Origin of the sequence: Roseobacter sp. SK209-2-6, assembly GCF_000169455.1 — a bacterium.
Taxonomy (GTDB): domain Bacteria; phylum Pseudomonadota; class Alphaproteobacteria; order Rhodobacterales; family Rhodobacteraceae; genus Pseudophaeobacter.
On the sequence record NZ_AAYC01000002.1, the window covers coordinates 57137 to 172479 of the forward strand.

At 57.8% G+C, this 115343-nt stretch carries 103 protein-coding genes, 1 tRNA gene, 1 other RNA gene and 3 pseudogenes (2 of these 108 running past the window's edge); 60 read left to right on the forward strand and 48 right to left on the reverse strand.

The genetic code is table 11. From position 1 onward, the window contains the following. On the reverse strand, positions 1-414 hold the beginning of the coding sequence (locus tag RSK20926_RS03455) for a phosphatidylglycerol lysyltransferase domain-containing protein (protein ID WP_037253671.1). It extends 1581 nt beyond the left edge of the window; the window shows 414 of its 1995 coding nt (coding positions 1-414); its start codon is at positions 412-414; its stop codon lies off the left edge, out of view. 312 nt (positions 415-726) lie between these two features. Continuing rightward, positions 727-1041 (reverse strand): DUF1476 domain-containing protein, encoded by a 315-nt coding sequence (locus RSK20926_RS03460; RefSeq protein WP_008204418.1) that lies wholly within the window; start codon positions 1039-1041, stop codon positions 727-729. Between the two features lie 215 nt (positions 1042-1256). On the opposite strand from RSK20926_RS03460, the gene purC reads away from it, so the two are divergent. The 7 genes from purC to RSK20926_RS03500 all read left to right on the forward strand — a co-directional run bounded on the left by purC (position 1257) and on the right by RSK20926_RS03500 (position 10674). Beyond that, positions 1257-2018 carry a phosphoribosylaminoimidazolesuccinocarboxamide synthase gene (gene purC / locus RSK20926_RS03465; protein ID WP_008204419.1) on the forward strand — a complete coding sequence of 254 codons (762 nt, stop codon included), beginning with the start codon at positions 1257-1259 and terminating at the stop codon, positions 2016-2018. A 100-nt stretch (positions 2019-2118) separates the two neighbouring features. Then, entirely contained in the window at positions 2119-2349 is a 231-nt protein-coding gene (purS, locus tag RSK20926_RS03470) for a phosphoribosylformylglycinamidine synthase subunit PurS (RefSeq protein ID WP_008204420.1), read from the forward strand. Beyond that, positions 2349-3017, forward strand: coding sequence for a phosphoribosylformylglycinamidine synthase subunit PurQ (gene purQ / locus RSK20926_RS03475; protein ID WP_008204421.1), 669 nt, complete (start codon positions 2349-2351; stop codon positions 3015-3017). Before purS ends, purQ begins: the two co-directional genes overlap by 1 nt. Before the next feature lie 36 nt (positions 3018-3053). After that, positions 3054-4826 carry a sensor histidine kinase gene (locus tag RSK20926_RS03480; protein ID WP_037253673.1) on the forward strand — a complete coding sequence of 591 codons (1773 nt, stop codon included), beginning with the start codon at positions 3054-3056 and terminating at the stop codon, positions 4824-4826. A 26-nt stretch (positions 4827-4852) separates the two neighbouring features. Next, the gene (locus RSK20926_RS03485; RefSeq protein WP_037253676.1) at positions 4853-6190 is read left to right on the forward strand and encodes a sigma-54-dependent transcriptional regulator; all 1338 of its coding nucleotides are present in this window, start codon (positions 4853-4855) and stop codon (positions 6188-6190) included. A gap of 737 nt (positions 6191-6927) precedes the next feature. Next, positions 6928-10185, forward strand: coding sequence for a ribonuclease E/G (locus RSK20926_RS03495; RefSeq protein ID WP_008204425.1), 3258 nt, complete (start codon positions 6928-6930; stop codon positions 10183-10185). A 78-nt stretch (positions 10186-10263) separates the two neighbouring features. Continuing rightward, entirely contained in the window at positions 10264-10674 is a 411-nt protein-coding gene (locus RSK20926_RS03500; RefSeq protein ID WP_008204428.1) for a nuclear transport factor 2 family protein, read from the forward strand. 40 nt (positions 10675-10714) lie between these two features. Here the strand turns inward: RSK20926_RS03500 and RSK20926_RS03505 are convergent, their stop codons facing one another. After that, complete coding sequence (locus tag RSK20926_RS03505) at positions 10715-10948, reverse strand: sulfurtransferase TusA family protein (protein ID WP_008204429.1); 234 nt, start codon at positions 10946-10948, stop codon at positions 10715-10717. 94 nt (positions 10949-11042) lie between these two features. Between RSK20926_RS03505 and RSK20926_RS03510 the strand changes: the two genes are divergently transcribed. The 3 genes from RSK20926_RS03510 (at position 11043) to RSK20926_RS03520 (ending at position 14566) form a co-directional block, all read left to right on the forward strand. Continuing rightward, positions 11043-11795, forward strand: a complete 753-nt coding sequence (locus tag RSK20926_RS03510) for a cytochrome c biogenesis CcdA family protein (RefSeq protein ID WP_008204430.1) — start codon at positions 11043-11045, stop codon at positions 11793-11795. A gap of 219 nt (positions 11796-12014) precedes the next feature. Then, a complete protein-coding gene (locus RSK20926_RS03515) occupies positions 12015-13205 on the forward strand; it encodes a hypothetical protein (RefSeq protein WP_008204431.1) in 1191 nt (396 codons plus the stop codon). Then, entirely contained in the window at positions 13202-14566 is a 1365-nt protein-coding gene (locus RSK20926_RS03520; RefSeq protein WP_008204432.1) for a cytochrome P450, read from the forward strand. The genes RSK20926_RS03515 and RSK20926_RS03520 overlap by 4 nt, the downstream gene beginning before the upstream one ends. Before the next feature lie 57 nt (positions 14567-14623). On the opposite strand, the gene RSK20926_RS03525 is transcribed toward RSK20926_RS03520, so the two are convergent. The 4 genes from RSK20926_RS03525 to fumC form a co-directional block, all read right to left on the reverse strand. Then, on the reverse strand, positions 14624-14845 hold the full coding sequence (locus tag RSK20926_RS03525) for a hypothetical protein (RefSeq protein WP_008204433.1): 222 nt from the start codon (positions 14843-14845) through the stop codon (positions 14624-14626). 26 nt (positions 14846-14871) lie between these two features. After that, entirely contained in the window at positions 14872-15093 is a 222-nt protein-coding gene (locus RSK20926_RS03530; RefSeq protein WP_008204434.1) for a ribbon-helix-helix domain-containing protein, read from the reverse strand. 9 nt (positions 15094-15102) lie between these two features. Next, positions 15103-15279 carry a DUF4169 family protein gene (locus RSK20926_RS03535; RefSeq protein WP_037253682.1) on the reverse strand — a complete coding sequence of 59 codons (177 nt, stop codon included), beginning with the start codon at positions 15277-15279 and terminating at the stop codon, positions 15103-15105. A 118-nt stretch (positions 15280-15397) separates the two neighbouring features. Then, the gene (gene fumC, locus RSK20926_RS03540; protein ID WP_008204437.1) at positions 15398-16792 is read right to left on the reverse strand and encodes a class II fumarate hydratase; all 1395 of its coding nucleotides are present in this window, start codon (positions 16790-16792) and stop codon (positions 15398-15400) included. Between the two features lie 588 nt (positions 16793-17380). Here fumC and RSK20926_RS23120 point away from each other — a divergent pair. After that, on the forward strand, positions 17381-17623 hold the full coding sequence (locus tag RSK20926_RS23120) for a hypothetical protein (RefSeq protein WP_232281841.1): 243 nt from the start codon (positions 17381-17383) through the stop codon (positions 17621-17623). Between the two features lie 283 nt (positions 17624-17906). Here the strand turns inward: RSK20926_RS23120 and RSK20926_RS03550 are convergent, their stop codons facing one another. The 7 genes from RSK20926_RS03550 to RSK20926_RS03575 form a co-directional block, all read right to left on the reverse strand. After that, positions 17907-18380, reverse strand: a complete 474-nt coding sequence (locus RSK20926_RS03550) for an SspB family protein (protein ID WP_008204440.1) — start codon at positions 18378-18380, stop codon at positions 17907-17909. A gap of 112 nt (positions 18381-18492) precedes the next feature. Continuing rightward, entirely contained in the window at positions 18493-19761 is a 1269-nt protein-coding gene (chrA, locus tag RSK20926_RS03555) for a chromate efflux transporter (RefSeq protein WP_008204441.1), read from the reverse strand. Beyond that, the gene (locus RSK20926_RS03560; RefSeq protein ID WP_008204442.1) at positions 19758-20573 is read right to left on the reverse strand and encodes a chromate resistance protein ChrB domain-containing protein; all 816 of its coding nucleotides are present in this window, start codon (positions 20571-20573) and stop codon (positions 19758-19760) included. Before RSK20926_RS03560 ends, chrA begins: the two co-directional genes overlap by 4 nt. Positions 20574-20743: 170 nt before the next feature. Next, positions 20744-21175: a nuclear transport factor 2 family protein gene (locus RSK20926_RS03565; RefSeq protein ID WP_008204443.1), complete on the reverse strand. Its 432-nt coding sequence runs from the start codon at positions 21173-21175 to the stop codon at positions 20744-20746. Positions 21176-21436: 261 nt separating this feature from the next. Next, positions 21437-21789, reverse strand: a transfer-messenger RNA (tmRNA) gene (ssrA, locus tag RSK20926_RS22360). Between the two features lie 23 nt (positions 21790-21812). After that, on the reverse strand, positions 21813-22199 hold the full coding sequence (locus RSK20926_RS03570) for an ectoine synthase (protein WP_008204444.1): 387 nt from the start codon (positions 22197-22199) through the stop codon (positions 21813-21815). Next, a complete protein-coding gene (locus RSK20926_RS03575; RefSeq protein WP_008204445.1) occupies positions 22196-22939 on the reverse strand; it encodes a FadR/GntR family transcriptional regulator in 744 nt (247 codons plus the stop codon). The genes RSK20926_RS03570 and RSK20926_RS03575 overlap by 4 nt, the downstream gene beginning before the upstream one ends. Positions 22940-23076: 137 nt before the next feature. Here RSK20926_RS03575 and RSK20926_RS03580 point away from each other — a divergent pair, with 137 nt between their 5' ends. From RSK20926_RS03580 to RSK20926_RS23470, 8 genes and pseudogenes are all read left to right on the forward strand, one after another. Continuing rightward, entirely contained in the window at positions 23077-23847 is a 771-nt protein-coding gene (locus tag RSK20926_RS03580) for a DUF2182 domain-containing protein (RefSeq protein ID WP_008204446.1), read from the forward strand. Between the two features lie 14 nt (positions 23848-23861). Continuing rightward, complete coding sequence (locus tag RSK20926_RS03585; protein WP_008204448.1) at positions 23862-24491, forward strand: DUF1326 domain-containing protein; 630 nt, start codon at positions 23862-23864, stop codon at positions 24489-24491. A gap of 63 nt (positions 24492-24554) precedes the next feature. After that, complete coding sequence (locus tag RSK20926_RS03590; RefSeq protein ID WP_008204449.1) at positions 24555-25643, forward strand: dimethylsulfoniopropionate demethylase; 1089 nt, start codon at positions 24555-24557, stop codon at positions 25641-25643. A gap of 57 nt (positions 25644-25700) precedes the next feature. Further along, positions 25701-26696 (forward strand): acrylyl-CoA reductase (NADPH), encoded by a 996-nt coding sequence (acuI, locus tag RSK20926_RS03595; protein WP_008204450.1) that lies wholly within the window; start codon positions 25701-25703, stop codon positions 26694-26696. A gap of 306 nt (positions 26697-27002) precedes the next feature. Beyond that, positions 27003-28610, forward strand: a complete 1608-nt coding sequence (locus RSK20926_RS03600; protein ID WP_008204451.1) for a BCCT family transporter — start codon at positions 27003-27005, stop codon at positions 28608-28610. A gap of 181 nt (positions 28611-28791) precedes the next feature. After that, positions 28792-30015, forward strand: a complete 1224-nt coding sequence (locus RSK20926_RS03605) for an aminotransferase class V-fold PLP-dependent enzyme (protein ID WP_008204452.1) — start codon at positions 28792-28794, stop codon at positions 30013-30015. Positions 30016-30242: 227 nt separating this feature from the next. Then, positions 30243-30656: pseudogene (locus RSK20926_RS03610) on the forward strand (transposase); the annotation flags it as partial. A gap of 41 nt (positions 30657-30697) precedes the next feature. Then, positions 30698-30817 (forward strand): annotated as a pseudogene (locus tag RSK20926_RS23470) (IS5/IS1182 family transposase); the annotation flags it as partial. Positions 30818-31163: 346 nt separating this feature from the next. On the opposite strand, the gene RSK20926_RS03615 reads toward RSK20926_RS23470, so the two are convergent. The 5 genes from RSK20926_RS03615 to RSK20926_RS03635 all read right to left on the reverse strand — a co-directional run bounded on the left by RSK20926_RS03615 (position 31164) and on the right by RSK20926_RS03635 (position 36596). Then, entirely contained in the window at positions 31164-32555 is a 1392-nt protein-coding gene (locus tag RSK20926_RS03615) for an MATE family efflux transporter (protein WP_008204455.1), read from the reverse strand. Between the two features lie 848 nt (positions 32556-33403). Beyond that, entirely contained in the window at positions 33404-34786 is a 1383-nt protein-coding gene (locus tag RSK20926_RS03620; RefSeq protein WP_037253686.1) for a sensor histidine kinase, read from the reverse strand. 13 nt (positions 34787-34799) lie between these two features. Next, positions 34800-35477 carry a winged helix-turn-helix domain-containing protein gene (locus RSK20926_RS03625; protein WP_008204459.1) on the reverse strand — a complete coding sequence of 226 codons (678 nt, stop codon included), beginning with the start codon at positions 35475-35477 and terminating at the stop codon, positions 34800-34802. A 158-nt stretch (positions 35478-35635) separates the two neighbouring features. Further along, positions 35636-36004 (reverse strand): glycine zipper family protein, encoded by a 369-nt coding sequence (locus RSK20926_RS03630; protein ID WP_008204461.1) that lies wholly within the window; start codon positions 36002-36004, stop codon positions 35636-35638. Between the two features lie 145 nt (positions 36005-36149). Continuing rightward, on the reverse strand, positions 36150-36596 hold the full coding sequence (locus RSK20926_RS03635; protein ID WP_157133033.1) for a hypothetical protein: 447 nt from the start codon (positions 36594-36596) through the stop codon (positions 36150-36152). A 761-nt stretch (positions 36597-37357) separates the two neighbouring features. Here RSK20926_RS03635 and RSK20926_RS03640 point away from each other — a divergent pair. The 8 genes from RSK20926_RS03640 (at position 37358) to RSK20926_RS03675 (ending at position 48665) form a co-directional block, all read left to right on the forward strand. Beyond that, positions 37358-38572, forward strand: coding sequence for an SAM-dependent methyltransferase (locus tag RSK20926_RS03640; RefSeq protein ID WP_037253858.1), 1215 nt, complete (start codon positions 37358-37360; stop codon positions 38570-38572). A gap of 18 nt (positions 38573-38590) precedes the next feature. Further along, the gene (locus RSK20926_RS03645) at positions 38591-39031 is read left to right on the forward strand and encodes a TrgA family protein (protein WP_008204466.1); all 441 of its coding nucleotides are present in this window, start codon (positions 38591-38593) and stop codon (positions 39029-39031) included. A 27-nt stretch (positions 39032-39058) separates the two neighbouring features. After that, positions 39059-40183, forward strand: a complete 1125-nt coding sequence (locus tag RSK20926_RS03650; protein ID WP_008204468.1) for an NUDIX domain-containing protein — start codon at positions 39059-39061, stop codon at positions 40181-40183. A gap of 70 nt (positions 40184-40253) precedes the next feature. Continuing rightward, positions 40254-41288, forward strand: a complete 1035-nt coding sequence (locus RSK20926_RS03655; protein WP_008204470.1) for a cysteine synthase A — start codon at positions 40254-40256, stop codon at positions 41286-41288. After that, on the forward strand, positions 41285-43771 hold the full coding sequence (locus tag RSK20926_RS03660; protein ID WP_008204473.1) for a DUF3772 domain-containing protein: 2487 nt from the start codon (positions 41285-41287) through the stop codon (positions 43769-43771). The genes RSK20926_RS03655 and RSK20926_RS03660 overlap by 4 nt, the downstream gene beginning before the upstream one ends. After that, positions 43758-44483 carry an alanyl-tRNA editing protein gene (locus RSK20926_RS03665; protein WP_037253689.1) on the forward strand — a complete coding sequence of 242 codons (726 nt, stop codon included), beginning with the start codon at positions 43758-43760 and terminating at the stop codon, positions 44481-44483. The genes RSK20926_RS03660 and RSK20926_RS03665 overlap by 14 nt, the downstream gene beginning before the upstream one ends. A gap of 92 nt (positions 44484-44575) precedes the next feature. Continuing rightward, a tRNA-Ser gene (locus tag RSK20926_RS03670) sits at positions 44576-44665 on the forward strand. Positions 44666-45578: 913 nt separating this feature from the next. After that, on the forward strand, positions 45579-48665 hold the full coding sequence (locus tag RSK20926_RS03675; protein WP_037253862.1) for a Hint domain-containing protein: 3087 nt from the start codon (positions 45579-45581) through the stop codon (positions 48663-48665). Positions 48666-48816: 151 nt separating this feature from the next. Here RSK20926_RS03675 and RSK20926_RS03680 read toward each other — a convergent pair whose 3' ends face one another. The 3 genes from RSK20926_RS03680 to RSK20926_RS03690 form a co-directional block, all read right to left on the reverse strand. Beyond that, a complete protein-coding gene (locus tag RSK20926_RS03680; protein ID WP_037253690.1) occupies positions 48817-49404 on the reverse strand; it encodes a nucleotidyltransferase family protein in 588 nt (195 codons plus the stop codon). Between the two features lie 279 nt (positions 49405-49683). Further along, positions 49684-52101, reverse strand: a complete 2418-nt coding sequence (locus RSK20926_RS03685; protein WP_008204482.1) for a GcvT family protein — start codon at positions 52099-52101, stop codon at positions 49684-49686. A gap of 439 nt (positions 52102-52540) precedes the next feature. After that, positions 52541-54934: a GcvT family protein gene (locus tag RSK20926_RS03690; RefSeq protein ID WP_008204484.1), complete on the reverse strand. Its 2394-nt coding sequence runs from the start codon at positions 54932-54934 to the stop codon at positions 52541-52543. A gap of 154 nt (positions 54935-55088) precedes the next feature. Between RSK20926_RS03690 and RSK20926_RS03695 the strand changes: the two genes are divergently transcribed. From RSK20926_RS03695 to RSK20926_RS22760, 3 genes are all read left to right on the forward strand, one after another. After that, entirely contained in the window at positions 55089-55976 is an 888-nt protein-coding gene (locus RSK20926_RS03695; RefSeq protein ID WP_037253692.1) for a MurR/RpiR family transcriptional regulator, read from the forward strand. 74 nt (positions 55977-56050) lie between these two features. Further along, a complete protein-coding gene (locus tag RSK20926_RS03700) occupies positions 56051-56524 on the forward strand; it encodes a TAXI family TRAP transporter solute-binding subunit (RefSeq protein ID WP_008204487.1) in 474 nt (157 codons plus the stop codon). Positions 56525-56675: 151 nt separating this feature from the next. Continuing rightward, positions 56676-56855 carry a hypothetical protein gene (locus tag RSK20926_RS22760; protein ID WP_157133034.1) on the forward strand — a complete coding sequence of 60 codons (180 nt, stop codon included), beginning with the start codon at positions 56676-56678 and terminating at the stop codon, positions 56853-56855. A 167-nt stretch (positions 56856-57022) separates the two neighbouring features. Here RSK20926_RS22760 and RSK20926_RS03705 read toward each other — a convergent pair whose 3' ends face one another. Beyond that, the gene (locus RSK20926_RS03705; RefSeq protein ID WP_037253693.1) at positions 57023-57613 is read right to left on the reverse strand and encodes a carboxymuconolactone decarboxylase family protein; all 591 of its coding nucleotides are present in this window, start codon (positions 57611-57613) and stop codon (positions 57023-57025) included. A 149-nt stretch (positions 57614-57762) separates the two neighbouring features. Between RSK20926_RS03705 and RSK20926_RS03710 the strand changes: the two genes are divergently transcribed. Next, entirely contained in the window at positions 57763-58872 is a 1110-nt protein-coding gene (locus tag RSK20926_RS03710) for a hypothetical protein (protein WP_157133035.1), read from the forward strand. Positions 58873-58941: 69 nt separating this feature from the next. Here RSK20926_RS03710 and RSK20926_RS03715 read toward each other — a convergent pair whose 3' ends face one another. Genes RSK20926_RS03715 through RSK20926_RS03730 form a run of 4 tightly spaced genes read right to left on the reverse strand, consistent with a single transcriptional unit; the run spans position 58942 to position 61880 of the window. After that, positions 58942-60003 carry an aromatic ring-hydroxylating dioxygenase subunit alpha gene (locus RSK20926_RS03715; protein WP_008204493.1) on the reverse strand — a complete coding sequence of 354 codons (1062 nt, stop codon included), beginning with the start codon at positions 60001-60003 and terminating at the stop codon, positions 58942-58944. A 3-nt stretch (positions 60004-60006) separates the two neighbouring features. Beyond that, positions 60007-60348 carry a carboxymuconolactone decarboxylase family protein gene (locus RSK20926_RS03720; RefSeq protein ID WP_008204494.1) on the reverse strand — a complete coding sequence of 114 codons (342 nt, stop codon included), beginning with the start codon at positions 60346-60348 and terminating at the stop codon, positions 60007-60009. A gap of 15 nt (positions 60349-60363) precedes the next feature. Next, on the reverse strand, positions 60364-61125 hold the full coding sequence (locus tag RSK20926_RS03725) for an amino acid ABC transporter permease (protein WP_008204496.1): 762 nt from the start codon (positions 61123-61125) through the stop codon (positions 60364-60366). A 14-nt stretch (positions 61126-61139) separates the two neighbouring features. Further along, complete coding sequence (locus tag RSK20926_RS03730) at positions 61140-61880, reverse strand: amino acid ABC transporter ATP-binding protein (RefSeq protein WP_008204497.1); 741 nt, start codon at positions 61878-61880, stop codon at positions 61140-61142. 142 nt (positions 61881-62022) lie between these two features. On the opposite strand from RSK20926_RS03730, the gene RSK20926_RS03735 reads away from it, so the two are divergent. Continuing rightward, on the forward strand, positions 62023-62793 hold the full coding sequence (locus RSK20926_RS03735; protein WP_037253695.1) for a transporter substrate-binding domain-containing protein: 771 nt from the start codon (positions 62023-62025) through the stop codon (positions 62791-62793). 123 nt (positions 62794-62916) lie between these two features. Here the strand turns inward: RSK20926_RS03735 and RSK20926_RS03740 are convergent, their stop codons facing one another. Next, the gene (locus RSK20926_RS03740) at positions 62917-63516 is read right to left on the reverse strand and encodes a helix-turn-helix domain-containing protein (protein WP_008204501.1); all 600 of its coding nucleotides are present in this window, start codon (positions 63514-63516) and stop codon (positions 62917-62919) included. 78 nt (positions 63517-63594) lie between these two features. Here RSK20926_RS03740 and RSK20926_RS03745 point away from each other — a divergent pair, with 78 nt between their 5' ends. Next, positions 63595-64356 carry a creatininase family protein gene (locus RSK20926_RS03745; RefSeq protein ID WP_008204503.1) on the forward strand — a complete coding sequence of 254 codons (762 nt, stop codon included), beginning with the start codon at positions 63595-63597 and terminating at the stop codon, positions 64354-64356. 113 nt (positions 64357-64469) lie between these two features. Here the strand turns inward: RSK20926_RS03745 and RSK20926_RS03750 are convergent, their stop codons facing one another. The 5 genes from RSK20926_RS03750 to RSK20926_RS22980 all read right to left on the reverse strand — a co-directional run bounded on the left by RSK20926_RS03750 (position 64470) and on the right by RSK20926_RS22980 (position 70220). Beyond that, entirely contained in the window at positions 64470-66101 is a 1632-nt protein-coding gene (locus RSK20926_RS03750) for a membrane protein (RefSeq protein WP_008204505.1), read from the reverse strand. Then, positions 66098-67408, reverse strand: coding sequence for an HlyC/CorC family transporter (locus tag RSK20926_RS03755; protein WP_008204508.1), 1311 nt, complete (start codon positions 67406-67408; stop codon positions 66098-66100). Before RSK20926_RS03755 ends, RSK20926_RS03750 begins: the two co-directional genes overlap by 4 nt. A gap of 84 nt (positions 67409-67492) precedes the next feature. Further along, positions 67493-68479: a tyrosine recombinase gene (locus tag RSK20926_RS03760; protein ID WP_008204509.1), complete on the reverse strand. Its 987-nt coding sequence runs from the start codon at positions 68477-68479 to the stop codon at positions 67493-67495. After that, positions 68479-70071 (reverse strand): hypothetical protein, encoded by a 1593-nt coding sequence (locus tag RSK20926_RS03765; RefSeq protein WP_008204510.1) that lies wholly within the window; start codon positions 70069-70071, stop codon positions 68479-68481. The genes RSK20926_RS03760 and RSK20926_RS03765 overlap by 1 nt, the downstream gene beginning before the upstream one ends. Next, positions 70071-70220: a hypothetical protein gene (locus RSK20926_RS22980; protein WP_008204511.1), complete on the reverse strand. Its 150-nt coding sequence runs from the start codon at positions 70218-70220 to the stop codon at positions 70071-70073. Before RSK20926_RS22980 ends, RSK20926_RS03765 begins: the two co-directional genes overlap by 1 nt. An 81-nt stretch (positions 70221-70301) precedes the next feature. Here RSK20926_RS22980 and RSK20926_RS03770 point away from each other — a divergent pair, with 81 nt between their 5' ends. Further along, the gene (locus RSK20926_RS03770; protein ID WP_008204512.1) at positions 70302-70892 is read left to right on the forward strand and encodes a shikimate kinase; all 591 of its coding nucleotides are present in this window, start codon (positions 70302-70304) and stop codon (positions 70890-70892) included. Further along, positions 70892-72004, forward strand: a complete 1113-nt coding sequence (gene aroB, locus RSK20926_RS03775; RefSeq protein ID WP_008204513.1) for a 3-dehydroquinate synthase — start codon at positions 70892-70894, stop codon at positions 72002-72004. The genes RSK20926_RS03770 and aroB overlap by 1 nt, the downstream gene beginning before the upstream one ends. Before the next feature lie 213 nt (positions 72005-72217). Here aroB and RSK20926_RS22005 read toward each other — a convergent pair whose 3' ends face one another. Together RSK20926_RS22005 and ssb are read right to left on the reverse strand one after the other, a co-directional pair. Continuing rightward, positions 72218-74287, reverse strand: a complete 2070-nt coding sequence (locus RSK20926_RS22005; protein WP_198136555.1) for a methyl-accepting chemotaxis protein — start codon at positions 74285-74287, stop codon at positions 72218-72220. A 359-nt stretch (positions 74288-74646) separates the two neighbouring features. Next, positions 74647-75165 carry a single-stranded DNA-binding protein gene (gene ssb / locus RSK20926_RS03785; RefSeq protein WP_037253698.1) on the reverse strand — a complete coding sequence of 173 codons (519 nt, stop codon included), beginning with the start codon at positions 75163-75165 and terminating at the stop codon, positions 74647-74649. Positions 75166-75516: 351 nt separating this feature from the next. Here ssb and RSK20926_RS03790 point away from each other — a divergent pair, with 351 nt between their 5' ends. The 5 genes from RSK20926_RS03790 to RSK20926_RS03810 all read left to right on the forward strand — a co-directional run bounded on the left by RSK20926_RS03790 (position 75517) and on the right by RSK20926_RS03810 (position 80163). Further along, complete coding sequence (locus tag RSK20926_RS03790; RefSeq protein WP_442852517.1) at positions 75517-76062, forward strand: lytic transglycosylase domain-containing protein; 546 nt, start codon at positions 75517-75519, stop codon at positions 76060-76062. 233 nt (positions 76063-76295) lie between these two features. After that, positions 76296-76670 carry a hypothetical protein gene (locus tag RSK20926_RS03795; RefSeq protein ID WP_037253700.1) on the forward strand — a complete coding sequence of 125 codons (375 nt, stop codon included), beginning with the start codon at positions 76296-76298 and terminating at the stop codon, positions 76668-76670. 132 nt (positions 76671-76802) lie between these two features. Next, positions 76803-77984, forward strand: a complete 1182-nt coding sequence (locus tag RSK20926_RS03800; protein WP_008204518.1) for a cytochrome-c peroxidase — start codon at positions 76803-76805, stop codon at positions 77982-77984. Between the two features lie 94 nt (positions 77985-78078). Further along, on the forward strand, positions 78079-79032 hold the full coding sequence (locus RSK20926_RS03805) for a LuxR C-terminal-related transcriptional regulator (protein ID WP_008204519.1): 954 nt from the start codon (positions 78079-78081) through the stop codon (positions 79030-79032). Between the two features lie 132 nt (positions 79033-79164). After that, a complete protein-coding gene (locus RSK20926_RS03810; RefSeq protein WP_232281843.1) occupies positions 79165-80163 on the forward strand; it encodes an MBL fold metallo-hydrolase in 999 nt (332 codons plus the stop codon). 48 nt (positions 80164-80211) lie between these two features. Here RSK20926_RS03810 and RSK20926_RS03815 read toward each other — a convergent pair whose 3' ends face one another. Beyond that, positions 80212-80691 carry an ester cyclase gene (locus tag RSK20926_RS03815; RefSeq protein ID WP_037253882.1) on the reverse strand — a complete coding sequence of 160 codons (480 nt, stop codon included), beginning with the start codon at positions 80689-80691 and terminating at the stop codon, positions 80212-80214. Positions 80692-80818: 127 nt separating this feature from the next. On the opposite strand from RSK20926_RS03815, the gene RSK20926_RS03820 reads away from it, so the two are divergent. Next, positions 80819-81709, forward strand: coding sequence for a LysR family transcriptional regulator (locus RSK20926_RS03820; RefSeq protein ID WP_008204524.1), 891 nt, complete (start codon positions 80819-80821; stop codon positions 81707-81709). Positions 81710-81818: 109 nt separating this feature from the next. On the opposite strand, the gene RSK20926_RS03825 is transcribed toward RSK20926_RS03820, so the two are convergent. The 7 genes from RSK20926_RS03825 to miaA form a co-directional block, all read right to left on the reverse strand. Beyond that, entirely contained in the window at positions 81819-83906 is a 2088-nt protein-coding gene (locus RSK20926_RS03825; protein WP_037253702.1) for a dipeptide ABC transporter ATP-binding protein, read from the reverse strand. 115 nt (positions 83907-84021) lie between these two features. After that, complete coding sequence (locus RSK20926_RS03830; protein ID WP_008204526.1) at positions 84022-85467, reverse strand: ABC transporter permease; 1446 nt, start codon at positions 85465-85467, stop codon at positions 84022-84024. Between the two features lie 15 nt (positions 85468-85482). Then, complete coding sequence (locus RSK20926_RS03835; RefSeq protein WP_037253703.1) at positions 85483-86535, reverse strand: ABC transporter permease; 1053 nt, start codon at positions 86533-86535, stop codon at positions 85483-85485. A gap of 131 nt (positions 86536-86666) precedes the next feature. After that, on the reverse strand, positions 86667-88331 hold the full coding sequence (locus RSK20926_RS03840; protein ID WP_008204528.1) for an ABC transporter substrate-binding protein: 1665 nt from the start codon (positions 88329-88331) through the stop codon (positions 86667-86669). A 312-nt stretch (positions 88332-88643) separates the two neighbouring features. After that, the gene (locus tag RSK20926_RS03845; RefSeq protein ID WP_332306540.1) at positions 88644-89213 is read right to left on the reverse strand and encodes a helix-turn-helix transcriptional regulator; all 570 of its coding nucleotides are present in this window, start codon (positions 89211-89213) and stop codon (positions 88644-88646) included. A gap of 357 nt (positions 89214-89570) precedes the next feature. Next, the gene (locus RSK20926_RS03850; RefSeq protein WP_008204530.1) at positions 89571-89987 is read right to left on the reverse strand and encodes a VOC family protein; all 417 of its coding nucleotides are present in this window, start codon (positions 89985-89987) and stop codon (positions 89571-89573) included. Between the two features lie 172 nt (positions 89988-90159). Continuing rightward, entirely contained in the window at positions 90160-91020 is an 861-nt protein-coding gene (miaA, locus tag RSK20926_RS03855; protein WP_008204531.1) for a tRNA (adenosine(37)-N6)-dimethylallyltransferase MiaA, read from the reverse strand. Positions 91021-91173: 153 nt separating this feature from the next. Between miaA and pyrH the strand changes: the two genes are divergently transcribed. The 13 genes from pyrH (at position 91174) to lpxB (ending at position 103767) form a co-directional block, all read left to right on the forward strand. Next, on the forward strand, positions 91174-91920 hold the full coding sequence (pyrH, locus tag RSK20926_RS03860) for a UMP kinase (protein ID WP_008204536.1): 747 nt from the start codon (positions 91174-91176) through the stop codon (positions 91918-91920). 394 nt (positions 91921-92314) lie between these two features. Continuing rightward, on the forward strand, positions 92315-92878 hold the full coding sequence (gene frr / locus RSK20926_RS03865; protein WP_037253706.1) for a ribosome recycling factor: 564 nt from the start codon (positions 92315-92317) through the stop codon (positions 92876-92878). Positions 92879-92887: 9 nt separating this feature from the next. Continuing rightward, the gene (locus tag RSK20926_RS03870; RefSeq protein WP_008204538.1) at positions 92888-93637 is read left to right on the forward strand and encodes an isoprenyl transferase; all 750 of its coding nucleotides are present in this window, start codon (positions 92888-92890) and stop codon (positions 93635-93637) included. After that, the gene (locus RSK20926_RS03875) at positions 93634-94416 is read left to right on the forward strand and encodes a phosphatidate cytidylyltransferase (RefSeq protein WP_008204539.1); all 783 of its coding nucleotides are present in this window, start codon (positions 93634-93636) and stop codon (positions 94414-94416) included. The genes RSK20926_RS03870 and RSK20926_RS03875 overlap by 4 nt, the downstream gene beginning before the upstream one ends. A gap of 17 nt (positions 94417-94433) precedes the next feature. Further along, positions 94434-95606: a 1-deoxy-D-xylulose-5-phosphate reductoisomerase gene (dxr, locus tag RSK20926_RS03880; protein WP_008204540.1), complete on the forward strand. Its 1173-nt coding sequence runs from the start codon at positions 94434-94436 to the stop codon at positions 95604-95606. 4 nt (positions 95607-95610) lie between these two features. After that, positions 95611-96960: an RIP metalloprotease RseP gene (gene rseP / locus RSK20926_RS03885; protein WP_008204541.1), complete on the forward strand. Its 1350-nt coding sequence runs from the start codon at positions 95611-95613 to the stop codon at positions 96958-96960. 197 nt (positions 96961-97157) lie between these two features. Beyond that, the gene (locus tag RSK20926_RS23315) at positions 97158-97283 is read left to right on the forward strand and encodes a hypothetical protein (protein ID WP_008204542.1); all 126 of its coding nucleotides are present in this window, start codon (positions 97158-97160) and stop codon (positions 97281-97283) included. Positions 97284-97414: 131 nt separating this feature from the next. After that, positions 97415-99817 carry an outer membrane protein assembly factor BamA gene (bamA, locus tag RSK20926_RS03890; RefSeq protein WP_037253711.1) on the forward strand — a complete coding sequence of 801 codons (2403 nt, stop codon included), beginning with the start codon at positions 97415-97417 and terminating at the stop codon, positions 99815-99817. A 4-nt stretch (positions 99818-99821) separates the two neighbouring features. After that, complete coding sequence (locus tag RSK20926_RS03895) at positions 99822-100454, forward strand: OmpH family outer membrane protein (RefSeq protein ID WP_008204545.1); 633 nt, start codon at positions 99822-99824, stop codon at positions 100452-100454. Positions 100455-100534: 80 nt separating this feature from the next. Further along, positions 100535-100999, forward strand: coding sequence for a 3-hydroxyacyl-ACP dehydratase FabZ (gene fabZ, locus RSK20926_RS03900; RefSeq protein WP_008204546.1), 465 nt, complete (start codon positions 100535-100537; stop codon positions 100997-100999). A gap of 5 nt (positions 101000-101004) precedes the next feature. Next, positions 101005-101790 carry an acyl-ACP--UDP-N-acetylglucosamine O-acyltransferase gene (gene lpxA, locus RSK20926_RS03905; protein ID WP_008204547.1) on the forward strand — a complete coding sequence of 262 codons (786 nt, stop codon included), beginning with the start codon at positions 101005-101007 and terminating at the stop codon, positions 101788-101790. 3 nt (positions 101791-101793) lie between these two features. After that, positions 101794-102582, forward strand: a complete 789-nt coding sequence (locus RSK20926_RS03910; protein WP_008204548.1) for an LpxI family protein — start codon at positions 101794-101796, stop codon at positions 102580-102582. Between the two features lie 24 nt (positions 102583-102606). Further along, a complete protein-coding gene (gene lpxB / locus RSK20926_RS03915) occupies positions 102607-103767 on the forward strand; it encodes a lipid-A-disaccharide synthase (RefSeq protein WP_008204549.1) in 1161 nt (386 codons plus the stop codon). A gap of 294 nt (positions 103768-104061) precedes the next feature. Here lpxB and mnmA read toward each other — a convergent pair whose 3' ends face one another. Beyond that, complete coding sequence (mnmA, locus tag RSK20926_RS03920; protein WP_008204550.1) at positions 104062-105207, reverse strand: tRNA 2-thiouridine(34) synthase MnmA; 1146 nt, start codon at positions 105205-105207, stop codon at positions 104062-104064. Between the two features lie 147 nt (positions 105208-105354). Here mnmA and sciP point away from each other — a divergent pair, with 147 nt between their 5' ends. The 5 genes from sciP (at position 105355) to RSK20926_RS23320 (ending at position 111390) form a co-directional block, all read left to right on the forward strand. Beyond that, on the forward strand, positions 105355-105627 hold the full coding sequence (gene sciP, locus RSK20926_RS03925) for a CtrA inhibitor SciP (protein WP_008204551.1): 273 nt from the start codon (positions 105355-105357) through the stop codon (positions 105625-105627). Positions 105628-105757: 130 nt separating this feature from the next. Further along, the gene (gene ctrA / locus RSK20926_RS03930; RefSeq protein ID WP_008204552.1) at positions 105758-106477 is read left to right on the forward strand and encodes a response regulator transcription factor CtrA; all 720 of its coding nucleotides are present in this window, start codon (positions 105758-105760) and stop codon (positions 106475-106477) included. Between the two features lie 296 nt (positions 106478-106773). After that, a complete protein-coding gene (gene ligA / locus RSK20926_RS03935) occupies positions 106774-109023 on the forward strand; it encodes an NAD-dependent DNA ligase LigA (RefSeq protein ID WP_008204553.1) in 2250 nt (749 codons plus the stop codon). Next, complete coding sequence (gene recG / locus RSK20926_RS03940; RefSeq protein WP_008204554.1) at positions 109020-111110, forward strand: ATP-dependent DNA helicase RecG; 2091 nt, start codon at positions 109020-109022, stop codon at positions 111108-111110. Before ligA ends, recG begins: the two co-directional genes overlap by 4 nt. 157 nt (positions 111111-111267) lie before the next feature. Further along, positions 111268-111390, forward strand: coding sequence for a hypothetical protein (locus tag RSK20926_RS23320; RefSeq protein WP_008204555.1), 123 nt, complete (start codon positions 111268-111270; stop codon positions 111388-111390). Positions 111391-111704: 314 nt separating this feature from the next. Here RSK20926_RS23320 and RSK20926_RS03945 read toward each other — a convergent pair whose 3' ends face one another. Then, the gene (locus RSK20926_RS03945; protein WP_037253714.1) at positions 111705-112157 is read right to left on the reverse strand and encodes an iron-sulfur cluster assembly scaffold protein; all 453 of its coding nucleotides are present in this window, start codon (positions 112155-112157) and stop codon (positions 111705-111707) included. 59 nt (positions 112158-112216) lie between these two features. Here RSK20926_RS03945 and hisI point away from each other — a divergent pair, with 59 nt between their 5' ends. Beyond that, entirely contained in the window at positions 112217-112594 is a 378-nt protein-coding gene (hisI, locus tag RSK20926_RS03950) for a phosphoribosyl-AMP cyclohydrolase (RefSeq protein ID WP_008204557.1), read from the forward strand. A gap of 68 nt (positions 112595-112662) precedes the next feature. On the opposite strand, the pseudogene RSK20926_RS22365 reads toward hisI, so the two are convergent. The 3 genes and pseudogenes from RSK20926_RS22365 to trmFO form a co-directional block, all read right to left on the reverse strand. Next, a pseudogene (locus RSK20926_RS22365) lies at positions 112663-113597 on the reverse strand (glutamate--tRNA ligase family protein). Next, a complete protein-coding gene (locus RSK20926_RS03955; RefSeq protein WP_008204560.1) occupies positions 113594-114208 on the reverse strand; it encodes a class I SAM-dependent DNA methyltransferase in 615 nt (204 codons plus the stop codon). Before RSK20926_RS03955 ends, RSK20926_RS22365 begins: the two are co-directional and overlap by 4 nt. 33 nt (positions 114209-114241) lie before the next feature. Continuing rightward, positions 114242-115343, reverse strand: the 3' portion of a protein-coding gene (trmFO, locus tag RSK20926_RS03960) for a methylenetetrahydrofolate--tRNA-(uracil(54)-C(5))-methyltransferase (FADH(2)-oxidizing) TrmFO (RefSeq protein WP_008204561.1). The gene runs 242 nt beyond the window's last position; only the last 1102 of its 1344 coding nucleotides appear in the window; the start codon falls outside the window, past its right edge; it ends in the stop codon at positions 114242-114244.

A 115343-nucleotide genomic window follows, 5' to 3' on the forward strand; every position in this document is an offset into this window, starting at 1 on the left:
AAAGGTCAGTCCAACAAGCGCGGTCAATTGCCCCGCGCGCAGCGCCGAAATACCCGGCAAAAGGCGCCAGCGCGCATAGGCACCGGTAAACAATCCAAAGCCTACGGTCTGTGAAAAGGCAATCGCAGCCATGCCCGCGCGGCGAACTTTGGGGCTATCCTGACCGGTTTGCAGGTGCCGGTGCGCGACACCGTCATAGCGCCCGAGCGCCCAGAAACTCACCGCTGTAGCGATCCCAGCGGCGCCCCATCGCCAGGCTTCGATACCGCTCAGGAGGGTGTGCAACTCACTCCAGGTGGGAATTTCTATGCGTGTAAAAAGCGCCCAGAGGCAGAGGCCTGCCATTACAAGAGGGAGGGTGAGTCGAATGAGACTCAGAGAGGGACGCGCCGTTTGGGGATGGGAAACTGACATTGCGATCCTTGTGCTGGCCGGAGATGGCAGTGCAGATCCAAAAGCTAGCAGTCGGGGGTTTTCGAGCAGTTAATCGTAAAAACCTCGAGAAGGCATGACTTGCAAATCCCTGAATGGCGGGCGTTCTAAAAAAGTGAATAAAAATAATGTGTAAGAAGTTTTTCCTGCAGGGAGGATCAGGTCAGTTTTCCAGCTTTTGTCTAAAACAGGAATGACTTTTTCCTGCACAAAGAGGCAATTGCCCTTGCCTGCGCATCCAGCCCGCAGCGGATCGGCTGCGGGGCGGCGCGGCGACTTCCTGGATCTGCTTGCCTAGGCTTCTTCCAGGAGTTGTGCCTGGGCGAGGGCCATCATCTCATTGCGCTTGGCTGCGATCATTTCCGGGCTGGCGCGATGGCCGAGGTCTGCGGCGATTTTACGGATCACATCCGCATGCCCGCTTTCCTCCAGATCGGCGGCGATCACAGTCGCGGCATAGGCCTCAGCGTCACGCCCCTTGTGACCCAGCAAATCCGCTGCCCAAATGCCCAACAGACGATTGCAGCGAGCTTCGGCTTTGAAACGCAGTTCTGCGTCATGGACGAATTTGGCTTCAAAGGCCTGTTCGCGGTCGTCAAAAGTGGTCATACTCTCTCTCCCCGTTACTAAATCCACACTATAAATATGGGGGTCTTTGGCTGTTTCGACAAGAGAACTGTAGCGAAATGCCGGTTCTGTTCCGATACTTGGGCAGTTGTGGAAGCGCTTTGCGCGAAGCAAGCTTGCAGCAAATGACCCCTTGCACTATGAGAGCGGCAAGAAACCGGGCCGGGATTCCTGGCCTTCACCTCGAAAGGCTCCCCATGTCACGTCGCAAAAAAATCTACGAAGGCAAAGCCAAGACCCTTTATGAAGGTCCAGAGCCGGGCACCATTGTGCAGTACTTCAAGGATGATGCCACGGCCTTTAATGCGGAAAAGAAGGACGTGATCGACGGCAAGGGTGTGTTGAACAACATCCTGAGCGAGTTTTTCATGCAGGGGCTTGGCCAGATCGGTGTGCCGACCCATTTCCTCAAGCGTTTGAACATGCGTGAGCAGCTGGTGCGCAGCTGTGAAATTGTGCCGCTGGAAGTGATCGTGCGTAACTATGCAGCCGGTTCTATGTCCAAACGCCTTGGCATCGAAGAGGGCACACAACTGCCGCGCCCCATCGTGGAATATTGCTACAAGGATGACGCCCTGGGTGACCCGCTGGTCACCGAAGAGCATATCGCCGCCTTTGGCTGGGCCAGCCAGCAGGATATGGACGACATTCTGAGCTTGGCGCTACGGGTCAATGACTTTTTGTCCGGCGTGATGCTGGCAGTTGGCATTCGCCTGGTGGATTTCAAAATCGAGATCGGCCGCATCTACGATGGTGATTTCCAGCGCCTTGTCGTCGCCGATGAGATCAGCCCCGACAGCTGCCGTCTGTGGGATATCGAAAGCGGTGAGAAGCTCGACAAAGACGTATTCCGTCGCGATCTGGGAAGCTTGACCGATGCCTATTCCGAAGTGGCGCGGCGCTTGGGCGTTCTGCCCAACAATCCGCCCAGCCCCAGCAAGCCAACGCTGGTGAACTGAGACCGGACGTAAAACACGCCCGCCCCGTGGGGCGGGCTTCACTTTTTCTGCAAAGGGCGCCGCTACCCGGTGCCCGCCATCGAACCTGAGGGAAAATACGATGAAAGCGCGTGTGCATGTCATGCTGAAAAACGGGGTTCTGGATCCACAGGGTGAGGCCGTGCGCCACGCGCTTGGGGCTCTGGGCTTTGACAAGGTCGAAGGCGTGCGTCAGGGCAAGGTGATTGACCTGGAGCTGGCAGAAGGAGCCACCGAAGCCGATGTCACCGAGATGTGTGAGAAGCTTCTGGCCAATACCGTCATCGAATCCTACAGCATCGAGCTGCAGTGATGAAGGCGGCGGTAGTAGTCTTTCCGGGTTCAAACTGCGACCGCGATCTGGCGGTGGCTTTTGAACAGGCCGGCTTTGATGTCTCGATGGTATGGCACAAGGACAGCGCGCTGCCCGAAGGTGTCGATATTGTTGGTGTGCCTGGCGGTTTCTCTTACGGTGATTACCTGCGCTGCGGCGCCATCGCGGCGCAATCCCCGATCTGCAAGGCGGTCGTCGCCCATGCGGAACGCGGTGGATATGCACTGGGTGTCTGCAACGGTTTCCAGATCCTGACAGAAACCGGCGTTCTGCCCGGAGCGCTCCTGCGCAATGCGGGCCTCAAATATATCTGCCGCACCGTGGATCTGAAGGTCGCAACCTCGGATAGCGTCTTTACCCAAGGCTACAATGCAGGCGATGTGATCGGCATTCCGATTGCGCATCACGATGGCAATTACTTTGCCGATGCAGAGACCGTAGCGGCGCTGAAGGATCAGGACCGGGTGGCCTTCACCTATGAGGCCAATCCCAATGGCTCCGTTGATGACATCGCGGGTATTCTGTCGGAAAACCGTAGGGTTCTGGGCATGATGCCGCATCCGGAGCGCGCTTCGGACGAGGGCCATGGCGGCACCGATGGAACGGCTATGTTCCGCGCATTGGCAGGCCTTGTCGCTACAGCGTGACTTGAGGTCCTGCGGCGGCAGGAATAGGTTTACCCTATGAGCACGCCGCAGGATACATTCGCGAGAGAAAGTAAGTCCCAAGGCTCGGGTACTGTTCCATGGCAGGCCCGGTTGGCGCTTGTCCTGTTCATGGCCATTGCTGCGGTCACCATATGGGTGACAAATCAGCAGCTTACCCACCGCTTTACAGATAGCACCCGCAACCGCGGTGAGCTGCGTCTGGCGCTTTACTCTGGAAATCTTGTCAGCGAGTTGCGTCGCCACGCCATTGTGCCCGACCTTCTGGCCCGGGATCAGAGCCTGATTTCCGCCCTGCAGAGCCAGGATTTTTCCCTCTCCACCCAGCGCCTGATCTCCTTTGTCGATGAGATTGACGCCGCCTCGATCATGTTGATTGCCAATGATGGACGCGTTGTGGCCGCGACCAATCGCAATCGCCTGGGCGAAAACCACCGGAATGCAAACTACTTTGTTGATGCGGCGCGTTCCAAGACAACTGTTTTCTCGGCGATGAAGCGTGAAGTCGGTGGCTTTCGCTTTACCTATTCGCGCCGGGTTGTGGATACCTCTGGCTTGCTCGGGGTGATCATGATCGAAGTGGATCTGCACCGCTTTGAACGGGCCTGGGCGGGGATCTCGGATGCGGTCATGGTGACCGACAGCACTGGTAATATCGTTCTGGCCACAGAGGCGCGTTGGCGCGGTCTGACCGAGAGCGAGGCGCTGCAGGTCCAGACGCCCGAGGGGGCAATTCAACGCGCCATCCGTGCCACCGCCGATTGGAGCGCACTGCCGCCTGATGCCTACCTCTTGGGGGAGGCAGTCATGCGGCTGGAAACGCGGGTGCCTTTCCGGGGCTGGCGGATGACCTCTTTCACCACCTATGCCTCAATCCGGGAAAAGGTGAATGCAGTTCTGGCGCTGGAGATCATGGGATTCGCCATTCTTCTGGCGCTGGCTTTCTATGCACTGAACCGCAAGACCGCGCTGCGGATGGCCTTGTTCCAGCGGGAGTCGGCGGAGCTTCGCGTATTGAACGCGCGCCTCCAGCGGGAAATTGCCGAGCGGGAGCGCATGCAAAAGAACCTTGCCGTGGCGGAACAAAGCTTGGCGCAGAGCTCTAAACTCGCCGCTTTGGGAGAGATGTCAGCCGCGGTCAGCCACGAGCTGAACCAGCCCCTGGCGGCGATGAAAACCTATCTGGCCGGGGCGCGGCTTTTGCTCAACCGCAACCGCCCGGATGAGGCGCTGGCCTCCTTTGGCCGGATTGATGATCTGATTGAGCGCATGGGCGCCATTACCCGCCAGCTCAAGTCCTACGCTCGCAAGGGGGGCGATGCCTTTAGCCCTGTAAACTTGGGCGATGCGCTGGCCTCGAGCCTGTCGATGATGGAGCCCCAGCTGCGCCAGCGCCATGTCACGATCACCCGGATCCTTCCCGAGGAACCGGTCTATGTGATGGCGGATCGCATGCGTCTGGAGCAGGTCATGGTGAACCTCTTGCGCAATGCGTTGGATGCCACCAAATCCGTGGATGACCCAGAGGTAGAGATCCTTCTGGCAGCAGGTGAAACCGCGACCCTCACGGTGCGTGACAATGGCATCGGGATTGAGGATTTTGGTAGTCTTTTTGACCCTTTCTACACCACCAAACAGGCGGGCGAAGGGGTCGGGCTAGGGCTTGCCATCTCCTCCGGGATCGTGAACGACCTAGGGGGAAGGCTCTCGGCCCGCAATGGGCAGAACGGTGGAGCCGTATTTGAAATGCAATTGCCCATCCTAGTGGATGGGGTTGAGGCTGCCGAGTAGGCGGCGAGACTATGGAGGGGACGCGAATGGCACAGGCCATGAAAATCGCGATCGTCGATGATGAACAGGACATGCGGCAATCGATCAGCCAATGGCTGGCGCTGTCGGGGTACGACACCGAAACCTTTGCCAGCGCCGAGGAAGCGCTGAAGGTTCTGGGGCCGGATTATCCGGGCATTGTCATCTCGGATATCAAGATGCCGGGCATGGATGGCATGCAGTTCCTGAAAAAGCTGATGGGATCCGACTCGGCGCTGCCGGTGATTATGATCACCGGCCATGGCGATGTCCCCATGGCAGTAGAGGCCATGCGGGTCGGGGCTTTTGACTTTCTGGAAAAGCCTTTTAACCCAGATCGCATGTCCGAGCTGGCCAAACGGGCTACCGGCTCGCGTCGCCTAACTTTGGATAACCGGGCCCTGCGCCGGGAACTCTCGGATGGCGGTCAAATCATGAAGAAACTCATCGGTCTCAGCCCGGTGATGGACCGTCTGCGTGAGGATATTCTCGATCTGGGTCAGGCCGACGGCCATGTTCTGATCGATGGGGAGACCGGCACGGGGAAAACCCTGGTGGCCCATGCGCTGCATGCGGTTGGTAGCCGGGCAGGTAAGAAATTTGTGCTGATCTCCTGTGCGGCCCTAGAAGAAGAGGCCCTGTCCAAACGGCTCTTTGGCCCGATGCAGCCCGAAGACAGCCTGCTGCCTGCTTTGGAAGAAGCCCGTGGCGGCACCCTGGTGCTGGAAGGGATTGAAGCCCTCAGCGAGGCGCTGCAGGCCAAGCTGCTAAGCGCGATCAATGAACAGGGTACGCCGGGGGAGACCCGGATCATCGCCATTTCCAACCTGCAGGAAGCGGGGAAAACCAGCGAGGACGTGCTGCGTTCAGATCTGTTCTACCGGCTTGCAGCCCTGCGGATCACGGTGCCGCCCCTGCGACAGCGCGGTGAGGATATCCTGACGCTCTTTACCCGGCTCTGCGAACAATTTGCCGAGGAATACGGCTGTGAGGCACCGCAAGTCTCTGCTCAGGAAGCCGCACAGCTCTTACAGGCGCCTTGGCCGGGCAACGTGCGTCAGCTGATCAATATCGCCGAGCGCGCGGTTTTGCAGGCGCGCCGCGGGTCGGGAACCATTGCCTCACTTCTGATGTCGGATCATGAGGAGATGCAGCCGGTGATGACCACCGAGGGCAAGCCGCTGAAAGAATATGTCGAAGCCTTTGAGCGCATGTTGATCGACAACACCATGCGTCGCCACAAAGGGTCGATCGCAAGCGTGATGGAAGAGCTCTGCCTGCCGCGCCGAACGCTCAATGAGAAGATGGCAAAATACGCCTTGCAGCGGTCCGACTATCTGGTCTGACCCTCGCCACATGTGCAGACACAGTCCTTCAGGGCGCCTTTGGCGCCCTGATGTGTTTCCGGTGACGCCTGAGCGACAGCCTTTGGAAAAAGGGGAGCGCTGCGGCAAGGGAATACTCTCGAACTTGTGCCTTATCTGATTCCTGGGGAGCCTTCTTCATCTGCGCGCGCGCGTTTCCCTGTTGGCATGGAGGGCGCTTAGGTGAAGAAGGATCTGGAATGCATAATTTTCGCCAAATTTTAACCTTTTGCCCTGCTAAGTGCCTTTGATTTTCACGATTGGCTCTGCGCTATGACGAATGCCCATTGTCATTGTCGCGCTGCTGCCCTTATGGTGAGAATGTGGACAGGTGTCTAAAGTTCGGCACCCCTACTGATGAGTTTCGCTGCAACATGCTTTTGGCCGGCAAGATCCGAGAAAGCTGTGGCAGACCGATTGGCTCCGCTTTTGGCGGAGCAGTTTAGCGCCTCTTGGGACTGCTCTGCGGGAACGCAGCAGATAGACCCCCGAAGAGGGAAAAATGGCAGAGCCTGGATGAATCCAGCCTGCCGGAGAAGAAACGCGATGACGCGCGCGAGAGCGAAGAGCATGCAGGCACGAGGACCGGACGTTAGTTCCAGGGCCGTCTCCTGCTGCGCGCCGTCCCAGATCGCCCTGACAAGACACTCCCCCTTACAAGCACGCCCCCCCGGAGACGGGAGGAGCAGGTTTGCGCAGGGCAGGTGCACCAAGGAAACATGGCAAAGAAGATGCTTATCGATGCCACCCACGCGGAAGAAACCCGCGTTGTGGTGGTTGATGGAAACAAGGTCGAGGAGTTCGATTTTGAATCCGAAAACAAACGCCAGCTCGCTGGCAACATTTATCTGGCAAAAGTAACACGGGTCGAACCCTCTCTGCAGGCGGCTTTTGTGGACTATGGCGGCAACCGTCATGGGTTTTTGGCCTTTTCTGAAATTCACCCTGACTACTATCAGATCCCGGTTGCTGACCGCGAAGCTCTGATGGAAGAAGAGCGCGCCTATGCGGAAGCGATGCGCGCTCGCGACGATGAGGAGGATGCCAAATCCTCCAAACCCTCCCGTTCGCGTAGGGGTAAGGGATCACGCACCAAGGCGGCCAAGGTCTCTTCTGGCGATGTGGTCGAGACCAAAGAGGTTGAGGCACCAGAAGAGGTCGTCGAAACGCCGGTCGCAGGGGGTGGTGAAATCGCCGGGATGGAGACCATCGATCTGGTCGATGGCGAGAGCGACGAGGACAATGCCCTGGCAGAAGTGCCAGAGGGGTCTTCCCCCATGGAGCGTGTCGCGGAGACCCCTGTGGAAGAGCCCGAAGAGGCATCTGACGAAGCTGGTGCATCATCTGAAAAGGTTGCCGCCTCCGACGACGCTCCAGCGGAAACAGAAGAAGCTCCGGCAGCTGAAGCCCTGGCAGCTGCTGAGACTGCAGTAGACGAGGCCCCTGCTGAGGCAGCTGGCGAAGCTGAAACTGCTGATGTCGAAACCTCTGCAGAAGTGGCGCCGGAAGCTGAGGCCGCAGAAGCTGAGGCCGCTCCTGAGGCTGAGACAGCCGAAGCAGCAGAGGAGACCGTAGAAGACGCGGCATCCTCTGACAGTGAAGGCGATGACTCTGCGACCGCCTCTGCAGATGAGAGCGAAGAAGAAGAGACTTCCGCCAAAGGCAAGTCTGCTGATGCATCCTCCAAGGATGAGTCCATTGAATCCGTCGCGGATGAGGATGACAGCGAGGACATTCGCCCCCCTCGTAAACCCCGCGCGCGCCGTTACAAAATCCAGGAAGTGATCAAGGTGCGCCAGGTGCTTCTGGTGCAGGTCGTAAAAGAAGAGCGTGGCAACAAGGGTGCCGCCCTCACCACCTATCTGTCGCTGGCCGGCCGTTACTGCGTGTTGATGCCCAATACCGCCCGTGGTGGTGGCATCTCCCGCAAGATCACCAATGTTGCCGACCGCAAGAAACTGAAAGATATCGCGACTGAACTGGACGTGCCTACGGGCGCGGGCCTCATCGTGCGCACCGCCGGTGCCAAGCGCACCAAAGCCGAGATCAAGCGCGACTATGAATATCTGCAGCGGATGTGGGAACAGATCCGCGAGCTGACGCTCAAGAGCATCGCACCTGCCAAGATCTACGAAGAAGGCGACCTGATAAAACGTTCGATCCGCGACCTTTATAACCGTGAGATTGATGAGGTTCTGGTCGAGGGTGAGCGCGGCTACCGCATCGCCAAGGACTTCATGAAAATGATCATGCCGTCCCATGCAAAGAATGTGCGTCACTACCAGGATGCGCTGCCGCTCTTTGCCCGTTTCCAAGTCGAAAGCTACCTGGGTGGTATGTTCAATCCGACCGTGCAGCTGAAATCCGGCGGCTATATCGTGATTGGCGTGACCGAAGCTCTGGTGGCGATTGATGTGAACTCTGGCCGGGCCACCAAACAAGGCTCGATCGAGGAAACCGCGCTCAATACTAACCTGGAGGCCGCCGAAGAGGTGGCACGCCAGTTGCGTCTGCGCGACCTTGCCGGTCTGATCGTGATCGACTTTATCGACATGGATGAGCGTAAAAACAACGCCGCCGTCGAAAAGCGCATGAAAGACAAACTGAAGACCGATCGCGCCCGTATCCAAGTGGGCCGGATCTCTGGCTTTGGCCTGATGGAAATGTCGCGCCAGCGTCTGCGCCCCGGCATGATCGAGGCAACGACACAGCCTTGCACCCATTGCCATGGCACCGGTCTGATCCGGTCTGATGACTCCATGGCTCTGTCGATCCTGCGTCAGATTGAGGAAGAGGGCACGCGCCGTCGTTCCCGTGAGGTGTTGGTGCGCTGCCCGGTGGCCATCGCCAACTACCTGATGAACCAGAAGCGCGAGCATATCGCTCAGATCGAAGCGCGCTACGGTTTGTCCGTGCGTATCGAAGGCGACATGCATCTGGTCAGCCCGGATTTCACCATCGAGAAGTTCAAGACCGCCTCGCGCATCGTGCCTGTCGCCGAAGCGCCCGTGGTCTCTGTTGATACTTCGATCATGGACCAGGTTGATGCCGAAGAGAGCGAAGCAGAAGAGGCCGCCGCAGAGACCCCTGTTGCGACCGAGGAAAGTGAGGGCGAAGACAAGCCCAAGCGCAAACGCCGTCGTCGTCGCCGCCGGAAATCTGGTAACGGTGCTGAGGATGGGGCTGATGGTGAAGATCAGGCTGCTCAGGAGGGTGCTGCGGAATCTGATGATGCAGATGCCAGCGCCGAAGGTGAGACCAGCGAAGAAGACGCCAAGCCCGAGAAGAAAAGCCGCCGTCGCCGCACCCGTGGTGGACGTGGCCGCTCTAAGAAGGCAGACAATGCGGATACCGAAGAGGGCGCTGAGAAACCTGCCGAAGAGGGCGCTGAACCTGCTGATGCAAGCGCGGATGCGGATGCCGCCTCAGATGTCTCCACAAGCGATAAAACCGCTGATGCAGAGGTGAAGGCCGAAGCAGAGGCCGCAACAGAGGCCACTGACACCGCCCCCCCGGTGGCAGTCGAAGCAGCAGCTGAACCGGAAGAAGCAGCGGAAGCGCCGGCGGAGACCCAGGTCGACGAAAGCGCGCCTGAAGCGGGTGAGGTTGCGCAAGCTCCTGGAGAAGAGCCAGCGCCTGAAGCTGAGGCGGAAGCCCCGGCGGAGGATGTCGCGCAGGAGACTGCTCCTTCTGAGGTGGTGGAAGAAGCAACCGCCGAAGAAGCGGAAGTCGCTGAGCCGGAATCTGTTGAAGCAGAACCTGTTGAGGCTGAGACAGAGACGGAAAACGCTGAAGAACCCGTCGCTGAAGAACCTGTGGCGGTGCTCGAAACGGCTACTGCGGAAGCAGAACCTGCAGCGGTCGTGGAGGAACAGCCCGCGCCAACACTCGAGCCAGAGCCGGAACTGGTCGCCGCGGAGCCGGAACCTGCCGCCCCCCCCAAGCCCAAGCGGCGCGGCTGGTGGTCGATGAGCTAAATTCATGATTTACAACAAGCAGGCGGTCCTATGGGCCGCCTGTTTTGATTTTGGCACCACCAGAGCACAGGAGAGGCCATGACAAGGATAGCCGTTACAGATCAGGCCCTGTTGGACGAGATCCTGGCCTGTGAAACCGCTGTCTGGCAGGCTTTGCAAAACGGCGACGCTGAGGCGGATCTGGCGGCCCTGCATCCGGAATTCTTAGGCGTCTATCCAAGCGGTTTTTCTGGGCGGGAGGGCCATGCGGATCAACTGACAGATGGGCCGACGGTCGCGGATTTCTCCCTGTCCCAGGCGCGGTTGCTACAGCTCGGCCCGGATTGCCTGCTGCTGGCCTATCGGGCGGACTACCTGCGACCGGCGCGTGAAGCAGAGGAAGCGATGTTTGTCAGCTCCATCTGGCAGCGTAGTCCTGAGGGGTGGAAGAACATCTTTAGTCAGGACTGCGAGGCGCTACCGGAGGGCGCGCCAAATCCGCTTCCGTGAGTCCAGAAGCGACCCCTGAGCGCGAAAGCGGCAAGAGGTGTCAACCGCCCTTGCGGATCCGATAGATCTGGTGGTTTTCGCCTTCGCTCTGATCCAGAAAAGCGTGGCCTGCTTCAACGCAGAAATGCGGGATATCGATCAGAGCTGCCGGATCATCCGCAAGAATTTGCAAGACATCACCGGGTCCTAGCGCTTGTAGCCGCTTGCGGGCCTTCAGGACAGGAAGAGGGCACAACAGCCCGATGGCATCAAGGGTGGCGTCAAAATCACTCATAACCTGGGGAATAAGCCGGATGTCACGCACTGTCCACAGAGTTGTGACATGAAGGCCCCGTGACCTTTCTCCACCCTTGGGCTAAGTGAAAGATATGTTTGGAATCGAGATCATAGATGCGGGGCTGCTCCCCGCCATGTTCGTGGCCCTTCTGGGCGGGGTGATCAGCTTTCTGTCTCCCTGCGTGTTGCCGATTGTGCCGCCTTATCTGGCCTATATGAGTGGCGTCTCCCTGGGGGAGGCGCAGGGGACTGCAGCGGCGCGGCGCAAGGTAACGCTTTCAGCGCTCTTCTTTGTGATGGGGCTGTCGACGGTCTTTCTCCTTCTGGGTTTCACCGCTTCGGCCTTTGGGGCCTTTGTCCTGCAAAACCAAGAGCTTTTCGCCCAGGTATCCGGCGTGGTGGTCATTGTCTTTGGTCTGCATTTCCTCTCGGTCTTTCGGATCCCGATCCTGGACCGCGAGGCACGCGTGGATGCGGGCGATGCGGGTGGGTCCGTTGTCGGAGCCTATGTGCTGGGCTTGGCCTTTGCCTTTGGTTGGACGCCCTGCATCGGGCCACAACTGGGGGCGATCCTGTCTCTGGCGGCCTCTGAAGCCTCTGTGAGCCGCGGCACGCTCCTTCTGGGGGTCTATGCCCTTGGCCTGGGGGTTCCCTTCCTGCTGGCGGCGATCTTCCTCAACCGCTCGATGGTTGTGATGAACAAGCTCAAACGTCACATGGGGCTGATCGAAAAGATCATGGGGGGGCTTTTGCTGATCGTCGGCCTGATGCTGGTGACCGGGCTCTTCTCGACCTTCTCCTGGTGGCTGCTAGAGGCTTTCCCCTTCCTCGCCACGCTTGGTTGATCCTGCGCCTTAGGTGCCAACCGATTTCTAAAGCCTCTGTCGGTGACAGAGGCTTTTTCTTTTGTCGCCTTACTCTTGTCCGAAATTCCACCTACACTCCGCCGCAAGAGGCAGGGTTGAATCATGGATGCAAAGACGGGATCCCCGGAGAGACCGCGAGAGGTTTCAGAAGAGCTGCAAGCGTGCGGCACGTCGTCGGGCACCGTAAAGAACCGGCGAGTGTTTTATATCCCCGGTTTTGATCCCATTCATCCGCGCCGCTACCGCGAGCTTTATCGCAAAGAAAGTACTGCACAGGCCAAGATCTCTGGCTATGAGGTTGCACTGCATCCCAAGCGGTTGGACGGCCCCTATGGCTGGCATGTGAAAGCTGCAATCGATGGCGAAGAGGTCGAGAGCGATGTCCAGGTGCTCTACTGGGCCGACCTGGTGCGTGGTGGCATGGATCAGGGGATCCTGCAGACCTATCTGCAACTGATCCGCACCGCCTGGATCTATATTGCCAGCGGCGCATTACGGCGTCTGATGCGGTTGCGCAAGGGGCCGGTGATTGCAGCACTTTACCCGGTGGTTTTCTTGCTGGTGCAACTCCTTCTGGCGCTGGGTCTGGCCTGGGGGCTGGGGCAGGGGTTTGCTCTGCTGCATCCCACTCTTGCCTGGGGAGGGCTGTTGATCGTGCCCTTTGTCCTGCGTTGGTTCCAAAAGCAGGATGGCAAGTTCTTTGCCTATTACCTGATGCATGACTACGCCTATTCAGCGCAGCTGAATGGGGCGAACCCGCCGGAACTGGAGCAGCGACTTGTAGAGTTCCGTGGGGTGATTGCCAGGGCGCTGCAGGAAGATCTGGATGAGGTGCTGATTGTCGGGCACAGCTCCGGTGCGCATTTGGCAGTTTCGATCCTGGCGGATCTGATCCGCGCAGGCCAAGTGCCAGAGAGGGGGGCAAAACTGGGCTTCCTGTCCCTGGGGCAGGTGGTTCCCATGGTCTCTTTCCTGCCAGCGGCGGATCGGTTGCGGGGGGATCTTTACTATCTCTCCACCAGAGAAGAGCTTTTCTGGTATGATGTGACAGCCCCCGGTGATGGCTGTGCCTTTGCCCTCTGCGACCCTGTGGCTGTATCCGGAGTGGCACCGGACAATAAACGCTGGCCTGTGGTTGTTTCTGCCGCCTTTACCCAGACCCTCAGCCCCAGCCGCTGGGGGGAATTGCGCTGGCGCTTCTTTCGGCTGCATTTCCAGTATCTCTGTGCTTTTGACCGACCTGGGGACTACGACTATTTTCGCATCACGGCAGGGCCTTTGACCTTGGCAGCACGCTACACCGGGCGAAGGGCCTCGGCCTCTCGGATTGATGTGCCGGTTTCAAAATACACCTCCCGCAGGAACGAAGGGGTAGGGGCGCTGGAATGACCATGTTGCCGCCCAAACCTCCGTCGCGGCCCGAGCGCGTCTCGCTCTGGCAATATCTGCGCCTGTTTCGTCAGGACATTCTCTCGGCGCAACCAGCTAAGCTGTACCGCGCCTGGATGGCGGAATTTCGGGCCCCCAGGATCCGTTCCTTCCTGATCAACCAGCCCGAATTGTTGCAGCGAGTCCTGAAGGAGGAACCGGATCTCTTCCCGAAATCTGATCGCATCGCCGAAGGGTTGAAGCCTCTGCTGGGGAATTCGGTGTTCTTGACCAATGGCGAAGCCTGGAAGAGGCAGCGCCGATTGATTGACCCGGCCTTTGAAGGAGGGCGGCTAAAGGAGACATTTCCTGCCATGCGTGCCGCGGCTGAAGCAGCGGTCAGGAGGCTAGAAAAACAAGTAGCAGAGAATGACACGGTGGAGATTGAAGAGGTCACCAGCCACGCGGCTGCGGATGTGATCTTTCGCACCTTGTTTTCAATCCCTATCGAGCATGAAGTTGCGGGAGAGGTGTTTTCGCGCTTCCGCGACTATCAACGCAGCCAGCCTCTGCTGAATCTCGCGGCCTTCTTGCCGCTGCCCGGCTGGATGCCCCGCTTTTTTCGCCCCGGCACCCTGAGCAATGCCAGAGAGATCCGGGCCCTGATCACCCGGCTGACCGAAACCCGCATGTCAGAGATCAAGGCGGGAACCGCACCGGATGATCTGGCGACCAAGATCATGTGCGCCAAAGATCCAGAAACGGGCACTGGATTTGATACCGAGGAAATGGTGGATCAGGTTGCGATCTTCTTCCTTGCGGGCCATGAAACCAGCGCCTCAGCTTTGGCCTGGGCGCTTTATCTTATGGCGCTTTATCCGGAATGGCAGGAGAAATTGGAAGAGGAGGCGGCAATCCTCGGAGATGAGAGCTTTGCTGCCGTGTCAAAGCTGCGTCTCAGTCGGGCTGTCTTTCGCGAGGCCCTGCGGCTTTACCCTCCGGTCCCGATGATGGTGCGGGAGGCGAGTTGTCCGGTTCGTTTTCGCAATCGAGATGTGCCAAAGGGCTCGCAGATTGTTCTCAGCCCTTGGCACCTGCACCGGCATGAGCGGCTTTGGAATAACCCTGATGGGTTTGACCCAATGCGTTGGCAGAGTGAGAATGGAAAGACGTGTCAGAGAGAGGCCTATATCCCTTTCTCTGCCGGGCCCAGAGTTTGTACTGGCGCAGGGTTTGCAATGGTTGAAGGGCCACTGATCTTGTCAATGATCCTGCGCGCGTTCCAATTGGAGAGGATCGAAGGAGATGATCCCGTTCCCGTGGCACATCTGACTGTGCGGGCCAAAAATGGGATACGGTTGAGGTTAGCAAGACGTCGGTAAGAGTAGGTAAGAAAATTCAGCAATTTTCTTGCCGAAATTTCTTTTTCAAGAAATTTGTCAGCGGATGATCTTGATCGGTTCTTGATTACAGAAAATGACGATTTGATTTGCATTCTCAACCGCATGAAAGCCGCGGCGATCCAGTTCCTGGCAGAAATTCTCCCAGCCAATGTGACGCATGATATCGCGTTTGTGGCGCCGGACCACGCCTCCTTTGGCCGCGGATTGTGACTGAAAAATCTGGATGAGCCACCTTTGCGAGGCTTGGGAAAGTTTCATTGTTGAAAATCTCCTTTTGGGGTCGTTTAGCTCTCCGTGAGTTTGCGCAGGACGAACAGGCGGATTGCGGAGGCCAGACCACAATCGGCACCACGCGCTGCATCAATCTCGGCCGCCAGATCATTGATTGGGCGCGACTCCCGTTCGGCGATTTGGCGAAAAGCCTGCCAGAACTCATCCTCCAGCGAAACCGAGGTGCGATGTCCCTTAAGGGTGAGCGAGCGTTTTTGGGGGCGCTGGAACTGCATCAGAACCGGTCACTCGTCCAGCTTGTGACCATCAAGATTGCGATCACGTTTTTCAATGCTTGAACTTTCCTGCTGCTTCTCCGCTTTGCTGCGGCCAAATTTCACGGCGTTGCTATCGGCCTGCGCCTTTTTCTCGGCGCGGGATTTGGTTTTGCGAAAGCGGTTCAGGTTTACGATCTCAGCCATTCCTTCAGCATAGCCGATCAATTAAGGAAGACCAGCCTAGTCCCCGTAAGGAAAAAGAAAAAGGCGCCCGTGGGAAACCCCAGGGCGCCTTTCCTTACCTATTTTCGAAAGAAGGCAATCAGGCTTTGGGCCCGATCATTTGTTCAGGTCTGACAACCGCGTCAAAGGTCTCTGCATCGACAAAGCCCAGGGCAATCGCTTCTTCCTTCAAGGTGGTGCCGTTCTTGTGTGCGGTCTTGGCAACCTTGGTGGCATTGTCATAGCCAATTGTGGGCGCCAGGGCTGTCACCAGCATCAGGCTTTCCTTCATCAGCTTGTCAATACGGGGCTCGTTGGCCTGAATGCCGTTCAGCATCCGCTCGGTGAAGCTGTCAGCCACATCCCCCAAAAGCTGCATGGATTGCAGCAGGTTGTAGGACATCATGGGGTTATAGACGTTGAGCTCAAAATGCCCCTGGCTGCCCGCAAAGGTCATAGCGGCATTGTTGCCCATGACATGGGCCGCAACCTGGGTCATGGCCTCTGCTTGGGTCGGGTTTACCTTGCCCGGCATGATGGAGGATCCTGGCTCATTCTCCGGCAGGATCAATTCCCCCAAGCCCGAGCGCGGACCGGAGCCGAGGAAGCGGATGTCATTGGCAATCTTGTACATCGCCCCCGCAACGGTCGCCAGCGCGCCGGACATGAAGACCATGGCGTCATGGGCGGCCAGGGCTTCGAACTTATTGGGTGCGGTGACAAAGGGCAGGCCGGTGATCTCGGCCATATTGGCCGCGACTTTCTCACCCCAACCGACCTGAGTGTTGAGGCCGGTGCCAACGGCGGTTCCACCCTGGGCCAGCTCATAGATACCGGGCAGGGCGGCCTCAACCCGAGAGATGCCCTGACGGACCTGATGTGCGTAACCGCCAAATTCTTGGCCCAGGGTTAGCGGGGTTGCATCCTGGGTATGGGTGCGGCCGATCTTGATGATGTCCTTGAACTCTTCGGACTTGGCTTCCAGCCCCTCGGCCAGCTTGGTGAGGCCCGGCAGCAGCACATCACGCACAGTCATCGCAGCGGCGATATGCATTGCCGTGGGGAAGGTGTCGTTAGAAGACTGGCCCATGTTGCAATGATCATTGGGATGGACCGGGTCCTTGGAACCGATCACGCCGCCCAGGATCTCGATCGCGCGGTTGGCGATCACCTCGTTGGAGTTCATGTTGGATTGGGTGCCGGAACCGGTCTGCCAGACCACCAGCGGGAAATTGTCGTCAAACTTGCCCGCAACCACTTCGCTGGCGGCCTGAATGACCGCTTCGCCAATCTTGGCATCCAGCTTGCCGCTTTCCTTGTTGGCCATGGCACAGGCCTGTTTGATCACACCCAGCGCGCGCACGATGGCGACGGGCTGTTTCTCCCAGCCGATGGGGAAATTCATGATCGAACGCTGGGTCTGCGCGCCCCAATACTTGTCAGAAGGAACTTCGAGCGGACCAAAGCTGTCGGTTTCGGTGCGGGTGTTGGACATTGTGTCTGTCTCCGTCTGTATGCCGTTGCATGCCGTCTAGCCGCTGCGCGTCGCAGGCGCAATTGGCCAGTTGCGCGCAGCATAATGAAATGCGCCCGAGGGTATAGTGAGAATTCACCACAATAGATTGTTTCATGTCATTGTTATGCTGGACGCAGGGGCTAGAATGCTTGTACCGCGGGATCAAAGCCTTGGTCGATTTTTCAGGAACGTGAATTGAGGAAGGGCAGCGCAATGCAGGGAGGCACGATGAACAGCCACAAAGACAGGCCAGTTGGTGTTCTAGACGGGCTGCAGAGGTTCTGCGCCACTGTGTTTTGCGCATTGATCTTTTTTCTTGGCAGCAATCTGCCTCTGGCCGCATCCGGGATAGAGGGTTTCCTAGGAAACTATACAGGCTCAGCAGAAGTTTTAGGACCGGACGGTGAACCAAGTACGCGGGACCTGAGTGTTGAGATTGCCGAGACAAAAAAGGGGTTTTCCGTACGCTGGAGCTCGATCACGGAAAAGCGGAGAGGGAACCGAAAGGAAAAAAGTTATCAAGTGGAGTTTGTCCACAGCAATCGGCGCGGTGTTTTTTCTGCGGCAATGCAGCGCAACCTTTTTGGCCATGAGGTGCAGCTGGACCCAATGAAAGGGGAGCCCTATGTCTGGGCGCGAATCGAGGGGGATACGCTGACGGTCTTTTCAATGTTCATCTATGAGAACGGTGACTATGAGATGCAACAATATGACCGCAGTCTAAGCGCTGAAGGCCTCGATCTGGACTACACCGCCCACCGCAATGGCGTGCTTGTCAGGCAGATCCAGACCACGCTGAAAAGACAGTAGCTGGCTTCGTGGTGTGTTAAAATCGGTTGTCAAAACCGATCCTAAAATCGTTTCCAAGGAACCTCACGCTCAAAAAACTCAGTTCTGATCTGCCTACCTCATCTTTGAGCCAGTCTTTTGGGGAGTGCGAATAGGGCACTGGAATTTCAACGTCTATTTCTGCATTCAACGAAAAGGCCTGTCTCCCTTTGGGAAAGACAGGCCAAATCGGAGCCTATGACGGGCTGCAGCAGAGAGGCGGCGCCAAGTCTTCAAACTGGCTTTGCCTCAGCAATGTGCTACGCTATTTTCGAAAGCTGTCGAGAGAGACAACATCGGCCTCTGCCGGTTTCTTAGGCTCTTCAGCCTCATCGCCTTCTTCGACGATCTCTTCGCTCTCGTCCTCATCTTCCCCAGCCTGTTCATCGGCGGTTTCGAACCGCAGACCGAATTCGACTGATGGATCGACAAAGGTCTCGATCGAATCATAGGGGATGTAGAGTGGCTCTGGCGCATCGCCAAAGTTCAGGGTGACGCCAAACCCATCCTCATCCACAGTCAGATTGTCATACCAATGTTGCATCACCACCGTCATTTCACCGGGATAGCGATCCTTTAGCCAGTCTGCCAATTGGGCATCTGGGTGGTTGGTGTCGAAGGTGATGAAAAAATGGTGATTACCCGGCAATCCGTGATCTACGACCTCCTGCAGGACGTTGCGGATGAGGCCACGCATGGCGTTGTGCATCAGATTGCCGTAATCGATTTCTCGGGACATGTAAGCTACCCTGTTACTTTGCTGCACCAGCATAGGTGATTTTACCGGAAACTAAAGAGCAGGAGCGCAGCCCCAGCGCATTTTCTTAAGTGGTGACAACTGGAAACTGGGATCACAGGCCCTGCAGCACCGGCACTAGAACAAAGCCGACGATGGACATGGCTGCCAGAAGCCAAACCATGCGCCCCTTGAGGAGCCAAGCAAGGAGCGGAGCAAGAAGCACAAGCGAAAAGGCGGGGAGATCGAGGCTGGAAACCTCTGGCCAGCTGAAGGAGAGAGGCCCAAGAGATAGATCCGTCACTCTCTGAAAGAGAACATGTAGCATAAACCAGGTCATGAGGTTCAAAATGACGCCCGTCACCGTGGCGGTGATCGCCTTGAGTGCGGCACCCAGGCGGGGCAGGCCGGCAAGGCGCTCCACATAGGGGGCAGCCGCAAAGATCCACAAAAAACAGGGCGCAAATGTCGCCCAAAGCGCAGTTGCGCCTGCAGCAAGGAACAGTGGGAACCCACCTGCCTTGAGGCCTGAGAGCATGGCGACAAACTGGGTCACCAGAATCAGGGGGCCGGGTGTCGTCTCTGCCAGGCCGAGGGCATCGATCATCTCTCCGGCAGTGATCCAGCCGTGCTGCTCCACCACGGTTTGGCTAATATAGGCCAAAACCGCATAGGCGCCGCCAAAGCTTACCACCGCCAGTTTGGCAAAGAACCATCCGATATCGGCCAGAAACTCAAACCCAAAGAGACTGAGCAGGACCAGGGGCGTGAGCCAGATCGCGGACCACAAGAGAACCACTGGCAGAGGATTGCGATGAGGGGCCGAACTCTGGGAATTAAGCTGCGTGGAAGCCTTGTCTGGCCACAACAGGCCGATCGCTCCGGCGCTCAGAATGACCAGGGGAAAGGGGAGGCCGAGCAGAAACAGGCCGACAAAGCCAAAGAGAGCCAGGAGCCAATCTCGGCCGCGCTTCAGGGCCTTGTGGCTGAGACGCCAGAGCGCCTGCAAGACAATGACCACCACCGCGGCTTTTACCCCCAAGAAGGCGGCTTGTACGCCGGGCAGTGTGCCAAACTGGACATAGAGCCAAACCAGAGTGGCGATGACAAAAGCACCGGGCAGCACAAAGAGCAGCCCGGCCAGTAGCCCACCCAGCAAGCCGCGCAGGCGCCAGCCGGTATAGGTGCAGAGCTGCATGGCTTCGGGTCCAGGCAGCAGCATGCAAAAGGACAGACCCCGCAGGAAACTTTCCTCGTCCAGCCAGGGTCGTTCCTCCACCAATTCACGGTGCATGACCGCAATTTGCGCGGCGGGGCCTCCAAAGCTCATCAGCCCGATTCTTCCGAATACGCGCAACATTTCCTGCCAAGAGACTTGGGTCATTGGTGTTTTTCCGAAGGCCAGTTGTGGCTTTCTCCCTGGCCGTCGCGGGCCCAGCGATAAAGCGCATCATAGAGGGGCAGCCCAGCTGCCAATTGTTGGTGGTCATCGCGGAACTGGCGCGAGAGACCAACCGAAAGCGCCAGAAGGCCCGCAGCCTCTGGGGCGAGCTGATGCTGTTTGGTATCCGCCGCCCGGACAACCAGCGCCAGCCGATCCAGCGCTTCCGTATGCAGGCCGAACTCATCCAGCATGGTGTCAAAGCTGCAGTTCTCCCCCCTGTGCGACCAGAAGCCGCCCTCGGTGTCAAAGGGCGTGGCACCAAAGCGCTCGGCCACCAGAACGACCTCTGCTGGGGCAACAAAGAGGAACCGCGCCTCGGGATCAACAAAGCGCCGGATCAGCCAGGGGCAGGCGATACGGTCAATCTTGGGTCGGTGCCGCGTGACCCAGAGGCTGGGAGCGTCAGGATTTCCGGGCAGGGCGCCATAGGGTACACGCGGCGCAGCGGGCAGGGCCTTCCAGGCTTCTGTGCCGCCTTTCAGATACTCGGCAACCAGGCCTTCGCTCCGCAGCCAGCTGGCCATCCCCTGTGATAGCTTCTTGCCCTTCTGGCAGGCCAGGATGCTGGGCGATCCCGCAAGCCTTTGGATCAGGCCTTCGGGATCTTTGGGATCATGACGAAAGGAGCCAGGGATCAGATAGGGATCCTCGGCAAAATCCTCGGGTGTGCGAATATCCACAATGCATGAGGCACCGGGAATACCGATCAGGCGGGTCAATTGGGCAGGGGCGATTTCATTTGGGGCAGCCATAGGCATGTCTCCTCGCGCGCAAGGGTGAACATGCGAACCTTGGGCTTGGCGCCTCACGGGGCGTTCGCGGCACTCCCCAGGGTTTCTGTCATAAAAAGATGCGGCGGAGATGTCCAGCTTGGAACGCGACTGTGCAGCGACCCTGGCCCATAGGGTTCGGCTTCAGTGCCTTACTTCAAGACCAGCTTTTGACCCGATAGGCAACTGGCCAGGGTCTCTGGTGGCAGCAGACCCTGTTTTTCGAACAGGGTGACATAATCCGCATGACTCTGGACTTCGGCGATCTTGTCACCCTCAAAACGCACCATCATGTGGTCTGTTATCTCGAATGCTTCGCCGGTTTCCAAAGAGGAGGTCATCAGGATCACTTTGGCGGCAATCCAATCGCCTTCTTCGATGGTCAGGCCAATACGGTACTGAGAGGGGCCTGTCTGGCTGGCCAGGGCTGGCACCAGATCACCGAGTTCGCGTTTTTCCACCGGAACCTGCGTCAGCAGCCCCTGCACAGTTGCATCCTCTGTCATCCAGAGATCAAGAGCGGATCGGCTATGCTCGCCAAAGGCGGCATTCAGCCAGCTCAACAGGATCTCAGCCTTGGTCATTGGATCTTCCTTAGTCGTCGAAGAAAAGGTGCGTGCGAAATGCGAATTTTTCCTTAACCACATGCGTGAAGCAAGTACAAACGCAAAAGCCCTTAAGAATATGAGGATGACGTTAGGTTAACTTGTGGGGCGGGCATCCGCATATCTTTTGCAAATTGGGCTTGCCGCGTCGGTTCCGCGCTCAACCAATCACTGTTTCAAGCGGAGTTTTCTTTCCAGGGCAGGAAGATAGGGAGGAGCGGGAAAGTGCAAGCAGGTTAAAGTGCAGGTTTCTGTTGCCAGGTACCTGCGAACCCCGCCTCACGCGGCTAGGCGAGAGGACTTAGTTTCGGCGACCCGAACTGCTTACGCAGCCAGAGCCATTGCCGGAGCACGATTGTCATTTGCAATTGTACAGTTTTCGCCGATAACGGTGGCAGACAGCCGAGACAAAGCTAACCCCTTTAGACGTCCGTCGATCCTATTTCGACCCCTTGATGCCCAAATGAAGCATGGTTGGTGGAGTCGCCGGGTACCGCCCCCGGGTCCGATCCGTTTATTACGAGCGCATTTATGTCCATAGTTCCCGAGGGAACATCCTTGAAATAGGATGAGACGGAAGGATTTGCAAGGGCTTCTGGCAGGTCCAAGGCGGCATTTAGTAGCCGGATGGGCCTTCTGCATCTGGGCTGTGGGTTTCCTGACCGGTCAGCGGGGGATTAAAGACACTGACCAGAACCAGATCCGCATCCGCTGCGGCTGTTAGTATATGGTCATCATGTTGGTCCAGGGCATATAATGTCCCGATCTCAATGGGATGGTGGGCGCCATTCACCTCTTCCACCCAGCCGGAACCGGCGATGCAATAGCAGGCTTCCAGATGGTCTTGATACTGCAGCCGGGTCGTGGTGCCCGCATGCACGATGGTGTGGCACAGGGTAAAACCCATGCCGTCTTCCTCCACCAGCATCCGGTGGCTGGTGCCATTGCCCCAATGCACAAAGCGATCCGTGGCTTCGATGGCCTGTTTCTGCCGGATGATCATTTAGGTTGCTGACGCTGTGCATCACGGGCCGCCATGGCCTTGGTGCCCAGCTCCAGCGTATAGGTGGTCAGCTCTGCCAGGGCGCGGTCTGCTGCTTCGGCGTCGCGGATCTCGATGGCATCCGCGATCTGTCCATGCAGCTCGACAATGCGTTCGCGGTCGCGGGCGGTGAAGGTGATCATATTCATCAAGGGCTGCATGGCCTCAACCGCGCCAGCCAATTGATAAGAGAGTACCGGATTGGAAGCCCCGTCCACCAGAGCCCGGTGAAAGGCCACATCCGAGGCACAAAAGGCCTCATCCGTGAGGCCGGGCTGGTTCTGACGGAAAATCTCGGCCCGCATGGTCGCCAGCTGATCCGCATTGCGCCGCTCTGCAGAGAGGGGTGCGCAGGCGCGTTCCAGCGCAAATCGGGCTTCACAGGCGGTGTCAAAACTCACCTCATTCATGCTCAGCAGCAGGGTGGAGGTGGTGATCTGCTGCACGTAGGCATCTTCAAAGCTGATCCGGTTGACAAAGGCGCCACCGGCGGCGCCGCGCTGGGTACGGATCAGGGATTGCGCTGCCAGCCGTTTCAGCGCCTCGCGCACCGTGGGGCGCGAAACCTGAAAGTGATCTGCCAGCTCCGCTTCGGAGGGCAGGCGCTCATCCACGATCAGCTCACCGGCGATGATGGCATCGCGCAGCGCCTTGGCGATCTGCGCCGACAGATCCCCGGCGCTCTTGGGGTCAATCTTCATCCGGTTCTCTCCTGACCGCTCTTCTGACGTCGCGGCCAAAATGACCGGGAGTGCAGATTTTATTTGTCTGACATTTAAAAGTCTGACATTTAAAAATACAAGACCTGAGTCGGCAGATGACACGTTTGGAGGCCGTAATGAAAGCCCTGATGGCTGAACGCATCCGTACTATGGGAGGCTGGCACTGGCTGGCGCTCTTTGGGTTGATCCTGGGATCCTGGATCTTGCTCTACCTGATGGCGGTGCCGCAGGATCTGCGTCTTGCTGGGGCGATCTATGGTGCTGACTTCTGGCGCGACCTTTGTCTGGTGACGCCGGATGCGGCGGGTTATCTGCGGATCCTGATGATGTGGATGCTGATGTCCTTTGCGATGATGGCGCCGACAGCACTACCGGCATTTGCCACCTATGAGGACCTGTCCCATACGCGGGCTGAAACCAGCTTTGGCCTCTTGGTGGGGGCCTATATCGCGGTCTGGTTTGGCTTTTCCGTCTTTGCCGCAGCGCTGCAGCTGGGGTTGTACCGTTGGGAGCTGATTTCCGCCTTTGGTGACAGCCAGTCGAGGCTGCTGAGTGCGGCGCTGCTGCTCATCGCGGGGCTCTACCAATTCTCACCCGCCAAGGAAGCCTGCCTCAGCAAATGCCGCCGTCCGCTGATCTTCTTCATGCAGTACTGGGAGGAGGGGCCGCTGCGCAACGGGTTGCGCCTGGGTCTGGTCTGCCTGGGGTGCTGCTGGGCGCTGATGCTCCTGGCCTTTGCCGGCGGCGTAATGAACATCGCCTTTATGGGGCTTGCGACCCTCATAATGGTTTTTGAAAAACTGCCCGATCTGGGCCGCTATGCAACCAAGCCCCTGGGGCTGGTGCTTTGCGGCTGGGCCGGGCTGATCCTGTTGAACCTGATTTAGAAAGGGAGAGTGAAATGGCTTTGGATTTTGACGGCACGGTGCCTTGGACCATCAAGGGGGAGCTGATCCTCAACTGTAATTGCACCGTCTTCTGCCCCTGCGTTGTCTCGCTGGGCCAGCACCCGCCCACCGAAGGCCATTGCCAGGCCTGGGCCGGGGTGCGCATTGACGAAGGCGAATATGGCGGCGTCGACCTTTCGGGTCTGAATGTCGGCCTGTTCCTGGAGATCCCTGGCAATATGGGGCGCGGCAACTGGAAGGCAGCGGCCTTTATCGATGACCGCGCCTCGGAAGAGGCCTATGACGCGCTGGTTGCCATCTTCTCTGGCGCCGCACGCGGAACAACCGGCCTGTTTGCCATGCTGGTCAGCGAGTTCCTGGGCGCCGAACGCGCGCCGGTCACCTTTGAGACCGAGGGCAAGGAACGTCGCCTGATGGTGGGCAAGAAGATCCAGGGCGCTGTGGTGCCGGTTGAGGGCAAAGATGGCAAGGATATCGTTGTCACCAATACCGAATATTGGATGGGCCCCGACATCACCGTCGCCACCGCAACCAAGGGCCGGGTGCGCGCCTTTGGTCGGGTCTGGGATTTCGACGGCCGCTCCGCCGAGATCTGCCAGATCGACTGGCACGGTCCACGCTGACCCAATCCCAAGGTGGGCCGGTTCATCCGGCCCTCTGCAACAAATCTGTTGGAGTTCGCCTAGATGGCTTCAATCTTTCCATCACGCCGGGTCCGTCGCACACCCTTCTCTCAAGGGGTTGAGGCCGCGGGCATGTCTGTCTGCACGGTTTATAACCGTATGATCCTTCCTTCGGTCTTTGCCAGCGAGGAGGAGGACTATCGCCATCTCAAATCCCATGTTCAGGTTTGGGATGTCTCCTGCGAGCGTCAGGTCGCGGTACAGGGGCCGGATGCACGGCGCCTGCTGGATATGCTCAGCCCGCGTGATCTGGACAAGATGGCGCCGGACCAATGCTATTATATGCCGGCAATCGACCGGAACGGTGGAATGCTGAATGATCCGGTGCTGGTCAAGCTTGCGGAAGATCATTTTTGGATTTCACTCGCTGACAGCGATTATCTGCAATATGTGCTGGGCGTTGTAGATGCTCTGGCGCTGGAGGTGCGGGTCTGGGAACCAGACGTCAGCCCATTGGCCGTTCAGGGGCCAAAATCCGATGCGCTGATGGCGCGGGTCTTTGGCGAAGAAGTCCGTGACATCCGGTTCTTCCGCTATAAGCGGATGGCCTTTCAGGACACCAGCTTTGTCGTTGCGCGCTCTGGCTACTCCAAACAGGGCGGTTTCGAGATCTACGTTGAAGGCAGCGATTATGGCATGCCGCTGTGGGACATGTTGATGCAGGCGGGTGAGGATCTGGAGGTGCGGGCTGGCTGCCCCTCCACCAAAGAGCGCGTTGAGGGCGGTCTGCTCAGCTATGGCAATGACATGACGCAGGACAACACGCCGTTTGAATGCGGTTTGGGCAAATTCGTGAACTCACCCCGCGACTATATCGGCAAGGCCGGTCTTTTGGCGCGGGCGGAACCCAAGCAACAGATCCGCGCAGTCGAGATCACCGGCGACATTCCCCCGATCACAGCGCCCTGGCCTTTGGTCGCAGGTGGCAAAAGGGTGGGGCAGGTGACAACGGCAACCTGGTCGCCAGACTTTGCCACCAATGTCTCTATCGCGATGGTGGAGCGGTCCCATTGGGATGCGGGGACGGCACTGGAGGTGGAAACACCCGCCGGTATGCGCCCGGCTGTTGTTCATGAAAAATTCTGGCGCTAGCGGCGCCAAGGAAAATGAAGCCCCCAGAAGGGGCGACTACAAGACAGGAGATATGCAATGTTCAAAGCATTGGTCATGGAAAAAGACGAAGAAAGCGGGCTGGCCGCAGCCGCCATCAAGGAGCTGAGCGAAGATCAGCTGCCCGCAGGCGATGTGACCGTTGCGGTGGAATATTCCACCGTGAACTACAAGGACGGCCTCTGCCTCAGCCCCAAGGGCGGTGGTTTGGTGCGCAATTACCCGCATGTGCCCGGTATCGATTTTGCAGGCACGGTCGAAGCCAGCGATGATGACCGCTACAAGCCCGGCGACAAGGTGGTCCTGACCGGCTGGCGCGTTGGAGAGATGCATTGGGGTGGCTATGGACAGAAGGCCCGCGTCAAAGCGGATTGGTTGGTGCCGCTGCCCGAAGGGCTGGATGCGCGCCAGGCCATGGCGGTCGGGACCGCAGGCTTTACCGCCATGCTTTCGGTCATGGCGCTGGAAGATCACGGTCTGGAACCGGGCCAAGGGCCCGTTCTGGTGACTGGCGCGGCCGGCGGTGTTGGCTCCGTCGCGACTGCCATTCTGGCCAATCTCGGCTATGAGGTCGCAGGCGTGACCGGTCGCCCGGAAACCGCAGATTACCTGCGCGAGCTGGGTGCCAGCCAGATTGTCGCCCGTGAAGAGCTGAACGAGACGGTGAAACGCCCCTTGGAAACAGAAACCTGGGCGGGATGTATTGATGCCGTGGGAGGTGAGATGCTGGCCCGTGTTCTGGGCCAGATGAAATATGGCGCCTCAGTTGCGGCGGTTGGCCTTGCCGGTGGCGCTGGCCTACCTGCGACAGTCATTCCCTTCCTGCTGCGCGGCGTCAACCTCCTGGGCATCGACTCTGTGATGCGCCCCTTTGAAGACCGTCAGCGTGCCTGGCAGCGTCTGGCAACAGACCTCCCGATGGAGAAGCTGGAAGCCATGGTGCAACCAGCCACATTGTCGGATCTGCCAGAGCTGGGTGCGGGCATCCTGAAGGGCCAGGTCAAGGGACGCGTTGTTGTCGATCTGAACGGCTGATTTCGGGTCTAGCTGGTGCAGTAAACGGTCGCTCCGAAAGGGGTGGCCGTTTTTTGTGTCGCAAAACACATAGTTGTTTGGCGATACAAAAATTTAATTCATGATTTAAAAAATCATTTGAAATCAAGGAAATATGCGGTGCTCTTGTTGGATTTGTTTTGCGGCGCTTGCAATTGCAAAAGCGACATATGTCGCTTTTGGTTCTCATTTTATGACGATTTTGATCCAATTCAGGTCTTTTCTGAGAGTCCCGGTTTGCCATTCCTCCCGCATGAGCTTGACACCTGTGTCTAACGGAGAGGAAATATGTCAGATAAAACGCAGGCCGGCGCCGAAGCCGGCCAAAACACCGAGTATGAACCAGGCCAGGACAACGTCCAATTCATGGGCCTGGATGTACATAATCCGGTCTTTGCCGTCTCGGCATTCACCATCATCGCCTTTGTTTTCTTTTCGCTGGTCTTCCGCGAGCAAGCTGCCGAGTTTTTTGGCTGGCTCCGTCCAGCGCTAACCAGTCAGTTCGACTGGGTCTTCATGATCGCCTGCAACATCTTTGTTCTGTTCTCGCTGTTTCTGGTGGTCTCCCCTTATGGGTCGATCCGTCTGGGCGGCGACAATGCACGTCCCGATTACAGCTATGCAGGCTGGTTCTCGATGCTCTTTGCCGCAGGCATGGGCATTGGTCTTGTCTTCTGGGGTGTCGCCGAGCCGATTTCGCACTACGGCTCTTCCATTGGCGGAACCGCAGTAGGCGAGAATGGTATCCGCACCGACTGGGCGCCTCTGGGTGCCGCTGCGGGTGATGCGCTTGCCTCCAAAGATCTTGCGATGGCGGCAACGATCTTCCACTGGGGGCTGCACCCCTGGGCGATCTATGCGGTTGTAGCGCTGGCACTGGCCTTCTTCAGCTTCAACCACGGTCTGCCGCTGACCATGCGTTCGGTTTTCTATCCGATCTTTGGCAAGGCAACCTGGGGCCCTCTGGGTCACATCATCGATGTTCTGGCCGTCTTTGCCACCATCTTTGGTCTGGCAACCTCGCTTGGTCTGGGTGCAACCCAGGCGCTGGCCGGTCTGAACTATCTGTTTGATGTGCCGGTCACCGATGGCATGAAAGTGGCTCTGATCATCATTATCACGATCTTTGCGCTGGTTTCGGTTGTTGCTGGTCTCGACAAAGGTGTGAAGCGCCTGTCCGAAGCCAACATGATCCTGGCCGCAGCCCTCTTGGTTTTGGTCATCATCGTAGGCCCAACCCTGGCGATCTTCACCGGCTTCTTCACCAATCTGGTGGACTACGTCATCTACCTTCCTGAACTCAGCAACTGGGTCGGCCGTGAAGACACCAACTTCATGCAGGGCTGGACCACCTTCTACTGGGCTTGGTGGATCTCCTGGTCGCCTTTTGTCGGCATGTTCATCGCGCGCATTTCCCGTGGCCGTACCATCCGCGAATTCGTGATCTGCGTTCTGTTGATCCCAACCGTGGTTGGTGCTCTGTGGATGAGCGTCTTTGGTGGTGCAGCACTGGATATGCTGGGCGGCGAAAGCGGTCAGGCACTGAAGGATGCGGCGCTTGAGCTGAAAATGTTCAAGATGTTCGAAAGCTTCCCAATGACCGGCATCCTGTCCTTTGTTGGCATCATCCTGGTGGTGGTCTTCTTTGTCACCTCCTCGGACTCTGGCTCGCTGGTGATTGACACCATCACCGCAGGCGGCAAGACCGATGCCCCAACCGCACAGCGTGTGTTCTGGTGTATCCTGGAAGGTGCCATTGCGATCGTGCTCCTGCTTGGTGGTGGCCTTGGCGCGCTGCAGGCGGCCGCGATTGCAACGGGCTTCCCCTTTGCCATCGTGCTGGTTCTGATGTGTCTGTCGATCTTTATCGGTCTGGTGCAGTGGCGCCGCCGCTGAAGCACCGATTGACTTGAAAACAAGAGGCCCCGGATCCACAGGTCCGGGGCCTTTTTTATTTCTTTTCAACCGCGCATCCACAGAAGGTTTCGCATTCTCCAGCCGCTTTCCTCAGCTCGGTGCTTGACCTTGCCATTGTGGATCTGCATGGATTTCACCACTGCAAAAAGGGAAGAGGCTCATGGCGCTGGATATCGACTTTATACGCACTCAATTTCCGGCCTTTCAGCAGGCAGCGCTTGCGGATCAGGCCTTCTTTGAGAACGCCGGTGGCTCTTATACCTGCCAGCAGGTGATTGACCGCCTGACCCGGTTTTATACGGAGCGTAAGGTGCAGCCCTATGCCCCCTATGAGGCTTCGCAGCTCGCCGGAGCCGAAATGGATGAGGCGCGCCAGCGTCTGGCCGCCCTCATGGGGGTGGAAAGTGATGAGGTGAGCTTTGGTCCCTCCACCACGCAGAACACCTATGTGCTGGCCCAGGCCTTCCGGCAATTCCTGAAACCCGGTGAAGCCATCATCGTCACCAATCAGGACCATGAGGCCAACACCGGCCCCTGGCGCCGACTGGCGGAAGAGGGGATCGAAATCCGCGAATGGCAGATAGACCCCGCCTCGGGCCACCTGGATCCCAACGATCTGGAAAACCTGCTGGACGAGAAAGTGCGCCTGGTCTGTTTTCCCCATTGCTCTAATGTGGTCGGAGAGATCAACCCGGTGACAGAGATCACCGCGCTCTCCCATGCGGCCGGGGCCTTTGTCTGTGTCGACGGCGTGTCCTATGCACCGCACGGCCTACCCAATGTGGGAGAGATCGGCCCGGATATCTATCTTTTTTCCTCCTATAAGACCTATGGCCCACACCAGGGGGTGATGGTGATCCGCCGGAACCTAGGGGAGCTGCTGCCCAATCAGGGTCACTACTTCAATGCCGATGTCCTCTATAAGCGCTTTACGCCCGCAGGACCGGACCATGCTCAGGTCGCGGCCTGTGCGGGGATCGCTGACTTTTTTGCGGCCATCGCTGATCATCACGGCTTCACCGGCACAGAAGCGGCAGAGCAGGGGCAGTTTGTGCATGACCTGATGCGTGATCATGAAACCACCCTGCTGCAACCCTTGCTGGATATGGTCAGCAGCCGTAATGATCTGCGCCTTCTGGGCCCCAAGGAGGCCGCAAGGCGCGCGCCCACCGTGGCCCTTGCTCTGAACCGAGCAGCAGCGCCCGTGGCGGCGGAACTTTCCAAACATGGGATCATGGCTGGCGGCGGCGATTTCTACGCCGTCCGTGCCCTCTCAGCCATGGGCGTGAACCCGGAAGAAGGTGTACTGCGCCTCAGCTTCACACATTATACCAGCGAGGCAGAACTGGCAAAGCTGATGGACGCGCTAGAGGCCGTGTTGTAAGGGCGCGAGCCCGAGCTGAAGCGGCTAACATACGGTAGCGTTCAGCCCAAGGTCGAGGCCCCGGTCGGCTATGGGAGCTCAGTCAAGGCAACTTGCAAAGCTTAGAAGCGTGGCTTCGCTCTCCAATGGATGCTTCAGGCTTAAGCCCAACCGCGCTTAGCTGGGCATTGTTGCAAAATTTGACCAATTCGGAATCACCTGAGAATCCGGTGGGTTAAGAGGCTCGCATGAGAAAGCCTGAACCCGCCCGCTACCGCACGACGAACTGGAAGTCCTACAACGACGCGTTGACGGGGCGCGGCTCCCTGCTGATCTGGCTGGATAAGGACCTGGTGTGGCAGGCCCCCAAGGGCCGGTCGCAAGGGTCGCCCTGCTGTGTATTCAGATGCAGCGATCCAGTCTTGTTTGATGGTGAAAATACTGTCCGGCCTGCCGCTGAGGCAAATCGAACCACGGGAACGCCACTGGTCCGAGTGACCATGGCGAGGCGGAGTGGTGTGCAGCATCCTGAGGATGGCCGGGTTGGCCTGGCCTGTGCCGGCTTTTCGACCCAGAGCCGACACCAGAATTCTATCATCGTCCAGATGTCGGGCCGTCACGCGGCAGGGTCGCTGAACCTGTTGATCCCCTCTCGTGACATCTCTGGGTGTTGCACTGCAGGGTAATGCGATGCCTGTAACCCTTCGGCGAACGCATCGCCTCACGAGACCCAGACCGCCAGACCGCCGAAATCCACATGCCTATCGCTCTCATGAACCGCTTCAACCAACCCGGCACGGCCAATGTCGAACGCGCGGCCTGAACGCAATGGGAAAGGGAAAACTCGCTCAGTTGCTGGGTTCTGCAACAAGGCCAACCGGATCAGTAGAAGAACCACTTCTACTGCCCCATGTTGCTATTGTAGTTACCGTTTCCAGCCAAAATGCTGCGGCAATAGAAGCTCCAAGAGCCACCTCCCGTCTGAAAGGCGATTTCTTGACCGCTTACTGAGACGAATGTCGGGGGCCAGGGCGTGTGGCACCCGTAGACACGCTGGATGAGGCGACAGGTTGCTTTCCCTGTTTGACCCTCCGTTTCCTAACTGTAGGGGCGGACCAATTCAGTGGGGAGGCTCACAAATGCCTAGGCCGCAGATGGAGGGTTTGCATTCATAACGCCGCTCCTTGATTGGTATGGAATATACCCCACTTTAACTTTCTGTCCCGAGCGGCGATCCTGAGCACCATAATTGTTAGACCAAGTAGCATCACTTCGGCCAATGGGCCCGCGATCCAGATGCCAATTTCACCGAACCAGATGGGCAACAAGAACGTCAATGGGATCGCAAAGGCATAGGTTTTCGTGAGCCCCAGCAGGGCCGCCTTGCTCGCGGAACCAATCGCTTGGAAATAGGTCGCGATCATCATCAATGGCCCGACCAGAAAGAAGACGCTGGCCATGACCGGGAGTATACGTGACACTTCATCAATGACCGCGACATCCTTCACGAAGGCGCCGGCGATCTGGCTCGGCATCTGCATCACGACGATCTGCACCACCACGCAATAGATGAACGCGACCCAAAGGGCCAAGCGCAGGCTCCTATCCGATCTGTGCCAAAGGGCGGCGCCAAAGTTGTTGCCTGTGATCGTTTGCATGGCAAAGGACAGTCCCAAGAGCGGCAGGAAGGTAAATGTGATGACCCGCGTTATTATGCCGTATGCGGTAATTGTATCGGCGTAGCCTGGTCCGCCGACCCATTGCAGCGCGGTAATAATTGCTGCCGAACCCAGCGCCAGCCCAATGAAGTTCAGGCTTTGCGGAGCCCCCAACGCGAGGATCCGCCCCCAGCTTCCGCGCATGGAATGGGATAGTAGCGTTGCAGGGCGCAGCGATGTGTCTCCAAACAATCTGAACGCAAAAATGATCGCAAACGCGAGCATTTGTGCCGCGGCTGTCCCATAGGCTGAACCTGCAACGCCCATATCCAGAATGGCGATCAGCATGTAATTGAACCCGATGTTTGCAAGTGAGACCAGCAGGCTCATCGCGGCCATAAAGCCTACGCGCCCTTCATTGCGCAGCGCGTCAGAATTGACCGACAACACGAATAAAAGCGGTGAGAAGAACACCGTGATCCGCAAATAGACCACCCCCATTTGCGCCAAGTGCTCTGACCCACCAGCAGCAAGCAATGCGATGGGTTGGCCCAATTGGAGAAACAACAGGATCAGAACCGCACTCAAACCCAGGGCCAACCCGTGCGCCCCTGCAAATACTGCACGCGCAGACTCCATGTCGCCTGCGCCGAGAGAGCGCGCCAAAAGGCTCGACATGCCGTTGGCCACAAGCGTGGAGAGCGCCACAATCAACATGTAAATCGGGAACATTAACGTGACAGCCGCAAGCGCATCAGGGCCGACGTAGATGCCCAGAAACAACGCATCGGCAACGGACAACAGCCCGTTCATCCCCATCACAAATATGATCGGCAGCGCAGTCTTAAGGTAGATGGTGCCAAGCGGTCCATCGGTGAATGTATTGGTGGGGGTATCAGTCATATCCCATATCTCTCTAGCCTGATCGCGCAGTTTGAGATGGGACCCGCATTACCATCCGCGCGATATGCGGAAAGAGATAGATAGAGAATTACGTCGCAGAACTTAACCAAGACATTCGTCAGCGGGAGGCAGGCGTCTACAGCCTAAATGGTAGGTAGTACGGAAATTTTCCATGGTCAAGAGTTTAGGGAAGATCCTACTTTTGCTATGGCCGACCTACACCACAAAGTAGAAAAACGATAAAGTGGACACTCTGTTGACTTGTACAGGCTCCGCAAGTGGTCTGTAGCATGTTCGCATACTGAGCGGGCTCTAGCTCACAGCCCTGCAGCGGTCGTAGACAAGTGATGCCGCTCCGTAGAATCTGTTGGTGCGAAAATCTATGGTTGCTTTCCCGAAAGCGGATCTACAAATCTGGTCGACTGACCAGGGCAATGCTGCACCTCGATCGCAGGCCAGCGACGCGCAAAAGCACCCTCTACAAAGTCGCGAGGTCTAGCGGCATGGCCTAGGCTTTCAAGTATGAAGTCATCCACCTCAATGCAATTTAGGCGGCGGCAGAAATGTCTGCAGGCATTCACAAAAGGTTGATCTTCTGCAACTCTGAATGCTTCCGTTCGACACCAGGCTTGGTGGCCCCAGATGAAGCGGATGACTGCGAAACAGATCCAGTGAGAATAGCGCTCTAATTGAAAGCCTGATCCATCTTAGAAAGGCTGCAAATTGGTTAAAAGCCGGACCGGGTTTCATACAATCAACTCAGCCTGGAAGAATGGCACAGGATTGAGAAATTGCGCATGACGAAAGTCAGCGTAGGGGTTTCGCCCGAGAAATGGAGCCAACCTAGTTTATTTCGTGAAACGAATGCTAACGCAGAGGCCCTTGCCATTCTCAGATTCCGAAAGCTGCAAGTCGGCATCGTGGAGATCAGTGATTGCTTTGACCATAGCCAGCCCCAGACCGGACCCATTGGAAGTGCGGCTACGGTCCAGCCTGTACATGGGCTCCAGTACTTTTTCTCGCTGATCTGGCGGAATTCCGGGGCCGTTGTCGGATATGCTTAGCAATGGCCCCTCGACCCGAATGGAGATGCTGTCGGCAGCGTCGCAATGGCGGATGGCGTTCTCGACCAGATTGGCGGTCATTTGCAGCAGCAACTCGGGATCCCCATCAATGACTGCCGGATCGATGACCCGACAAGTCAGGTGCCGGTCCGCATCCTCAGCCACCGCGCTATAGATCTCCATTGCCTGTTCAGCAACCTCGCCTAGATCGACTTGTTTGAACTTGGCGCGTCGCTCCCGCGTGCGCAGGCGGGCAATCCGCTGAATGGCATCAAAAATCTTTACGATACGATTGGCCTGGCCAATGGCAGAATCCAGAAAAGCCTGATCCGGATGGGCGCCGCTATCCAAGTGCAGTTGCAGCCTTGTCAGTGGTGTGCGCAAATCGTGAGCGATATTGGCCGAAAATTCAGACATCTGACGCAGGGAACCCTGCAGCCGCACAGTTGCTTCATCAATGCGTGAGGCAAGCAGATCCAGATCATCGCGAATGATTTTGGGGGCCATTCGCACGCTGAGGTCACCATCTGCAATTCTGGCGTAGCCGCTGGCAATGCGATCCAAACGTTTCTGTGCACGCCAACCAAAGAACACGCCAACTGCCAATGCCGGCACGGACAGCAATGCAACAGCAATCAGAATAACAGTTTGCAACTCAAGGGCAAAACTACTGAAGGCCGGCAGGAAGACAATCAGCTCCCCTCCCGCTACCGGGCCACTCAGCACGCGCCATTGCTCGCCAAACTCTCCATCAAATGGGAGCTCATAGGAGAGTAGCAAGTCCTCATCATCACTGTTTTCAATGATGTCTATGGCGGTCTCATAGTCTTGAATGACCGCTTTGTTAAAAAGCTCTTCGTAGAAAATGGTCCGCAACCCGGCCTGGTTAAACACAGTGGAGACGAGCGGACCTGACAGTTCTCCTGTGGAGGTTATTAGCCCGTAACCTTCCTCTACCTGCAGGAATAAATCCTCCTGCTTCAACATCAGATCAGAGAACTTCCCCTCCGCTAGACGCGCCTCTAGTTCACTGAATTGGTGGCGCAGATCCCGGTCGATCTCCGCCTGTAGTTCCCGGGTCAAGAAACTCTCGAGCGCAAAGCCACCGATGCTAAGCAATACTAAGAAACAGAGCGACTGCGCCAAGGTCTGGCGCAACGCACTCATTCTGAAGAGCCGCTTAATCACCAAAGACATAACCGGCCCCACGCACGGTGGTTATGAGCTTAAGATCAAAAGGTTTTTCTACTTTATTCCGTAATCGGCTCATATGTGTTTCAACAACGCTTGTAGCAGGATCGAAGTTGATGTCCCAAACACGCTCCAACAGCATCGCGCGGGTTTGTACCCGGCCTTTGCTACGCATCAGAACTTCGAGTAGCTTAAATTCCTTGGGGTTCAAGGGGATAATCTCCCCTTTATAGCTGCATTTCTGCGCAAGAATATCGAGCTCCAACCCCTTATGTTCCAGCTTGGTAAGTGTGGTTGTGGCCTCTCCTTGGCGTCTGCGAGAAAGAGCGGTGATACGGGCCAGCAGCTCGGTCATGGCAAAAGGTTTGCTGAGGTAGTCATCTGCCCCCGCCTCAAGCCCCTCAACACGGTCTTCAACCTCCCCCATGGCTGTCAGCAAGAGGGCCGGTGTCATCACTTTTGCAGCGCGAAGGGTCTTTAAAACGGATAGCCCATCCATTTCTGGTGTCATGCGATCAAGGATCAGGACATCGTAGTCTCTGGTCGTCGCACTCAAGAGCGCATCTCGGCCGCTCTCCAGCCAATCCACCACATGCCCCGCAGTCATGAGGCCTTTGATGGTCCACTTTCCGATTTCTCCGTCATCTTCCAGGAGTAAAACGCGCATCTCATCTCCAATCCGGTAGCTCCTGTGCAGAGCTGCAATTCACAGCTAATGGTGCTCTGTCGGCAGGTCCAGCCCAGAGACTGCTGAACCTGCGTCCAAATACTGGGATTTGCCCAATGGGTATAGGCCAGTACTCAGGCTAGTACTCAGGCCAGCACTCAGGCTAGTACCCGGTGGCCACGCCCCTGCATGCAGCGCAGCAAGATCTTTCTACGTGCTTCGTCCTGTTCCACAGTGCCCTCCAAGGCACCAATTCCGCCGCCGATCACAGCCCCAATCAAGGCATCATCAACCCGGTCACCATCTGTGCTGTCCAGCGCGCCAACGACCGCGCCAATAGCGGCCCCTTGCAAGGCTGGTGTCTTGACTTGATCCTGTGTGTGATTGGCAGAAATCTGCCTGCACTGGGCCAAATCAGACTCAAAAAGAGGTGATTTCGGCCCGTCTACCAACAGAGGATCCTCAAAGGTCTGGCTGCAGGCGCTGACGCCAAGAACTGCAATACATCCGATCACAAGAGTTCGCATGTTTGTATTCTCCTTCAAGAGCTTAAGGCTCTTTTGACATTTTAAAACTGGCTCAAATTTGCAGTTCGCATCACGTTCAGAGAGGGAACATTGACGCGAACTGCACGAGGTAGCCATTTGGCTGGGGGAGTGCGGTTTGTTCCGCTTAGTTTTTCTCGCAAGAATTGAATTTGACGGCGGTCTCATAGAGTGCAAACCCGTCGGCATCTCCCACTGCATCAAAGAACTCCAGCTCTTCCTCGATCTCCATGGCAATGAGTTCTTCCATGATCTCTGGTGTCGCTGTTGTCTGGACGGAGGTTGCAAGAACCGAACCATCATTGGCGCTAATGGCGAGGTCGGTCAGTTTTGTTTCCGTTGCCAAGGTGACCAAATATATCTGCTGTCCTGCGAATTCCTCGCGGGAAACTTCCAACAGGTCGCCTTCTGCATGACTGGAGGCAACTTCGACCACCTGCCCGAACTTTATTGGTACATCCAGCACATCAGAGAGCGAGGTCATGCTTTCGGCCAATGCACTACTGGCGGCAATTGCTGTTGCTAAGCAAAGCGTCCCTGCGATGTAGTACTTGAACATTTCGTTTCCTTTCATCCATTGCCCCTGGGCGATGAGAAGAAACTAAGTTGTCATTCTTACAGGGTCTCTGCCGCTTCCTTACGTTTTTGTAAGATTGCATTTCCCATGTTTTCCGCTTGGTCGGCGGCCGTTCGACACCACCATCTGGGTCGGTTCGCTCACTCCCTGATCTGTAAAAAGCCTTTATTGGCCGGGCACAGGCGTCATTGCTTAGGCTCAGATTAGAGATGTCGTAGAGCCGCCATCCACCCATAGGTAAGCCGTGGGCGCCAAGCTACTCGTTCCGAAACTCCCCCCCCCCAATATCAAGAAGCTTAGGGACTTGGGGTTAGTCGTGAAACCCCTCCTCCTAGGTTGAGTTGCGCCCCTGCTATTTGGAATTTCTGCGAAAGGGTAGATTTGATTTGCCCTCTTCGGGCTGTCTTTCAATGGCAGAGTTGGCGACCGTCCTGCTTCACCGTGAAAATCACGCAGCAGCCTCGAGCGAATGCTAGATCAGAAAATACTAGGTAGGGAAACGGCGGCAAGGTAAGCACGGTGTGAGCTCATCATCTCCAGAACCTCGCCGTCACAGCGCGCAGCAGAAATGGCGAATTGCACTGCAACACAAAACCTTTGCCGCAGGCATCAAATGGCAAAGTTTGCAAATGGCGCTTTCCGCGCAAAGCAAGGAGTTAGTGCGCTTGGACCTCTTCAAACGGTTCAAAACAGTTTTCTTGCGTGAAAGCTCCTGCCGCTCTAGCCTGAAAGGCGTCAAGAAAAGCGGAGGGGAGCCGATGGTTTTGACGTCAACAGCGGGTGAGAGCGGCTTGCCGCGTTACTTTCCGCAGGTTTTTGCCAAGCTGCAGGCGATGCGGGCGGGGCAGTTGGATATCACCCTGCCGGACGGGCGAATCTTTCGTATCGAAGGCGCTGAGCCGGGACCGGTTGCGGATCTGATCATTCACAACCCGGATTGCTTTGCCAGATTGGTGCGCGAGGGGGATCTGGGGTTTTCGGATGCTTATCTGGAAGGCGATTGGAGCACCTCGGATCTGCAGTGCTTTATGGATCTGATCCATATGGCCGCAGAGGAGACCTATGATGGGTTTCCCGGTCAGGCTCTGGCGCGCGCCTATGAGCGGTTTCGCTTTTGGATGCAGCGCAATCACCGCTCGCAGGCAAAGAAGAACATCTCCTATCACTATGACCTGGGGAATGATTTCTATGCGCTCTGGCTGGATGAGACGATGACCTATTCCAGCGCTCTGTTCAAAACCGGGCAGGAAAGTCTGGAACGGGCGCAGCAGGCCAAATACGCCTCTATGGTGGATCAGATGGGGGCCAAACCCGGTGATCACGTGCTGGAGATTGGCTGTGGCTGGGGTGGTTTTGCCGAATATGCCGCCAAAGAGCGCGGGCTGCGGGTTACCGGCCTCACCCTCAGCCAGGAGCAATATGACTATGCCAAGGCGCGGATCGCACGGGCAGGGCTCTCGGATCAGGTGGAATTCCGCATTCAGGACTACCGTGATTGTTCTGGTCGTTTTGATGGCATTGCCTCGATCGAAATGTTTGAAGCGGTAGGGCAAAAGTACTGGCCAACCTATTTCAACTGTATCCGTGAGCGGCTGCGCCCCGGTGGTAAGGCAACCCTGCAGATCATCACCGTCGCTGACAGGCGCTGGGAGGTCTACAAGAAGGGCGTTGATTTCATTCAGAAATACATTTTCCCCGGGGGGATGCTGCCCTCACCAACCGTATTGCGCCACCAGATAGAGGAGGCAGGGCTGAGGGTGGTGAACTCGCTCGAATTCGGGGAGAGTTATGATCTGACCCTCCGGCGCTGGCATGAGGTGTTCAATCAGCGCTGGGATGAGATTCAGCCCCTGGGGTTTGATGAGCGGTTCCATAAAATGTGGAACTTTTACCTGACCTCTTGTGCTGCGGCCTTTAAAACGGGAAATTGCGACGTGACTCAGATGACCGTGGCGCATTCCGACGCGCCCTGACAAAGGACGCCCGCGCCGATGCCCACCGCCGCTCGACTGATTGCAGCCCTGGCGCTGTCTGTAACCGCCTATCTTGCCTCTGTGCAGGTGATCCCGCTTTTGCCTGAAGGCACCGATGTCGGTTACTTCTTCCAGGTGAACATGGGGATCGGCCTGGCGGTAGGCTGGGTTTACATGGGTAAGCGCGCAGGGGGCGGCCTGGTGCAGGCGATCAACAACGGTCTCACTGGTGCGGCACTGCTCCTGCTGTGGGCGTTGTTCGTGCAGGGGTGCTGGGAAATGTTCCGGCTTGCCATGCGCCACCGCTATGGGGGTCCCTTTGATGCCCTGGGGGCGATCTTCACGATTGCCATCGATTACTTCTTCCTCGTCGCGGTACCTACAGTCCTGCTGCCGCTCTTTGTCGGTGGTTGCATTTCCGGGATCCTGACAAACGCCGCCTATAAGCGCTGGCCCTAATCCCCTTTAAACAACAGGTTATGAAACGTGGTTGATCTCTTTCTCTACGGCACATTGCGCTATGTGCCTCTCTTGGAACTTGTGCTGGGGCGTGGCGGTGATGCGCTGAAAACCGCAGCGGCCAATTTGCCAGAGCATCAGGTCTTTCAGGTGCAGGACCAGCCCTTTCCCGCAATAGCTGCAGCTGAGGGGGAGCAGGCCAAGGGGATCCTGGTGCGGGGGCTTTCACAGGAAGACCTGGAGGCGCTGAACTACTACGAGGGTGGGTTTGATTACGCTCTGCAGCCTGTTGAAGTCACTTTGGAAAATGACGAATCAGTTGGTGCTGAGGTCTATTTTCCGACGCCGGGTGCGTGGCAATTGGCAAATCCCTGGAGCCTGCAAGACTGGGTCGAAGACTGGGGCGCCCTGTCTCTTCGCGCCGCCGAAGAGGTGATGTCCTATCAGGGGCGTGTTTCTGCCTCGGAGATGGTCAAGTGTTTCCCATCGGTGCGCCGTCGCGCCTCTGCCTGGTTGGCAGCACAGGCGCGGGATGAGGATCCGGCGCGAGATCTTGCCACCGATGTGGTGGTGCATGACCACAAGCGCGCCTTTGTGAACTTCTTTGCCATGGAAGAGATGGACCTGCAGTTTCGCCGCTATGACGGCACCATGAGCCCGGTGATGAACCGTTGTGTCGCTCTGGTTGGCCGTGCGGCGGTGGTTCTGCCCTATGATCCTCTGCGCGATCAGGTGCTCCTGGTCGAGCAATTCCGTGCTGCGACATTTATTGCGGGTGAAAAACGTCCCTGGATTTGGGAGCCGGTTGCAGGGCTGATTGATCCGGGTGAAACGCCGGAAACAACCGCGCGCCGCGAAGCCATGGAGGAAGCCGGGGTAAAGGTCACCGATCTGGAAATGGTCAGCAATGCCTATCCCTCCAGCGGGGCTTCGGGCGAATTTCTTCACATTTTTGTGGGGCTTGCGGATCTCTCAGACATCCAGGGCGGCGGTGGCCTTGCCAGCGAAGGAGAAGACTTGCGAAGCAAAATCATCAGTTTTGAGGCGCTGATGCAGGGTATTGATGATCATAGCTATCAGGATTTGCCGCTGATCACCTCCGCTCTCTGGCTAGCGCGTCATCGCGATCGTTTGCGCGCATCCACAAGATAGAGGCGCATCGCGCCTTGTGAAGGGGCGCGGCCTTGGGTATCTCTCTCAGGGAATGATCGAAAGGGATACCATGCGCATTGCACGCGATCTGGCCGATGCCATCGGCCACACGCCTCTGATCCGTCTGAACCGCGTCAGCGAAGAGACCGGATGCGAAATTCTGGGCAAGGCCGAGTTCATGAACCCGGGCCAATCGGTGAAAGACCGCGCTGCCCTCTATATCATCAAGGATGCGATTGCGCGCGGTGATCTGAAGCCGGGCGGCACCATCGTTGAGGGCACCGCGGGTAACACCGGTATTGGTCTCGCGCTTGTAGGGGCCTCCATGGGGTTCAAAACCGTGATCGTGATCCCGGAGACCCAATCGGAAGAAAAGAAAGACATGCTGCGCCTTGCTGGCGCGCAATTGGTTCAGGTGCCCGCAGCCCCCTATAAGAACCCCAACAACTACGTGCGCTATTCCCAGCGTCTGGCCGAGCAACTGGCCAAGACCGAACCCAATGGCGCCATCTGGGCCAACCAGTTTGACAATGTAGCCAACAAGCAAAGCCACGTGGAAACCACTGGCCCCGAGATCTGGGAACAGACAGGCGGCAAGGTTGATGGCTTTATCTGCGCGGTTGGCTCCGGCGGCACGCTGGCCGGTGTCGCGGAGGCCCTGCAGCCCAAAGGCGTCAAGATTGGTCTGGCGGATCCCAATGGTGCCGCACTGCATTCCTATTACAGCAAAGGTGAGCTGGCCTCCGAAGGGTCTTCGATTTCCGAAGGCATCGGCCAGGGCCGCATCACCAAGAACCTGGAAGGGCTGAAACCTGATTTCAGCTATCAGATTCCGGATGCAGAGGCGCTGCCTTATGTCTTTGACCTCCTGCATGACGAAGGTCTGGTTCTGGGCGGCTCCACCGCGATCAATATTGCTGGCGCCGTACGTCTGGCCAAGGAAATGGGGCCAGGCCACACCATTGTGACCGTGCTGTGTGACTATGGCACCCGCTATCAGTCCAAGCTCTTCAATCCTGAGTTCCTGCGCGAAAAAGGACTGCCGGTCCCGGACTGGATGACCCATACCCCGGCCTCGATCCCGGGCGTTTTTGAAGACCTATGATCCGCTCTTTGCCGGGCAGTTCTGCCATAGGAACCGCAGTCCCCGACCTGGGGCTGCGGTTCTTCCGTTTCTGGTGTTTCACCTTTTTCCTTATCCTGTCCTTGACGGTAAGTGCGCTGGCGCAGACCGGGGACCGCAATAGCGACTATTATCAGGGCTGGCTGAAAACTGCGCTACGGGCCGAAGAGGCGATTGATGCCAGCCGCGCCTCCAGCGCTGCCTTTGAGGTTCTGCGTAAGGATCTAGTGGACTATCGTCAGGCTTTTCAGAGGGCCAGCAGTGAGAATGTCCAGCGGATCACCACCCTGGAGGGGCAATTGCAGGCCCTGGGGGAGGCCCCAGCAGATGGCAGCGATGAACCCGTCGATATCGCTAGCCTGCGCAATGCTCTGACCCTGCAGCTCAACCAGCTGAAAGTACCGCACATCGTCGCGGATGAGGCCTTTCGCCGGGCGGATGGGTTGATCAGCGAGATCGACAGCATCATCCGTGAACGCAGAACCAAGCGGTTGCTGGAACGGGGACCGACGCCGCTGAACCCGAATTCCTGGCAGGCAGCACTTGCGGCGATCAGCAAGACCTGGCTGGCGCTCTGGTATGAGACAGAGACCCAGGTGCGCAATGGGACCACCATTCAGCAGACGATGAACGATCTTCCGGGAATCCTGGTCTTCCTCATCCTGGGGGCGCTGCTGCTCTTGCGGGGGCGCCACTGGGCGCGACGGCTGGGGGATCGGCTTCGCGCATTCGGTGGGCGCGGCACCGGGGTCTGGAGCTTTGTGATCTCGCTCTTGCAGGTCATCCTGCCCCTGGCTGGGGTGATTGTACTGGTCATCACGGTTGAGCTTACAGGGATCCTGAGCATTCGTGGCTCCTTGATCCTTGAGCACCTGCCAGGTTGGGCCTTTATCCTCCTGTCCTTCCACTGGCTGGGGGAGCAGCTCCTGGCGGCGCGCCGGGAGCGGGACCTGATCGAAGTCGAGGCAGGCCGCCGCCGTGAGGCGCGGCTGATGATCGATCTCCTTGCTCTGGTACTCGTGCTGCAGGATGTGATCCGCCAATTTGGCCTGCTGGAGAATATCTCTGCCGAGGTGAACGCGGTGCTGAGCTTCCCGCTGATCCTGGCGGCGGCTTTGGTTCTGCTGCGCCTGAACCGTCTGGGTCTGCGTCAGGTCGGCGCTGCGCGAGAGGATGAGGGCGACGGCGAGGGGAGGATTGCGGCCGGTGCAAGCCGGATTGTCTCTTTTATTCGCAGATCCGCCTACCTCCTCAGCTTTGCAGCCCCGCCGCTGGCGGCCATCGGTTATGTCAATGCCGCCGAAGCGATGATTTATCCGGCGATCGATACGCTGTTCCTGATGGCGGTTGTCGCAATCCTGCAGCGGTTCTTTGGCGATCTTTTTGGCTGGCTTTCGGGCCGGGGCCAGTCGGTGCATGACTCTCTCTTCTCGGTTGGGACCGGTTTTGTCCTGGCGCTATTGTCGGTTCCGATGCTGGCGCTGATCTGGGGGGCGCGCACCGCCGATCTGACAGAGCTTTGGGCCAAGTTCCTGGATGGGTTCCAGATCGGCGAGACCAAGATCTCGCCTTCGATCTTCCTCAGCTTTGTGGTGGTCTTTGCCATTGGCTATGTGCTGACACGGCTGGTGCAAAGCAGCCTGCGCAATTCACTTTTGCCAAAGACCCGGATTGATGCCGGCGGGCAGAATGCCATTGTCTCTGGCACTGGCTATGTCGGGGTCTTTCTGGCGGCACTTGTGGCGATTTCCACTGCTGGGCTGGACCTCTCCTCGCTGGCGATTGTCGCCGGTGCGCTCTCTGTCGGGATCGGCTTTGGCCTGCAGACCATCGTGTCGAACTTTGTTTCCGGCATCATCCTCTTGGTGGAGCGTCCAATCTCCAAAGGCGACTGGATCGAGGTAGGCGGGCTGATGGGCTATGTGCGCGATATCTCGGTGCGCTCCACCCGGATCGAGACCTTTGACCGCAGCGATGTCATCGTCCCGAACTCGGATCTGATCACCGGCACCGTCACCAACTATACCCGCGGCAATACCGTTGGCCGGGTGATTGTACCGGTTGGTGTGGCCTATGGCACCGATCCCAGAAGAGTTGAAGGCATCTTGTCTGAGATTGCCCAGGCCCACCCCATGGTGCTGATGAATCCAGCCCCCAGCGTGGTCTTCCAGGGCTTTGGCGCCGATAGCCTTGATTTTGAGATCCGCGCGATTCTGCGGGATGTGAATTGGGTGCTTTCGGTGAAATCGGACATGAACTACGAAATCGCCCGCCGCTTCGAGGAAGAGGGGATCGAGATCCCATTCGCGCAGCGCGACATCTGGATCCGCAACCCCGAGAGCCTTACCGCTGGGGCTACCCGAAATGCGGCAACAGAAATGACCAAGACACTTGAAACCACCAAGCCGGATCTAACAGACCTGCAGGATGGCGAGGCAGAAGGAGACGGCGATGCAGATCGATGACGCATATTACCGGCAGGACGCCTATCTGAAAGAAGCAACCTCCAAGGTCGTAGCGCATGAGGGGGAGGGCGGACTGCTGCTAGAGCAGAGCCTGTTCTACCCTACTGGCGGAGGCCAGCCCGGAGACGCGGGTCGTCTCACCTGGCAGGGCGGCAGCTGCGATGTGATCAACACCGTGAAATCCGCAGAGGGGCACCCGCTCCTCTTGATTGCAGAGGGGCAGGACCTGCCGCCGGTTGGCGCTGAGGTTCAACAAGAACTCGACTGGGCGCGCCGCTATGGCCATATGCGGGTCCATACCGCGCTGCATCTCCTCTCGGTGGTGATCCCTTTGGAAGTCTCCGGCGGGTCAATTGCGGCAGCCAAGGGGCGGCTGGATTTCAACATGCCCGAGGCGCCGGAGGACAAGGAAGCCCTGCAAGAGGCGTTACAGGCCTTGATCGATCAGGATCTGGAGGTGAGCGAGAGCTGGATCACAGATGCGGAGCTGGATGCCAACCCGCAGCTGGTCAAAACCATGTCGGTCTCCCCACCGCGCGGCAGCGGCCGCGTGCGCCTGGTTCGCATCGGCACCGATGCAGAGCAGATTGATCTGCAGCCCTGCGGCGGCACCCATGTGAAACGCACCGGTGAGATCGGCAAAATCCGCCTGGGCAAAGTGGAAAAAAAGGGCCGCCAGAACCGCCGCGTCTACCTGCATCTGGAGGATTGAGAAGGGGGGCGAAAAAGGTTTTGAAAAAGGTGCGTTTTTTCTGAAATCCGCCCTTGCAATTCCCGCCCCAATCCTTCAAAAGCCCCCTCAACGGAGAGGTGGCCGAGTGGTCGAAGGCGCACGCCTGGAAAGTGTGTAGGCGGGAAACCGTCTCCAGGGTTCGAATCCCTGTCTCTCCGCCATAATCATTTCAAGATCAGAACTTTCTTGGGTTTCAGCTGTCGACCTGAAAGTCAGGTTCAGTGCTCGCTGCCCTAAAGGCTGGCCAAACCATTGGCCGCCCCCTTGGTGGCCTGGGCTCTTCTTGGACGATTTACCTCTAGCGGGTTTTGGGAAAATTGCTTCGGACAAGAGGCGCGAATCCGGCGATTCAGAATGATTCGATAACCTCCCGTATAGGGGGTTGTTTCCGAAACTCAGCCAATCTTTGAAAGTCGTTGCAATTGGTCGCGATTGGTGAACTTTGCCTCATCGAACTGCCCCACGATCGTCCCGGTTTGACCAAAACCTAATCCTTATCGCTGTTTCCGGATTTGAGATAAACCAATGGGTCTATAGGGCTGATTGTTTACTTAGCGGAATAGGTTCACTGTTTCTTAAGCTTTTGCAAAACAAGCTGGAACAATCCCCCTATAGGCAAAAAACAAAGCAGAGCAGGCCAGCCGCCTGATAGGGCTTTGGAAGGTTTTTAGTCAAATTTCCGTAGGTTTTTTCGCTTTGTTGAAGCAAAAGCCTACGGTATCTATGAGATAGCCCAACTGGGGGGTGCGAAAAACGCAGGTTTTTCGGAAGACGCGCGGACGAAAATGACTGTTCCAGACGAATGCTGCAATTCGTCACTGTGATATGTCTTTGCGCCTATTTCGATTGATTTGCTTCTGCTGCGGATGCAATCGGCTGTTGGCCTGTGCCTGGTGCACGGCCCTGCCATAGCATTTGAGCAATTGGCGCGGATTTTGTCTGCAAGGCCTTCCTCCCTCCTTCACGGGCAGAAAGCAGGCTGTCTTAGGCAGCTTTGCTTGGCGAAATAGATGGTATCAGCGCTCCGGCTTCAGGAGCTGGATAGTGCGGCTGATGGCCGGCGAGGAGAACGAAATGGCTGACAATTTTGACAACCCGTATTCGGCCAGTCTGATTGGGCTTTGGGATTTCCGCTCCGGCTATGAGACCAATGACACCGGACTGGGAGATGGTATTGCCCAGGATGGTGCAGGTGCGGGTGGCGCCAGCTACGCGGGTGGCTGGATGCTGGGAAGTGGCGATGGCAGCCGTTTTGATGTTGCGGGCACCAATGATGATCCCTTTGATCTGACAGAGGGCACGCTTCTTACCACCTTTAAGCCGAATGGAATTCCGGACAGCGGGGATCAGACCGTTGTCAGCCGAGGTGTCGGAGATACAGACGACGGTGAGGGCTTTGTGGTCCGCGTTGGTGATGACGGCTCCGTTCAGGTGGTACATCAGGATGGTGGGCAAACCGCTTCGTTTGCGACCGGCGGCGGCTTTTTCAACCCTGGCGACGTGATCACCATTGCCTATGGCTGGAGCCCTGGCGGTGTCACGCTTGTTGTTGAGAATGAAACCCAGGGAACCAGCTATCAGACCGGTGATGACCTGACTGGCATGACAATGGATGTTGCGGGACCTGGTGAGAACAGCTTTGTGATCGGGGCTACCGAAACCGGTGGTGAATCCTTTGACGGTGCGATCGACTATGTTGCGGTTCTGGATGATGACGTCACTACCAATGGCGGCGGTCTGGACGGCTTTGTTGAAGGCACGTCCGGGGATGATCTGATTGACACCGGCTATACCGGCGACCCGGAAGGCGACCGCATTGACAATGGCGACGCCATCGATTCCAGCCATGGTCCAGATGATGACATCGTCGATGCGCGTGCCGGGGACGATACGGTGGAAGCTGGCGCAGGCGATGACACTGTGCATGGTGGCAGCGGTTCTGACAGCCTCAGCGGTGGCGCTGGAGATGATGTTCTGGAGGGCGATTCCAGTGCGCCTGGCGCAGGTGGCATTGGCAACCGTGAGGTCTTCCAATGGGATCTGGCACCGGACCCGGATGATGGCGGAGAGGTGGACCCCGCGGATGATCTGAGCGGCGGTTTCTCGCAGGATACCGGCTCTGTAACCGTTGATTTCTCGACCACCGGAGCTATGGGCTCTATCGGGTCTGAGTTTACCGAGGTGCCGCAGTTTGTGGGCAATATCAACACCGGTGGCGATCCTGCTGATCCGACCAGCGGGCTGAGCTCCGATGCCTCGGGTGATGGTAGCGGTGCGGGGTATCGCCTCGATTTCTCTGACCCTGTTGGCGATGTTTCTTTCCGGGTGAATGATATTGACGGGGATAGCTCTGTCATGATCACCGCCTTTGATGCGGCTGGAAACCCGGTTGTTGTAAACTTGGCGGGCGGTCCTGCCTTGACGCTGGATGACACCGACGCGGTGAGCGGCAATGACACAGCGCGCCCAACTGATGACAGTGTCTTTACCAGCGATGACAATCCGGACACCTCGCTTTTGGTGACCATTCCGGGCCCGGTTTCGGCCATTGTGATCACCCATACCCAGGACGGCGGCATCAACAGCAGCATCGATATCACCGATGTCTATTTTGATGCGCTGAGCGCGCCGGATCCAATCGTTCCCGGTGACGATACAATTGATGGTGGCGATGGCGATGATGTGATCATTGGCAATGGCGGTGATGACTCGCTGACCGGCGGCGATGGCTCTGATAGCGTCGATGGCGGTGATGGCGATGATATCATCGACACCTCCGGCGGCATTCCACTGCCTGATCGTGGTTTCCCAGGCTACAGCGGAACCACGCCTGCTATTCCACCGGTGCCCGCGGATGCGGATCCGGATGATGACCGTGATACGGTTGATGGCGGTGAAGGCAATGACATGATCCTCACCGGAGATGATGCGGATCTGATCACCGGCGGTGGCGGTCTGGATACCATTGATGGTGGCATCGACGATGACACCATCGACGGTGGTGCAGATGACGACTTGATCACCGGCGGCGAAGGCTCTGATAGCATCGTTGGCGGAACCGGCGATGACACCATTTATGGTGGGCTGGATCCTGTCTTCCCCGATGGACTTAACATTACTGATGACGGCTCTGACGGGCGCCCGGTTGATCCGGATCCCACCAATGGCATGGATACCATTGATGGTGGTGACGGCGATGACGTGATCTTTGGTCAGGACGATGACGATGTAATCACAGGCGGGTCAGGCAATGACACCATCGATGCCGGCATTGATGACGATGTGGTTGAGGGCGGTGAAGGTGATGATGTCATTACCGGCGGCCATGGTGCGGATACGCTTTCGGGAGGTGACGGTCGCGATACCTTTATCGGAGGCAACGCGGGTGATGTAACCGATGGCGGCTCTGGTGGCGACGACTTCGATGTGCTGGATCTGACCGGCAGCGGTCCCTTTGAGCTGGTCGATGTCACCGATGATGCGGATGGCAACAGTATCTCGGGCACCGTCAACTTCCTGGACGCCGATGGAGCGGTAACCGGTTCGATGACCTTCGGTGAGATCGAGCAGATCATTCCTTGCTTTACTCCGGGCACGCTGATTGCAACCCCGGATGGGGAACGTCTGGTTGAGGATCTGAAAGCAGGTGATCGCGTCATCACCCGTGACAATGGTATTCAGTCGGTGCGCTGGATCGGTTCACGCGACCTGGAGGCCCGTGACTTGGCGGCTGCGCAGCATCTGCAGCCGATCCTGATCCGTCAGGGTGCCCTGGGCAATGGTTTGCCGGAACGCGACATGATGGTCAGCCCCAACCACCGGGTTCTGGTCGCCAATGACAAGACCGCGCTCTACTTTGAAGATCGTGAAGTACTGGTTGCGGCCAAACATCTGACCGGCCTCGCGGGCGTTGATCGGGTGGAAACCAGCAAGGTCACCTATATCCACTTCATGTTTGACCAGCATGAGGTCGTCCTGTCGGATGGCGCCTGGACCGAGAGCTTCCAGCCCGGCGATCACTCCTTGCGCGGTTTGGACAATGCACAGCGCAACGAGGTTTTTGAACTCTTCCCAGAGCTCAAATCCGAAGAAGGCCGTGCCGCCTATAGTTCTGCGCGGCGCTCTCTGAAACGGCATGAGGCGCGCCTACTGGTGCACTAAGGGACCAATGCTGGCTGCGACGGACCCCAGATAGGGCTTTGGTCGCCGGATAGCGAGAAAAACGGGAGGAAATGGCGGTGCCGCTTGGTGCCGCCCTTTTCATTTCAGCACTATAGGGCCCAGGGTACAGCGACTGATCTGGAGCACTCGGCTACTGAGATCTTCGGGCGCGCCAGGCGGCCCATGCCTCTGGCGTGTCGAGATCGGTCAACGCCCGGTTGCCGGGCAAAGGCACCAATTGAACCTGCTCCCCTTTCAACAGAGAACGCGCGCCCTGATCGCCCTGAAGGCGCAGAAGATCCGCAAAGCAGCGGCGTGGAAAGAGCACCGGATGACCCGGCGTGCCGTCACTGGCGCAGGCGCGCAGGATTGGCCCATCCGGACCTTTGAAATGGCAGGCCAGAAACATCATATCCTGGGTTTCCACTTCCGGCATATCTGCGGGCAATAGCATCACGCCCTCTGTCAGGGGAGGTAGCGCCGCAATCCCTCGACGGATTGAGGCGCCCATGCCCTCATCCGCATCCGGCACCGGGATGATTGTGGCCGTACCTGTTGCGTCAACGCGGGGATGGCTCTTGCTGGGGAGGGTCACGAAAGAGGGCAGGGCGGTCAGCGCCGCCCGTCGGCAAAGAAGCTGCAGGAGCGGTTGGTCTTCGACCTGTTCCAGCAGCTTGTCACGACCGCCCATGCGGGAGGAGCGGCCTGCGGCCAGCAAAAGTATGGCAATCGCGCTCATGAATATCCTCCGCCTGTTCCGGGAGGCGGGCAGGGGAGCCTCCGTCGGGGATATTTTAGGAAAGATGAGACAAAAGGGCCAGACGACAACGGGAAGCGGGCTGCGGAAGGGGGGACAAGGTTAAAAGGGGCGCCAAAGCAAGATGTTTCGCGCACGAAACAATACGGCAGAGAAGTTGTCGCAAGCGTTGCGCAGATCTGGGGACTGTGGCGGGCAGTCCTCTGGCAACGGGGGTGTTTCAGGGCAGGAGAGCTGCCCTGAAACGCAGGTTTGTAGCGCTTAGCCCCGCATGCGAGCGCCGTCGGCATCAAAGAGCGGCTCAGTTATCAGCCGTGCCTTGTGCATCTTGCCGAGGATCTCGATTTCGACCTCCAGGCCTTCGGCTGCGCGCTCTGTGGGGACAAAGCCCTGGGCGATGGATTTCTGCGCATAGTGGCTGTAGCCGCCGGAGGTGCAGAAACCAACGACCTCACCGTCCAGCCAGATCGGCTCATAGGCGACTACATCGGCATCATCCGCATCGACCTCAAAGGCGCTAAGCCGTCGGGCAGGGCCCGCGTCGCGCTCGGCTTCGGCTGCCGAACGTCCAATGAAATCAACCTCTTTCTTAAAAGAGATGAAGCGGTCCAGCCCGGTTTCCGCCGCGGTGTAGTCGGGAGAGAATTCAGAGAGCCAGGAGCCAAAGAATTTGTCCAAGCGCAGCGACATCATCGCCCGCATGCCGAAGGGCTTCATTCCATGCACCTGACCAGCGGACCAGAGTACCTCCCAGAGCGCGCGTTGCGATGCCAGATCACAGTAGATCTCATACCCCAGATCGCCGGTGTAGCTGACCCGCTGCACGATGCAGTCGGCCATGCCCACGGTCAGGCGGCGCACATCCATGAAGCGCATGTCCGAGATGTCTTGCCTTGTGCAGGCTTGCAGCACCTCGCGTGCCTTGGGGCCAGCGATCTGGAAACCGTTGCGGGTGTCGGAGATGTTTTCAAGACTGACACCGTCATCGAGGTTCTGCAGGAACCAGCGCATGTGGTAGGCCTGAGAGCCGTAGGAGGCGGTAAGCTGGAACTCTTCTTCGCTGAGGCAGGAGATGGTGAAATCACCGATGAGGCGGCCCTTGGGCGACAGCATTGGCGTCAGCGACAGGCGGCCCGGTTTCGGCACACGTCCCGCCATGATGCGGTCGAGCCAGGCGCGGGCACCCGCACCCTTGACCAAATATTTGCCAAAGTTGTGGACCTCGTTGATTCCAACCGCTTCGCGCACTGCTTTGACCTCGCGCGCGGTGGCGTCAAAGGCGTTGGAGCGGCGGAAGGAGGGGGTCTCGTAGCGTGGCTCGCCCTCGGCGGCGAAGTAGTTCGGGACCTCCATGCCGTATTGCGCGCCCCAGACGGCACCCATGCCATCAAAGATGTCATACATCGGTGTGGTTCGGAACGGGCGGGCTGCAGGCAGCTCCTCGTTCGGGTAGGCGATGGAGAAGCGTTTCTGATAGTTTTCAATGACTTTGGGCCGGGTGTAGCCCGGTGTAATCCAATCGCCGAAGCGGGCGCAGTCCATCGCAAAAGTGTCGCGCTCGCACTCACCCTCGATCATCCACTGGGCCAGCATCAAGCCGACGCCGCCGCCCTGGCTAAAGCCGGCCATGACCGCGCAGGCGGACCAGTAGTTGCGCATGCCAGGGACCGGACCGACCAGCGGGTTGCCGTCTGGGGCAAAGGTGAAGGGGCCGTGGATCACCGATTTGACCCCTGCGGCCTCCAGCGCTGGGAAGCGTTTGTAGGCGAAGTTGATCGAGTCTTCGATCTTGTCGAAATCGTCCTGCAGCAGCTCGTGTCCAAAGTCCCAGGGGGTGCCGTCCACCGCCCAGGGTTTGCAGGGCTGTTCGTAAAAGCCGATGCAGAGGCCGCGGCCTTCCTGACGCAGGTAGCTTTCCCCGGCCGGGTCCATCACATGCGGGTGCTCGCCGCCGCCGTCGATGATTTCGGCGATCATCGGCACCTCATCGGTGACGATATACTGGTGCTCCATCGGGTGTAGCGGGAAATAGACCCCGGCCATGGCACCAACCTCGCGCGCCCATAGGCCGCCTGCGTTGACGATATGTTCAGCGTGGATGGTGCCTTTTTCCGTCACTACATCCCAGGTGCCGTCAGGGCGCTGGTTGGTCTCGATCACCTTGCAGTGGGTCTCGATCGTGGCGCCGCCCATGCGCGCAGCTTTGGCATAGGCGTGGGTGGTGCCTGAGGGATCCAGGTGGCCGTCCAGTGGGTCGTATAGCCCGCCGACGATGCCGTCGATATTGGTGACGGGGGCGATCTTCTTGATTTCCTCAGGCGAGACGATCTCTGTCTCCAGCCCCATGAAGCGGTGCTTGGCGCGCTCGGCCTTCAGCATATCAAAGCGTTCCTGGGTTTCCGCCAGGGTGACACCGCCGACGTGATGGAGGCCGCAGGACATGCCGGTGATCTCTTCCAGCTCTTTATAGAGCTTGATGGTGTAGCCCTGAAGTGCGGCCATATTGGTATCGCCATTGAGCGTATGAAAGCCGCCCGCCGCATGCCAGGTGGAGCCGGATGTAAGCTCTGAGCGTTCGATCAGCATGACATCGGACCAGCCGAGCTTGGTCAGATGGTAAAGAACTGAGCAGCCGACGACGCCGCCGCCGATCACTGCCACACGGGTGGTGGTTTTCATTTGGGCCTCCCAGATTTGCTGTTTCCTGCATTCTGTACAGAAGTGAACAGTAGTCCAGCAAAAAAGCGACCCCACTGGTCGGTTTTCTACCGCAGCGAGGCGGATTTGGCGACCAGACGCGCTGTATATGGGCTTGGGGAGCCACATAGGGGGGCGTGACAGCAGCGTAACTTGCCTAGGCCTTTGTCGTGATCAGGATTTAATCCTCAGCGATCCATGAGGGTTTGGTCGGTCCCAAGCATATAGCGTGAAATGGCCGACAATTCAGGAGTTTCGTCACCCGACAGCTATCTTTGAAGGCCGCTTTTTCTGGTTGATCAATCCCGGTGCGGATCAAATGTGCATTTGTCGTAACCAACCCCATTTTGCGACCCTGTTTGGGATAGGGGTGCCCCGCCAAATGGTACGGGGCAACCAAAGACAATCTGCGTGCGGTTGCTTAACTCTTCATTCGGCTGCCAGCGGGGTCGAACAGCGGCCCAATGGTCACGGTGGCATCCAGCAGGTTTCGCGCGATGTCGATCTGCACGCGAGTGCCATCTTTGACGACGCCTTTCACATGGCCCAAAGCAACCGGTTTGCCGACACGGTAACCAAAGCCGCAGGAACTGGTTTGACCAATGATCTTCCCATCCAGGTAGATCGGTTCATGGCCCAAAGGCACCGCAGTTTCGTCATCCAGTTTGAGGGAGATCACATGCGGCATCGCGCCCTTTGCCCGGCGCTCTGCCAGGGCTTCGGCACCAATGAAGCCGCCCGTCTTACGAGTGGCAAAATCCAGACCGGCCTCAATCGGTGAGACATCGCTGTCCAGCTCATGCCCCATGGCGCAGAAGCCTTTTTCGATCCGCATTGAGGTCTGCGCAAAAAGTCCCGCCGGTTTGGCCCCTGCCGTCGTGAGAGCGGCATAGACCGTGGCGGCGTTTTCTGCCCGCATGGTGATTTCCCAACCCGCTTCGCCTACATAGGACATACGTGCAGCTCGCACATGTTTGCCCGCGATATGGGCGGTGCCGGTTTTGAAATAGCCAAGCTCGTTTAGCTCCGGTGCGCCACATTCGGTGACGATCCGGGCTGCTTCTGGACCCATGAGGCCCAGGGTGGCGTAGTCCTCCGTACTGTCCGTCAGGGTGACTTTGTAGCCCTCTGCCAGATTGCGGAACCAGGCGAGGTCACGCTTGATCGCATTGGTTCCCACGAACAGGCGATAGTGATCCTCTGCGATGCGCTGCGCGGTGATATCGCTTTCAAAGGTGCCGCGTTGGTTCAGCACAGATGTGTAGATAACCGACCCTGGAGCGCGACCCAAGTAGCCGGAACAACAGTGCAGAAGGAACGCTTCGGCATCTGGTCCTTGCACCTCAATCTTGCCGAAGGAAGAGGCGTCGAAAATTGCCGCAGCCTCATGGGCGGCCATGACTTCGGCGCGAACATTCTCAAACCAGTCCGGCCGACCGAAGGTCATGGCAGGCTCAGCTGTCTTGCCAAAGTACAGAGATCTCTCCCAACCATAGAACTGCCCCATATGCGCTCCTACCGCACGATATTCGGTATCAAGCGGCAGGGCGCACAGGTCCCGGGCAGTTGAGAGCTGTTTGCCCGGAAAGGCGATGTCGTAATGGGTCCCGAGGATTTCGGGCGCGCGGGCCATCAAGTGATCAATACTGTCAAAAACCGGGGCAAACCGCTTGGCGTCCGCTTCGGTCAGATCATAGGCCGTATGCCCATGCACGATGCAATGCGCCAAATTCATGCCCGCACCACCACCGGAGGCAATTCCGACCGAGTTCATGCCGCAGCCCAGGAACAACCCCTTGGTTTCGGCGGTTTCGCCCAGCATGAATGTGCCGTCAGGTGTGAAGCTTTCCGGCCCGTTCAGCAGCATTTTGACTTCGGCAGTTTCCAGCGCGGGCAGGCGATGAAGTGCATTCATCATCATGGGTTCGAAATGATCCCAATCTTCGGGCAACAGGCCAAATTCAAAGCTTTCGTCCAGCACGCCCGGAGCAATCGGTTTCCCCATGAGTTCAAAACACCCCACCAGAAGCCCGCCGGAATCGTCGCGGATATAGAGGTGGTTGTCATGGTCGGACAAGGTTGGCGTATTGCCGATGATACCGTCAATCGGCTTGGTCAGAAGATAGAAATGCTCGCAGGCCAGCGCAGGCACCTGCGCGCCCGCCATGGCGCCCACTTCGCGGGACCACAGGCCGGTGCACAAAGCAATTGCATCGCACATGATTGTGCCCTGCGTGGTTTCTACCCCTTTGACACGGCCATTTTCGGTCAGAATGCCGGTCACTCCGGTATCTTCAAAGATCTTGGCCCCTAGCGGCTTAGCCGCTTTGACCAGGGCAGCGCAGACATCTGAGGGCGACACCCGGCCATCATCCGGTGACCAGACCGCCCCCAGTACGTCTTCGGCATTCATCAGCGGCCAGCGTTCCTTGGCCTCCTCCGCCGAAACGGACATCGCATCGATCCCATAGGCATGGGCCAGGGCTTCCTGCCGCTTCACATGGATCAGGCGATCGGGGTTTGTGGCAATCGACAGGGAGCCTTTCTGGATCCAGCCCACATTCTGTCCGGTTTCTTCTTCCAGCTGGGAATAAAGATCCACCGAATATTGGATCATGCGGGTCAGGTTTTGTGAATGGCGCAGGGCCCGCACCTGGGCCGCCGAATGCCAGGTGGTGCCGCTGGTCAGCTTGTTTCGCTCCAGCAGGACCGCATCCGAAACGCCCATCTTGGCAAGGTGATAGAGCGTCGAGCAGCCCATGATGCCACCGCCGATCACAACGACGGAGGCGTGGGAGGGAAGGGAATGGACCATTGGTTCTCTGTCTTTCTGATTGGAGGAGACCTCTGCGGTCTCGTCACTTGTCGCGTTGCCATGGAAAGAACAGATAAATTACGATAGTAGTCAATAGCCGCCCAAAGATAACACTGGTTATCTCTGGAAGCCCACTCTCTTGGAGCGAATCAAAATGGACCCGACGCTAAAATCCAAAACAATTTCAAAGCTTAAGGAGGGGGTTTCCAGTTTCTCTCCTCGCATGCAGGTTGTGGCCAAGTACATCCTCGACAACCCAGCTGACTTTGGTCTCGACTATGTGCGGGATACTGCCCGCAAGGCGGGTGTCAGCACATTCACCCTGGTCAGGTTGGCAGAAAAAATCGGATTCGATAGTTTTGAAGAGTTCCGTGAACCCTTTCGCCATGCCCTAGTCTCAACCACCGAGCTGCAGGAGCGACCCAACTGGATCGATGGTCTCTATGAGAAAGGAGAGGCCGGGCAGGTTCAGGCGGAAGCGGCATTGAATACGCTCTCCAATACGCAGCGCTCCCTTGAACGCCAGACACCCGAACTGCTGGATGAGATTGTGACCCTGCTGTTGTCCGCCAATACCACCTTTGTGACGGCGGTACGGGCCAGTTATTCGATGGCGTTCTACTTTCACTATGTTGGGCGTATGGCCTTGCCATCGCTGGAACTTATCCCTCGACATATGGGGAGTGCGGTGGATGAGTTGACACGCGCCAAGCCCGGCGATGCGGTGATCGCGATCACCCTGACCCCCTATTCACGAGAGACCGTGGAAGCCTGCAAATTCGCACAGGAACGCGGGGCGAAGCTGATCCTGATCACAGATTCCGATATCATCTCTCCGGGCCTGAAGCCGGATTTCCTACTCACGGTCTCCTCAAACAGCACGCATCATTTTGCCTGCTACTCCGGCGCCATTGCGGTGCTTGAGGCTCTGCTCTCATTGCTGATGAAGCGAGGAGGGGTCGATGCCGCTGAGAGGATCACGTCTTATGAGGAAGCACGCATCGCGCAGAACGCCTATGTGACCATCGCAAAAAAACAATAGTTATCTGGTTACGCAAAGAAAAACCTGGTCTATGCCTTTTCCACGAAAAAAAACGATCGCCACAGGTGGCCGCAATGGGAGGAAAAGCATGGAAAAGCATGAAGGTTTCCAACGTCTTTGTGGCTGCGGCCTTGGCCGCATTCAAGGGAATTCGCGGCGGGGCGAGCGCGGACCAGCAGTTCATCACAATCGGCACTGGTTGTGTGACCGGGGTCTACTACCCTACAGGCGGTGCGATTTGCCGTCTGGTTAACAAGGGCCGCAAGGAGCATGGCATCCGATGCTCCGTCGAACCAATCTATGGTTCGGTCTACAACACCCGCACCATCCCTGAGGGAGAGCTTGACCTTGATGTCATGCAGTCGGACGTGCAGGCCGCTGCAGTGTCCGGCACTGGGAAATTCATCCGAGGATGGCGCCTATACCCTATCGCGCGCGCTTTTCTCGTTTCCTCCCGCGCCTATGCAGGCATCAACCCTATCGCCTCATTTCGCGGGAAAGAAGAACAGTATCGCCAACCTGGGCTCAGGCACAGGCGTGTCGGCTGAAGCCCTGCTGGACGGCTATGCGGTTTAAAGAGATGAATTCGCTCTTGCGGGGCTTATATCCTGTCCGCGTCCCCGCATTCCTGTCGCGATTTGGGTACAGGCCCTCGTTGGGGCGCTTGTCGCGTTCTATCTGTTTTAGGCTTGTGCCGATGTGGGCGCGCGTTCCGGCGCGCCGAGCACGATGGATGTCGTGGTTTCGGTTCTGACCGGAGTGATCCTCGACGCAGTGCATGGCGCATTGGGCAGGATGGCAGTTTGGGCCATCGTTGCTGCAATGATACTGCTCTATGTGGGGGGGGGTGCGTTTTGCGGCGCAGCGGCCCGATCTTAAAATGGGCATCGAGAGCATGAAGCACCTGCCGCCCGCCCGAGAGATTTTTTCCATGGCTGAGGCGGCTGAGGCGGCTGAGGTGGGGAGTTCGATCAGGGGGCGATTGCCGGGTGAGACCCAGGAAGGTGCACAGTATTCTGCGCGCTGCGCGCCTTGTTCGCAGGCTTTTAACCGTCTTGTGTGTCACCCTTGTAGTAGCCGATCACATCATTTTCAGTGGTCGCGCCCAAACCGTTGAGAAGCCTGTTGGAGTAGTTGAAATAGGCGCAGACCTGATTGACCTCCAGGATCTCGCCATCACTGCATCCTACGATTTTCAAGGCTTCGAAATCCGATTTGATCAGTTTGCCCACATCAGTCGTCAGCTTGGCCGCATAGCGCAGTAGCGCCAGCTCTTTGCCCTCGAACTCATCCTCCGGCCGCTGCGCCTTGAGCGCGAGGAATATCCGGTCGCTGCGCGGCTGATCCTGGATCAGGTTGCGGACGTTCATAAAGTGATGGGTCAGCGAATAGGTGCAGTCATTGAGGATCGAGGTATAGCTCGCGACTACCTCAAGGAACCAGAAGGGCAGCACGTTGTCCTGTGAATGCAGCACCGAACGATAGAGCGTCACATGCCCATTCATGGTTTCTGGCCGCAGAGAGTGGACCCGCATCACCGTGTCGACCGTGCCATGCGGCGTACGTGCCTTATCCAAGAGTTCCTTCAGACGGCCGGTGGCCTCTTCGTCGGGCACCATTTCAATCCATGCGCTCATCATTGTCTCCTGTTCTTTCAGCCCAGCTTAAATCCAAAAGTAGCATTACTGACAGTCAAAAAATCAACCCAGGTGAAATTTTTGTGGATCAACCAGCACGACCGACGCTAATGTTGCGGCAAAGCGTTACCTTTGTGGGGAGTATTGTCATGCAGCAGTCCGATTTGCGTCTTGGCGCTGAGAATCTGCTGATCACCTGTGCTGGTCTGGCAGCAGGGGACCGCTTACTTGTACTTCGGGAAGAACCCGAAAATACCTATTATGATCAAGGGATTGTTGAGGCGGTACTTGAAACCGCCCACGCGCTGGAGATGAGAGCAGAACTACGCACAGTGCCCTTCGATCCGATGGGTGGTGCGATTTCTGCGGATCTGGTTGCGGCGATGAAACAGGCTGACCGCACTATCTTTCTGTCCCGTACCGGGGACCAGATTCGCTTTGATGCCTCCATGGCGGGTATCCGTCCGATCATGTCCTATGCGCTGGACGCAGAGATGCTGGCCTCGGGCTTTGGGCAGGCCAACTATACAGGGTTTGTCGCACTGAAGGATGCGGTCAATGCGCTCTTCGCCGGGGCAAGAGAAATTCGCGTGTCCTGTCCGCTTGGTACTGATTTTTCCGGCCCCGGTGCATGTTACGCCCAGGCGGGGGCGGCGGATGTCAGCGTCACCCGCTTTCCCATGTCGGTCTTTGCGCCGGTGCCCGCTAGCGGGTTCTCTGGCGTGGTGATGCAGGACGGGTTTCTGGTTGGCACCGGGTCGAAGTTCTACGATCCCTATGGCTGTGACCTGCAAGAGCTGCTGGCGGTGCATTTTGAAAATTCGCGCCTGACGCATTTCAGCGGTCACGAGATGGATGTGCATTGCGCTCAGATGCACTACGAGAAAGTTGGTCAGATGTTCGACCTTGAGCCCCTGACCATGCATTCCTGGCATGCGGGTATCCATCCTGGTTGTGCCTATACCATGCCCGCCGCCAATAACTTTGAGCGTTGGAGTGGCGGCGCCTTTGGCAATCCGCGCCTGATGCATTTCCACACTTGTGGACATTACGCTCCCGGCGAAATCTCATTGAATGTTCTGGATCCGACCATCAGCATCGATGGGGTCGCCGTCTGGAAAGGCGGCGTCTTTAACCCACTTTGTGTTCCCGGTGGTGCAGAGATCCTTGCTCAATACCCCTCTGTGCAGGCGGTATTCGACGCCCCAGCGCAGGAGGTGGGGCAGGGACCTAATGGCCGCTTGATGGGGGCCGCCTGAGGCGGGCCCTTCAGTAGAGGGGCTGTAAGGAATGCCACAGGCCGGTTTCCCGGTCCGTGGCAATCACCGTCAAGCCTTCGATAGCTCTTCTTCTGCTGCGATGGCTTTGGCCACGCGGGATCGGAACCGCATCGCGCCCGCATCGAGCCCAAGGTTGAGGTAGGGCGTCTTGCGCCGTGCCATGCCGGTTTGCACATATTCCAGCACATCCTTGTCCTCGGTAAAGGCCATGATCGCCCCCTGGAACATGCGTTCGGACAGAGCGGCATCTTCGGCATGCATATTGCGGTGCTGGAACCAGAAATAGCGCGAGTTTTCCCCATCCACCGGCGTGATGAAATTATAAGAGATATTGACCAGCGCATTGGGTGAGATCGGCTTATCCGGACCGCCTTCACCCACCGGCGCGTAGACCGACATGTTGATTGCGGTCGAAGGCAATCGGCATTCGTAATGCTGCTTGCGATCACAGTTCGGGCCAAAGGGCAGCATGGGTTTGTAATAGGGCGCGGGGGGCTCGTCATAGATCCAGCGCGACACCACAACTCCTGCGTCAAACTCCTCCAAATCCAGGGGGCGGCTGTCGGTTCCGGCCCCGGCAAAGGAGGTCAGATGCACCCAAGCCACATGGCTCGGATCCAAGAGGTTGTCGGTGATGTAGAGGTAGTGGCAGGCCATCTCCATCGCGCCCTTGGCGGTCTTGCCCCAGGTCGGATTGTCGAAGTTCGGGATGTCGATGATCTTATCCCGGTCCGCCTTCTCAGGATCCCCCATCCAGAGCCAGAGGAAGCCCCAGCGATCCTCGGCCGCATAGGAATGGACCGCTGCGCGGCGTGGCGGGTTGTCCAACTGGGTTGGGGCGATCACGCATTCGCCGCTACAGTCAAAGGTTAGCCCATGATAGCCACAGACCACATGGTCGCCTTCGATCGTGCCGCGCGACAGCGGCAGTTTGCGATGGGGACAGGCATCTTCCAGGGCAATCGCCATTCCCTTGGTGTCGCGGTAGATCACGATCTCTTCGCCCAGCATGCGCACCGCGCTTAATTCGCGGCCAAAATCCTCGCTGCGTCCGGCCACATACCAGCAATCGCGTATGTAGCCGTTGGCACCTATCAGGTCTGGTCGCATCGCTCACTCCTGCCCAGAAAAGACATCAAAGGCCTTTAGCGCCTTGGCGCTATAGGCATAGGAGGGGCCGCCTCCCATATAGGTGGCCATGGCCAGCGCCTCACAGAGTTCTTCGCGGGTGATCCCAAGCCGAACCAGCGCGCGCACATGAAAGCCGATGCAGCTGTCGCAACGGGTCGCAACTGCGATCCCCAGCGCCATGATTTCTTTGGTCTTTTCACTGAGTGCCCCATTGGTTTTGGCGGCTTTGCCCATAATGCCAAAGCCTTTGACCGTCTCGGGCACTTCCTTAGAAAAACTTCCGATATCGGCCTCAATCTCGGCCATGAAGGTGTTCCAATCCATGTCTTTTCTCCTTTTTTAGCCGCGCTCGTCCGAACCCATCCGCCGTTCCAGCCAGCGCACCCCTGCGCTGATGATCAGCACCAGGATCAGATATTCGAGGATCAGCAATGAATAGATTTCCAGCGGGCGGTATTCTGTCACCACCAGCTCATTGGCGCGTCGCGTCAGTTCCTGCATGCCGATCACACTGGCAAAGGCGCTCATCTTGACGATGTAGATAAATTGGTTGGCCAGGGGTGGCAGAATGCGCCGGATCGCCTGTGGCAGGATCACGTAGCGCATGGTTTGCAGGTAGTTCAGGCCGATGGTCTGCGCCGCTTCGGTCTGTCCTTTGGCAATCGATTGGATGCCTGCGCGATAAATCTCGGCGGTAAAGGCGCTATCCGAGAGGGCCAGTGTAATGATCGCGCCCCAGAAGGGATCAATCGGGACGTTCATTCCCATCTCGCGGAAGATGATCGGCAAGCCGTAGAAGACCCAGAACAGCATGGGCAGCAAGGGAATAGAGCGGACCAGCTCGACATAGACCCGGTTCACCATGCGCCACCAGCGGCTTTTGGCCAGGCCCGGCAAGGCCACGATCAGCCCCAGCACAATCGAGATGACCGCCGCGATCACCGAAATCAGGATGGTATCGCCCATGCCTGAGATCAGGAATTTCACATTGACCCAGCCCGAGGCCGTCATCGGGTTGATAACATACCAGCCCCAGGTGGAAGAGCTGGAACAGCCGGTCAGCACCAGAAACGGCAGCAGTAGAACAAGAAACCTCTTCATCGTTGCGCCCCTTCTCAATGCTCTAGGATTTGGCTGAGGAATTGCTGGCAGCGCGGGGATCTGGGCGAGCCAAAGAACTCATCCGGGGTGCCCTGTTCGACGATCTCACCCGCATCCATGAAGATCATGTTGTCCGCAACCTTGCGGGCAAAGCCCATCTCATGGGTCACAACAACCATTGTCATGCCTTCCTGGGCCAGTTCGACCATCACTTCCAGCACCTCCGAGATCATCTCGGGGTCCAGGGCAGAGGTTGGCTCATCGAACAACAGAACCTTGGGTTCCATGCAGAGCGAACGGGCAATTGCCACGCGCTGCTGCTGCCCGCCGGACAGCTGTCCGGGGCGCTTCATCGCCTGATCCGGGATGTGCACCCGCTTCAAGTAATGCATCGCCTTGGCCTCGGCTTCCGATTTGGAGAGGCCACGCGCCTTCATCGGCCCCAGCGTCAGGTTCTCCAGCACAGTCAGATGCGGAAACAGGTTAAATTGCTGAAACACCATGCCGACATCCGAGCGAATCGCCGCCACGGAATTCGGATCATTGGTCAGTTCGATCCCATCGACCCGAATGGTTCCCTTTTGATGTTCCTCCAGCCGGTTGATGCAGCGCACGACCGTTGATTTGCCAGAGCCCGAGGGGCCGCAGATCACGACCTTTTCACCGGTCTGGATGGATAAGTTGATGTCTTTGAGGACATGGAACGTGCCATACCATTTGTTGACATCCACTAGTTCGATTGCCGTTTCGCTCACTGGCTAGGCTCCCCCCCCTGGCGTGAATTTTTCTTCTGAAGAAATTTTTTTCTTGAGGTTAGCGTCGCTCTTGGCGTTAAATCAAGTATCAAAAATGCTTCAAATCGAAGGCAGTCCAAGAACCACCAACGGGAGAAACACAATGAAACGCGCATTCCAGGTCGTCGCCGCGGCCGCCATCAGCCTTGCACTTGCCGGCGCTGCCACCGCCCAATCCGCCCTGAACGAGATTCTGGACGGCGGTGTGCTCAAGGTTGGTACCACCGGGGATTGGAACCCGATGACCCTGCGCGATCCGGCGACCAACAGCTACAAAGGGTTTGATATCGACATCATGACCGAGCTGGCCAAGGATCTGGGCGTGGAGGTGGAATTCGTGCCTACGGATTGGAAAACGCTGGTCAACGGTGTGGTCGCGGGCAAGTATCATATGACCGGCTCCGCCTCGATCTCACCGCCACGCATGAAGGTTGCAGGCTTCTCGGAGAGCTATATTTCAGTCGAACTCTACCCCTTTACTCTTAAGGCCAATGCGGATCGATTTGACGGCTATGAGTCGATCAACCAGCCGGATGTAAAGGTTGCAACCACCCTTGGCACGACCTTTGAAAAGCGCGTGCGCGAATGGTTCCCGAATGCCGACATCAAAGTGGTTGAGGCCCCGGCGCGTGGCTTCCAAGAGGTTCTGGCCGGTCGTGCCGATGTCTTTATCACCTCGAATATCGAGGGCTCCACGCTTGAAGCCAAGTTCCCGGTGGTGCGCGTCAAAGGCACTGGCCCGCGCTCACCTTCACCAATTGCCATGTTGCTTCCGCAGTCCGATCAGGTCTGGATCAACTATGTGAACAACTGGGTCAAAGTGAAAAAGGCGCAGGGCTTCTTTGAGAATATCAAGGCGAAATGGGGACTCTGAGCCGACCCGCATACTGCACTGGCCCGTCCCATATTGGGGCGGGCTTTTCTCAGTTCTCAGGTCAGTTCTTAGGTGTGTGCACTTAGGCCAGCTCTCAGGCGGATGCGCTCAGACCATTGTGTCTCAGGCGACGGGTTTGGCCACCAGCGTGATAAAGCTCACCTTGTCGGTTTTCAGCTCGACCGCGCCATGGGCGGTACTGGCATCATAGCTCAGACTGTCACCGGGACGCATGTGATAGACCCCTTCGCCACAGCGGTAGATCATCTCACCATCGGTGACGTGTACGAATTCGATCCCTTCATGCTGATAGAGCGGGCGGGGCGATAGGGGGCCCTCCAGCGTCACATTGAAAGTCTCGAAATTCACATGACCGGATTCGGCCCGTCCGATCAGCTTGTAGATATGACCAAAGCCACTGCCCAGGCGCTGCACCGTCATGCCTTCGCCTGCCGCGACAAAGGACACATCCGTGCGCTCAACCGTACCGGCAAAGAAATTGATCAGCGGCACGCCTGTTGCCTGTGCCAGCGCTTCCAACGAACTGAGCGAGGCCGAGACCTGCCCCCGTTCGATCTTGGAAATCATTGCGGGCGAGACCTTGGCCTTGGCCGAGAGCTCCGCCAGGGTCAGCCCCGCCAAAACGCGATGCGCCTTGACAGCAGCGCCGATCAGGTGGTCCAGCGGCGGTTTCTCTACTTCGATGGGCAATGAATCTTCCATGGGGATAGCGTACCGTCCCAAATCGAAAAGGGGAAGCGATGCTCAGATCAGCGCCCCCGAAAACTGCAAGGAACGCGCATGAAACTTGAACACATGACATGGCAGGAGGTCGATAACCGCATCCGCAAGGGGGCCGCGATTATTTTGCCTGTTGGTTCAACCGAACAGCATGGACCAATGGGGCGGATTGGTACCGATACGATATGCGCCAAAGCGGTGGCGCTGTTGGCCGCAGAGGCCTGTGATGCCATTGTCGCGCCGCCGCTGGCCTATACTCCGGCCCCGTTCAACACGGCTTTTCCGGGCACCGTTTCGATGCCGGAGGAGATCTTCCAGGCCCATGCCGGGGCGATTGTCACGGGCCTGCTGGCGCAGGGGTTTCTGGGCGTGTTTGTCGTCAATGGCCATGGAGCCAATCTCGCGCCCCTGCGGGCCATCGCCAACAGCTGCAAGCCTGAACAGATGAGGATCCGCAGTTGGTGGGAGCCGGAAGAGGTCAACGGCCTTCGGCGTGATCTTTATGGTGATTGGGAGGGGATGCATGCAACCCCATCCGAAGTCGCAATCACCCAGTACCTGTTGGGCGTGCTACCTTCTGGGGATGCAAGCGAGGCGCCCACCAAGCTGACACAGGAGTATATCCAGGAACATAGCGGCGACCGTCACGGCCGCCCGGAGGAACATCGGCAAATGTTCCCTGACGGTCGGGTGGGCTCCCATTCTGCTTTGGCCACACCAGAAGATGGGGAACGCATTCTTGCAGCAGCTTCCCAATCCATCGCACGTGAGTTCCTGGATTTTGAAGAAAGCGCGCGGAGCTGCACATCGCTAAGGGGGTGAAAAGCACAGCCCTTAGAAATTGGCTATCCCTCGAAAGAGTGAGGCAGGAATTGCCTGAGGCGATTGATCTTGCAGACGCACTGCAATGAGGGCCGACCAGTGGTGCTGTAGCCCTAATCGCGGCTGCGCAGGGGGCTGTTTTGCACCAGAAGAACGGCCAACACCGGCATGGCCAGTTTGATCAAGGCGACGGTGATCAAGAGCACGCCCAGCGCGCTGTAATCGGCAGGGGTGGTGACCAGACCAGCCTCGTCCTTGACCTCTCGGGTGACGAGAAAGACCTGGTTCAGGTACTTGGTGCCAAGGCTGGAAGCTGAAAGCGCCAGATTGGTAAAGGAGGCCATGACCGCAAAGAAGGTCGCCTTAAGACCCGAAGGCGCGTTGCGGGCGATCCAGGCCAGCATCGGGATCATCGCAACCTGGCCCAGGGGGCTTTCTACTGCCGTATCCACCAGCGCGATGAAACGCGCGTCCACCAGCCCGCCGGTCAGGGAGGCGGTCCATTCATGCAGCCCGTAGTAAAGCCCGATATTGGGCAGGCTCAGAACGGCTTCGGTGGCAGCCAGGAAGAGGATGATCCAGACAATGGTGTTATTGGCCATCATCGGTCGCAGCACAATCATACCCGCCAGGGTCAAAAGTGAGGTCAGCAGCGAAAGCACCGAGAGGAACTGTGGATCAAACCCCAGTATGTCGATCTCGAACCAGGTGGAGGCAGCGCCGTTCAGCGGCGTGGCACGATAGGCAAAGATGATGATCGCGGTACCGATGAGGGCGCGGGCCTGCTCGGGCGTCAGGGCCTGGATCAATTGGCGCATCAGCACCAGAATGATGGCCATGGAACCGGCAAAGACCACTTCTTGCGAATGGGGAATATCCCCCAGCCCGGCGCCAAGTGACAGGGCCAGAAAGGCGCCGCCACCGATGAAGTACCACCAGTTTACCGCTGTCTCGTCCCGCGGGATCTCCAGAAGGCTGCGGATCTTGTCCTGAGCCAGGCCTGCACGGCGCAGTCTTGTGGCCTTCAGGTGCTTTTGCACCATCGCCAGCGCAACGCCGCTGAGTGACAAAAGCGGCACCAGAAGGGCAAGTTGGTAGACCTGAGCATAGAGCGCGCCTTTTTCTGCCTGGGGCAGGGCATCGGCGCCGTCAAACAGGACCACATTCAGTGCGGCAGCAGCACTGGAGCCGCCGATCAGAGCGATGCGGCCAAAGGTTTGCATGGTGGTATGCATGGCCCGTGTCTCATCGCCGGAATAGGCCGTACCATCAGGGCGTCTATGCGGCACCGCCTCCACCGACATGGCATCGGCAACCACATCCTGCAGCACAAAACCCACCGGGGCCAGCAGCGCTGAGAGCACGTACCAGCTGGCGGCTGGCGCGAGGGTTACCATCGCCCCGGGCATCAAGAGCAGCGAGGCGATAATGCCATAGCTTGAGGCCATCAGGGCGGCACCCAAGAGGATCAGCAGGTATTTCCAGGGCCAGATCAGGTCGGTGAGATGGCCCAGCGGCATCTTCAGCGCCCAGGGTAGCCCGGCCCAGAAGGCAAGACCGGCTAGAAAAGCGGCCTCCAGATCCAGGTATTCCTTGACAAAAAAAGCGCCCGCCACGCTGGTGATGGCCTGGGTGCCATAGGCAAAATAGATCAGCAGCGGCGGCAGAAAGCTCCAGCGCATCTGGCGGAACAGATCAGCAAAGACCTGATCAAACCAGTGTAGAAGCCGCGCCGCCGCCCTCATGCCAGCGGCCTGATCTTAAACCCAGTTATGCGGTTGCCCTCGCGGGCCATGACCTCAAAGCGGAAGCCATGGAAGGCAAAGACCTGACCCACGGTGGGGATCATCTGCGCCTCATGAATGACCAGGCCGGCGATTGTATTGGCCTCCTCATCGGGCAGGTTCCAGTCGGTGGCCCTGTTGAGGTCGCGAATGGTTGTGGCGCCATCCACCAGATAGTTGCCATCGCTGTCTTTCTTGGCGACGCTCTCCTCATCCGGATCGAACTCATCGGTGATCTCACCGACGATCTCTTCCAGGATGTCTTCCAGCGTGATCAGCCCCTGCAGAGCGCCATATTCATCCACCACCAGGGCAAAGTGACTGCGTTGGCGCAGGAACTGGCGCATCTGCTCGTCCAGCGTGGTGGTTTCGGGCACAAAATAGGGGGGCTTGGTGACCGAGGTGATCTGAAAGTTGTTGAGAGCTGCGGCGTCGCCGTCGGGCCCGCCGATCTGGGCGTACATTTCGCGCAGAAGGTCTTTGGCATGGACAATGCCAACGATGTTTTCCTGCTCATCCTTGAAGACGGGGAGGCGGGTATGGGGGGAGGTCAGGCATTGTTCCAGAATGACAGAGGGTTCCGCATCCGCATCGATCATCTGAATGTTGGAACGATGCAGCATGATTTCTTCGACAAATCGCTCTGATAGATCCAGAGCGCCCAGAATTCGGTCGCGGTCCTCTTTCTCCACCACCCCTTCGGAATGGCCCAGCTGCAAGGCGCCGGCAATCTCTTCGCGTACCGCCATGATCTGGCTATCTGGGTCGATCTGCACCCCAAAGAGGCGCAGGATGCCCCGCACCAGAAAACGCACCGCGCCCACAATTGGCGCCAGAATGGTGACCACCAGGCCAATGACCGGGGCCACTGCGGCGGCGGCCTTCTCGGCGTTGGAGATCGCATAGGTCTTTGGCAGAACCTCTGCAAAGATCAGCACCAGAAGCGTCATGACCAATGTGGCAAAGGCCACGCCGCTTTCGCCAAAGGCGCGGGTCAGCACCGCCGTGGCCAGCGAGGTGGCGAGAATATTGACCAGGTTGTTGCCCAAAAGAACCGAGCCAATCAGCCTCTCGCTATCCTCGGTCACATCCAGAGCGCGCTGCGCCCGGCGCGAACCTTTGTCGGCCTGACTGCGCAGCTTGCCCCGCGAGGCCGCCGTCAATGCGGTTTCCGAGCCCGAGAAAAAGGCCGAGAGCACCAGGAGGAGCAGGATTGCCCCGGCTGAAATCCAAAAGGCGCTATCCATCATGCTTTGGGCACTGTCCATGGGAGGTCCGATTTTCCAGTTCTGTCATCAATGGTTATGGGGCGCAGGCGCGCGCCAATCAAGACCTGCCAGCGGCTTGCCTTGCTAGTCTTTCTCTGAATCTGGCGGCGCTGTCCCCGCATCCGTCTTGCGACGGGTCTTGGAAAGCGGATGATGATCCATCACCAGTTCCTGCAGGCGGGCCTCCAACACATGGGTATAGATCTCTGTTGTGGCGATATCTGCATGCCCCAGGAGGGTCTGGATCGCCCGCAGATCCGCCCCATTGGCCAGAAGATGCGTCGCAAAGGCATGGCGCAGCGTATGGGGCGTGACCTTTTCGGGGTCAACGCCGCCGGTGACAGCCAGATCCTTGATCAGGAGGTAGAAAAAATGCCGCGTCAGATGACCGGCTTTGCCTCGAGAGGGGAACAGAAACCGGGAAGACGCGTGGCCCTTGGACCGGTTCGCCTCATCGGCCTTGTCTCTAACGCTCAGCCAGGCGGCCAGCGCATCACGGGCAGGTGGAGAAAGTGGCACCAGCCGTTCTTTGCCGCCTTTCCCCAGAACCAAGAGCATCTGCGGATCACCGCGCGCAGAGGAGACGGGCAGCGAGACCAGCTCACTCACCCGCATGCCAGTGGCATAGAGCAGCTCCATCAGGCAGCAATTGCGCAACCGGTCCTCCGGGCTGCGCCCGGTTTGGCGCGCCGCGTCCAGCAGGCGATCAACCTCAATGACTTCCAGGGTTTTGGGCAATTTCTTGTCCCGCCCCGGACCGCTGATCTGGATCGCCGGATTGTCGCTGCGCCATCCTTCCTCAAAGGCAAAGCGATAGATCTGCTTCAGCGCCGAAAGACGTCTGGCGCGGGTCGCGCGGGACAGGCCTTCGGCGTCACAGGCTATCAGATAGGCTTCGATGTCTGCCCGCTGTGCGGTAGCAAACCCGCTCTCGCGATGAAAGAGCCAGGAAGCGGCGTCCTTCAGATCCCGTCCATAGGCCAAGAGGGTATTTCGTGCGGCGCCGGCTTCTGCGGCCTGGGCCTCCAGAAAGGTGGAGATCCATTGATGGTCATCTGCGGGCGCAGTCATCACCCGCGCTCCAACAACATCAATTGCAGTGCTGCCCGACGCGCCGTGTCCTCCAACCCGATCGCGCGCAAGGCGGCAAGCGCCTGGGTGAGATCCCCCAGATTGCCCGCAGCCCCCCGCGAGAAAAGTGTCATGCTGCGCAGGATTGCCTCTCCCAGTTGGCCATTGTCCAAAAGGGCCTGGATCTGCGCCGGAGGACGGGTTGCATCACTGAAACCCAGTGCGATGGAATGGGCAAGAGGGCTAGGGGCAGGTCGAGGCAGGGGCTGGGCTTCGGCCGCAGTGCCGTCTTCGGAAGCGACCAATCTCGGGGCATAGCTGCCCGCGCGTCCCTGAGCCAGAGCCGCGAGAAACAGGGTTTCAGCCTTTTGATCCGGGGACCGGTGAGAGGCGATCTCATAGCTTGGCGCCAGAAGTTCAATACGCCAGGCCAGGGCAGCGATTTCGCCCTCAAATTGAAAACGGGCCAGCGCCTCGGCAAAGAGATCGGCAAAGCCAATCTCCAGACCGGCGCTCTGCATGGCTTGCCAGACCTCTGGCAGGGCCGTGGCGATTTCTGCGCTGTCGTTGCTTTCCAGCGCCTTTTCAAAGCTTTGAAGTGCTGCGACGCGGTCCCAGACGCCGCCCGATGCCGCCGGGCGGCGTTCGGTGTAAAGGCCCAACAGCTGATTGGGGTTCAGTGCGCCAGCACGGGTCAGCCGCTCAGCGGCCTCCAGCTGGGCTTTCCATCCTGCAACATCGCGCAGATCCGCCGCGGCAAAGACCCGTGGCAAGGGAGCGGTTGGCAGGGGCTCTCCGATGGTTTCAAACAGGCGAAAGGTTAGAGGATCGGGTTTGGAGGGCAGGGGAAGCGGTGGTGCGAGCTCAAAAACATCCGGATTCAGGAAGCGGTCCAGCAGGTTGAGCTCCTCCTTAGAGAGCAGCTCCAGCGCATGGGCGGCTTCCAGCAGTAATGCAGCCGTGGGCCAGTCGCCCCGGCGCGCCGAGCAAAAGATGCGGACCCGGTAATCGTTGGAAAGATGGGGTGCCGCCGTAAGTGACGCACAGGCGCGATCCTCATCCCCGCTCAGCAAGGTGGTGAAAAACCAGCGCTTAAAGCGTTCTGGCGTTTGCGCCGGTCCAGCTTGCTCAACAAGGGCCTGCGCCGGATCGGTTGCGCCCTGCGCGATCAAGCGATCCAGACGCGACAGAAGGATGGCATCCCCCTCGCTCTGCAAGGGGCGGCTCTCTGAGAGCAGCAGCGTGAATAGCAGGGACTGCAAAGCCGGGTTGCCCTGAACAGGCACCGTACGGATCAGGCGGGCAATCTCTTGCGCCTCACTGCCAGCCCAAAGATCCAGTGGCAGCCCCGTTGCCGTGGGCGAAACCAGGCCGATGGGCGGCAAAAGCGCCTGCAATGGGGTCACGGTGACCTGTGGCTGTGTCGCGCTGCCTGTAACCGGCGCCTCCAGCAAAACCGTGTCCGGCAGTTGCGGCTCTTTGTCGGGCTGTCCGAGCCAGTCGATGACTGTCAGCGGCGCCTGCGCCCCAGCAGGGAGTGGCAACCAGAGGCTAAGACAGAGGGCAAAGAGGGAGGCAGGTTTTGTGTGCATCAATTCGCATCCAGGATCACCGGCGTGCGAACTTCCTGCGTTGGCGCGCTGAAATCAGCGCCAAACCATGGGCCCAGGTAGGCATAGGCGACCAAGCCCAGCGCTGCCACCACCACAAGATAGAAAAGATATTTGATCAATCGCCCCATCAGTCACCTGTTGCCTGTTTCTTGGTGTTTTGCTCAAGTTATATATGGCCTTTTTGTCAATATCACGTCATTCACTCAACTATGAGCGAAAAAGAGCAAATACCCGCGGATATGCCTCAGAAAGAGGTGCCTGGACGTCTCAAGAAGACACTTGTCATGGTGGGCATGATGGGGGCCGGAAAAACGGCAGTTGGCCGGGCCTTGGCCGCGCGTCTTCAGGTGCCCTTTCTGGATAGTGACCATGAGATCGAAGCGGCGGCAAATATGACCATCCCTGAAATCTTCTCTCGCGATGGAGAAGCCTTTTTCAGGTTGAAAGAACGACAGGTCATTGCGCGTTTGCTGGAAGAGGAATGCGGTATCCTGTCGACCGGCGGCGGCGCCTTTCTGGCTGAGGAAAACCGCGCGATCATCTCACAGCACGGCGCGTCGGTCTGGCTGAACGCGGATCTGGAGGTGCTTTGGAACCGGGTGCGGCATCGCGATACCCGGCCCTTGCTGCGCACCGCAGATCCACATGCGACCCTGTCGGACCTCTACCACAAACGGGTTCCCCTATATGCCCTGGCGGATCTCGCAGTGGTCTCTGAGGGCAAGGCCTCAATCGAAGAAATGGTTGACCGGGTGATAGAAGCACTCGAGTCGCGTCCCGATGTATTGGAGAAAAACTGATGGAACGCTGCGTGCATGTGCCACTTGAGGGGCGGGCCTATGATGTGGTGATCGGCCCCGGGCTGCTGGCCCAGGCCGGTGAGCGGATCATGCCACTATTGCGGCGGCCAAAGGTTGCGGTTCTGACCGATGAAACAGTGGCGGCCCTGCATCTGGAAGAGCTGCGCGCGGGCCTCGCCTATGCGGGGATCGAGATGGAAGCCCTGGCCCTGCCTCCGGGGGAATCGACCAAGGCCTGGCCGCAATTCACCCGTGCGGTGGAATGGCTGTTGGAGATGCGGGTCGAGCGCAACGATGTGGTTGTGGCCTTTGGTGGCGGTGTGATCGGGGATCTGGCCGGTTTTGCCGCCTCGGTCCTGCGTCGTGGCGTGCGCTTTGTGCAAATCCCAACCTCCCTGCTGGCGCAGGTCGACAGTTCCGTTGGGGGCAAGACCGGCATCAATGCGCCCCAGGGCAAAAACCTGATTGGCGCCTTCCACCAGCCCAGCCTGGTGCTGGCTGATACCGAAGTTTTGGGCACTTTGACGCCTCGTGATTTTCTGGCCGGCTATGGCGAAGTGGCCAAATATGGCCTTTTGGGCGATGCGGAGTTCTTTGCCTGGCTGGAAGAGAAAGGGCCTGCGCTTGCGGCGGGCGATATGGAAGCCCGTGTCGAAGCGGTCGCGCGCTCTGTCCAGATGAAAGCCGATATTGTCGTTCGGGATGAGACCGAGCAGGGGGATCGTGCCCTGTTGAACCTGGGTCATACCTTCTGTCACGCCCTGGAAGCGGCAACCGGCTATGGTGATCGTCTGCTGCATGGGGAAGGGGTCGCCATTGGTTGTGCCCTGGCCTTTGAGCTTTCCTCGCAATTGGGGCTGTGCAGTCAGGAAGATCCCAGCCGGGTGCGCGCGCATCTCAAGGCTATGGGGATGAAATGCGATCTCTCCGATATTGAAGGGGAGCTTCCCAGCGCAGAGGCGCTGCTGGATCTGATGGGACAGGACAAAAAGGTCGTGGATGGGCAGCTTCGCTTTATTCTGGCGCGCGGCATTGGTGAGGCTTTTGTCACTGCAGACGTTCCCAAACCTATAGTTCTACAGATCCTGAAAGAGGCGCTGGACCAGCGGTGAGACCTGTTATGGGATTCAGAGTGGATCCCGTCCGGCGGATCCAGGAGATAAGACAGGGGGTGAGCAATTCTGCTCACCCTCATTTTCGTTTTAAATTCATCATCTCTTCTCCGGCTGATGCCGTGGCCCATCCCTCGTTAAGCTCCTGCTGGTCTGCCGGTTAACCCCCTGAGCGTTGCTCACGAGCAGGGGGTAGCCTATCCATTGGACCTTCTATGCGGCCTGGCTAGAAGGCGCAGCAAAGGGCATAGCAGAGGAGCCTTTGAGTGCTGCAGAACCTGATACGGAGAACTGCGCGATTAGATCATTCAGTTCCGAAGAGCGATGGCTCAGCTGTTGTGACGCCGCAGTGGTTTCTTCTGCCATAGCAACATTCTGCTGGGTGACCTGTTCGATCTCATAGACTGCGCCATTGATCGATTGCAGCTGCTCCGACTGTGCGGTGACCACCGAGGCCACTTCCTGCATCAAGGTAGAGATTTCCTGTACCTGGCGATCCACCTTTGACATGGCATCGCCCGCACGTCCCACCAGATTGGTGCCTTTGCGAACCTGTTCGGAGCTGCGCGCCGAGATCTCATCAATCTCGCGAACCGCCTGCGAGCTGCGTTCTGCCAGGGTACGGACTTCGCTGGCCACAACCATAAAGCCCTTACCGGCCTCACCCGCGCGGGCAGCTTCGACACCCGCATTCAGGGCCAAAAGGCTGGTTTGGAAAGCGATATCTTCAATGACCTGCGCGATTTTGGAGATCTCACCGGATGAGGCGGAGATCTCTCCCATGGCGGCAACCGCTTCATTCACCGTGTGATGGCAATTCTGAACATTTTCGAGGGTAGAGGCCGCGATTTTGTCCACTTCCTGCGCGTTGGAAGAGGATTGGCTGACGCTGGCGTTCAACTCGGTCATGGCAGAGGTGGTTTTCTCCAGCGCGACGGCCTGGGATTCCGTGCGATGCGACAGATCTTCGGCATTGCGGGATATTGCCTGAACCTCGTTGTTCACTGTGGTAGACAGATCGCTGACCATAAGAAGTGCGTCCTGCAGCACTTCTGAAGCCGCATTGAAGTCGGTCTTCATCGATTCAAATTCTTCGGGAAACTCCCCCTGGATACGGTTGGTTAGAACCTTGTCACGCAGTTGCGAAAGCCCCTGACCAATCATTCTAGTCACCGAGAGCGCCCGTTCAGCCCGCTGAGCTTCGATCTTGGCATCTTCCTGACGCTTATGCTCAAAGGCCTCTCGTAGGGCGACGACGCTGCGGGCCATCTGTCCGATTTCGTCGTGCCGATCAGCACCTGGAATGTCGATATCCAGCTCAAACCGCCCCAAACGCTTGAGAGCATGGCCAAGCACAGCGATGCCTCGGGTGATATCGCGGGCAACCACGGTGAGCAGCGCAAAAACCGCCAGTAGAATTCCTGCGAGAACCACCAGATTGGTTGTCAGCGCATTGCTGTTGACCTGATCAAAGCGCGCCATCTCTTCCAGAAGAAGCGTGTTGAGCTGGTCTTCGATGTCCTTCATTTGCTCAAGCTTGCGCGTGGCAAGGGAGAACCAGCTCTGGGAGGTCATGTCCCCGGTCTCACCTCCGGTGAGAACAAGATGACGTATCTTGGCGACTTCTCGAGCCTGAGAGCCTTCCTCAAAGCTACGAACCAGAGCTTGAAAATCCGAACCTGCAAAGCGCTTGAACTCACTCAGGCGGCCCTCGGCACGCTCATTCATCATGGCCAGACGAATGCGCAGGGAATCACTCCATCCTGCGGCAAAACCTGCTGCACCAACCGCCCGTTCCAACCCGGCGGCATCCTTGGCCAACAGGAAATAGGAGAGAGCGGTTCCCTGGCGAGAGATACTGAGGTCATCGATCTGTTGGACCATATTGACCCCAAGGGCCACGAGTTTTTCGTTGAGTTGGGTGTAAAAAGTGACCGCCTCTGAAAGGGATAACTCCCCATTATCGATCCGCGCGCGAATATCGCGGATCTCATTTAGGCTGTTGCGCAGTTCAGAGAGCTGAGAACTGCTTGCATCCTCCTCATTGTTACCCTCCCCAGTATTGTCGGTGAGCGTGATCAAAGCATCAATGAAATCAGCCTGTCGTCCCATGCTGTCCTGACGTGCTTTGAGCAAGGCAGCAGGAAGATCAGCCTCACCGCTAGAAATGTAGCCGGCACTGGTGCCGCGCTCCACTTGAAGAGCATGTACCAAGTCACTGGAAGAGCTTATTAAAGTTCCCGTCGCTGCGGCATCTACGCTTGCCTTGTCGCGCAAAGCCATGAGATGTGAGATTGAAAACCACAGCATCAAGGCAAGGGGTATCGATATGAGAATCCCGATTTTTGCAGGGATGGGCATTTTGTGGAAGAGGTTGAGGCTCATGTTTGCGGACCTGTGCAAGAAGTTACACAGATGAGCTATGAGCAGCACGTTAAGAAACGCTTTCAAAGTGAGACTTGAAAGCGAAATTTGCGCTGGCTTCATGGCGAGGATAGCGCTCATTTTAGATATCAACCAAACCTAAATAATGTATTTAGAAGGTAGGTTTCCCCAGCGTAAAGAAAGCAAAAAAAATGGCGCTGTGTGAACCAACGCCATTTTTTGTTCCATCCCGTACCCGGGATCTATGCTGTGTTTGTTTAAAAGGGGATCTCATCATCGTCGATGTTGTGTGATGGGCCGCTGCTACCACCACCAAAGCCGCCACCTTGGCTGCCGCTGTCATAGCCGCCGCCACCTTGGCCACCGCCGTAGCCGCCACCCTGGCCGCCGCCAAAGCCGCCGCCGCCGGAGCCGCCACCTTCACCACGGCCATCCAGCATCGTAAGGGTCGAGCCAAAGCCCTGCAGTACCACCTCGGTCGAATAGCGGTCCTGACCACTCTGGTCCTGCCATTTGCGGGTTTGCAGCTGCCCTTCGATATAGACCTTGGAGCCTTTGCGCAGATATTGTTCTGCGACCCGCACCAGCCCTTCGTTGAAGATTGCGACCGAATGCCATTCGGTCCGCTCGCGGCGCTCACCGGTATTGCGATCTTTCCAGGTTTCAGAAGTTGCGATACGCAGGTTGCACACCTTGCCGCCGTTCTGAAAACTCCGCACTTCTGGGTCGCGTCCCAGATTGCCGATTAGCATTACCTTGTTGAGAGAGCCGGCCATAAGAGTTTCCGTCCTTGTCTGTTCGTCTGTCTGTTGTTCTGAGGCGGCGAGGGGAGTGCCAATGCGAATCTGCACCGCCGTGTTGGCTGCACAGTATAGACCCAGCCCGGGCGAGGAAAGCACCGCTATGTGCTGGCAGAACTATTCCAAAGTTGCTCTGTGGAGCCTGGGGCATAAACCGGGACTGTGGCGGTGTCGAGCAAAGGCTTGCCTATGGAGTAGGGGAAACTTCCAATTTGCAGAAAAACCGCTATTCTCTGCGGCGGAGCCGGGAAACCGGATGTTTGGGGCAATCTACGAGCGGTCATGAAGGTGCTGAAAAGGTCTCTTTTTGCAGTCCTGGTTTCGGGGATGCTGCTGCCGCATCTGGCTGAGGCTGACATGTTCAGCACCAAAAGCCGCCGCGAAGTTATGGCGAGCCAGATCAAGCTGCTGAACAGCCGCGCCGCAGAGCAATACCAGGACTCGGTCCGATTGCAGCCCAAAGCGGATCCGGCGCTGCTCTCGCTGAGCCCACGTTATACCGGTAAATATCAAGGTGAGTTCCTGGATATGGCGCGTCGTGCAGCGCGCAAACATGGCGTGCCAGAGGATCTCTTCCTGCGGCTGGTGCAGCAGGAAAGCAATTGGAACCCAAATGCGGAGTCGCACAAAGGGGCCCTGGGTCTTGCGCAGCTCATGCCAGCCACCGCGCGCCGATTGGGCGTAGATCCGACAGTCCCAAAAGAGAACCTCGAAGGCGGGGCTCGCTATCTTGCCAAGCAGTTTCGCAAGTTCGGATCCTGGCGCCTGGCGTTAGCCGCCTATAATGCAGGCCCGCAAGCGGTTAAAAAATATGGCGGCATCCCGCCCTATGAAGAGACCCTGAACTACGTAAAGAAGATCTGGGGAAGCTGAATAGCCGCCTGATAGCTGCGCGCGGTCTTGGCTATTCGGTCACTTCGCAGTCACCTAAACCCTCAAATACACGAAGTCGTTTAAGCGGGCCCTTGGGCCTGCATCTGCTTATCCACAGATTTTTGCATTAACCCACAGGTAACTAAGCTTAATGCCGCGTTAACAGCCTGACTTGGCCATTAATCTGCCTTAATTCAGAGTGAAAAACCTCGCCAGTTTCAGGAGGAAATGCCGTGACCAGCAGAAGCTTTGATGACCGCCTTGACCGTCTCCAGTGGACACCCGGAGTTGTGCCGAGCAACGAGGTGATCGACAGCATTTTGGGCGGAACCGCCAATGCGGGTGGGCGTAGCCTTGCGGCAACCCTTGGCGGAGCCATTGCGGGTATCCTGACAGGTTTTGGTGTCAAAGGGATGACACTTGTTGGTTCCCCTTGGGGGCCTGATACCGGGATGACGGGCCTGATCGGGGGCGGCGCTTCGCTTGCTGCACTGGCAGTTTCGATCCTCTTGGCATTCTACGTTGTTTTTCGCGGCAAACAGAAGCCACGGCTGATGCAGTTTGCCTCGATGAATCTTCTGATGATCGTTGTGTTACTGCTCGCCTAGACATGACGAAAGACCGTTGACCACGTGGGAGTGGGGGGTGATTTGTTCCTGATTTTTTTAATCAGGAATTGAACTCTGAAGACGGTTCATTTATGGGCTTCGGGACAAAGCTTGCTGCCAGTCCCGGAGCCCATGATGTTTTTGAAATGCGCCTATCCCTTTGTTTGTACTGCGGTCTTGGCTCTAACCGGAGGCGCCGTACTCTCGCAGGGAGAGGCGAAGCCGGGTGGAAAGCCCCTAGGTGCCGCCGGGCAGGAGGCACTGGGCGAGGCGCTGTTTTTTGATACCTCCCTGTCCAACGAAGGCAGTCAATCCTGCGCCACTTGCCATGATCCGGAAAGCGGATTCGCCGACCCCAGGCGGACCGCTAAGGGGGCCTTCTCCCTTGGCGATGATGGGGCCTCTCTTGGCAATCGTAATGCCCCCAGCGCGGCCTATGCCCGTTTCATTCCCCCATTTCACCGCCAGGAAGACGGGGATTGGGCCGGGGGAATTTTCTGGGATGGGCGTGCTGCGGACCTGGCCGAGCAGGCGGGTGGTCCGCCCCTCAATCCTATTGAAATGGCGATGCCAGACAAGGCGACCCTTGTGGCGCGCTTGGCAGAAAATCCTGCCTATCTTACGGCCTTTGAACAGGAATTCGGAAAAGGCGTACTCTCTGATCCTGATCGGGGGTATGATGCGATGACAAAGGCTATTGCAGCCTTTGAAGAGACGCCCCTCTTTGCGCCCTTTGACAGTAAATACGACCGATACCTGGCCGGAAAGGTTGAGCTGAGCACGGAAGAAGAGCTGGGGCGGGTACTGTTTTTCTCCGAGCAGTTCACCAATTGCAATCAATGCCATCAACTGCGCCAGAGCCCGCTGGACCGGCGCGAGACCTTTAGCGATTACAGCTATCACAACATAGGCTTGCCGCCGAACCCGGACGTCTATTCCGAGGCGGGCATGGCCGCGGATTTCATTGACGAGGGTCTCTTGGCCAATCCGGCCATTAGTGATCCGGGCGAGCGCGGCAAGTTCCGCACGCCGAGCCTGCGCAATGTGGCGGTGACCGGCCCCTATATGCACAATGGCGTGTTTCAGGACCTGCGAACGGTTGTGGCCTTTTACAATCGCTACAACAGCAGATCTGATGCGGCCAAGATCAATCCTGAAACCGGCAAACCCTGGGGACGCACGATGGTTCCAGGCACGCTCTCGGTCAAAGAACTGACCCATGGCCCCGCCCTGGACGCGCGCCGGATTGACGCTCTGGTGGCCTTTCTCAAGACCCTGACCGATGCGCGCTATGAAGATCAGTTGGAAGACTGAGCCTATGCTGCAGGGCAGCAGTCCCGGGCCTTGATCCGCGGCGTTGCGCAGCCTTAGGATTCAGTATCCTGCAGGACCTCAAGGAGCAGCGCCCATGTCACCGGAAATCCCAGCTGAGACGCTTTCGAATTGGCAGCGCATCGTAGATCTGGTGGCCCGGCTGGCGGATGTGCCCGCAAGCCTTATCATGAAGACAGATGATCCGGACCACGCCGTTCTGGTGACCGCAGATCATCCGGAAAACCCCTATCCAAAGGGGATGGGGTTTCAGCTGCATCCCAGGCTTTACTGCCAGGGGGTGTTCGATCGCGATGGCGAGCTGGTGGTGGAAGATGCGCGCTGCGATCCGGCCTGGTGTGACAACGAAGATCTGGAACACGGTATGTCCTTTTACATCGGGCTGCCGCTGAAATGGCCCGATGGGCAGATCTTTGGCACCATCTGTGTGCTGGACCGGCAACGCAATTCCCGGGCTCTGCTTTTTCGCGAAGGGCTGGCGCAGTTCGCCCGCCTGGTCGAGGCGGATTTGGCTTTGCTGCAAGAGGTTTACCTGCGCCGGGCTCTGGAAGAGAAGCTGACCGAAACGCTGGCACATCTTGAAAAGCGCGTTCAGGAACGCACCCTGGAGCTGCAAGAGGCCAATACCGCGCTAAAGGTGCTGCTGGGGAGCGTGGAAGAGGAGCGTCGCCGCCGGGATGAGCAGATCCTGGAGCAGGTGCGCAGCCTCGTTTTGCCGCATCTCGACAGGCTCGAACCGGTATTGAAGGGGCAGGCCCCCCACATCAGCAGCCTTGATCTGGCGCGGGAGAACCTCTGCCAGATCACCGAGACCCTGACGGACAAACTCTCGGCGGCCTTTGCCCGGATGACCCCGGCAGAAATCGAAGTGGCACAGCTGGTGATGTCGGGCCGGACGACCAAAGATATTGCCGCAGCCCTGTCGCGGGAGACCTCGACCATTGATTTTCACCGCAACAACATTCGCCGCAAACTGGAGCTCGACGGGCGGGCTCAGAACCTGCGCAGCCACCTGCTCGCGATTTCGTGAACAGGAAATAGGGGGAACTCCCCCATATTCCCCCGTGATTTTTCCGGTCTGAGCCAGCTGTCCCTGCCTTGTTAGCCTGTCTCCATGCGGTTCCAAACCAAGAGGGCCGCCACTGAAACAGGGAAAACAAAGATGAAAAAGCAATTGGACCGTAAGGATCTGAAACCCACTTTGCTAAAGGGAGAGCGTGACGCCTTGGCGCCCGGACTATCGCGGCGCTCTTTCTTTATGGCGGCAGGCGCGGCTGGCGTGGCGGCAGGCAGCACCGTTCTGGCAAGCAAACCGGCCGAAGCCCAGTCCCAGGCCTGGCTGCAGCCGGGCAACAACAACCATGTGATCGATCTGCAGGGCGGCACAGGGCGCGCCAGCACCGGCGCGGTTGGTATCGACTATTACGGCCATTGCGCCCTAAAGATAACCTCGCCCAATGGCGCGACGGTGCTCTTTGACCCTTGGCGGGATGACCCATCGGGGGCCTGGGGCCTTTGGTTCAAGAACGAATTCCCGCAAATCGCCGTTGATATCACGCTCTCGACCCATGCGCATTTTGACCATGATGCGATCGAGCGGCCGAACTCTACCATGGTGCTGGACCGGATGGTGGGGAACTTTGAATTCGCGGACCTGAAGATCACCGGATTTGCCGACAAACACGCCTGTGTCGCGCCCGGCTGGTACAATTGGACAAATGCCCTGGCCGAATTTGGCGTTGAGGCCTGTCCGCCCAACAATGTGGGCCATATGGATATGGTGGTCTATCTGGTGGAAACCGGCGGCATCCGCACCCTGATCTGGGGCGACAACCGCCACAATCCGCCGCAAGAGTTCTATGACGCCATTGGTGAAGTGGATGTGCTGACCCTGCCGGTGGACGGCTCGCAGCATATCCTCAGCTACGTCCAGGGGAACGATATCGTCTCCAGGCTGAAGCCCAAGGTGATCATCCCGACCCATTATCTGAACGAGACCACATCCTATACGCTGACCACGCTGCAGGATGCGGATGAATGGGTGAAATCACAGCAGAGCTATCAATTGTTGGACAGTGCTTCGCTGAAACTCGAGGCAGGTGAGATTGCCGGAATGAGTTCAGAGTTCCTGTATTTCGGGAATCACGCTTTGCAGGGGTAGCATATGAACGGCGGTCTGGCGGGGGAGAGCATCCCCCGTCAGGCGTTCTTACTTGCCGCTCAGCTGGCGCAGGGCGCCGGCCCAGTCCTCTACATGGTAAGAACGGACGATCTTACCCTCTTCCAGCTCGTGCACGTCGATTGTCATGATGTCAAAGCCGCGCCCCTCACCATCGACCCCAAAGAAAGGGCCGGCAGGGGTGCCGGTCGCGCGGCTGCGCACGGTGACAAAATCGCCGTCCTGATGCATGGCTTCAACTTTCCAGTCGAGATCCGGGATCAGTTTGGCGAAACCGCCCAGCTGGCCGACAAAAGCTTCGCGCGATTTTACTTTGCCGGAGTAATCACCATAGCTGCCCCATTCTGGCGATGAGATCTCCAGAAAGGCCTCCGCGTGAGTTGCGGAGCCTGGATTGCTGAGGAAGTCGTAGAAGACCTGGACGTTTTCCAGATCCCCGGCCGCTGCGGGGGAGGCGATTGCGGCAGCTGCGATGGCTGTGGCGGCACCAAGATTTTTAAGAGGTTTCATGAGCAGGGGCTCCATTTTCCTGAAGGTTTGAGATCACGGCGTCTTGCGGATCACAGGAAAGATAGGCCGTTCAACCTCGTTCGAAAATCTGGCATAGTTAGATTTAACTGATCTATAGGATGCTATAATGATCGATGATTTGCGGCAGATTGCGATTTTTGCCAAGACGGCGGATCTAGGCTCTTTCCGCAAAGCTGCGGCGGAGCTACGGCTTTCACCGTCGGTGGTCAGCCATCACATCTCCCAATTGGAAAGCAAGCTGGGGGTGGCGCTGCTTTACCGTACGACCCGGCGCCTTTCTTTGACGGGGGAGGGCGAGCGGCTGCTGCAGGCCGGCCGCACCATGCTGGAGGCGGCGGAAAGCGGGCTGAACGCCCTGCAGCAAACAGCTGCCGAGCCGCAGGGTATGATCCGCGTCACCATTCCCTCGGTGTTGTCGCCTTCGCCGCTGGCAGAGAGGATCTCTGGCTATTGCAGGCAGTTTCCCAGGGTGGTGCTGGATCTGGAGTTCAGTGATGAGCGGCGCGATCTGATCGCGGATCACTTTGATGTCGCCATCCGCATGGGGCCTGGCCGCAAGCGTGCGGCCAACCGGCGCTCACTTTTCAGCGCCCGCAGGCTGCTGGTCGCCTCCAGCACCTATATGGCGGGCCAGGATCAAATTCTCGCCCCTAAGGATCTGGAGCGGCTGGAAGGGATCGATTTTGCCCCGGCGCGGCTGTTGAATTCACGCCTTCGCAAAGAGGGAGCAGAGGATACCTCGTTCAAGCTGAAGACGCAGATCACCGTGAATGACGCCCAGGCGCTGTATCAGCTGGCCCGGACCGGCAGCGGGGTGGCTGCGGTGCCGGAGTTTCTGGCAACAGAAGATCTGGCATCCGGGAAGATATGTCATTTGCTGCCGGATTGGGAACTCGACAGCCTGGAGGTCTTTGCAGAATGGCCGGCCAGCGCGCCCAGGGGCGGCATAGTGCGCAGCTTTGTTGACGCCTTGTCCGCGCCCTTGTCCAAGAACTGAAAGTGTCCAAGAACTGAAAGTGTCCCAGAGCTGAAAGTGTCCTGGGCCTCAAAGAAACAGCCCGGCGCGGGGCCGGGCTGCTGCAGGGTTTGAAGCCTGTTTCGGATGCCTATTCGGCGGCGATCTTGATGACTGGCGTCATACGCTCCAAGGTCGCGTCGTCGAGGTGGCATTTGATCTGGTGGCCATCTGCCAAGGTGCGCACCGGCGGCACTTCCTTCTCGCAGAGGCCTCCGCCCACTTCCGATTTCCAGCGGCAGCGGGTCTGGAAGGGGCATCCGGGGGGCGGGTTCATTGCCGACGGGATGTCGCCCTCCAGAACGATATGCTCCTTCTCGACCGAGGTATCGGCGATGGGAACCGCCGAGAGCAGCGCTTCGGTATAGGGGTGGTAGGGCGGTGAGAAGACCTGATCTGTGGTGCCCAGCTCCACCACATGGCCCAGATACATCACCATCACACGGTCCGAGAGATAGCGCACGATCGAGAGGTCATGGCTGATGAAGAGAAGCGTTGTCTTCTCCTCCCGCTGGATCTCCATCAACAGATCCGTGACCGCCGCCTGCACCGAAACATCCAGCGCCGAGACGGGTTCATCCGCGACCACGATGCGGGCACCGCCGGCAAAGGCGCGGGCGATGCCGACACGCTGTTTCTGCCCGCCCGAGAGCTGACGCGGCATGCGCTCAGCAAAGGCGCGGGGCAGTTTCACCAGGTCCAGCAACTCCAGCATCTTCTGCTTGCGGGCCTTGTCATCCTCTCCAATGCCAAAGATTTCCAGCGCCCGCATGATCTGCCGCCCCACGGTCATCGAGGGGTTCAGGGTGTCAAAGGGGTTCTGGAACACCATCTGCACATCCGAGATGGTCCTGGTGTCGCGCGCCTCGATCGGGATCTGTTCGATGTTTTGACCATCCAGCAGGATCTGGCCCTCGGTGGCGGTCTCCAGCCCCATCAACACCTTGGCAAAGGTGGATTTGCCGCAGCCGGACTCGCCCACGATGGCCAGGGTCTCGCTCTCGCGGGCCTCAAAGCTGAGGGTCTCATTGGCCTTGACCACCTTGGTCTCGCCGCCGCCAAAAAGCGCATTGGCCGCCACCTCATAATATTTCTTGAGGTTGTCCATTTTCAGGACCACCTTACCGGGCTCTGGCTTTTCTTTTTGCTCGCCGACCTGGATGGGGGCGTTCCAGTCGATTTCCTGGAACTTCAGACAGCGGGTGGCGTGCCGGTCGTTGCCGGGCACATCTTCCATCAGGATATTGCCCTGATCGCAGCGCCCGGCCTCAAAATAGTCGCAGCGCGGGCCAAAGTTGCAGCCGGGCGGGCGTTCATGGGGCAGGGGGAAGTTGCCAGGGATGGCCACCAGGGGGCGCGCATTCTTGTCGGCACCGGGCAGCGGGATCGACCGGAACAGCGCCTGCGTATAGGGGTGCTGCATCTCGTCAAAGACATCCTTGATCGAGCCGCGCTCCACCGCTTCACCGGAATACATCACGCAGAGCCGGTCACAGGTCTCCAGCACCAGGCCGAGGTTGTGACTGATAAACAGCATCGAGGTGCCGTATTTCTTGCCCAGATCCTTGACCAGCTCGACCACAGCGGCCTCGACGGTCACATCGAGTGCGGTTGTCGGCTCATCCAGGATCAGCAGCGAAGGTTTCGACATCAGCGCCATGGCGATGACGATACGCTGCTGTTGACCGCCCGAGAGCTGGTGCGGATAGGAATTCAGCATCCGCTCCGGGTCAGGCAGGCGCACATCGGTGACCACCTCCAGGGCGCGGTCATAGGCTTCTTTCTCGCCGACACCTTCGTGGATCATCGGCACTTCCATCAGCTGCTTGCCGATCTTCATCGCCGGATTGAGGCTGGCCATGGGCTCTTGGTAGATCATCGCGATCTCATTGCCACGCACATCGCGCAGCTCCTCGCGGCTCATCTCCGAGAGGTCGCGGCCCTTGAACTTGATCGAGCCGCCGACGATGCGGCCGTTTTTTCCGAGGTCCTGCATGACGCCCAGCGCCACGGTGGATTTGCCGCAGCCGCTTTCTCCGACCAGGCCCACGGCCTCACCGGGTTGCACCGCGACGGAGAAATCCATCACCGCCGGAATTTCACGAAGGCGGGTGAAGAAGGAGATCGACAGCTTGTCGATCTCAAGGATCGGGCCGTCATACTCTGCCATTTTACTCATTTGCTTGTCTCCCTGTCTGGGGAAGTCCGCACATCCAGCGGGGCTGGCGGGGACCTGTATCTTGCCGGGACGGTAGCGGGGGCGGGCGAACCAGCCCCCGGGAGGCTTTGCTGTGTTAGTCTTTCAGGCTCTCTTCCCGCAACCCGTCAGCCAGGAGGTTCAGTCCCAGAACCAGGCTCAGCAGAGCCATGGCAGGCGGAAGGGCCGGGTGCAGATAGATCGACAGGAGCTTGCGGCCCTCGTTGATGGTCGACCCCCAGTCAGGGCTTTCTGGTTCAAGGCCGAGGCCAAAGAAGCCCAAAGTGCCAAGCAGGATGGTGGTATAGCCGATGCGCAGGCAGAAATCGACGATCAGCGGACCGCGTGCATTGGGCAGAACCTCCCAGAGCATGATGTACCAGGGGCGTTCGCCGCGGGTCTGGGCGGCAGCAACATAGTCACGGGTTTTGATGTCCATGGTGAGGCCGCGCACGATCCGGAAGACCGTGGGTGAGTTCACGAAGACCACCGAAACAAAGACCACCAGCAACCCTCCGGGTAGTGGGATGAAGTCCAGGGCACGCGGAGCGATGTCGATCTTTGAGCCCTCCTCGTTGATCAACGACAGATACAGCAAGGATAGCGGCAGCAGGGTGACCAAAAGCCAGGTGAAATTCTTGCTGGGCTGGGTGCGGAAGCGTGAGTTGATCAGCACCCCAAAGAAGATCAGCGGGAAGGCAAAAAGAATGGCGGCCATATATTGTGGCAGGCCTGTCGCCACGATCTCTGGTGTCACCAAAAGGTAGAACAGCAGGATCACCGGGAAGGCCAGGATCAGGTTGGCCAGGAAGGACAAGAGTGTGTCCAAGCGTCCACCAAAGTAACCGGCAGGCAGACCTAAGGTAATACCTACCATGAAAGCAAAGATAGTCGCGACAGGGGCAATTTTCACGACTTCCCAAGCGCCCTTTACCATGCGGCTGAAGACATCGCGAGCCAGGTTGTCACCACCAAGCAGATACCACTGAAGAACGCCTTCGTCTGGATTGCGCAGCGGTGTGCCCGGAACCTTGTTTTTCATGCCTGAGACTTGGCTCAGCGGATCATGGGTGACAATCAGGTCTAAAGAACCGAAGAAACCGGTGAACACCCAGAACATCACCAGCGCAAAGCCGATCATGCCGATGGGGCTGTCAAAGAGTTTGCCATAAAGTCCAAGGCGGCGCTTGTAGCTGATCGAAACACCGAAAAGCACCACAAGGGCCACCCAGACCGGTAGGAATTGCCGGGCCATGGCGCCGATGATGCCAGCTTTGGTGTCCAGAACGATACCCAGGACCAAGTAGGCCAGAACAATGGCTGCTGTGCCGAGAAAGGCAAAGCGCAACACAAGGGCTGCCATATCTCTGGGACCGCTGGCCAGGGTGACACTGCCATCAGCAGAGGCATTGATGGCGCGGTTTTCTGGCATGACGGCACCAATCAGGAGCCAGGCGAGAACCGACAGGACCAGAATGGCCAGGGCGATCATCAGGATGGGGTTCAGGAAGGCGATACTGCCGGTCCAGCTAAGAGGATCCATGTTTCTCTCCTTCCCTTAAGACATGCGAATGCGTGGGTTGAGGTAGACATAGCCGATATCGGAAATCAGCTGGGTCACCAGAACCACAAAGACAGAAACTACTGAGATGGCGAGCAGGAGTTCGATATCGTTGTTGCCCGCAGCCTCAACCAGGATCCAGCCGAAGCCTTTGTAGTTGAACAGGGTTTCAACGATCACCACGCCATTTAGCAGCCATGGGAACTGCAGCATGATCACGGTAAAGGGCGCGATCAGTGCATTCCGCAGTGCATGTTTCAGAACGATATTGTGGAAGCTCACGCCTTTGAGGCGGGCGGTACGGATATATTGTGCGGTCATCACCTCGGTCATCGAGGCGCGGGTCATCCGGGCGATATAGCCCATGCCGTATAGGGCGATGGTCAGTACCGGCAGGAAGAAGTTCTCGAATGTGGGGTTGTCCATGGCAGAGGTCGCGGTGCCCTTGAACCATTTCAGACCTACGGTCGAAGAGGTGAAGACCGCGATGAAGATCACGCCCGAGACATATTCCGGGGTCGCCGTGGTCAGGATCGACACGGTGGAGAGGCTGCGGTCGGTGACCGAGCCCTCGCGCATGCCGGCCAGCACTCCGATGATCAGCGCCGATGGCACCATCAGCATCAAGACCCAGAACATCAGGTAACCTGTATTGCCAAGGCGTTCAGCAACAATGCTAGAGACCTCATCCTTGAAGCGGGTGGAATAGCCCCAGTCGCCTTGCAGAATACCACAGAAGCTGCGCGCCTCCGCCGCTTCGGCTTGGGTCAGCGTTCCCGTGATGCAGCGGCCGGTAACGCCATCCTCTGTTTCATGGGTCCAGCCTGGCAAAACACCCAGCCACTGGCCGTATTTCTGAATTGTTGGCTGTGCATATCCGTTGCTGTCCAGCCAGCTGGCGACAGCCTCGTCTGTCATCCGGAAGTTGCCCTGGGTTTTGGCGAGCTTTTCCAGGTTTGGATAGAGATTGGTCAGGAAGAAAACGATGAACGTCAGGCACAATGCCGTCAATATCATCACGCCGGTCCGGCGGAGGATGAACATTCCCATGGGGGCCCCTGTCTGTCTGGCATCACGGCATCTGCCGGTGCTGATTTGCGCCGGGCGGGATGCATGATTGGCTACCCGGAGCCCTGGGCAAGGCCAAGGCTCCGGGAAAGGCTATGTGGGTCAGGCAGAGATTATGCCGACCAGCCCCATTTGTAGTGGTGATGTTCAAAGGTCACATGCATATCCGCGTTGGCAACACCCTCGCGCATGTGACGGTAGAGAGACCGCCAGTAGGGCTGGATGGTGACGCCTTCCTCTTGGATCAGCATTTCCATCTTCTTCATCACCTCGCGGCGCTTGTCCGCATCCGCAATGGCCAGCGCTTCGGTCAGAAGGGAATCGAATTCCTCATTGGCCCAGCCAAACTCGTTCCAGGCCTCACCGGAGCGGTAGGCCAGGGCGTGAACCTGAACACCCAGCGGGCGCGGGTTCCAGTTGGTGGAGGAGAAGGGATATTTCGACCAGTCGTTCCAGAAGGTAGAGCCAGGCAGAACCGTGCGCTTCACCTTGAAGCCCGCGTCGCGCAGCTGTGCGGCCACGGCGTCGGTGGTGTTTTTGCGCCAGTCGTCGTCGATCGACATGATCTCATGCTCAAAGTCCAGCATGCCGGCTTCTTCCATCAGTGCCTTTGCGGCTGCAGGGTCGTATTTCTGCGGCGGCAGTTCGGCATATTCCGGATGGATCGGGCCAACATGGTGGTTTTCAGCGGCCTGACCGCGGCTGCCATAGCCGAGTTCGAGGCAGACATTGTTGTCGACTGCCATCTGGATCGCCTGACGCACACGCTTATCCGCATAGGGACGCTTGCCGTCGACTTCTGCCAGCTGGTTAGGACGCACCACGATGGTTGCCATGGTGACAACTTCGGATTTGTTATAGCCAAGACCATCCATCACGTCGATGAATTCGCCAACAGACTCATAGAGCATGTCTACTTCGTCGGATTCCAGCGCCGCCAGCCAGGAGGAGGGGTCGGTGCCGAAATCGATGTATTCAATGCGGTCCAGTGCAGGCGCGCCATATACCGCATCCCCCCACCAGCTGTGGTTGGGTGCACGTTCCAGAACGGCTTTCACGCCGACTTCCAAGGTGCTCAGCACATAGGGGCCGGTGCCAACATTGGCGAGGAAATCATCGGTCTGGAAGGTGGAATGCACAATCGCCGCCGGGTAGTCGGCCATGCCAGCGATCAGCGAGATATCCGGGCCTGGCAGGTTCAATTTGACGGTATGGCTGTCCACCACCTCGATGGCGCCGGCGGCGGCCTGGTTGGTCTCAGCATCAATCAGCGTGCCCATGCGGCCTGCCATCGAGTTGCCTTCGACGGCCTTGTCGCACCAGCGTGCGATATTTCGGGCCACGTCATCGGCGGTAAAGTCGTCGCCGTTGTTCCACTTGACGCCCTTGCGCACATTCAGCGTGTAGACGGTGGCGTCTTCATTGACTTCCCAGCCTTCCAACAGCATGCCGCGGATGGAGCCGTCGTTGTTGTATTCAACCAGATATTCCTGGGTCCCGCGGGTCTGGTTCGCCATCTGCGACCAGTCAAAGGTGCGGGGATCTTTGAGGGGGCGCACTTCCATCTGCACGCGCAGGGTGCCGCCCTGTTTCATTTCTGTGGCAGCTTCTGCTGGGGCAGCAAGGCCGATGAGCCCATAGGCCGCAGCGGCTGAAATGCCAAGGCTGGTTGCACGGGCCAGGAACTCCCGCCGGTCCAACTTGCCGTCCAGAACTTCTTGTGCGTGCATCTTTGCTGCCCAATGGGCATCAGCTCCAGTTGTGGTGATCTTGGTCATTCGGGTCTCCCTGTTTCGCACCTTGGGGTTCTTGCCCCATATCGCGCATAGCTTATGTTCCCTAGGCACTTGCCTTGGGTTTTGCCTTATTCGGCTTTTTGCCGTGACGCCTGATCATTCGGCCCTAGTTCCGGCCTCAGGTCAATGCACAGAATCGGCAGCAGAGTGGAAAATTGCGACATTTTTTGCGTCGTATTTAAACTTGGCCGGGGTTGCGGCGGTTGGGACTGGGCAGAAGTGCCCAGTTCTTGTGCCGCTCTGCGGTCACTTTTACCCATAACTCCCGAACAGAGAATCACCAGGATTTCAGGGCTATTTTCTGCGCGCATTGCGCGCGGATTTGCGGAGTGCGCTGGGGGTCTGCCCGGTGTGTTGCGAGATAAAGCGCGTGAAATAGGCCGGGCTCCCAAACCCCAAGGTTTCCGCGATTTCCTGCATAGAGCGTTCGCTGGAAATCAACAGCTCACGGGCCGCATGCAACTGGCGCTCGGTCAGCAGGGTGGCTGCGGTCTTCCCGGTTTCCGCCTTGCAGACGCGGGTCAGATGCGTGGGCGTCACATTCAAAGCGGCGGCATGGTCAGCCATGGTCGCACGCGATGAGTAATGCCGGGAGATCCTCTCGCAATAGGCCAAGGACAGGCGACGGGCCGCACTAGGACGGGGCGGCGGAAGCGGGCCTGACGGGGGCAGGCGGCGCAGCTGGATGCTGATCAGTTCACTATAGGATTGCAGGGCTCGTCGCCACAAAGCGGGATGTCCGCTCTGCTCCAGAACCATGGACTCCAGCAGAGAGTTCAGGCGCGCCTGTTCTCTGGTGTCGGTGATCTTGAGGTGGAGAGGCGTATCCGGCATGGCCACAGGGGAGGTGATCGGGACCGTCATGACTTGCCCCAGACATTGACGCCCCAGCTCTATCGACCACAGTTTGCACGCGGGAAACAGCATCGCGCTGTGCGGGCCAAAACCTCTTGTATGGCCATTCATCAGAAACCGCCCCTGTCCGCGTGTGATCCAAATCAGAACGTGGTCGCTACGGTCATGGGCAAGTTCAACCTGCCATGCCCCATCCGGTGCCAATCTTGAGAGAGGCAGAACTTGTATTTCCTCATTTACGGAGGGGTCAAAAGGCATAAGCACTTAATATTATGGAACACAGATCGCTAGCAGGCCACGAAATGCCGATTCTGGCAAGCTCTGCAAAAAGATGTACTGGAAATGCAATTTTAGCCTGTCTTCTTCTTAACCATCCCGCCCCGGTTCAGTTGGGTCAGAGGAAAACAAGGCAATCTTGTTGCCCTGGGGATCGCGCAGGTAGCAAACATAGAAATGTGCGCCGTAAGAGGCGCGAAAACCCGGTTGCCCTTCGTCCGTTCCCCCGGCTGCCAGGGCAGCAGCATAGAGGCTGCGCACCTGTTTTTGACTACGGGCCTCAAAGGCCACCATGGACCCATTCCCAGCCGTGGCTGGCTGCCCATCAAAGGTCGGCTTGATATAGAAATCCGGATGGATGGGGATCTGACCTGCTTCCAGGGGGAGGGCAAAGCTCAGCCCCTCGGGCCCTTCTGTTAAGGTATAGCCGAGAGCGGGCAAGAAAGCGGTGTAGAACTGCTTTGCTCGGGAAATGTCATCTGCACCAAAGGTGATATAGGCAATCATGGTGTCAGCCCCTTTCGAATACACGGCCCGTGCGCGGATAGACTGGCCCCTAGTAGGTACCTTGTCCGGAGATGATCGGTATCGGCAATATGAAAAATCTTCTTTGGGTATCCTATTCAGGTGGGCAGTTTCCTGGGTGAAGCCAGCACTTCAATACGTGCAAACGGGTGTTTCAGTCGCGCTCTATCCAATGCCAGTTCTGCATGCGAGAGCGGAACCAACTGCGCTGCCGTTTTGCATAGCGTCGAGTGGAGATTGCCGCACGTTCCCGCGCTTCATCCAGAGTGGCCTGGCCTGTGGCGTAGTCCATCAGTTCCGGTACGCCGATGGCTTTGCAAGACGGAAGAGCGGGGTCATAGCGATCACGCATTGCCTCAACCTCTTCCAGCGCGCCCTGTTCCAGCATCTGATCAAACCGCCGTCTTATGCGGGGTTCCAGCCATTCCTTGGGGCTCTGCATCACCAGGGGGGTGCAATCCGCAAGCGACAACAGGGGCGGCGGGGTTTCCGCTTGCCATTCGATCAAGGGCCGCCCGGTCTGGTGCAGAACCTCCCAGGCCCGTTGCACCCGCGCACGATTATTGAGGTCGATCTGGGCAGCAGTTGCCGCGTCCAAATCCTGGATCAGCGATTCCAGAGACAGCAAATCTCCTTTTGCCCTCACTTCCGGCGCGGTAAGGGGGATTTCTGCCAGACCCTCAGTAAGGGCAGAGAAGTAGAGCCCGGTGCCGCCCACAATGATCAGGCGTTCGCCCGTTGCAAGCAGCGCCTCCACCTCGCGCAGCCAATGGCCAGCGGAGTACAGCGCATCAAAATCAAGATGCCCATAAAGGTGATGCGGGCATTGCGACTCTTCCTCGGCACTGGGGCGGGCGGTGACCACACGCCAGCAGTTATAGACCTGGCTGGCATCGGCATTGACGATCACCCCGCCTTGTCTGCGGGCAATGTCCAGGGCGAGGGAGGACTTACCAGAAGCGGTTGGTCCTGCCAGCAACACATGCCGATCGTTGTCTATTTTTTGCAGATCCATCTTAGACTTACCCCAGGGCCGCATTCCGGCTGTTTCGCCCAGTATCAAATTCCTGCCAGAAAAGCGCGGAAAACTCTCGCGCCGCATTGATACTTTCTGCGTTTTGCTCCATTTTGCCGCGCAAATTAACCTCCTCATTCCCCGGAGCGCAACATGCCCCTTGATCTCGAAACGCCGGACGCCAAGCCGGACGCTACCTATAACCGTGTCATGCTGAAAATTTCAGGTGAGGCCCTGATGGGGGATCAAGGCTTTGGCCTGCACCCGCCCACCGTTCAGCGCATCGCCAAAGAGGTGAAGACCGTGCATGACATGGGGGTCGAGATCTGCATGGTGATTGGTGGCGGCAATATCTTCCGCGGGCTCTCCGGCTCTGCCCAGGGGATGGAGCGCACAACCGCAGACTACATGGGGATGCTGGCAACTGTCATGAACGCCCTGGCGATGCAAAGCGCGCTGGAAGAGCTTGGCGTCTTTACCCGGGTGATCTCGGCCATTCCGATGGATCAGGTCTGTGAACCCTATATTCGCCGCCGCGCGGTGCGCCACCTGGAGAAAAAGCGGGTCTGCATTTTTGCCGCCGGCACCGGCAACCCCTATTTCACCACCGACACAGCCGCGACCCTGCGCGCCAATGAGATGAGCTGCGAAGCCATCTTTAAGGGCACCAAGGTTGATGGTGTTTATGACAAGGATCCGGTGAAATTCGACGACGCCAAACGCTATGACACCGTCAGCTTTGACGATGTTTTGGCCAAACGCCTGGGCGTCATGGATGCATCTGCCATTGCGTTGGCGCGGGACAACAACCTGCCGATCATTGTCTTCTCTCTGGATGAACCTGGTGGTTTCCGGGGGATCCTCGCAGGTGAGGGCACCTATACCAAGGTTCAGGGCTAAATGGCAAAGATGGGCTGAGAAAATTCTGACCGTCGCATATCTGTCATCAGGGCGCGCTATAGGACTACCAGCACGCGCTTTTGAGAGAACAGTCATTCGACTGGCGTTGGTCAATTTTAGGCCTTCAGTGCTTTGGCCATAGTTTAAGCCTTCCCCATTTCTGCGCGCGACATGCCCGGTGTCGCGCGCAATTTCGTTTTCAGACCGGTCTCACGATGCACTCCCTGTTTCACTGCTTGGGATAGCTTTTCCGCTGATCTTGTGTTTTTGATCGGTTCGCCTTGCTTTCAATGCCGCCTTTCTTTGCCCGCAAACCCTGTCATGATCGCTATACATTGGCGCGCCAATGGCTTATGAGCATTGCAAAGACCGCCTCAGACCAGGGGAGAGCAGAATGTCTGACGATTTCGAACTAGATACCGATGATCTCAAGCGCCGGATGGAAGGCGCTATGGCGAATCTGAAAACAGAATTCGCCTCTTTGCGCACCGGCCGTGCCTCGGGCTCCATGCTGGAGCCAGTTATGGTTGACGCCTATGGCTCGATGACGCCGATCAACCAGGTTGGCACCGTCAATGTACCAGAGCCTCGCATGGTAACCATCAATGTGTGGGACAAGGGCCTGGTTGGCAAAGTGGAAAAAGCTATTCGCGAAAGTGGCCTGGGTATCAACCCGCAGCTAAATGGCACCATCATCATGCTGCCGATCCCGGAGCTGAACGAAGAGCGCCGCCGTGAGCTGGGCAAGGTTGCGGGCCAATATGCCGAACACGCCCGTGTTTCGATCCGCAACGTGCGCCGCGACGGCATGGACCAGATCAAAAAGGCCAAGGCTGATGGGATGTCGGAAGACGACCAGAAATTTTGGGAAGCCGAGGTGCAGGAGCTGACGGATGCTTCGATCAAACTGGTGGATACGGCGCTAGAGACGAAACAAGCTGAAATCATGCAGGTCTGATACGCTCTGATGTCCTGCAAGACCGACACTGTTTCTGATGCGGGCGGGGCAACGCGCTGCGGCCCGCATCATGTAGCGATTATCATGGATGGCAATGGACGCTGGGCGCAATCGCGCGGGCGTCCCCGGCTTTTTGGCCATCATGCTGGTGCCCGCCGCGTGCGCGAAGTTGTGGAATGCTGCCCGGAACTGGGCGTGAAATACCTGACCATTTTTGCCTTCTCGACAGAGAACTGGAAGCGCACCCAGGTTGAAGTGGCAGGCCTGATGAGCCTGTTCCGACGCTATATTTCCAAGGAAATGAAAGCGCTGGCCGCGCGCAACGTGCGTGTGCGTTTCATCGGTGACCGGGTACGGCTGGATGCCAAACTGGTCAAGCTGATGGATCAGCTGGAAGAAGAAACGCAGGAAAATGACGGCACCCATCTGACCATTGCCTTGAACTATGGCGGTCGGGATGAGGTGGCGCGCGCGACCAAGCGTTTGGCGCAGGATGTGGCCGCAGGCAAGTTGGACCCAGAAAAAGTGGATCAGGAAACTCTTCCGCGTTATCTGGATACCCATGTTCTGCCCGATCCCGATCTGGTCATTCGCACCAGTGGAGAGGCCCGGATTTCCAATTTTCTGCTCTGGCAATCCGCCTATGCGGAATATGAGTTTATCGATACGCTCTGGCCCGATTTCACATCAGAGGAAATGGGGCGTCTGTGCCGGAGCTACGGAAGCCGTGATCGCCGCTTTGGAGGGGTGAAAACATGATGCCAGCCAAATCAGGTCGATGGGCCGACCTGCGCCCCAGATTGATTTCGGCACTGGTGATGATTGTCGTGGCGTTGTTAGCGATCTGGGCAGGCGGTATGGTCTTTGCACTTGTGATTGCGCTGTGTTGCGGCGGCATGTTGTGGGAGCTGACCCAGATGTTGGCCCCGCGCCGGGAAGAGACTTCACTGGCAATAGGGGCCGTAGGCGTTGGCTCGGTGCTTGTTGCCGCATTGCTCCCGGCCATTTTGGCGTTTGTTGTGCTCTTGGCGCCAGTGGCGCTGGCCTGGAAACTGATTCCAGTTGAGGCGCGCAAGCGGTTCGTGCTCTTTTCGCTTTGGATCATGCTGGCGGGATATGCCTTTGTCTGGATGCGCTGTGAGCTGGGTCCGATCTGGCTGCTTTGGCTGGCAATCGTTGTGGTTCTGACTGATGTGGCAGGCTATTTCGCGGGCAAGATCTTCGGCGGGCCAAAATTCTGGCCCCGTATCAGCCCCAAGAAAACCTGGTCCGGAACCTCTGCCGGTTGGGTTGCCGCAGCGCTTGTCGGGGCGGGTTTTGCCGCTGAGTTTCATCTGGGCTTTGGCTTTGTCCTCGCCTCGGTGCTGATCTCCATGGCCAGCCAGGCAGGAGATGTCGCTGAAAGCGCTCTGAAACGCCAGACCGGTGTGAAAGACTCCAGTGCGCTGATCCCCGGACATGGCGGCTTGCTGGATCGCTTTGACGGCATGCTGGGTGCGGCTGCGATGTTCCTCTTGCTTTTTGTCATCCTGGGATAGCCTGAAAGGGCAGAACCATGCGCAAAGTCACCATCTTCGGGGCCACTGGTTCCATTGGGCAAAGCACCATTGACCTGATCCGGAGATCTCCGGGCACCTATGATGTTGTTGCACTGACCGGCGGGCGCAATATTGCCCGTCTTGCGGAAGACGCCATTGCCCTAAAGGCGGATCTGGCGGTGACCGCCCATGAGGAGCTTTTGCAGCCTCTGCGCGAAGCATTGCAAGGATCTGGTGTTGAGGCTGCGGCGGGGCAGGGCGCTCTGCTGGAAGCAGCCACGCGACCTGCGGATTGGATCATGTCTGCCATTGTGGGTGCTGCAGGTCTGGCGCCTGGGCTAAAGGCACTGGAGCAGGGCACAACTCTGGCCCTGGCCAATAAGGAATCTCTGGTCTGCGCCGGGAAACTGCTGCTTGCGACAGCGAAACAGCATGGTGCGCGGCTGCTGCCGGTCGACAGTGAGCATTCCGCTGTATTCCAAGGCCTTGTAGGCGAGGACATGGATGCGGTTGAGCGGATCATTATCACCGCCTCCGGTGGCGCCTTTCGGGATTGGCCCATTGGGGATCTGCCCAATGCCACCCTGGCACAGGCCTCTTCGCACCCCAACTGGGATATGGGGCAGCGGATCACAATCGACAGCGCTTCGATGTTCAACAAGGCGCTGGAAGTTATTGAAACTCGTGAATACTTCCAAGTCGAACCGGATCAGATAGAGGTGCTGGTGCACCCGGAATCCATGGTTCATGCCCTGGTGGGGTTTCGCGATGGGGCCTTGATGGCGCATCTTGGCGCGCCTGATATGCGCCATGCCATCGGCTATGCCCTGCACTGGCCGGAACGTCGGGACCTTCCGGTGGCGCGATTGGATCTGACACAGGTTGGCCAGCTGAATTTCCGCACCCCAGATGCGGCGCGCTACCCTGCGCTCCATCAGGCTTATGCGGTGATGGAGCGGGGCGGCTTGATGGGTGCGGCGTTCAACGCCGCCAAGGAACGTGCGCTGGATCATTTCATCTCGGGCCATATCCGCTTTACCGATATGGCAGAGGTAACCGCCAAGGTTCTGGACAGGATCGAGGCGCAAAGCGGCCTTATTGATTCCGCAATGACCCTTGATAACGTGAGCAAGATTGACCATCTGTCGCGACAGGCTGCGGATGTGGCAGTAGCCGAAGACAAAAGGTAAAAACGTGGACCTCTTCTCCCTTATTCCGCAGTTTGGCGGCTTTCTATATATTGTCGCCAGCTTTGTGATTGCGCTTTCGGTGATTGTCGCGGTGCATGAATATGGCCACTATATCGTCGGGCGCTGGTCCGGCATCCACGCAGAGGTCTTCTCTTTGGGATTTGGACCGGTGCTGTGGAGCCGCATTGATAAACACGGCACCCAGTGGCAAGTGGCGCTTTTGCCCTTTGGTGGCTATGTCAAATTCTTAGGCGATGCCAATGCGGCCTCTGGCAAGGATATGGATGCCATGTCCTTTGCAGAAGCCGACCCGGTCCATCTGCGCCGAACCATGCATGGGGCCCCGCTTTGGGCACGGGCTGCGACCGTCGCGGCGGGCCCTGTGTTCAACTTTGTCATGTCGGCCTTGGTCTTTGCGGCGCTGGCTTTTGCCTATGGGAAGGCGCGTGATCCGCTGACCGTGGGGACGCTCGTTGAGTTGCCGGTGATGCAGGAAGGCCTGCAAAGCGGTGATGTTCTGCTAGAGGTCGAAGGCCAGGCTCTGCCTGCTTTTGATGATCGGCAGGGATGGAGTGCATGGCAGGAAACACTGCCGGTGAAACCCAGCCTTGATTATCTGGTGGAACGAGACGGGCAGAGCCTTTTGGTTGCTGGCCCCTATTTCTCACCTCCGTTTGTTCAGGGGGTTGTTCCGCGCAGTGCCGCCTCTGACGCTGGTTTGCAGGGCGGGGACGTGATCACCGCTGTCGATGGTGAGGCGATCTTTGCTTTTGATCAGTTGAAAACAAAGGTTGAAGCCGCTGAAGGTGCGGTTCTGGCACTGACAGTTTGGCGGCAGGGACAAAGCCTGGAGTTGAATCTGCAGCCGCGCCGCACCGATGAACCCCAGGCAGAGGGTGGATTTGCCACCCGTTGGCGCATTGGCGTTATTGGGGGGCGTGCCTTTGAGGCGGCGACAGAGACGGCGGGCTTGGGAGAATCGCTGCTGTCTGGAACAGGGCAGGTCTGGTCCGTCATCGAAACTTCGATTTCCGGACTTGCACATATTATCACCGGGGCAATCAGCACCTGTAACCTGTCCGGTCCCATCGGGATTGCCGAAACCTCTGGCGCCATGGCCAGCCAGGGCGCAGAGAGTTTCATCCGCTTTATCGCGGTGCTTTCCACCGCGGTTGGTCTGCTGAACCTCTTCCCTGTGCCTGCTTTGGATGGCGGTCATCTGGTCTTTTACGCCTATGAGGCGGTTGCCGGGCGCCCACCCAGCGATGGTGTGATCAAAGTCCTGATGTCCCTGGGCATTACCATCATCTTGTCCCTGATGGTCTTTGCTCTGGCAAACGACCTGTTCTGCTAAAGAGCAGGTCCCATCGTTGATTTGACACCTTTGCCGGTTCTTGATTGATCGCTGACAAGGGTGCGCAAGCTGAGGGGGCCGGGCGTCAAACTCTGGCCACATTCCCCAGGTAAGGATTGAGTAATCAATTCGTCCAATGCTGTACCGCCGTAAATTCTGCCTTGGTGGCGCAGTGTTCATCTGGGGATACCTCTGCCATGAATGCTTCAGCACAATCCGAGCGGGGCCTTGCGCTTCTGATGCTTCTGAACTGGGATCGCGCCCTGTCGTGCCTTGCGATCTTTCTGTCGCTGGTTGTCGGAGCCTGGATTTTGCCTGTTTAACCCGTTGTCGAATTGAAACAATTCAAAGCGGCTTTTGCGGGTTCCTGCCCGTCCGCGTCTTCTTGGTTTTGACAACGGCCCTCAAACCCGATACCCACATCTCAAAGCTGCTATAAATCGGGTAAAGAACGATGTTTTGGGGGAAGAACGCGGGCATATCCTGCGGTGGGCGCTCTAAACGTGCCAATATTTTGTATCGTGGGGTGTCAATTTCGGCATTGACCTTGGCTCTTGGTTTGGCGCTTGCGCCACATCAGGCAGAGGCGCAGAGCTACCGTTTCGGCAATGTAAAGGTCGAGGGGAATCAGCGCATTCAATCCTCGACTATTGTTGCCTATACCGGCATCAAGCGTGGGACAGCCGTTAGTGCCGGGCAATTGAATGATGCCTATCAGGCCATTCTCGCCAGCGGTGTTTTCGAAAGCGTTGAATTGGTGCCACGCGGCGGAACCTTGGTGATCAAGGTCACCGAATTCCCAACCATCAACCGGATTAACTTCGAGGGAAATCGTCGAATCAAGGACGATGTTCTGGAAGGGATCATCGAATCCTCGCCTCGCCGGGTCTTCAACCCGGAAGTGGCAGAGCGGGACGCTGCTGCCATTGCAGAGCTTTACGGTGTGCGCGGGCGCTTGGCCTCCAGTGTGACGCCTCGTATCATCCGCCGCAGCGATAATCGCGTGGATCTGGTCTTTGAGATTGGTGAAGGCGATACCATCGAGGTGGAGCGCGTCTCTTTCCTTGGAAACCAGGTCTACTCTGACCGCAGGCTTCGCCGCGTTCTTGAAACCAAACAAGCGGGCCTCCTGCGGACCTTTATCAACAAGGATACCCTTGTTGAGGATCGGATCGAGTTCGACAAACAAGTCCTGCGCGATTTCTACCTGTCACGCGGCTATGTCGACTTCCGGGTGAACAGCTCAAACGCTGAAGTCACACGTGAGCGCGATGCGGTGTTTCTGGTGCTAGATGTGACAGAGGGTCAGCAATTCCGCTTTGGCGAGATTTCGGTCACAAGCAGCGTTTCAGCGGCGGATGCGGAAGAGTTTTTCGCGGCGCTCAAGATCAAGCCTGGTGTTGTTTACTCTCCAAGCCTGGTTGAAAGCTCAATTGAACGGCTGGAAACTCTGGCGATCCAGAAAGGGGTCGATTTTCTTCGTGTGGAGCCTCGTGTTACGCGCAACGACAGAGACCTGACACTGGATCTGGAGTTTGTGCTTAGCAAAGGTCCCCGCGTCTTTGTGGAACGCATTGATATTGAGGGGAATACCACAACCCTTGATCGTGTGATCCGTCAGAAATTCCGCACTGTTGAAGGGGATCCCTTCAACCCCCGTGAAATTCGGCGCACAGCCGAGCGTATTCGTGCTTTGGGATTCTTTGCTGAGGCAGATGTCGATGTTCGTGAGGGGAGCAGCCCGGAGCACGTTGTGATCGATGTTGATGTCGAAGAACAGCCAACGGGTTCCCTGAACCTTGGCGGCAGCTACTCCGTCAACGATGGGTTCGGCATTGCCGTTGGCGTGACAGAGAACAACTTTCTCGGACGGGGTCAGCGTTTGGCCTTCTCGATCTCTACAGCATCAGATTCGGAAGAATATCGCTTAGGCTTTTCCGAACCCCATCTTTTAGGGCGCGATATACGCTTTGATCTGGACTTGGGCCTTTCCGAAACAGATTCAAGTTTCTCTCAGTACGACACTAGCCGCATTTTCTTTCAGCCCGCGGTGACCTTCAACACCAGTGAGAACAGTTCTTTAACTCTACGCTACGGCTGGGAGACAGACGAGATGATCCGCCGCGCGGATGTGACGTCGGGTGGCGTTACCTATCCTGTTGCAGGTCCTGTTATCCGGAGTGAGATTGCGCAGGGAGAAGAAAGCACTAGTAAAATCGGCTTTACCTATACCTTCGACAGTCGTTTGACAGGGCTCGATCCCAACGCTGGGTTCCTGGTGGAACTCGGGGCAGATTATGCCGGCATTGGAGGGGATAACGAATACCTGCGAACGACGTCCAAGATTGTAGCCCAGAAAAGGATCTGGAACGAAGAGGTTACGCTTCGCGCAACTTTTGAAGCAGGTGCTTTGCACTGGATGGGCAATGACACCAGCCGCTCCATTGACCGTTTTGTTCTGTCCCCCGCCATCATGCGTGGTTTTGAACCCGGAGGGATCGGGCCGCGAGATCAGGCCCCGCGTGCAGATGGGGCAAATTACAACGATTTCCTGGGCGGTAACTTCTATGCGGTTGCTCGTTTTGATGCTGAGTTCCCGCTGGGTTTGCCAGAGGAACTGGGCGTCCGAGGCGGTCTTTTCTATGATGTTGGTAACCTCTGGGGACTGCAGGACTCTGACGCTTCCGCGAGCGGATCCGTAGTTGGCCGCAATGGATCCTTCCGTCATGCAGTTGGGTTTTCCGTCCTCTGGACCACTGGGTTTGGACCTTTGCGGTTCAACTTCTCCAGGGCGCTCAAGAAAGAGGACTTTGACCAGGAGCAAAACTTCGACCTGACCCTGCAGGCGCGGTTCTGATCCCATGGCTCCGCGTTATCTGCGGCATAAGAAATCAAAAGCGCTGGTCTTCGGGCCTGCGCTTTTTGCCTGTTTCATGACCCTGGGCGATGTCATCCAGGCGCAGCAAACCCGTTTGCATCCAAATCTGGGCAGTGATCTCCAGTTTGGCGCACCCCAAAGCGGAGTTCTGACCATCGAGCCAGAGCGCCTCTTTGTTGAAAGCGCCTTTGGCAAGCGGGTGATCGCAGAAATCGAAGCCGAGGGGGCTGTGCTGACTGCAGAGAACCGCAGGATAGAAGCGGAGCTGCGGCAAGAGGAGCAAGACCTGACTGTGCGGCGGCCAGAAATGGAGCCTGAAGCCTTTCGTGCGCTTGCGGATGCCTTTGATGCGAAGGTTCAGGAAACACGACGGTTGCAACAGGAAAAACTTCTGGAGATCAGCCAGATCCGGGACGACGCCCGTGTCGAATTTGCCCTGGCTTCAAAACCGATCCTCGAGCAGATCATGCGTGAGGCCGGCGCGGGGGCTATTCTAGATCTGAGTGCTGTCTTCATCGCAGCAGATTCAGTGGATGTTACGGATCTTGCGATTGATCAGATTGACCGTCTTCTAGGAGATGGCGCTGAACCGGACCAGCAAAATCCGGAAGAGTAACGACGTGCTGCGCGCTTGCTGAACTTTGTTTCCCTTGTTAGGGACAGCGCAGACCGCAGAAAAATTATAGGAAAGCCACCATGACCGCAGAGCTGCAAAGCGCCGATATTCACCTCATCCAGCGTATTCTGCCGCACCGCTATCCCTTCCTTCTGGTGGATAAGGTTGTCGATATTGATGGTTTCTCTTCTGCACGTGGCATCAAGAATGTCACCATGAACGAGCCGCATTTCCAGGGGCATTTCCCTGGTGCACCTATCATGCCTGGTGTCACCATTGTCGAAGCCATGGCGCAAACCGCAGGGGTTATGCTGGGTGTTGCCTTGGATATGGTCGACACGGATCTGCTGATCTACTTTATGAATATCGACAAGTGTAAGTTCCGCCGCAAAGTCATCCCTGGGGATGTTCTGGAAATGAAGGTGGAAACCCTGCGCGGTAAGCCAGGTGGCAAGATCTTTAAGTTCAAGGGAACTGCGACCGTTGAAGGTGAAGTGGCTGCCGAAGCCGAATTCACCGCCATGGTCGACCTGCAAAAGGACTGACCAATATGAGCCAGATCCACCCCAGCGCCATCATTGAAGAGGGCGCCCAAATTGGCGAGGACTGTGTGATTGGTCCGTTCTGCCATATCGGTCCCGAAGTGGTTTTGGGGGATCGGGTTACATTGAAATCCCATGTGGTCGTTGCTGGAAACACTCAGATCGGGGAAGAGAGCACGATTTTCTCTTTCGCAGTTGTGGGCGAGATCCCGCAGGATCTGAAGTTCAAGGGCGAAAAATGCCGGACCGAAATCGGTCAACGTAATCGCATCCGCGAGCATGTGACCATCAATGCGGGCACTGAAGGCGGGGGAGGCGTCACCCGGATCGGTGATGATGGGCTCTTTATGGCGGGCTGCCATATCGCCCATGATGCGCTGATTGGTGATCGGGTTATCGTGGTCAATTCCTCCGCAGTGGCCGGTCACTGTGTCATCGAGGATGACGTGATCATCGGTGGCCTGTCCGGGCTGCACCAATTTGTCCGCATAGGCAAAGGCGCCATCATCGGGGCGCTCTCCATGGTGACCAATGATGTCATTCCCTATGGGCTGGTGCAGGCACCGCGCGGCGAGTTGGACGGGCTCAACCTGGTTGGCCTCAAACGTCGAGGGGTCGCGCGTGCGGATATTACTGCACTGCGCGCGGCCTTCCAGATGCTGGCCCAGGGTGAAGGTACCTTCTCAGAGCGCGCCAAGCGTCTGGGGGAAGAGGCGGATAGCGACTATGTCCGCGATATCGTCGATTTTGTTGCTGGCGACACTCACCGTTCCTTCTTGACGCCTGGGGGATAAAACATGCTGGCACTTATTGCGGGCCGTGGCTTGCTGCCAAAAGAAGTTGCCGCGCGTCTGCCAGAGCGGGCGCTAATCTGTGCTCTCGCAGGATCTGAGCCTGACTGTGTTGATGCGGAAATCACCTTCCGACTGGAGCATTTCGGTAGCTTTCTGGAGCGCCTGAAAGCCGCTGGCGTAACAGAGGTTTGTCTGGCGGGGGCTGTGACGCGCCCTCAGATTGATCCCACTGCCATTGATGCGGCAACCCTGCCTCTGGTCCCTGCCTTCCAAGCTGCCTTGGCAGCGGGGGACGATGGCGCTCTGCGCGCGGTCATGGCAATTCTGGAGCAGGCTGGATTTACTTTGCGTGCAGCACATGAGGCTGCGCCTGATCTGTTGATGGGCGAGGGGGTCTTTACCCGCGTCCAACCCGGTGAGCTGGATCACGCGGATGCCGCGCGGGGCGCAGAGATCGTTGCCGCCATGAGTGCTGCCGATATCGGCCAAAGTTGCGCGGTTCGCGCCTGTCAGGCTATTGCTGTCGAAAATGCCTTTGGCACCGATTGGATGCTGCACAGTCTCAGTGCACGGCCAGATGGCGAAGGCGGGCTTATGTTCAAAGCCCCTAAGCCTGGTCAGGATCGCCGTGCGGATCTGCCGACCATTGGGCCAGAAACGGTTGCTGCTGCTGCCACAGCCGGCCTTTCCGGTATCGTGCTCGAGGCTGGCGGTGTGCTGGTCCTGAACCAGGAAGAGGTGATCGCTGCCTGTGATCGCCATGGGCTTTTCCTCTGGCTACGGCCAGCCTGATCGATACCACAAGAGAAACCCTGCATGAGCCTCTCTGTCTTTATCCTTGCTGGTGAGCCCTCTGGTGACAGGTTGGGGCGCGCCTTGATGGCGGGGGTGAAGCAGCTGCAGCCGGATGTCTGCTTTGAAGGTATCGGCGGGACCCTGATGGCGGAAGAGGGGCTGTCCTCTCGCTTTCCTATGGAAGAGCTGTCGGTCATGGGGCTGGCCGAGGTGTTGCCAAAGTACCGGCACCTCAAACGGCGGATCAGGGAGACTGCTGAGGCGGTGCTGGAGATGAAGCCGGATGTGTTGATCACGATCGACAGTCCGGATTTTTCTCTGCGTGTGGCGCGTCTGGTCAAGGAACGCAGCGATATTCGTTCGGTCCATTATGTTGCGCCCTCGGTTTGGGCTTGGCGTCCCAAACGTGCGGCAAAAATGGCTGAGGTCATAGACCATGTTCTGGCGCTCTTGCCTTTTGAACCTCCCTATATGGAGGCGGCGGGAATGGAGTGTGATTTCGTCGGCCATCCCGTTGTTGCTGAACCTCAGGCGACAGAGGAAGAGATTTCCACTTTCAGAACAGCCTTCGGACTTGGCGAGGCGCCCTTCGTCCTGGCACTGCCGGGCTCACGCCGCTCGGAGGTGGCCCGCCTGGCACCGGTCTTTGGTGAAGCCCTGGCAGAATTCTGTGCGCAGAATCCGGAACATCGTGTGGTCGTACCCGCCGCCGGACCGGTTGCAGGTGCAGTCAAAGAGGCCTTGCAGGCCTGGCCTGAGGGGTCGCTCCTGATTGATCCGTCGGATTTCGACCCTAGTATTGCCAAAGCTCACAAACGCGCGGCTTTTGCAGCGGCGGATCTGGCCCTGGCGGCTTCGGGGACCGTGTCTTTGGAACTTGCGGCGGCCCGAACCCCGATGGTCATCGCCTATAGGTTCCAGTGGCTCACTTGGCAAATCATGAAGCGCATGGCGCTGATTGATACCGTGACACTGGTCAATCTGGTGAGTGACACCCGTGTGGTGCCAGAATGCCTAGGCCCGAATTGCACGGCGGAGAATATCGCCAAAAACCTCTCGGATCTTGTCACCAGTTCCGAAGATCAGCACGAAGCCATGGACTTGACCATGGAGCGTCTGGGGCTAGGTGGCGAAGCGCCCGGGTTGCGGGCCGCGCGTGCGATCCTCCAGCGGCTGTCGTGACCTGTTTGTAATGTAAAAGTTCGATGCTGGATGGTGAGCGCGCCGGAGGCTTAGCCTCCCGGCCCCGGCGCTTGTCATGCGCGCAGGCCCCTATGGGTCCTGCGCGCGGCGCCTGTGGCGGGTGATAGCTACAAAATGCTAGAGGTTTCGGTCTTGCAAAGGGGGGGCTGAGAAGCGTTTGAGGGGCAGGTTTGCCCTCAAAGCGCCTTTTCAATTTTGTGTGTAATCCGCACCAAGGGCAAGCCGCGCCATGTGCGGAGGCTTCGCCTCCCTTGACCTGTAAGGTTGAGAAGATCAATACCCGCGCCAGATCCAGCCGCCGCCAAAAATGCGAGAACCTTCGGAGGCGTAGAAAACACAGGCCTGTCCAGGAGAGATACCCTCTTCTGGTGTCAGCAGCTCGACCTCAGCCGTTGTTTCCGTTAGCGGACGGATGATGGCCTCACGCGGGGGGCGTGTAGAGCGGACCTTGACCTTGAGGTGCCATTCCTTTTGGGAAGTGAAAGGCGCATCCCCCAGCCAGTTTATCTCGCGAACCGGAATGGTGCGGGTGGCAAGTAGGTCCTTGGGCCCAACAACGACCTGTTTCTTGTCCACATCCAGTTTCACCACATAGAGCGGCTCTGAGAGGCCACCGATACCCAGCCCGCGTCGCTGGCCGATGGTATAGTGAATGACGCCCTCATGCGTGCCCAATACCCGACCATCGCTATGCACGATCTCGCCGGGTTCGGCGGCACCAGGGCGTAGTTTTTCGATCACGGAGGCATAGTTGCCATCAGGCACAAAGCAAATGTCCTGACTATCAGGCTTATCTGCCACTGCCAGACCGTATTGGGCGGCCATCTCGCGGGTGGCATCCTTGGACGGCAGATGCCCGAGCGGGAAACGCAGATAGTCCAACTGCTCCGGCGTGGTGGAGAAGAGGAAATAGCTTTGATCGCGATTGGCATCCTCGGCTGAATGCAGCTCTGGCCCCTGTTCGCCCATCATACGCTGAATGTAGTGACCGGTGGCCATGCAATCGGCCTCCAGATCCTTGGCGGTTTCCAGCAGGTCCTTGAACTTCACACGTTCGTTGCAGCGGATGCAGGGCACCGGGGTGGCGCCGGCCAGATAGCTGTCGGCAAATTCGTCAATGACCGCATCCTTAAAGATGTTCTCATAGTCGAGAACATAATGCGGGAAGCCACGCTCTTCCGCCACACGGCGCGCGTCATGGATATCAATCCCAGCACAGCAGGCGCCTTTTTTGGCCAGGGCCGCGCCGTGGTCGTAAAGCTGCAGCGTTACGCCAACCACATCATAGCCCTGATCCGCCAGATAGGCCGCCACAACAGAACTGTCGACGCCGCCGGACATTGCGACAACAACCCGGGTTTCGGCCGGTGGTTTTGCAAAGCCGAGAGAGTTCAGCGGGGTGTCATTGTCCAGCGCCATGGGGCGACTCCTCAAGTCAAGGGGGAAGGCGTCGCAGAATATATGAAAATCCTAACGACTCTCAAGAGGCAGGTTCACTGCTCATTAAGTACAATAGGCAAAAGCTCTTAAGGACCAGAAGAAAATACCGCAAGTTAGGTGAAACGCATGTTTCTAAAGAAAGTTGATGGCCCGCGTGCTGTGACCCTTCCGGATGGGTCTATCATGACGCGGGCAGATCTACCGCCAGAAAGCACCCGGCGTTGGGTGGCCTCGCGCAAGGCTGCAGTTGTGCGGGGCGTGCTTTATGGCTTGATTCCCCAAACTGAGGCTCTGCGCATCTATGGGCTCAGCGAAGAAGAGTTCCGCAGCTGGATCGCTGCGGTGGCGGATCACGGAGAAGATGCGCTTAAGACAACACGCCTGAAGGACTACCGATAACTTTAAGAAAATTTGTACTTGGCTATTGAGTAAAAGTTGAGAAAGAATGACTTTAGTAACGGGCCATTAACCTTTTTCAATCAGGGTTAACGCAACCTGAGGGAAACAGTGTACAGGCGGAGAACAAAAAATGCGCATTCTTCTGGTAGAAGATGATCCAACTACAGCCAAGAGCATTGAGCTGATGTTGACCCATGCCAACCTCAACGTCTATTCGACGGATCTGGGCGAGGAAGGCATCGACCTTGCAAAACTATATGATTACGACCTGATCCTTCTGGATCTTGGGCTGCCGGATATGAATGGCCATGAGGTTCTGCGCCAGCTGCGTATGGCCCGGATCGAAACACCGATCCTCATCCTTTCTGGTGCCGATGATACTGATAACAAAATCAAAGGCTTCGGCTTTGGCGCGGATGACTATCTGACCAAACCCTTCCACCGCGAAGAGCTGGTGGCACGGATCCACGCCATCATTCGTCGCTCCAAAGGCCATTCGCAGTCGATCATCAATACGGGCAAGATTGCGGTAAACCTGGACGCGAAAACGGTTGAGGTTGAAGGCAAGACTGTTCATCTCACCGGTAAAGAATATCAGATGCTTGAGCTGCTTTCGCTGCGCAAAGGCACAACCCTGACTAAAGAGATGTTCCTCAACCACCTCTATGGTGGCATGGACGAACCAGAACTTAAAATTATCGACGTGTTTATCTGCAAGTTGCGCAAAAAGCTGAGCACAGCGACCGGTGGCGACAACTATATCGAAACGGTTTGGGGGCGTGGCTATGTTCTGCGGGACCCGCAGGATGATCAGATGTCAGGCGGTCACCGCATGGCTGTTGGGGCGTAACACCTCCGTAGCTTAGATGCTGTTTCTTTGCCGGACAGTCGGCAGGTTACTAGGCCGGGTCATTGTGACCCGGCCTTTGTCGTTCGTTGACCTGCATTGGAAATGACCCAAATGTTGTAAAACTGAAAGAAAAGGTAAATTTGCGCCTGCAGCGAAGTGCCGTTTCGTCCTGCTCAATTTTTTGCATTCCTATTTCCGAACTTAATTTTTGATTGGTCTGCCCTGACTAATCTCTCTGGGCTAGACCTTGGGCAGTCGGAGGCTTATCACCGAATAAGAACAAACGGGGATAACGCGTGGAAAAGCCCATTTCTGATCTCTCTGAGAACGAAGCACAAGAGGAGCTCAACGAGCTGAAATTGCTGATTTGGTCAGCAGATCGACTCCATCATACTCACGACATTTCTGAGATATCCGATGGTGCTTATGATCGAGAAAAGCGCCGCCTAAAGGAGCTGGTGGATACTTTTCCCAAACTACGGCCACAAGCCGAAAAGATTTTAGATTCTGTCGGCGCGCCTGCAGCTTCCGGTTTTGGGAAAATCTCCCATGCGATCCCTATGCTGTCCCTGGGCAATGCCTTTGAGGATGGCGATGTCGCTGATTTCACCAAAGGGATACGAAATTACCTGGGGCAATCCGCTGATCAGTCCCTGGCTTTTACCGCTGAACCCAAGATTGACGGTCTTTCCCTGTCTCTGCGGTACGAAAACGGGCGGTTGGTTCATGGGGCGACACGTGGAGATGGATCAACCGGAGAGGATGTCACGGAAAACGCACGCACAATCGCTGATATCCCACAGGTGTTAACAGGGGCTCCAGAAATCCTGGAGGTGCGCGGTGAAGTGTATATGAGTCATGCAGATTTTGCGACTTTAAACGCCCGTCAAGAAGAGCAGGGTGGCAAGAGTTTTGCCAATCCGCGTAACGCGGCCGCCGGCTCACTGCGCCAATTGGATGCGGAGGTCACGCGGGCCCGACCTTTGCGCTTCTTTGCCTATAGCTGGGGGGAGCTTAGTGAACCTCTTGCGAAAACACAGTTTGAAGCCATTGAGAGACTGTCCGTTCTGGGTTTTCAAACCAATGAGCTGACTGCGCTCTGCACCTCTGTCGAAGAGATGATCGCGCATTACCGTAGGATCGAAGAGCAGCGCGCCACGCTGGGCTATGATATCGACGGCGTGGTTTACAAAGTGAACGATATGGCTCTGCAGGCGCGCCTCGGCTTTCGGGCGACCACGCCACGTTGGGCGATTGCGCATAAATTCCCGGCGGAACTGGCCTGGACCAGATTGGAAGCTATCGACATTCAGGTCGGACGCACCGGTGCACTTAGCCCAGTGGCGCGACTGACGCCGGTCACCGTGGGCGGCGTCGTGGTCTCAAATGCCACCCTGCACAACGAAGACTATATTCAGGGCCGGGATAACAAGGGCGAAGAGATCCGCGGCGGCAAGGAAATCCGTGTGGGCGACTGGGTGCAGATCTATCGCGCTGGGGATGTGATCCCAAAGGTCGCGGATGTGGACATTCGCAAACGCACAGGGAATGAGATCCCTTTTGCCTTTCCAACGACGTGCCCCGAGTGCGGATCAGAAGCCGTGCGCGAAGAAGGTGACGCGGTGCGCCGTTGCACCGGTGGGTTGATTTGTCCGGCGCAGGCGATTGAAAAGCTTAAGCATTTTGTCTCCCGAAAGGCCTTTGATATCGATGGTCTCGGTGCCAAGCAGCTGGAGATGTTTTTTGAGGATACGGATCTACCGATCCGCACGCCGGTGGATATCTATAGGCTGGAGCAACGTGACGGGGAAAACCTGGCGAAGTTGAAAAACCGGCACGGCTGGGGCGCGCAGAGTGCCGAAAACCTCTTTGCTGCGATCACGCAGAAACGCCGTATCCCGCTGGGTCGGATGATCTTTGGCCTCGGCATTCGCCACGTGGGGGAAGTCGCAGCCAAGGATCTGGCACTGCATTTCGGCTCTTGGGCGGATCTGGCCGCTGCCGTTGATCTGGCGCGTGAGGCTGCGCTGGCCCATCGCGCTGCAGATCTGGCCGAAGAGAAGGAGCGACAGGCAGCAGCAGCCGAAGGTAGGCGCGCGCGCATCAAAGAAACCCGCGACCTTGAGGTGTCGCGTCTGGAAGTTTCCGCATCAGCACGCGAGAGCTGGGAAGATCTGATTGGGATCGACGGGATCGGCGCCACGGTCGGCCTGTCGCTTTCTGATGCCCTGGCCAATGTCGAAGAGCGCAGCGTCATCGATGCGCTGGTCCATGAGTTGGAGATCGAAGCCCCCGCAGCTCCTGCACAGGAAAGCCCGGTTGCGGGAAAAACGGTGGTCTTCACCGGCAAGCTTGAAAAAATGACTCGGGATGAGGCAAAGGCGCGGGCAGAGGCGCTGGGGGCCAAGGTTTCCGGATCGGTCTCCAAGAAGACGGATATTCTGGTGGCAGGGCCTGGCGCAGGATCCAAAGAGAAGAAGGCGCAGGAATTGGGCATCGAAATCCTGGATGAGGAGGGCTGGCTGGCCCGTATTGCGCTGCTATGAGCGGGCGTCCCGAGGTCCTGTTTCCGCTTTTTGCCGCGGCTGATACCCTAAAAGGGGTTGGCCCGAAAATCGCACAGAATCTACAGCAGATTGGTTTGGAAACACCTCGGGACCTGTTGTTCTTATTGCCATATTCGGTTCTGGATCGACGCCGTAGGTCCACAATCCGGGGGCTGGAACTGCCGGGGATTGCTACGGTTGAGGTCACCATTGGCAGCCACCGTCCAGCGCGCAACAAGGGGGGGGCTTACCGGATCAATGTGACAGATCAGGAGGAGGAGTTTCAATTGGTATTCTTCCATGGTCGCAGCCGTTATCTGGAAGCTCAATGTCCGGAAGGCTCCCGCCGCTTGGTCTCGGGCAAGCTGGAGCTGTTTGATGGCATGGCGCAGATGGTCCATCCCGATCATATGCTCCCTTTGGCTGAGGCCGAAGATATTCCGGAGTTTGAACCAGTCTACCCTCTGACCCATGGGGTGACGCAGAAGACCATGACCAAGGCGGTTCAAAGTGCCTTGACGCGCTTACCGGACCTGTCTGAATGGATCGACCCTGCACTCTGTTCCCGAGAAGGGTGGCCGAGCTGGCGGGAGGCCCTGCAACAGGCCCATGTTCCCCAGGGGCAGGAGGATCTGGATCCGGAGGCATCGCCGCGTGCGCGGCTGGCCTATGACGAACTCTTTGCGCATCAGGTCACTCTGGCCCTGGCGCGACAGCAGGAACGGCAACGAAAAGGCCGGGCTAGCTTGGCAACGGGGCATCTGCAATCGCGCGTGCTGAGTGCTTTGCCCTATCGGCCCACAGGGGCACAGGCCCGCGCAATCGAAGAAATCTCTGCAGATATGGCGCGTGACATCCGCATGAACAGATTGCTGCAAGGTGATGTGGGCGCAGGAAAAACCCTGGTTGCCTTTATGGCGCTTCTGGTCGCGGTTGAGGCGGGTGGCCAGGGGGTGATGATGGCACCGACCGGTATCTTGGCGCAGCAGCATCTGGAGGGGCTGAAGCCGCTTGCAGAAGATGCCGGTGTGGTACTGGAGGTGCTGACTGGCCGTGACAAGGGGACGGAGCGGCGCAAAAAGCTGGATGCTCTGGCGCGCGGAGATATTCAGATCCTGGTTGGCACCCATGCGGTGTTTCAGCAGGATGTTGCCTTTAAGGATTTGCGCCTGGCGGTTGTTGATGAGCAGCACCGCTTTGGGGTGCGTCAGCGGATGGAACTGGCTGAAAAGGGTCAGGGGGCGGATGTTCTGGTTATGACTGCTACGCCGATTCCCCGCTCGCTGGCGCTGGCGCAATATGGAGATATGGAAGTATCCGTCCTGGATGAGAAACCACCGGGGCGCAAACCTGTGAAAACGGCGGTTGTCGCAACGGAACGTATGCAGGAGGTGGTGGAGCATCTGCGTGGCGCCATCGAAGAGGGGCGGCAGTGTTACTGGGTCTGCCCCTTGGTGGGCGAATCCGAAGTGATGGATCTGACCGCCGCTGAGGAACGGTTCAATCACCTGCGCGCAGCCCTAGGAGAGGGGCAGGTGGGGCTGGTCCACGGCCAAATGCCCCCGGCTGAGAAAGACGCGGCCATGGAGGCCTTTGTTTCTGGGAAAACCAAGGTTCTGGTTGCCACCACAGTGATTGAGGTCGGCGTCAATGTTCCCAATGCGTCGATCATGGTGATTGAGCGGGCTGAGATTTTTGGCCTGGCACAGCTGCACCAGCTGCGGGGACGTGTTGGTCGGGGATCTGCTCAATCCACCTGCTTGTTGCTCTATCAACCGCCTCTGAGTGAGGGCGGGCGGCGGCGGCTAGAGGTTCTGCGCGAGACAGAAGATGGCTTTCGGATCTCCGAGACCGACCTGCAGATGCGGGGCGCGGGGGATGTCATTGGCACCGCGCAATCGGGCCTGCCGAAATTTCGCATTGCTGATCTTGAAAAACAGGCGCCACTCATGGCCCTGGCGCAAAGCGATGCGCGCGCGCTTCTTGCAAAAGATCCGGACCTAACCTCGGAGCGGGGACAGGCTGTTCGCGTTCTTTTGTGGTTGATGAAACAGGATCAGGCTATTCGTTTGATTTCAGTGGGTTAGATCTATTCTGTTCTACTTGCACTGTGGTTTGTTCTAAAAAGTTCGCAAATGTTCTCAAAAAGTTCTTTACAGAATGAGCGTAAAATGAGAACAAAGAGGCAACAAGACCGGCACAGACCGGACGGAGCAAATCGACAGAGAGAAGAGAGGCCGAGACATGATGACCCAGCTGAAAACTGTTCTTCAAAACGCCCAGGCAACCCTGCTGCAGGATGCTATCGGTGCGGCTTCGCTAATGGTCATGCTGGTCGCCGCGCTACACCTGCCTGGACTGCTCTAGGGTCGCGCTTCCCGAGATTCACCAACTGCCTGACGTCTTTGAAGCAGCGGAGCTTGCATCGCATCCCGACTTCCTGATGGGGGATGTCCCGCCTGTACACATCCCTACCGGCTGCATCATCTGCCGGAAAGCCCACTGGTCCCCGAACAAAGACGCCTCACCTGCCGCCACCATCTGCCCGGATGTGTGGCGGCTTTTTCTTTCTTAACAGTTTCTTGCACGAAGAAGTGAAACTGAAAGTTTCACTGATATGGAAAGGGAAACGATCCCAAATTGAAGCAAATGGGAGTATTTGGAACAGAGTAGATACCGTGTCAGGCGCAGCTCTCTTGCCGCAGCTCATCCATGGCCTCAAGGCAGGCTTCCAGGCACAGCAGGATAGAGGCGTGCCGGTTCTTGAATTCGCGGGCCGGCATCAGCACTTCGAGATCCTGAAACGGCGCCTCTGGCGTTGGACCTTCCGCGGTCAGCATGGCCTTCAACTGATTCCGCGCCTGTTCGACCTCGGCTTGGCTGCGCCCGACAATATTGGCGCCCACAACGGAGGCAGAGGCCTGCCCCAGGGCGCAGGCTTTGACATCCTGGCCAAAGGAAGAGATGCGGCCATCCTGCAGGCAGAGATCAACCGTCACGGTAGACCCACAAAGCGGCGCGCGTTTTTTTGCCGTTGCATCCGGGCTGTCCAGCCGGTCCAGATGTGGAATATCGGCTGCCAGTGCCAGAATGCGCTGAGAGTAAAGCTTGATGAGATCGGTTTCGCTGGACATTGGCAGGCTCGGGCTTTCCCTTGGGTCGTGTTCCCCATACATAGGGAGCCGAACAGCAGATGCAAAAGGTTTTTGCCATGAGTTTTGATCCCGCCAGCCTGAAATTTGATGACGCCGGGCTGATCCCCTGTATCGCACAGGACGAAAGCTCCGGTGAGGTGCTGATGATGGCCTGGATGAATGCCGATGCGGTGGCGCGCACGCTGGAGAGCGGTCGGGTCACCTATTGGTCGCGTTCCCGTCAATCGTTTTGGATCAAGGGGGAAACCTCAGGCCATGTGCAGGAACTGGTGGATCTGCGGCTGGATTGCGACCGTGACTGCCTGCTGGCCCTGGTGCGACAAACCGGAGCCGCCTGCCACACCAATCGCCGAACCTGTTTCTATACCGCTGTAAGGGAGGGCGAAGAGGTCGAGTTGATGAAACCGATGAGTTGAACGGATACGAAAGGGCGGCCCTGGTGGGCCGCTGCCTCCGGCGGAGGTATTTGAGGGAAAGTGAACCCTTAGGCAAGGCCAACCATAGCGCGAATGTCCTGGGGGGGTGGCGCCTTCGGCGCGGTATTTGGCAATGGCGCGGGCGTCGTCACGTTTGGCAAGGCGCTTGCCCTGACCGTCGCGGATCAGCGGTGATGGTGGTAGCTGGGTTGTGACCAGTAATTTTTAATCTCATCATCAAGCAAATACCCAATGAGCGTCTGGATAATCGTGGCTTCCAGGAGGTCCTCTCCGCGTATGACATGAGTAACTTTTTGTCTTGATCGTCTCCGACAACGGCCCAAGTGATAGGCGGCTCCCATATTTTACGGGAGACAACAAAATCTCCGATTTGCTTTTTTACATAATCGGAAGTGAACTCGTAGCAGTTCACCTTGGTATTTGCGCATTGCCCGGATTCAGGAAAGGTAGAAAAGCGTGCATTTTCACCGGCGCGTGGAATGAATAGGTAACCTGTATGATGAGGCTCGAGCGCTTTTGACACATCGAAGCGCAGTGTAACATCTCTAGGACGCGGTCCGGTGGGGGGGTGACCTGCATTGGCTCGCGGTCGGCAGGTTCCTGGGTAGATTAGCCCGTCCGGTCCAAACTGAAGACCACCTTCCTGTGGCGCCGACTGGGCTTCTTTGATGTCCCGACGCGTGCAGGAGCATTCGTAGAGCAAACCCTTGCGCCAAAGGACGTCAAGGGCAGTGTCATAATCCGCTTGGCACTCGGATTGTTTGCGAACTGGTTCTGTCCATGAGATTCCAAGCCAGTGCAGGTCTTCGTAAATCTGCTCTTCCCAGATATCGCGGGATCTGGACTGGTCCAGGTCATCTATTCGCAATAGGAATGTGCCGCCCTCGGCCATGGCCCTATCATGGGCCAGCATAGCGGAATAGGCGTGGCCTAGGTGCAGGGGACCAGTTGGCGAAGGGGCAAAGCGGGTGGTGAATGTCACGCTTTCTCAATCACATAGACGGTGGATTTCAGGTTCAATCCGGGGAGGTGCTCCCCGTGTTCCTGAAATAGCAGCCTTGCGGCCCCGCAGTCGACCCATTCAGTGATTTTTATTGTGAAGGTGGGATCCGCCAGGGCGTGATCATTATAGGAAAAGCAGAATTTTCCGCCCCTGGGCAGGGCATTCATGATCATATCAAAAACTGGCGGCGGTGCAGCACCCGTCCCCAATACACCGCAGCCGATGATCAGCCGGTAGGCTCCTCGCGGGACCGGTTTTCGATTGGAAAGCCTGATATTGACGAGTTTGCGGTAAGCGGTTTTCTCACGGGCCTGGGAGAGCATCTCTGCAGAAGGCTCCATGCCATCCACCACCTCAAATCCCTGCCGGCGCAGGGCGAGGCCGGATAGTCCGGTGCCGCAGCCAAAATCCAGAACCGGCTCGCTCTTATTGGGGTGAAACTCCGCCAGGGCGGCGGCGATCCGGCCCGGAGTGGCATAGCCGTTCTCGGAGATTTCCGCATCATAAGAGGCGGCCCATTGATTATAGTGATCAAGGGTCGCCTCTGGGGTTTCAAGGGAATAGGCCTTGTCCAGAAATTTTTCGCGCATAGGACCAGTTTAGGCACCCGGCGGTGATCTGGTCTAGGAAAAGTTTTTCAGCCACTCCTGCCAATGTTCCTTGGCGCGGTCGGTATAGGCCTTGTAGCGGTCCTTGCGGCCGCGACGCCCACCCTTGAGGCCATCCACAGGGCGGAACAGCCCGAAGTTCACATTCATCGGCTGGAAGGTTTTGGCCTCGGCACCGCCGGTGATGTGGTGGATGAGGGCGCCCATGGCGCTGTCTTGCGGCACCTCTGGCAGCTCCTGGTCCAGGATCTCCGCCGCAGCCAGACGGCCCGCCAAGAGGCCCATGGCGGCACTTTCCACATAGCCCTCAACCCCGGTGATCTGGCCTGCAAAGCGGATGTGCGGCTTCGACTTCAGCCGCATCTGGCTGTCCAGCAGGGTGGGCGAGTTCAGGAAGGTATTGCGGTGGATGCCGCCGAGACGGGCAAAGCTGGCGTTTTTCAGACCGGGGATCATCTTGAAGACCTGCGCCTGGGCGCCGTATTTCATTTTCGTTTGGAAACCGACGATGTTGAAAAGCGTCCCTAGCGCATTGTCGCGGCGCAGCTGAACCACGGCCCATGCTTTTTCCTCGGGCTTATGCGGGTTGGTGAGGCCTACGGGCTTCATCGGTCCATGACGCAGGGTCTCACGTCCACGCTCAGCCATGACCTCAATCGGCAGGCAGCCGTCGAAATAGCCGGCGGTCTCACCTTCGTGGAATTCGGTCTTGTCGGCGGCCAGGAGCGCGTCGATGAAGGCCTCATACTGGGGTTTGTCCATCGGGCAGTTGAGGTAGGCGGTGCGCTCTTCTTCTGTTTCGCCCTTGTCATAGCGTGACTGCATCCAGGCCTGGGACATATCGATGCTTTCGGCATAGACAATCGGCGCGATGGCATCAAAGAAGGCCAGTGCCTCAGCGCCGGTCTCTGCCTGGATTGCCTTGCCCAACTCGGGCGAGGTCAAGGGGCCGGTGGCAAAGATCCAGTGGCCATCGCTGGGCAGTTCGGTGATTTCCTCGTAAGATACCGTGACATTCGGATGCGCCTTCAGCTTAGCCGTCACGGTTTCGGCAAAGGGCTCGCGGTCAACCGCCAGCGCGCCGCCAGCGGGCAGGCGGTGTTCATCCGCCGTTGTC

Coding starts and splice junctions, on each gene's coding strand:
- miaA (WP_008204531.1), bottom strand. CDS start 91,020: ATGGATCTGCAAAAAATAGACAACGATCGGCATGTGTTGCTGGCAGGA.
- RSK20926_RS03635 (WP_157133033.1), bottom strand. CDS start 36,596: ATGAAAGGAAACGAAATGTTCAAGTACTACATCGCAGGGACGCTTTGC.
- RSK20926_RS03725 (WP_008204496.1), bottom strand. CDS start 61,125: ATGAAGAGGTTTCTTGTTCTACTGCTGCCGTTTCTGGTGCTGACCGGC.
- ctrA (WP_008204552.1), top strand. CDS start 105,758: ATGCGCATTCTTCTGGTAGAAGATGATCCAACTACAGCCAAGAGCATT.
- RSK20926_RS03495 (WP_008204425.1), top strand. CDS start 6,928: ATGGCAAAGAAGATGCTTATCGATGCCACCCACGCGGAAGAAACCCGC.
- RSK20926_RS03600 (WP_008204451.1), top strand. CDS start 27,003: ATGTCAGATAAAACGCAGGCCGGCGCCGAAGCCGGCCAAAACACCGAG.
- RSK20926_RS03695 (WP_037253692.1), top strand. CDS start 55,089: ATGGACCCGACGCTAAAATCCAAAACAATTTCAAAGCTTAAGGAGGGG.
- RSK20926_RS03580 (WP_008204446.1), top strand. CDS start 23,077: ATGAAAGCCCTGATGGCTGAACGCATCCGTACTATGGGAGGCTGGCAC.
- RSK20926_RS03760 (WP_008204509.1), bottom strand. CDS start 68,479: ATGACTGCGCCCGCAGATGACCATCAATGGATCTCCACCTTTCTGGAG.
- RSK20926_RS03535 (WP_037253682.1), bottom strand. CDS start 15,279: ATGGCTGAGATCGTAAACCTGAACCGCTTTCGCAAAACCAAATCCCGC.
- RSK20926_RS03460 (WP_008204418.1), bottom strand. CDS start 1,041: ATGACCACTTTTGACGACCGCGAACAGGCCTTTGAAGCCAAATTCGTC.
- RSK20926_RS03740 (WP_008204501.1), bottom strand. CDS start 63,516: ATGGAAGATTCATTGCCCATCGAAGTAGAGAAACCGCCGCTGGACCAC.
- RSK20926_RS03615 (WP_008204455.1), bottom strand. CDS start 32,555: ATGACTGATACCCCCACCAATACATTCACCGATGGACCGCTTGGCACC.
- fabZ (WP_008204546.1), top strand. CDS start 100,535: ATGACCGCAGAGCTGCAAAGCGCCGATATTCACCTCATCCAGCGTATT.
- aroB (WP_008204513.1), top strand. CDS start 70,892: ATGGAACGCTGCGTGCATGTGCCACTTGAGGGGCGGGCCTATGATGTG.
- RSK20926_RS03585 (WP_008204448.1), top strand. CDS start 23,862: ATGGCTTTGGATTTTGACGGCACGGTGCCTTGGACCATCAAGGGGGAG.
- recG (WP_008204554.1), top strand. CDS start 109,020: ATGAGCGGGCGTCCCGAGGTCCTGTTTCCGCTTTTTGCCGCGGCTGAT.
- RSK20926_RS03705 (WP_037253693.1), bottom strand. CDS start 57,613: ATGAGCGCATGGATTGAAATGGTGCCCGACGAAGAGGCCACCGGCCGT.
- frr (WP_037253706.1), top strand. CDS start 92,315: ATGTCTGACGATTTCGAACTAGATACCGATGATCTCAAGCGCCGGATG.
- RSK20926_RS03570 (WP_008204444.1), bottom strand. CDS start 22,199: ATGATCATCCGGCAGAAACAGGCCATCGAAGCCACGGATCGCTTTGTG.
- RSK20926_RS03510 (WP_008204430.1), top strand. CDS start 11,043: ATGTTTGGAATCGAGATCATAGATGCGGGGCTGCTCCCCGCCATGTTC.
- RSK20926_RS23120 (WP_232281841.1), top strand. CDS start 17,381: ATGCAGCGCAACCTTTTTGGCCATGAGGTGCAGCTGGACCCAATGAAA.
- RSK20926_RS03850 (WP_008204530.1), bottom strand. CDS start 89,987: ATGATTGCCTATATCACCTTTGGTGCAGATGACATTTCCCGAGCAAAG.
- RSK20926_RS23315 (WP_008204542.1), top strand. CDS start 97,158: ATGAATGCTTCAGCACAATCCGAGCGGGGCCTTGCGCTTCTGATGCTT.
- RSK20926_RS03770 (WP_008204512.1), top strand. CDS start 70,302: ATGAGCGAAAAAGAGCAAATACCCGCGGATATGCCTCAGAAAGAGGTG.
- RSK20926_RS03750 (WP_008204505.1), bottom strand. CDS start 66,101: ATGAGGGCGGCGGCGCGGCTTCTACACTGGTTTGATCAGGTCTTTGCT.
- lpxA (WP_008204547.1), top strand. CDS start 101,005: ATGAGCCAGATCCACCCCAGCGCCATCATTGAAGAGGGCGCCCAAATT.
- RSK20926_RS03660 (WP_008204473.1), top strand. CDS start 41,285: ATGATCCGCTCTTTGCCGGGCAGTTCTGCCATAGGAACCGCAGTCCCC.
- RSK20926_RS03485 (WP_037253676.1), top strand. CDS start 4,853: ATGGCACAGGCCATGAAAATCGCGATCGTCGATGATGAACAGGACATG.
- RSK20926_RS03525 (WP_008204433.1), bottom strand. CDS start 14,845: ATGAAACTTTCCCAAGCCTCGCAAAGGTGGCTCATCCAGATTTTTCAG.
- RSK20926_RS03655 (WP_008204470.1), top strand. CDS start 40,254: ATGCGCATTGCACGCGATCTGGCCGATGCCATCGGCCACACGCCTCTG.
- purC (WP_008204419.1), top strand. CDS start 1,257: ATGTCACGTCGCAAAAAAATCTACGAAGGCAAAGCCAAGACCCTTTAT.
- RSK20926_RS03720 (WP_008204494.1), bottom strand. CDS start 60,348: ATGGATTGGAACACCTTCATGGCCGAGATTGAGGCCGATATCGGAAGT.
- RSK20926_RS03820 (WP_008204524.1), top strand. CDS start 80,819: ATGATCGATGATTTGCGGCAGATTGCGATTTTTGCCAAGACGGCGGAT.
- RSK20926_RS03500 (WP_008204428.1), top strand. CDS start 10,264: ATGACAAGGATAGCCGTTACAGATCAGGCCCTGTTGGACGAGATCCTG.
- purQ (WP_008204421.1), top strand. CDS start 2,349: ATGAAGGCGGCGGTAGTAGTCTTTCCGGGTTCAAACTGCGACCGCGAT.
- fumC (WP_008204437.1), bottom strand. CDS start 16,792: ATGTCCAACACCCGCACCGAAACCGACAGCTTTGGTCCGCTCGAAGTT.
- RSK20926_RS22005 (WP_198136555.1), bottom strand. CDS start 74,287: ATGGCTTTGCGCGACAAGGCAAGCGTAGATGCCGCAGCGACGGGAACT.
- RSK20926_RS03835 (WP_037253703.1), bottom strand. CDS start 86,535: ATGGGAATGTTCATCCTCCGCCGGACCGGCGTGATGATATTGACGGCA.
- RSK20926_RS03560 (WP_008204442.1), bottom strand. CDS start 20,573: ATGGCTGCCCCAAATGAAATCGCCCCTGCCCAATTGACCCGCCTGATC.
- hisI (WP_008204557.1), top strand. CDS start 112,217: ATGCAAAAGGTTTTTGCCATGAGTTTTGATCCCGCCAGCCTGAAATTT.
- RSK20926_RS03800 (WP_008204518.1), top strand. CDS start 76,803: ATGATGTTTTTGAAATGCGCCTATCCCTTTGTTTGTACTGCGGTCTTG.
- RSK20926_RS03895 (WP_008204545.1), top strand. CDS start 99,822: ATGGCTCCGCGTTATCTGCGGCATAAGAAATCAAAAGCGCTGGTCTTC.
- pyrH (WP_008204536.1), top strand. CDS start 91,174: ATGCCCCTTGATCTCGAAACGCCGGACGCCAAGCCGGACGCTACCTAT.
- chrA (WP_008204441.1), bottom strand. CDS start 19,761: ATGACCCAAGTCTCTTGGCAGGAAATGTTGCGCGTATTCGGAAGAATC.
- bamA (WP_037253711.1), top strand. CDS start 97,415: ATGTTTTGGGGGAAGAACGCGGGCATATCCTGCGGTGGGCGCTCTAAA.
- RSK20926_RS03845 (WP_332306540.1), bottom strand. CDS start 89,213: ATGACGGTCCCGATCACCTCCCCTGTGGCCATGCCGGATACGCCTCTC.
- RSK20926_RS03590 (WP_008204449.1), top strand. CDS start 24,555: ATGGCTTCAATCTTTCCATCACGCCGGGTCCGTCGCACACCCTTCTCT.
- RSK20926_RS03520 (WP_008204432.1), top strand. CDS start 13,202: ATGACCATGTTGCCGCCCAAACCTCCGTCGCGGCCCGAGCGCGTCTCG.
- RSK20926_RS03565 (WP_008204443.1), bottom strand. CDS start 21,175: ATGACCAAGGCTGAGATCCTGTTGAGCTGGCTGAATGCCGCCTTTGGC.
- ssb (WP_037253698.1), bottom strand. CDS start 75,165: ATGGCCGGCTCTCTCAACAAGGTAATGCTAATCGGCAATCTGGGACGC.
- RSK20926_RS03675 (WP_037253862.1), top strand. CDS start 45,579: ATGGCTGACAATTTTGACAACCCGTATTCGGCCAGTCTGATTGGGCTT.
- RSK20926_RS03505 (WP_008204429.1), bottom strand. CDS start 10,948: ATGAGTGATTTTGACGCCACCCTTGATGCCATCGGGCTGTTGTGCCCT.
- RSK20926_RS03715 (WP_008204493.1), bottom strand. CDS start 60,003: ATGCGACCAGACCTGATAGGTGCCAACGGCTACATACGCGATTGCTGG.
- RSK20926_RS03685 (WP_008204482.1), bottom strand. CDS start 52,101: ATGAAAACCACCACCCGTGTGGCAGTGATCGGCGGCGGCGTCGTCGGC.
- RSK20926_RS03755 (WP_008204508.1), bottom strand. CDS start 67,408: ATGGACAGTGCCCAAAGCATGATGGATAGCGCCTTTTGGATTTCAGCC.
- RSK20926_RS03790 (WP_442852517.1), top strand. CDS start 75,517: ATGCTGCTGCCGCATCTGGCTGAGGCTGACATGTTCAGCACCAAAAGC.
- RSK20926_RS03830 (WP_008204526.1), bottom strand. CDS start 85,467: ATGGATCCTCTTAGCTGGACCGGCAGTATCGCCTTCCTGAACCCCATC.
- RSK20926_RS03745 (WP_008204503.1), top strand. CDS start 63,595: ATGAAACTTGAACACATGACATGGCAGGAGGTCGATAACCGCATCCGC.
- RSK20926_RS03825 (WP_037253702.1), bottom strand. CDS start 83,906: ATGAGTAAAATGGCAGAGTATGACGGCCCGATCCTTGAGATCGACAAG.
- RSK20926_RS03640 (WP_037253858.1), top strand. CDS start 37,358: ATGGTTTTGACGTCAACAGCGGGTGAGAGCGGCTTGCCGCGTTACTTT.
- RSK20926_RS03690 (WP_008204484.1), bottom strand. CDS start 54,934: ATGGTCCATTCCCTTCCCTCCCACGCCTCCGTCGTTGTGATCGGCGGT.
- RSK20926_RS03910 (WP_008204548.1), top strand. CDS start 101,794: ATGCTGGCACTTATTGCGGGCCGTGGCTTGCTGCCAAAAGAAGTTGCC.
- RSK20926_RS03735 (WP_037253695.1), top strand. CDS start 62,023: ATGAAACGCGCATTCCAGGTCGTCGCCGCGGCCGCCATCAGCCTTGCA.
- RSK20926_RS03810 (WP_232281843.1), top strand. CDS start 79,165: ATGAAAAAGCAATTGGACCGTAAGGATCTGAAACCCACTTTGCTAAAG.
- RSK20926_RS03530 (WP_008204434.1), bottom strand. CDS start 15,093: ATGCAGTTCCAGCGCCCCCAAAAACGCTCGCTCACCCTTAAGGGACAT.
- RSK20926_RS03645 (WP_008204466.1), top strand. CDS start 38,591: ATGCCCACCGCCGCTCGACTGATTGCAGCCCTGGCGCTGTCTGTAACC.
- RSK20926_RS03805 (WP_008204519.1), top strand. CDS start 78,079: ATGTCACCGGAAATCCCAGCTGAGACGCTTTCGAATTGGCAGCGCATC.
- RSK20926_RS03665 (WP_037253689.1), top strand. CDS start 43,758: ATGCAGATCGATGACGCATATTACCGGCAGGACGCCTATCTGAAAGAA.
- purS (WP_008204420.1), top strand. CDS start 2,119: ATGAAAGCGCGTGTGCATGTCATGCTGAAAAACGGGGTTCTGGATCCA.
- lpxB (WP_008204549.1), top strand. CDS start 102,607: ATGAGCCTCTCTGTCTTTATCCTTGCTGGTGAGCCCTCTGGTGACAGG.
- RSK20926_RS03815 (WP_037253882.1), bottom strand. CDS start 80,691: ATGAAACCTCTTAAAAATCTTGGTGCCGCCACAGCCATCGCAGCTGCC.
- RSK20926_RS22980 (WP_008204511.1), bottom strand. CDS start 70,220: ATGGGGCGATTGATCAAATATCTTTTCTATCTTGTGGTGGTGGCAGCG.
- mnmA (WP_008204550.1), bottom strand. CDS start 105,207: ATGGCGCTGGACAATGACACCCCGCTGAACTCTCTCGGCTTTGCAAAA.
- RSK20926_RS03625 (WP_008204459.1), bottom strand. CDS start 35,477: ATGCGCGTTTTACTCCTGGAAGATGACGGAGAAATCGGAAAGTGGACC.
- RSK20926_RS03680 (WP_037253690.1), bottom strand. CDS start 49,404: ATGAGCGCGATTGCCATACTTTTGCTGGCCGCAGGCCGCTCCTCCCGC.
- dxr (WP_008204540.1), top strand. CDS start 94,434: ATGCGCAAAGTCACCATCTTCGGGGCCACTGGTTCCATTGGGCAAAGC.
- RSK20926_RS03700 (WP_008204487.1), top strand. CDS start 56,051: ATGGGAGGAAAAGCATGGAAAAGCATGAAGGTTTCCAACGTCTTTGTG.
- RSK20926_RS03480 (WP_037253673.1), top strand. CDS start 3,054: ATGAGCACGCCGCAGGATACATTCGCGAGAGAAAGTAAGTCCCAAGGC.
- RSK20926_RS03870 (WP_008204538.1), top strand. CDS start 92,888: ATGTCCTGCAAGACCGACACTGTTTCTGATGCGGGCGGGGCAACGCGC.
- RSK20926_RS03945 (WP_037253714.1), bottom strand. CDS start 112,157: ATGTCCAGCGAAACCGATCTCATCAAGCTTTACTCTCAGCGCATTCTG.
- acuI (WP_008204450.1), top strand. CDS start 25,701: ATGTTCAAAGCATTGGTCATGGAAAAAGACGAAGAAAGCGGGCTGGCC.
- RSK20926_RS03630 (WP_008204461.1), bottom strand. CDS start 36,004: ATGCGAACTCTTGTGATCGGATGTATTGCAGTTCTTGGCGTCAGCGCC.
- RSK20926_RS03605 (WP_008204452.1), top strand. CDS start 28,792: ATGGCGCTGGATATCGACTTTATACGCACTCAATTTCCGGCCTTTCAG.
- RSK20926_RS03840 (WP_008204528.1), bottom strand. CDS start 88,331: ATGACCAAGATCACCACAACTGGAGCTGATGCCCATTGGGCAGCAAAG.
- RSK20926_RS03575 (WP_008204445.1), bottom strand. CDS start 22,939: ATGAAGATTGACCCCAAGAGCGCCGGGGATCTGTCGGCGCAGATCGCC.
- RSK20926_RS03875 (WP_008204539.1), top strand. CDS start 93,634: ATGATGCCAGCCAAATCAGGTCGATGGGCCGACCTGCGCCCCAGATTG.
- RSK20926_RS23320 (WP_008204555.1), top strand. CDS start 111,268: ATGATGACCCAGCTGAAAACTGTTCTTCAAAACGCCCAGGCAACCCTG.
- sciP (WP_008204551.1), top strand. CDS start 105,355: ATGTTTCTAAAGAAAGTTGATGGCCCGCGTGCTGTGACCCTTCCGGAT.
- RSK20926_RS03620 (WP_037253686.1), bottom strand. CDS start 34,786: ATGAGTGCGTTGCGCCAGACCTTGGCGCAGTCGCTCTGTTTCTTAGTA.
- RSK20926_RS03710 (WP_157133035.1), top strand. CDS start 57,763: ATGCAGCAGTCCGATTTGCGTCTTGGCGCTGAGAATCTGCTGATCACC.
- RSK20926_RS03765 (WP_008204510.1), bottom strand. CDS start 70,071: ATGCACACAAAACCTGCCTCCCTCTTTGCCCTCTGTCTTAGCCTCTGG.
- RSK20926_RS03550 (WP_008204440.1), bottom strand. CDS start 18,380: ATGTCCCGAGAAATCGATTACGGCAATCTGATGCACAACGCCATGCGT.
- RSK20926_RS03955 (WP_008204560.1), bottom strand. CDS start 114,208: ATGCGCGAAAAATTTCTGGACAAGGCCTATTCCCTTGAAACCCCAGAG.